The sequence below is a fragment of the Streptomyces sp. NPDC048277 genome (genome assembly GCF_040652235.1).
Classification (GTDB): Bacteria; Actinomycetota; Actinomycetes; order Streptomycetales; family Streptomycetaceae; genus Streptomyces.
Genome location: NZ_JBEZLQ010000002.1, coordinates 282,842 through 396,654 on the forward strand (window position 1 = coordinate 282,842; position 113,813 = coordinate 396,654).

101 protein-coding genes and 1 tRNA gene (2 of these 102 running past the window's edge) are annotated in these 113,813 nt (G+C 71.1%); 62 read left to right on the forward strand and 40 right to left on the reverse strand.

The features are described from left to right. From murD to AB0D85_RS06000, 10 genes are all read left to right on the forward strand, one after another. On the forward strand, nucleotides 1-1,006 hold the 3' portion of the coding sequence (murD, locus tag AB0D85_RS05955; protein ID WP_362314220.1) for a UDP-N-acetylmuramoyl-L-alanine--D-glutamate ligase. 413 nt of this gene lie to the left of the window's left edge; only the last 1,006 of its 1,419 coding nucleotides appear in the window; the start codon falls outside the window, past its left edge; it ends in the stop codon at nucleotides 1,004-1,006. Between the two features lie 66 nt (nucleotides 1,007-1,072). Further along, nucleotides 1,073-2,428 (forward strand): putative lipid II flippase FtsW, encoded by a 1,356-nt coding sequence (ftsW, locus tag AB0D85_RS05960; protein WP_362314222.1) that lies wholly within the window; start codon nucleotides 1,073-1,075, stop codon nucleotides 2,426-2,428. A 6-nt stretch (nucleotides 2,429-2,434) separates the two neighbouring features. Further along, nucleotides 2,435-3,523: an undecaprenyldiphospho-muramoylpentapeptide beta-N-acetylglucosaminyltransferase gene (gene murG, locus AB0D85_RS05965; RefSeq protein ID WP_362314225.1), complete on the forward strand. Its 1,089-nt coding sequence runs from the start codon at nucleotides 2,435-2,437 to the stop codon at nucleotides 3,521-3,523. A gap of 29 nt (nucleotides 3,524-3,552) precedes the next feature. Then, nucleotides 3,553-4,347, forward strand: coding sequence for an FtsQ-type POTRA domain-containing protein (locus AB0D85_RS05970; RefSeq protein WP_362315185.1), 795 nt, complete (start codon nucleotides 3,553-3,555; stop codon nucleotides 4,345-4,347). A gap of 279 nt (nucleotides 4,348-4,626) precedes the next feature. Then, a complete protein-coding gene (gene ftsZ / locus AB0D85_RS05975; RefSeq protein ID WP_362314228.1) occupies nucleotides 4,627-5,823 on the forward strand; it encodes a cell division protein FtsZ in 1,197 nt (398 codons plus the stop codon). Between the two features lie 10 nt (nucleotides 5,824-5,833). Further along, complete coding sequence (gene pgeF / locus AB0D85_RS05980; protein ID WP_362314231.1) at nucleotides 5,834-6,562, forward strand: peptidoglycan editing factor PgeF; 729 nt, start codon at nucleotides 5,834-5,836, stop codon at nucleotides 6,560-6,562. A gap of 6 nt (nucleotides 6,563-6,568) precedes the next feature. Continuing rightward, nucleotides 6,569-7,288, forward strand: a complete 720-nt coding sequence (locus AB0D85_RS05985) for a YggS family pyridoxal phosphate-dependent enzyme (RefSeq protein ID WP_362314234.1) — start codon at nucleotides 6,569-6,571, stop codon at nucleotides 7,286-7,288. A gap of 126 nt (nucleotides 7,289-7,414) precedes the next feature. Then, complete coding sequence (gene sepF, locus AB0D85_RS05990; protein ID WP_362314237.1) at nucleotides 7,415-8,056, forward strand: cell division protein SepF; 642 nt, start codon at nucleotides 7,415-7,417, stop codon at nucleotides 8,054-8,056. A 50-nt stretch (nucleotides 8,057-8,106) separates the two neighbouring features. After that, the gene (locus AB0D85_RS05995; RefSeq protein ID WP_046729537.1) at nucleotides 8,107-8,391 is read left to right on the forward strand and encodes a YggT family protein; all 285 of its coding nucleotides are present in this window, start codon (nucleotides 8,107-8,109) and stop codon (nucleotides 8,389-8,391) included. A gap of 56 nt (nucleotides 8,392-8,447) precedes the next feature. After that, on the forward strand, nucleotides 8,448-9,803 hold the full coding sequence (locus AB0D85_RS06000; RefSeq protein ID WP_362314241.1) for a DivIVA domain-containing protein: 1,356 nt from the start codon (nucleotides 8,448-8,450) through the stop codon (nucleotides 9,801-9,803). A gap of 198 nt (nucleotides 9,804-10,001) precedes the next feature. Here the strand turns inward: AB0D85_RS06000 and ileS are convergent, their stop codons facing one another. Continuing rightward, nucleotides 10,002-13,139 (reverse strand): isoleucine--tRNA ligase, encoded by a 3,138-nt coding sequence (gene ileS, locus AB0D85_RS06005; RefSeq protein ID WP_362314244.1) that lies wholly within the window; start codon nucleotides 13,137-13,139, stop codon nucleotides 10,002-10,004. A 593-nt stretch (nucleotides 13,140-13,732) separates the two neighbouring features. On the opposite strand from ileS, the gene AB0D85_RS06010 reads away from it, so the two are divergent. The 6 genes from AB0D85_RS06010 (at nucleotide 13,733) to AB0D85_RS06035 (ending at nucleotide 19,218) form a co-directional block, all read left to right on the forward strand. Continuing rightward, nucleotides 13,733-14,563 carry a TraR/DksA family transcriptional regulator gene (locus AB0D85_RS06010; RefSeq protein WP_362314247.1) on the forward strand — a complete coding sequence of 277 codons (831 nt, stop codon included), beginning with the start codon at nucleotides 13,733-13,735 and terminating at the stop codon, nucleotides 14,561-14,563. Between the two features lie 68 nt (nucleotides 14,564-14,631). Beyond that, entirely contained in the window at nucleotides 14,632-15,240 is a 609-nt protein-coding gene (gene lspA / locus AB0D85_RS06015; protein ID WP_362314250.1) for a signal peptidase II, read from the forward strand. 67 nt (nucleotides 15,241-15,307) lie between these two features. Continuing rightward, nucleotides 15,308-16,252, forward strand: a complete 945-nt coding sequence (locus AB0D85_RS06020; RefSeq protein ID WP_362314253.1) for an RluA family pseudouridine synthase — start codon at nucleotides 15,308-15,310, stop codon at nucleotides 16,250-16,252. Beyond that, nucleotides 16,249-16,719: a GNAT family N-acetyltransferase gene (locus tag AB0D85_RS06025; RefSeq protein ID WP_362314256.1), complete on the forward strand. Its 471-nt coding sequence runs from the start codon at nucleotides 16,249-16,251 to the stop codon at nucleotides 16,717-16,719. Before AB0D85_RS06020 ends, AB0D85_RS06025 begins: the two co-directional genes overlap by 4 nt. A 61-nt stretch (nucleotides 16,720-16,780) precedes the next feature. Then, nucleotides 16,781-18,367, forward strand: a complete 1,587-nt coding sequence (locus AB0D85_RS06030) for a Na+/H+ antiporter (RefSeq protein ID WP_362314259.1) — start codon at nucleotides 16,781-16,783, stop codon at nucleotides 18,365-18,367. 110 nt (nucleotides 18,368-18,477) lie between these two features. Then, nucleotides 18,478-19,218: an SDR family oxidoreductase gene (locus AB0D85_RS06035; RefSeq protein ID WP_362314262.1), complete on the forward strand. Its 741-nt coding sequence runs from the start codon at nucleotides 18,478-18,480 to the stop codon at nucleotides 19,216-19,218. Nucleotides 19,219-19,232: 14 nt separating this feature from the next. Here the strand turns inward: AB0D85_RS06035 and AB0D85_RS06040 are convergent, their stop codons facing one another. Further along, the gene (locus tag AB0D85_RS06040; protein WP_362315189.1) at nucleotides 19,233-20,345 is read right to left on the reverse strand and encodes a mechanosensitive ion channel domain-containing protein; all 1,113 of its coding nucleotides are present in this window, start codon (nucleotides 20,343-20,345) and stop codon (nucleotides 19,233-19,235) included. A gap of 102 nt (nucleotides 20,346-20,447) precedes the next feature. Here AB0D85_RS06040 and AB0D85_RS06045 point away from each other — a divergent pair, with 102 nt between their 5' ends. After that, the gene (locus AB0D85_RS06045; RefSeq protein ID WP_362314265.1) at nucleotides 20,448-21,017 is read left to right on the forward strand and encodes a dienelactone hydrolase family protein; all 570 of its coding nucleotides are present in this window, start codon (nucleotides 20,448-20,450) and stop codon (nucleotides 21,015-21,017) included. 30 nt (nucleotides 21,018-21,047) lie between these two features. Here the strand turns inward: AB0D85_RS06045 and AB0D85_RS06050 are convergent, their stop codons facing one another. From AB0D85_RS06050 to AB0D85_RS06065, 4 genes are all read right to left on the reverse strand, one after another. Then, nucleotides 21,048-22,718, reverse strand: coding sequence for an alkaline phosphatase D family protein (locus AB0D85_RS06050; protein ID WP_362314268.1), 1,671 nt, complete (start codon nucleotides 22,716-22,718; stop codon nucleotides 21,048-21,050). 105 nt (nucleotides 22,719-22,823) lie between these two features. Further along, complete coding sequence (locus tag AB0D85_RS06055; protein WP_362314271.1) at nucleotides 22,824-23,666, reverse strand: thioredoxin domain-containing protein; 843 nt, start codon at nucleotides 23,664-23,666, stop codon at nucleotides 22,824-22,826. 101 nt (nucleotides 23,667-23,767) lie between these two features. Beyond that, complete coding sequence (locus AB0D85_RS06060; protein WP_362314274.1) at nucleotides 23,768-24,466, reverse strand: hypothetical protein; 699 nt, start codon at nucleotides 24,464-24,466, stop codon at nucleotides 23,768-23,770. 67 nt (nucleotides 24,467-24,533) lie between these two features. After that, nucleotides 24,534-25,859: a DUF2252 domain-containing protein gene (locus tag AB0D85_RS06065; RefSeq protein ID WP_362314277.1), complete on the reverse strand. Its 1,326-nt coding sequence runs from the start codon at nucleotides 25,857-25,859 to the stop codon at nucleotides 24,534-24,536. Nucleotides 25,860-26,139: 280 nt separating this feature from the next. On the opposite strand from AB0D85_RS06065, the gene dnaE reads away from it, so the two are divergent. Continuing rightward, complete coding sequence (gene dnaE, locus AB0D85_RS06070; protein ID WP_362314280.1) at nucleotides 26,140-29,679, forward strand: DNA polymerase III subunit alpha; 3,540 nt, start codon at nucleotides 26,140-26,142, stop codon at nucleotides 29,677-29,679. A 101-nt stretch (nucleotides 29,680-29,780) separates the two neighbouring features. On the opposite strand, the gene AB0D85_RS06075 is transcribed toward dnaE, so the two are convergent. Continuing rightward, nucleotides 29,781-29,960 (reverse strand): hypothetical protein, encoded by a 180-nt coding sequence (locus AB0D85_RS06075; RefSeq protein WP_362314283.1) that lies wholly within the window; start codon nucleotides 29,958-29,960, stop codon nucleotides 29,781-29,783. Between the two features lie 220 nt (nucleotides 29,961-30,180). Here AB0D85_RS06075 and AB0D85_RS06080 point away from each other — a divergent pair, with 220 nt between their 5' ends. The 4 genes from AB0D85_RS06080 to AB0D85_RS06095 all read left to right on the forward strand — a co-directional run bounded on the left by AB0D85_RS06080 (nucleotide 30,181) and on the right by AB0D85_RS06095 (nucleotide 34,184). Beyond that, entirely contained in the window at nucleotides 30,181-31,404 is a 1,224-nt protein-coding gene (locus AB0D85_RS06080; protein ID WP_362314286.1) for an NYN domain-containing protein, read from the forward strand. A gap of 198 nt (nucleotides 31,405-31,602) precedes the next feature. Beyond that, entirely contained in the window at nucleotides 31,603-32,577 is a 975-nt protein-coding gene (locus AB0D85_RS06085; protein ID WP_362314289.1) for an ABC transporter ATP-binding protein, read from the forward strand. A gap of 88 nt (nucleotides 32,578-32,665) precedes the next feature. Beyond that, entirely contained in the window at nucleotides 32,666-33,493 is an 828-nt protein-coding gene (locus tag AB0D85_RS06090; RefSeq protein ID WP_362314292.1) for an ABC transporter permease, read from the forward strand. A 34-nt stretch (nucleotides 33,494-33,527) separates the two neighbouring features. Further along, nucleotides 33,528-34,184 carry an AAA family ATPase gene (locus tag AB0D85_RS06095; RefSeq protein ID WP_362314296.1) on the forward strand — a complete coding sequence of 219 codons (657 nt, stop codon included), beginning with the start codon at nucleotides 33,528-33,530 and terminating at the stop codon, nucleotides 34,182-34,184. Between the two features lie 205 nt (nucleotides 34,185-34,389). Here the strand turns inward: AB0D85_RS06095 and ybaK are convergent, their stop codons facing one another. The 4 genes from ybaK to AB0D85_RS06115 all read right to left on the reverse strand — a co-directional run bounded on the left by ybaK (nucleotide 34,390) and on the right by AB0D85_RS06115 (nucleotide 38,451). Beyond that, the gene (gene ybaK, locus AB0D85_RS06100; protein ID WP_362314299.1) at nucleotides 34,390-34,899 is read right to left on the reverse strand and encodes a Cys-tRNA(Pro) deacylase; all 510 of its coding nucleotides are present in this window, start codon (nucleotides 34,897-34,899) and stop codon (nucleotides 34,390-34,392) included. Between the two features lie 16 nt (nucleotides 34,900-34,915). Further along, nucleotides 34,916-35,656 carry an LON peptidase substrate-binding domain-containing protein gene (locus AB0D85_RS06105; protein ID WP_362314302.1) on the reverse strand — a complete coding sequence of 247 codons (741 nt, stop codon included), beginning with the start codon at nucleotides 35,654-35,656 and terminating at the stop codon, nucleotides 34,916-34,918. Between the two features lie 11 nt (nucleotides 35,657-35,667). After that, a complete protein-coding gene (locus AB0D85_RS06110; RefSeq protein ID WP_362314305.1) occupies nucleotides 35,668-36,732 on the reverse strand; it encodes a hypothetical protein in 1,065 nt (354 codons plus the stop codon). Nucleotides 36,733-36,939: 207 nt separating this feature from the next. Next, complete coding sequence (locus tag AB0D85_RS06115; RefSeq protein ID WP_362315191.1) at nucleotides 36,940-38,451, reverse strand: oxidoreductase; 1,512 nt, start codon at nucleotides 38,449-38,451, stop codon at nucleotides 36,940-36,942. 261 nt (nucleotides 38,452-38,712) lie between these two features. Here AB0D85_RS06115 and hisD point away from each other — a divergent pair, with 261 nt between their 5' ends. The 10 genes from hisD (at nucleotide 38,713) to AB0D85_RS06165 (ending at nucleotide 46,572) form a co-directional block, all read left to right on the forward strand. Next, nucleotides 38,713-40,038 carry a histidinol dehydrogenase gene (gene hisD, locus AB0D85_RS06120; protein WP_362314308.1) on the forward strand — a complete coding sequence of 442 codons (1,326 nt, stop codon included), beginning with the start codon at nucleotides 38,713-38,715 and terminating at the stop codon, nucleotides 40,036-40,038. Further along, nucleotides 40,035-41,141 carry a histidinol-phosphate transaminase gene (locus AB0D85_RS06125; RefSeq protein ID WP_362314311.1) on the forward strand — a complete coding sequence of 369 codons (1,107 nt, stop codon included), beginning with the start codon at nucleotides 40,035-40,037 and terminating at the stop codon, nucleotides 41,139-41,141. The genes hisD and AB0D85_RS06125 overlap by 4 nt, the downstream gene beginning before the upstream one ends. Continuing rightward, a complete protein-coding gene (gene hisB, locus AB0D85_RS06130) occupies nucleotides 41,138-41,731 on the forward strand; it encodes an imidazoleglycerol-phosphate dehydratase HisB (RefSeq protein ID WP_123977923.1) in 594 nt (197 codons plus the stop codon). The genes AB0D85_RS06125 and hisB overlap by 4 nt, the downstream gene beginning before the upstream one ends. Nucleotides 41,732-41,735: 4 nt before the next feature. Continuing rightward, the gene (locus AB0D85_RS06135; RefSeq protein WP_043500011.1) at nucleotides 41,736-41,900 is read left to right on the forward strand and encodes a hypothetical protein; all 165 of its coding nucleotides are present in this window, start codon (nucleotides 41,736-41,738) and stop codon (nucleotides 41,898-41,900) included. Beyond that, nucleotides 41,891-42,541, forward strand: coding sequence for an imidazole glycerol phosphate synthase subunit HisH (gene hisH / locus AB0D85_RS06140; protein ID WP_362314315.1), 651 nt, complete (start codon nucleotides 41,891-41,893; stop codon nucleotides 42,539-42,541). The genes AB0D85_RS06135 and hisH overlap by 10 nt, the downstream gene beginning before the upstream one ends. Then, entirely contained in the window at nucleotides 42,538-43,263 is a 726-nt protein-coding gene (gene priA, locus AB0D85_RS06145) for a bifunctional 1-(5-phosphoribosyl)-5-((5-phosphoribosylamino)methylideneamino)imidazole-4-carboxamide isomerase/phosphoribosylanthranilate isomerase PriA (RefSeq protein WP_362314318.1), read from the forward strand. Before hisH ends, priA begins: the two co-directional genes overlap by 4 nt. Beyond that, entirely contained in the window at nucleotides 43,260-43,664 is a 405-nt protein-coding gene (locus AB0D85_RS06150) for a RidA family protein (RefSeq protein WP_362314320.1), read from the forward strand. Before priA ends, AB0D85_RS06150 begins: the two co-directional genes overlap by 4 nt. Continuing rightward, a complete protein-coding gene (hisF, locus tag AB0D85_RS06155; protein WP_362314323.1) occupies nucleotides 43,661-44,416 on the forward strand; it encodes an imidazole glycerol phosphate synthase subunit HisF in 756 nt (251 codons plus the stop codon). Before AB0D85_RS06150 ends, hisF begins: the two co-directional genes overlap by 4 nt. A gap of 74 nt (nucleotides 44,417-44,490) precedes the next feature. Further along, nucleotides 44,491-45,078: a helix-turn-helix domain-containing protein gene (locus AB0D85_RS06160; RefSeq protein WP_362314326.1), complete on the forward strand. Its 588-nt coding sequence runs from the start codon at nucleotides 44,491-44,493 to the stop codon at nucleotides 45,076-45,078. A gap of 15 nt (nucleotides 45,079-45,093) precedes the next feature. Further along, a complete protein-coding gene (locus tag AB0D85_RS06165; protein WP_362314329.1) occupies nucleotides 45,094-46,572 on the forward strand; it encodes an MFS transporter in 1,479 nt (492 codons plus the stop codon). Between the two features lie 25 nt (nucleotides 46,573-46,597). Here AB0D85_RS06165 and AB0D85_RS06170 read toward each other — a convergent pair whose 3' ends face one another. Then, nucleotides 46,598-46,996 (reverse strand): VOC family protein, encoded by a 399-nt coding sequence (locus AB0D85_RS06170; RefSeq protein WP_362314331.1) that lies wholly within the window; start codon nucleotides 46,994-46,996, stop codon nucleotides 46,598-46,600. 10 nt (nucleotides 46,997-47,006) lie between these two features. After that, nucleotides 47,007-47,642, reverse strand: coding sequence for a TIGR03085 family metal-binding protein (locus AB0D85_RS06175; protein ID WP_362314333.1), 636 nt, complete (start codon nucleotides 47,640-47,642; stop codon nucleotides 47,007-47,009). An 82-nt stretch (nucleotides 47,643-47,724) separates the two neighbouring features. On the opposite strand from AB0D85_RS06175, the gene hisI reads away from it, so the two are divergent. The 10 genes from hisI (at nucleotide 47,725) to lgt (ending at nucleotide 56,727) form a co-directional block, all read left to right on the forward strand. Further along, nucleotides 47,725-48,147, forward strand: a complete 423-nt coding sequence (gene hisI, locus AB0D85_RS06180; RefSeq protein ID WP_362314336.1) for a phosphoribosyl-AMP cyclohydrolase — start codon at nucleotides 47,725-47,727, stop codon at nucleotides 48,145-48,147. A gap of 11 nt (nucleotides 48,148-48,158) precedes the next feature. Continuing rightward, on the forward strand, nucleotides 48,159-49,637 hold the full coding sequence (locus AB0D85_RS06185; protein ID WP_362314339.1) for an anthranilate synthase component I: 1,479 nt from the start codon (nucleotides 48,159-48,161) through the stop codon (nucleotides 49,635-49,637). A 73-nt stretch (nucleotides 49,638-49,710) separates the two neighbouring features. After that, entirely contained in the window at nucleotides 49,711-50,355 is a 645-nt protein-coding gene (locus AB0D85_RS06190; protein WP_362314341.1) for a TIGR02234 family membrane protein, read from the forward strand. Between the two features lie 221 nt (nucleotides 50,356-50,576). Further along, nucleotides 50,577-50,846 (forward strand): HGxxPAAW family protein, encoded by a 270-nt coding sequence (locus AB0D85_RS06195; protein WP_362314344.1) that lies wholly within the window; start codon nucleotides 50,577-50,579, stop codon nucleotides 50,844-50,846. A gap of 78 nt (nucleotides 50,847-50,924) precedes the next feature. Further along, entirely contained in the window at nucleotides 50,925-51,386 is a 462-nt protein-coding gene (locus AB0D85_RS06200; protein ID WP_362314346.1) for a DUF2752 domain-containing protein, read from the forward strand. A 147-nt stretch (nucleotides 51,387-51,533) separates the two neighbouring features. Continuing rightward, nucleotides 51,534-52,343, forward strand: a complete 810-nt coding sequence (trpC, locus tag AB0D85_RS06205) for an indole-3-glycerol phosphate synthase TrpC (protein ID WP_362314349.1) — start codon at nucleotides 51,534-51,536, stop codon at nucleotides 52,341-52,343. Nucleotides 52,344-52,643: 300 nt separating this feature from the next. Next, nucleotides 52,644-53,927, forward strand: a complete 1,284-nt coding sequence (trpB, locus tag AB0D85_RS06210) for a tryptophan synthase subunit beta (protein WP_362314352.1) — start codon at nucleotides 52,644-52,646, stop codon at nucleotides 53,925-53,927. Then, nucleotides 53,924-54,742, forward strand: coding sequence for a tryptophan synthase subunit alpha (trpA, locus tag AB0D85_RS06215; protein WP_362314355.1), 819 nt, complete (start codon nucleotides 53,924-53,926; stop codon nucleotides 54,740-54,742). The genes trpB and trpA overlap by 4 nt, the downstream gene beginning before the upstream one ends. 111 nt (nucleotides 54,743-54,853) lie before the next feature. Next, nucleotides 54,854-55,630: a thioredoxin domain-containing protein gene (locus AB0D85_RS06220; RefSeq protein WP_362314357.1), complete on the forward strand. Its 777-nt coding sequence runs from the start codon at nucleotides 54,854-54,856 to the stop codon at nucleotides 55,628-55,630. 92 nt (nucleotides 55,631-55,722) lie between these two features. Continuing rightward, nucleotides 55,723-56,727: a prolipoprotein diacylglyceryl transferase gene (lgt, locus tag AB0D85_RS06225; RefSeq protein ID WP_362314360.1), complete on the forward strand. Its 1,005-nt coding sequence runs from the start codon at nucleotides 55,723-55,725 to the stop codon at nucleotides 56,725-56,727. Nucleotides 56,728-56,822: 95 nt separating this feature from the next. On the opposite strand, the gene AB0D85_RS06230 is transcribed toward lgt, so the two are convergent. From AB0D85_RS06230 to AB0D85_RS06260, 7 genes are read right to left on the reverse strand one after another with little or no spacing between them, the layout of a single operon-like run. After that, nucleotides 56,823-57,644, reverse strand: coding sequence for a CoA ester lyase (locus AB0D85_RS06230; RefSeq protein ID WP_362314363.1), 822 nt, complete (start codon nucleotides 57,642-57,644; stop codon nucleotides 56,823-56,825). Next, nucleotides 57,641-58,843, reverse strand: a complete 1,203-nt coding sequence (locus AB0D85_RS06235) for a CoA transferase (RefSeq protein ID WP_362314365.1) — start codon at nucleotides 58,841-58,843, stop codon at nucleotides 57,641-57,643. The genes AB0D85_RS06230 and AB0D85_RS06235 overlap by 4 nt, the downstream gene beginning before the upstream one ends. Before the next feature lie 11 nt (nucleotides 58,844-58,854). Continuing rightward, on the reverse strand, nucleotides 58,855-59,748 hold the full coding sequence (gene rbsK / locus AB0D85_RS06240; RefSeq protein WP_362314367.1) for a ribokinase: 894 nt from the start codon (nucleotides 59,746-59,748) through the stop codon (nucleotides 58,855-58,857). Further along, a complete protein-coding gene (locus tag AB0D85_RS06245) occupies nucleotides 59,745-61,193 on the reverse strand; it encodes an ADP-ribosylglycohydrolase family protein (protein WP_362314370.1) in 1,449 nt (482 codons plus the stop codon). Before AB0D85_RS06245 ends, rbsK begins: the two co-directional genes overlap by 4 nt. Next, nucleotides 61,181-62,356 carry an ADP-ribosylglycohydrolase family protein gene (locus AB0D85_RS06250; protein WP_362314373.1) on the reverse strand — a complete coding sequence of 392 codons (1,176 nt, stop codon included), beginning with the start codon at nucleotides 62,354-62,356 and terminating at the stop codon, nucleotides 61,181-61,183. The genes AB0D85_RS06245 and AB0D85_RS06250 overlap by 13 nt, the downstream gene beginning before the upstream one ends. An 8-nt stretch (nucleotides 62,357-62,364) precedes the next feature. Beyond that, the gene (locus AB0D85_RS06255) at nucleotides 62,365-63,501 is read right to left on the reverse strand and encodes an ADP-ribosylglycohydrolase family protein (protein ID WP_362315194.1); all 1,137 of its coding nucleotides are present in this window, start codon (nucleotides 63,499-63,501) and stop codon (nucleotides 62,365-62,367) included. After that, nucleotides 63,480-65,006 carry an ADP-ribosylglycohydrolase family protein gene (locus AB0D85_RS06260; protein ID WP_362314375.1) on the reverse strand — a complete coding sequence of 509 codons (1,527 nt, stop codon included), beginning with the start codon at nucleotides 65,004-65,006 and terminating at the stop codon, nucleotides 63,480-63,482. The genes AB0D85_RS06255 and AB0D85_RS06260 overlap by 22 nt, the downstream gene beginning before the upstream one ends. 308 nt (nucleotides 65,007-65,314) lie before the next feature. Between AB0D85_RS06260 and AB0D85_RS06265 the strand changes: the two genes are divergently transcribed. From AB0D85_RS06265 to AB0D85_RS06285, 5 genes are all read left to right on the forward strand, one after another. After that, nucleotides 65,315-66,046 (forward strand): VIT1/CCC1 transporter family protein, encoded by a 732-nt coding sequence (locus AB0D85_RS06265; protein WP_362314378.1) that lies wholly within the window; start codon nucleotides 65,315-65,317, stop codon nucleotides 66,044-66,046. Nucleotides 66,047-66,420: 374 nt separating this feature from the next. Further along, nucleotides 66,421-71,016 carry a glutamate synthase large subunit gene (gene gltB / locus AB0D85_RS06270; RefSeq protein WP_362314380.1) on the forward strand — a complete coding sequence of 1,532 codons (4,596 nt, stop codon included), beginning with the start codon at nucleotides 66,421-66,423 and terminating at the stop codon, nucleotides 71,014-71,016. After that, on the forward strand, nucleotides 71,009-72,469 hold the full coding sequence (locus AB0D85_RS06275) for a glutamate synthase subunit beta (RefSeq protein ID WP_362314383.1): 1,461 nt from the start codon (nucleotides 71,009-71,011) through the stop codon (nucleotides 72,467-72,469). Before gltB ends, AB0D85_RS06275 begins: the two co-directional genes overlap by 8 nt. 148 nt (nucleotides 72,470-72,617) lie before the next feature. Further along, on the forward strand, nucleotides 72,618-73,343 hold the full coding sequence (locus AB0D85_RS06280; RefSeq protein WP_362314386.1) for a VWA domain-containing protein: 726 nt from the start codon (nucleotides 72,618-72,620) through the stop codon (nucleotides 73,341-73,343). A gap of 137 nt (nucleotides 73,344-73,480) precedes the next feature. Further along, nucleotides 73,481-75,112 (forward strand): cytochrome bc complex cytochrome b subunit, encoded by a 1,632-nt coding sequence (locus AB0D85_RS06285; protein WP_362315197.1) that lies wholly within the window; start codon nucleotides 73,481-73,483, stop codon nucleotides 75,110-75,112. Between the two features lie 59 nt (nucleotides 75,113-75,171). Here the strand turns inward: AB0D85_RS06285 and AB0D85_RS06290 are convergent, their stop codons facing one another. Together AB0D85_RS06290 and AB0D85_RS06295 are read right to left on the reverse strand one after the other, a co-directional pair. Further along, nucleotides 75,172-76,119: an acyl-CoA dehydrogenase family protein gene (locus AB0D85_RS06290; RefSeq protein ID WP_362314389.1), complete on the reverse strand. Its 948-nt coding sequence runs from the start codon at nucleotides 76,117-76,119 to the stop codon at nucleotides 75,172-75,174. Nucleotide 76,120: 1 nt separating this feature from the next. Continuing rightward, nucleotides 76,121-77,260, reverse strand: coding sequence for an acyl-CoA dehydrogenase family protein (locus tag AB0D85_RS06295; protein ID WP_362315199.1), 1,140 nt, complete (start codon nucleotides 77,258-77,260; stop codon nucleotides 76,121-76,123). Between the two features lie 53 nt (nucleotides 77,261-77,313). On the opposite strand from AB0D85_RS06295, the gene AB0D85_RS06300 reads away from it, so the two are divergent. Genes AB0D85_RS06300 through AB0D85_RS06310 form a run of 3 tightly spaced genes read left to right on the forward strand, consistent with a single transcriptional unit; the run spans nucleotide 77,314 to nucleotide 79,933 of the window. After that, nucleotides 77,314-78,102 carry an SDR family oxidoreductase gene (locus AB0D85_RS06300; RefSeq protein WP_362314392.1) on the forward strand — a complete coding sequence of 263 codons (789 nt, stop codon included), beginning with the start codon at nucleotides 77,314-77,316 and terminating at the stop codon, nucleotides 78,100-78,102. 15 nt (nucleotides 78,103-78,117) lie between these two features. Next, nucleotides 78,118-78,729, forward strand: coding sequence for a TetR/AcrR family transcriptional regulator (locus AB0D85_RS06305; RefSeq protein ID WP_362314394.1), 612 nt, complete (start codon nucleotides 78,118-78,120; stop codon nucleotides 78,727-78,729). 46 nt (nucleotides 78,730-78,775) lie between these two features. Beyond that, nucleotides 78,776-79,933: an acetyl-CoA C-acetyltransferase gene (locus AB0D85_RS06310; RefSeq protein ID WP_362314397.1), complete on the forward strand. Its 1,158-nt coding sequence runs from the start codon at nucleotides 78,776-78,778 to the stop codon at nucleotides 79,931-79,933. 24 nt (nucleotides 79,934-79,957) lie between these two features. Here AB0D85_RS06310 and AB0D85_RS06315 read toward each other — a convergent pair whose 3' ends face one another. Genes AB0D85_RS06315 through AB0D85_RS06330 form a run of 4 tightly spaced genes read right to left on the reverse strand, consistent with a single transcriptional unit; the run spans nucleotide 79,958 to nucleotide 83,337 of the window. After that, on the reverse strand, nucleotides 79,958-81,007 hold the full coding sequence (locus tag AB0D85_RS06315) for a nitronate monooxygenase (RefSeq protein ID WP_362314399.1): 1,050 nt from the start codon (nucleotides 81,005-81,007) through the stop codon (nucleotides 79,958-79,960). After that, nucleotides 81,007-81,735: a CoA-transferase gene (locus tag AB0D85_RS06320; protein WP_362314402.1), complete on the reverse strand. Its 729-nt coding sequence runs from the start codon at nucleotides 81,733-81,735 to the stop codon at nucleotides 81,007-81,009. Before AB0D85_RS06320 ends, AB0D85_RS06315 begins: the two co-directional genes overlap by 1 nt. Further along, entirely contained in the window at nucleotides 81,732-82,568 is an 837-nt protein-coding gene (locus tag AB0D85_RS06325) for a CoA-transferase (protein ID WP_362315202.1), read from the reverse strand. Before AB0D85_RS06325 ends, AB0D85_RS06320 begins: the two co-directional genes overlap by 4 nt. A 7-nt stretch (nucleotides 82,569-82,575) precedes the next feature. Next, nucleotides 82,576-83,337: an enoyl-CoA hydratase family protein gene (locus AB0D85_RS06330; RefSeq protein ID WP_362314405.1), complete on the reverse strand. Its 762-nt coding sequence runs from the start codon at nucleotides 83,335-83,337 to the stop codon at nucleotides 82,576-82,578. A 101-nt stretch (nucleotides 83,338-83,438) separates the two neighbouring features. On the opposite strand from AB0D85_RS06330, the gene AB0D85_RS06335 reads away from it, so the two are divergent. Together AB0D85_RS06335 and AB0D85_RS06340 are read left to right on the forward strand one after the other, a co-directional pair. Then, entirely contained in the window at nucleotides 83,439-84,197 is a 759-nt protein-coding gene (locus tag AB0D85_RS06335) for an SDR family oxidoreductase (protein WP_362314408.1), read from the forward strand. A gap of 1 nt (nucleotide 84,198) precedes the next feature. Continuing rightward, nucleotides 84,199-85,104 (forward strand): SDR family oxidoreductase, encoded by a 906-nt coding sequence (locus tag AB0D85_RS06340; RefSeq protein WP_362314411.1) that lies wholly within the window; start codon nucleotides 84,199-84,201, stop codon nucleotides 85,102-85,104. 63 nt (nucleotides 85,105-85,167) lie between these two features. Here the strand turns inward: AB0D85_RS06340 and AB0D85_RS06345 are convergent, their stop codons facing one another. Together AB0D85_RS06345 and AB0D85_RS06350 are read right to left on the reverse strand one after the other, a co-directional pair. Beyond that, entirely contained in the window at nucleotides 85,168-86,058 is an 891-nt protein-coding gene (locus AB0D85_RS06345) for a hypothetical protein (RefSeq protein WP_362314414.1), read from the reverse strand. A gap of 154 nt (nucleotides 86,059-86,212) precedes the next feature. After that, nucleotides 86,213-87,964, reverse strand: coding sequence for a beta-galactosidase family protein (locus AB0D85_RS06350; protein WP_362314417.1), 1,752 nt, complete (start codon nucleotides 87,962-87,964; stop codon nucleotides 86,213-86,215). 107 nt (nucleotides 87,965-88,071) lie between these two features. Between AB0D85_RS06350 and AB0D85_RS06355 the strand changes: the two genes are divergently transcribed. The 4 genes from AB0D85_RS06355 to AB0D85_RS06370 all read left to right on the forward strand — a co-directional run bounded on the left by AB0D85_RS06355 (nucleotide 88,072) and on the right by AB0D85_RS06370 (nucleotide 92,906). Further along, nucleotides 88,072-88,968, forward strand: coding sequence for an AraC family transcriptional regulator (locus AB0D85_RS06355; protein ID WP_362315205.1), 897 nt, complete (start codon nucleotides 88,072-88,074; stop codon nucleotides 88,966-88,968). A 34-nt stretch (nucleotides 88,969-89,002) separates the two neighbouring features. After that, nucleotides 89,003-89,353, forward strand: a complete 351-nt coding sequence (locus tag AB0D85_RS06360; protein ID WP_362314420.1) for a chorismate mutase — start codon at nucleotides 89,003-89,005, stop codon at nucleotides 89,351-89,353. 129 nt (nucleotides 89,354-89,482) lie between these two features. After that, nucleotides 89,483-91,966 (forward strand): aminopeptidase N, encoded by a 2,484-nt coding sequence (gene pepN, locus AB0D85_RS06365; RefSeq protein WP_362314423.1) that lies wholly within the window; start codon nucleotides 89,483-89,485, stop codon nucleotides 91,964-91,966. Between the two features lie 109 nt (nucleotides 91,967-92,075). After that, on the forward strand, nucleotides 92,076-92,906 hold the full coding sequence (locus AB0D85_RS06370) for an NAD(P)H-binding protein (RefSeq protein WP_362315208.1): 831 nt from the start codon (nucleotides 92,076-92,078) through the stop codon (nucleotides 92,904-92,906). A 12-nt stretch (nucleotides 92,907-92,918) separates the two neighbouring features. On the opposite strand, the gene AB0D85_RS06375 is transcribed toward AB0D85_RS06370, so the two are convergent. Next, nucleotides 92,919-93,464, reverse strand: a complete 546-nt coding sequence (locus AB0D85_RS06375) for a GNAT family N-acetyltransferase (RefSeq protein WP_362314425.1) — start codon at nucleotides 93,462-93,464, stop codon at nucleotides 92,919-92,921. Between the two features lie 230 nt (nucleotides 93,465-93,694). Between AB0D85_RS06375 and AB0D85_RS06380 the strand changes: the two genes are divergently transcribed. Beyond that, entirely contained in the window at nucleotides 93,695-95,053 is a 1,359-nt protein-coding gene (locus tag AB0D85_RS06380; RefSeq protein WP_362314427.1) for an aminotransferase class V-fold PLP-dependent enzyme, read from the forward strand. Next, complete coding sequence (locus AB0D85_RS06385; RefSeq protein ID WP_362314429.1) at nucleotides 95,050-96,462, forward strand: SidA/IucD/PvdA family monooxygenase; 1,413 nt, start codon at nucleotides 95,050-95,052, stop codon at nucleotides 96,460-96,462. The genes AB0D85_RS06380 and AB0D85_RS06385 overlap by 4 nt, the downstream gene beginning before the upstream one ends. 42 nt (nucleotides 96,463-96,504) lie before the next feature. Here the strand turns inward: AB0D85_RS06385 and AB0D85_RS06390 are convergent, their stop codons facing one another. Continuing rightward, on the reverse strand, nucleotides 96,505-98,301 hold the full coding sequence (locus AB0D85_RS06390) for a 5'-nucleotidase C-terminal domain-containing protein (protein WP_362314432.1): 1,797 nt from the start codon (nucleotides 98,299-98,301) through the stop codon (nucleotides 96,505-96,507). Between the two features lie 149 nt (nucleotides 98,302-98,450). Between AB0D85_RS06390 and AB0D85_RS06395 the strand changes: the two genes are divergently transcribed. Continuing rightward, nucleotides 98,451-99,152: an SIMPL domain-containing protein gene (locus AB0D85_RS06395; RefSeq protein WP_362314434.1), complete on the forward strand. Its 702-nt coding sequence runs from the start codon at nucleotides 98,451-98,453 to the stop codon at nucleotides 99,150-99,152. A gap of 187 nt (nucleotides 99,153-99,339) precedes the next feature. Then, a complete protein-coding gene (gene pyk, locus AB0D85_RS06400) occupies nucleotides 99,340-100,776 on the forward strand; it encodes a pyruvate kinase (protein WP_362314437.1) in 1,437 nt (478 codons plus the stop codon). 157 nt (nucleotides 100,777-100,933) lie between these two features. Here pyk and AB0D85_RS06405 read toward each other — a convergent pair. Beyond that, nucleotides 100,934-101,016: transfer RNA gene (locus tag AB0D85_RS06405), tRNA-Leu, on the reverse strand. Between the two features lie 101 nt (nucleotides 101,017-101,117). On the opposite strand from AB0D85_RS06405, the gene AB0D85_RS06410 reads away from it, so the two are divergent. Beyond that, nucleotides 101,118-101,774, forward strand: coding sequence for a response regulator (locus AB0D85_RS06410; RefSeq protein WP_362314440.1), 657 nt, complete (start codon nucleotides 101,118-101,120; stop codon nucleotides 101,772-101,774). 140 nt (nucleotides 101,775-101,914) lie between these two features. Here AB0D85_RS06410 and AB0D85_RS06415 read toward each other — a convergent pair whose 3' ends face one another. The 9 genes from AB0D85_RS06415 to AB0D85_RS06455 all read right to left on the reverse strand — a co-directional run bounded on the left by AB0D85_RS06415 (nucleotide 101,915) and on the right by AB0D85_RS06455 (nucleotide 111,999). Beyond that, complete coding sequence (locus AB0D85_RS06415; protein WP_360232372.1) at nucleotides 101,915-102,631, reverse strand: ABC transporter ATP-binding protein; 717 nt, start codon at nucleotides 102,629-102,631, stop codon at nucleotides 101,915-101,917. Then, nucleotides 102,628-103,530, reverse strand: a complete 903-nt coding sequence (locus AB0D85_RS06420) for an ABC transporter ATP-binding protein (RefSeq protein WP_362314443.1) — start codon at nucleotides 103,528-103,530, stop codon at nucleotides 102,628-102,630. Before AB0D85_RS06420 ends, AB0D85_RS06415 begins: the two co-directional genes overlap by 4 nt. A 5-nt stretch (nucleotides 103,531-103,535) precedes the next feature. After that, nucleotides 103,536-105,377 (reverse strand): branched-chain amino acid ABC transporter permease, encoded by a 1,842-nt coding sequence (locus tag AB0D85_RS06425; RefSeq protein ID WP_362314446.1) that lies wholly within the window; start codon nucleotides 105,375-105,377, stop codon nucleotides 103,536-103,538. Nucleotides 105,378-105,382: 5 nt separating this feature from the next. Then, nucleotides 105,383-106,315 carry a branched-chain amino acid ABC transporter permease gene (locus AB0D85_RS06430; protein WP_358975536.1) on the reverse strand — a complete coding sequence of 311 codons (933 nt, stop codon included), beginning with the start codon at nucleotides 106,313-106,315 and terminating at the stop codon, nucleotides 105,383-105,385. A 113-nt stretch (nucleotides 106,316-106,428) separates the two neighbouring features. Further along, complete coding sequence (locus AB0D85_RS06435) at nucleotides 106,429-107,667, reverse strand: branched-chain amino acid ABC transporter substrate-binding protein (RefSeq protein WP_362314450.1); 1,239 nt, start codon at nucleotides 107,665-107,667, stop codon at nucleotides 106,429-106,431. A gap of 306 nt (nucleotides 107,668-107,973) precedes the next feature. Next, nucleotides 107,974-108,630: a Tat pathway signal sequence domain protein gene (locus tag AB0D85_RS06440; RefSeq protein WP_362314452.1), complete on the reverse strand. Its 657-nt coding sequence runs from the start codon at nucleotides 108,628-108,630 to the stop codon at nucleotides 107,974-107,976. Continuing rightward, the gene (locus AB0D85_RS06445) at nucleotides 108,627-109,034 is read right to left on the reverse strand and encodes a hypothetical protein (RefSeq protein WP_362314454.1); all 408 of its coding nucleotides are present in this window, start codon (nucleotides 109,032-109,034) and stop codon (nucleotides 108,627-108,629) included. The genes AB0D85_RS06440 and AB0D85_RS06445 overlap by 4 nt, the downstream gene beginning before the upstream one ends. Before the next feature lie 86 nt (nucleotides 109,035-109,120). Beyond that, nucleotides 109,121-109,606: a hotdog fold thioesterase gene (locus AB0D85_RS06450; protein WP_362314457.1), complete on the reverse strand. Its 486-nt coding sequence runs from the start codon at nucleotides 109,604-109,606 to the stop codon at nucleotides 109,121-109,123. A gap of 86 nt (nucleotides 109,607-109,692) precedes the next feature. After that, nucleotides 109,693-111,999 carry an FdhF/YdeP family oxidoreductase gene (locus tag AB0D85_RS06455; RefSeq protein WP_362314459.1) on the reverse strand — a complete coding sequence of 769 codons (2,307 nt, stop codon included), beginning with the start codon at nucleotides 111,997-111,999 and terminating at the stop codon, nucleotides 109,693-109,695. Nucleotides 112,000-112,294: 295 nt separating this feature from the next. Here AB0D85_RS06455 and polA point away from each other — a divergent pair, with 295 nt between their 5' ends. Next, nucleotides 112,295-113,813, forward strand: the 5' portion of a protein-coding gene (gene polA / locus AB0D85_RS06460) for a DNA polymerase I (protein ID WP_362314462.1). Its footprint extends 1,202 nt past the window's final position; only the first 1,519 of its 2,721 coding nucleotides appear in the window; the start codon lies at nucleotides 112,295-112,297; its stop codon lies beyond the right edge, outside the window.

Sequence of the window (113,813 nt, forward strand, 5' to 3'; positions counted from 1 at the left end):
GAAGGCCGCGGGCCTGCGCACGGCCGCCGTTGGCAACATCGGCGTCTCGCTGCTGGACGCGGTCCTCGGGGACGAGGAGTACGACGTCCTGGCCGTGGAGCTGTCGAGCTATCAGCTGCACTGGGCGCCCTCGCTGCGCGCCCACTCGGCGGCCGTGCTGAACCTCGCCCCGGACCACCTGGACTGGCACGGCTCCATGGAGGCGTACGCCAAGGACAAGGGCCGTATCTACGAGGGCAACCGGGTCGCCTGCGTCTACAACGTCGCCGACAAGCTCACCGAGGGACTGGTCCGGGAAGCCGACGTCGAGGAGGGCTGCCGGGCCATCGGCTTCACCCTCGGCGCCCCGGGCCCCTCCCAACTCGGCGTCGTGGACGGCATCCTGGTCGACCGGGCCTTCGTCGAGAACCGGCACAAGAACGCCCAGGAGCTGGCCGAGGTCTCCGACGTCAACCCGCCGGCCCCGCACAACATCGCCAACGCCCTCGCGGCGGCGGCCCTCGCGCGCGCCTTCGGGGTGCCGCCCGCGGCCGTACGCGACGGGCTGCGGAACTTCACCCCGGACGCCCACCGCATCGCGCACGTCGCCGACGTGGACGGTGTCGCCTACGTCGACGACTCCAAGGCCACCAATACCCACGCGGCGGAAGCCTCGTTGGCGTCGTACGAGTCGATCGTATGGATCGCGGGCGGTCTGGCGAAGGGCGCGACCTTCGACGAGCTGGTCGCCAAGTCGGCAAAACGACTTCGCGGGGTGGTGCTGATCGGTGCCGATCGCGCGCTCATCCGGGACGCCCTCGCGCGACACGCGCCGGAAGTACCCGTCGTCGACCTCGACCGGACCGACACTGGGGCGATGCTCGCGGCGGTCCAGGAGGCACGGCGACTCGCCGTCGCCGGAGACACGGTGCTGTTGGCACCGGCCTGTGCCTCCATGGACATGTTCGCCAACTACAACAAGCGCGGTGACGCGTTCGCTCAGGCTGTTCGCGAACTCGGCGCCTGACCCGGCCGCCTGCCGGGCGACCTTGGGAGGGACGCGTGGGACCGTCGACGTTCGGTGGAGGCGTTGATGCCCAGTAGCCGTACCGGCAGGCCGCCCGTACAGCGGGCGGTCCGCAGGCCCGCCGCTCCCCGCTCGCCCCGCGAGAATCCGCTGCGGCGGCTGTACACCCGCGCCCACCGGGCCTGGGACCGGCCGCTGACCGCGTACTACCTGATCCTCGGCGGCAGCCTGCTGATCATCGTGCTGGGTCTGGTGATGGTCTACTCGGCCTCCCAGATCACCGCGCTGCAGATGTCGCTGCCCGGCTCGTTCTTCTTCCGCAAACAGTTCCTCGCCGCCTCCATCGGCGGCGTACTGCTGCTCGTCGCGTCCCGCATGCCGGTGAAACTGCACCGGGCGCTCGCCTACCCGATCCTGGCCGGAGCCGTCTTCATGATGGCGCTCGTGCAGGTACCGGGGATAGGGATGACGGTCAACGGCAACCAGAACTGGATCTCCCTCGGCGGCTCCTTCCAGATCCAGCCCAGCGAGTTCGGCAAGCTCGCCCTGGTGCTCTGGGGCGCCGACCTGATGGCACGCAAACAGGAGAAGCGGCTGCTGTCCCAGTGGAAGCACATGCTGGTGCCGCTGGTCCCGGTCAGCTTCCTGCTGCTCGGGCTGATCATGCTCGGCGGCGACATGGGGACCGCGATCATCCTGACGGCGATCCTGTTCGGCCTGCTGTGGCTGGCCGGGGCGCCGACCCGGCTGTTCGCCGCCGTGCTGTCGATCGCCGGCGTGCTCGGTGTGATCCTCATCAAGACCAGCCCCAACCGCATGGCCCGGCTCGCCTGCATCGGCGCCACCGAACCGAAGACCGGGGTCGCCGACTGCTGGCAGGCGGTGCACGGCATCTACGCCCTGGCCAGCGGCGGACTCTTCGGGTCCGGACTCGGTGCGAGTGTGGAAAAATGGGGCCAACTGCCCGAAGCCCACACCGACTTCATCTTCGCCGTCACCGGTGAGGAACTGGGCCTGGCCGGGACACTGTCGGTACTGGCCCTCTTCGCGGCTCTAGGCTATGCGGGTATCCGCGTGGCCGGACGCACGGAGGACCCCTTCGTGAGGTACGCCGCGGGAGGCGTGACCACCTGGATCATCGCTCAGGCGGTGATCAACATCGGTGCGGTGCTCGGTCTGCTGCCGATCGCCGGTGTCCCCCTCCCGCTGTTCTCCTACGGGGGCTCCGCCCTGCTGCCGACCATGACCGCGATCGGGCTGCTGATCGCCTTCGCACGCGACGACCCCGCTGCACGGGCGGCGCTTGCGATGCGGCAACCCCGCTTTGGTAGAAAGCGGGGAGCCGGGGGTCCTCGCGGACCTCGGAGATGGAACACGATGCGACGGCGCGCCCCGGCGGCGCGCCCGTCCGGAGAGCGGTGAATTTCGGTGCATGTCGTACTCGCTGGTGGGGGGACCGCCGGCCACATCGAGCCCGCGCTCGCCCTCGCGGACGCCCTGCGCAGGCAGGACCCCACCGTGGGGATCACGGCCCTGGGCACGGAACGCGGCCTGGAGACCACGCTCGTCCCGCAGCGGGGCTATGAGCTGGCACTGATCCCGGCGGTGCCGCTGCCCCGCAGGCCCACCCCCGAGCTGATCACCGTCCCCGGTCGGCTGCGCGGCACCATCAAGGCCGCCGAGCAGATCCTGGAGCGCACCAAGGCGGACTGCGTCGTCGGCTTCGGCGGCTACGTCGCCCTGCCCGGCTACCTCGCGGCCAAGCGCCTCGGCGTGCCGATCGTGATCCACGAGGCCAACGCCCGCCCCGGCCTCGCCAACAAGATCGGCTCCCGGTACGCGGCCCGGGTCGCCGTCTCCACCCCGGACAGCAAGCTGCGGGACGCCCGCTACATCGGCATCCCGCTGCGCCGCTCCATCGCCACCCTGGACCGCGCCGCGGCCCGCCCCGAGGCCCGCCACCGCTTCGGCCTCGACCCCAACCTGCCCACCCTGCTCGTCTCCGGCGGCTCCCAGGGCGCCCGCCGCCTCAACGAGGTCGTCCAGCAGGTCGCTCCGTGGCTCCAGCAGGCCGGCATCCAGATCCTGCACGCGGTCGGCCCGAAGAACGAACTGCCGCAGGTGCACCAGATGCCGGGAATGCCCCCGTACATCCCGGTAAGTTACCTGGACCGGATGGACCTCGCGTACGCCGCGGCCGACATGATGCTCTGCCGCGCGGGCGCGATGACCGTCGCCGAACTCTCCGCCGTCGGACTCCCGGCCGCCTATGTCCCGCTGCCCATCGGCAACGGGGAGCAGCGGCTGAACGCCCAGCCGGTGGTCAAGGCCGGCGGCGGCCTCCTGGTCGACGACGCGGAACTCACCCCTGAGTGGGTGCAGCAGACCGTCCTGCCCGTGCTCGCCGACCCGCACCGGCTGTACGAGATGTCCCGCGCGGCAAGCGAGTTCGGCCGCCGCGACGCGGACGAACTGCTCGTCGGCATGGTGTACGAGGCGATCGCCTCGAGTCGTTAGGACCGTATGACGAAAGGCAAGTGAGCAGCGTGGCCGGATCGACCACCGCCGAGCGCGGTGAACGCCAGCGGGAGTCGTCCGGCCCGCCGCTCGTCCGGCGGTGGAGGAACCGCCGCTTTCGCAGGGTCGTCATTCTGGCCCTGGCCGTTCTGCTCCTGGGGTCCGGTTCCGTATGGCTGTTGTACGGCTCCGCATGGCTGCGCGTACGGCACGTCTCCGTGTCCGGTACGGCCGTTCTGACGCCCGAGCAGGTCCTCCGGGCCGCCGGTGTCCCGGTCGGGGCGCCGATGGTCTCCGTGGACACGGACGCCATCGAGGCCCGGCTGCGCCGGGCGTTGCCCCGTATCGACACGATTGACGTCGTCCGTTCCTGGCCTCACGGAATCGGGCTGAAAGTCGTCGAGCGCACCCCGGTGCTGCTCATCGCAAAGGGCGGAAACTTCACCGAAGTGGACAGGGAAGGCGTCCGATTCGCCACGGTTGCCCAGGCGCCGAAAGGCGTTCCGGCACTGGAATTGAGTCTGTCCCGGTCGGGTTCGGCCACCGCGAGCCTGCGCCGTTTCGGCACCGACCGGCTGGTGCGGGAAGCGGTCCGGATCGCCGGTGCGGTCCCGGCCGCCGTGCGCCGGGACACCCAGACCCTCAAGGTCCGTTCCTACGACGACATCACGCTGGAGTTGAGCGGCGGCCGCACGGTCGAGTGGGGCAGTGCCGAGAACGGCGCCGCCAAGGCGCGTACGCTCAGCGCACTCATGAAAGCCGCTTCCGGTGCCCGGCACTTCGACGTGAGCGTTCCCACCGCCCCTGCGTCATCGGCGAGTTGACGCACATCAGCGCAGGCCAGCACCCTGGTTGGGCACTGCTATGGCTGATCACATAGGGTGAAAAGAAAAACGGGAGGTTCGGCGTGTTCGTTGAACGGGCGCCACTTGTCGACTTAGTGTCCTGTTCAGAAGACTCCAGGGAACAGACACACTGGTAACCCTAAACTTCAGGGTTAGGGTTCGGGTCGGCGCTACGGACCGTCCCATTCGGCATCTGCCGTTCCCGCGCGGGGCACCGCACGTGGACGGCAAGGTAATTCGAGGCGAGAGGCCTTCGACGTGGCAGCACCGCAGAACTACCTCGCAGTCATCAAGGTCATCGGTGTCGGCGGCGGTGGTGTCAATGCCATCAACCGGATGATCGAGGTCGGCCTCAAGGGCGTCGAGTTCATCGCCATCAACACCGACGCGCAGGCGCTGTTGATGAGCGACGCCGACGTCAAGCTCGACGTCGGCCGGGAACTCACCCGCGGGCTCGGCGCCGGCGCCAACCCGGCCGTCGGCCGCAAGGCCGCCGAGGACCACCGCGAGGAGATCGAGGAGGTCCTCAAGGGGGCCGACATGGTCTTCGTGACGGCCGGCGAAGGCGGCGGCACCGGCACCGGCGGCGCGCCCGTCGTGGCCAACATCGCGCGCAATCTCGGCGCCCTCACCATCGGCGTGGTCACCCGCCCGTTCACCTTCGAGGGACGGCGCCGCGCCAACCAGGCCGAGGACGGCATCGCCGAACTCCGCGAAGAGGTCGACACCCTCATCGTCATCCCGAACGACCGGCTGCTGTCCATCTCGGACCGCCAGGTCTCGGTGCTCGACGCCTTCAAGTCGGCCGACCAGGTCCTGCTCTCCGGCGTCCAGGGCATCACCGACCTCATCACCACGCCCGGCCTGATCAACCTCGACTTCGCCGACGTGAAGTCGGTCATGTCCGAGGCCGGTTCGGCCCTCATGGGCATCGGCTCGGCCCGCGGCGACGACCGCGCGGTGGCCGCCGCCGAGATGGCGATCTCCTCGCCGCTCCTGGAGGCCTCCATCGACGGCGCCCGGGGCGTGCTGCTCTCCATCTCCGGCGGCTCCGACCTCGGCCTGTTCGAGATCAACGAGGCCGCCCAGCTGGTCAGCGAGGCCGCCCACCCCGAGGCCAACATCATCTTCGGCGCGGTCATCGACGACGCCCTCGGCGACGAGGTCCGCGTCACCGTCATCGCGGCCGGCTTCGACGGGGGCCAGCCCCCGGCCCGCCGGGACAACGTCCTCGGCTCGTCCTCGGCCCCCGCCCGCCGCGAGGAGCCCGCTCCGGTACGGCGGGAGCCCGAGCGCCCCTCCTTCGGCTCGCTCGGCAGCGTGACCCCCAAGGAGGACCCGCAGCCGGCGCCCGAGCCGGTCGCCGACATCCCGGTCGCCCCGCCGGTCCCGCCGTCGCGTTCCTACGCGGACAGCGCGGCCGAGGAACTGGACGTACCGGACTTCCTCAAGTGATCCTTCAGACGTGATAGGACAGCGCGAAACCGTGAGCGGCGCGCACTTCGCTTTCACCGACAGGTGGGGCGGGGTGAGCGCCGCTCCGTACGAGGAGCTCAACCTGGGCGGGGCGGTCGGCGACGACCCCGACGTGGTACGGACCAACCGGGAGATCGCCGCCAAGTCGCTCGGCCTGGACCCGGCGGACGTGGTCTGGATGAACCAGGTGCACTCCGCCGACGTGGCCGTCGTGGACGGACCCTGGGGAGACCGGTCGGTACCGGAGGTCGACGCGGTCGTCACCGCGCGCCGGGGGCTCGCCCTCGCCGTGCTCACCGCCGACTGCACGCCCGTTCTGCTCGCCGACCCGGTCGCGGGGGTCGTGGCCGCCGCCCACGCGGGCCGGCCCGGCATGGTCGCCGGAGTCGTCCCCGCCGCCGTACGCGCCATGACGGAACTCGGCGCCGACCCGGCCCGGATCGTCGCCCGCACCGGACCGGCCGTCTGCGGACGGTGTTACGAGGTACCGGAGGCGATGCGCGCCGAGGTGGCCGCCGTCGAGCCGGCGGCGCACGCCGAGACCGGCTGGGGCACCCCGGCGGTCGACGTGGGCGCCGGCGTACACGCACAACTGGCGCGCGCCGGGGTGCGCGACCGGGCGCAGTCGCCGGTGTGCACGCTGGAGTCGGGTGATCATTTCTCGTACCGTCGCGACCGCACCACCGGGCGGCTCGCGGGCTATGTGTGGCTGGACTGATGGGGCATGACGGACCGTAGGACCGAACTCGCTGGAAACCTGGCGAAAGTGGAAGAGCGCATCGCCGCCGCGTGTGCGGCGGCCGGGCGCAAGCGGGAGGAGGTGACCCTGATCGTGGTCACCAAGACCTACCCGGCGGACGATGTGCGGATCCTGTCCGGACTCGGTGTGCGCCATGTCGCCGAGAACCGGGACCAGGACGCGGCCCCCAAGGCCGCCGAATGCAAAGATCTGCCCCTGATGTGGCACTTTGTCGGCCAATTGCAGACCAACAAGGTGCGATCCGTCGTGGGTTATGCGGATCTCGTGCAGTCCGTCGACCGTTCCAGGCTTGTCGAGGCACTGTCCAGGGAGGCGGTGCGGGCCGGGCGCGAGGTGGGCTGCCTCCTCCAGGTCGCGCTCGACGCGGGTGCGGGCGGAAGGGGCGAGCGCGGTGGCGTGGCGCCGGGCGGAATCGAAGAGTTGGCCGACCTCGTCGCCGGCTCGCCGGGGCTGCGGCTCGACGGGCTGATGACCGTCGCTCCGCTCACCGGGGAGTACGCGGGGCGCCAACGTGCGGCGTTCGAGCGGTTGATGGATTTGTCGACTGACCTGCGCCGAGCCCATCCGGCTGCGAACATGGTCTCCGCAGGGATGAGTGCGGACCTTGAGGAGGCAGTGGCGGCCGGGGCGACACATGTGCGCGTCGGCACTGCGGTACTCGGAGTCCGCCCCAGGCTCGGGTAACGTCGCCAGGAAGTCGGACCACAGCAGAAAATATGGTCAATGCGGCCCAGGGTGGGCACAACGACCACGTGGATCGCGGGACTTGGCAGTCGTCACGGATCCACCACAGAGCGGAGGACTCAGAGCATGGCCGGCGCGATGCGCAAGATGGCGGTCTACCTCGGCCTCGTGGAGGACGATGGGTACGACGGCCGCGGATTCGACCCCGACGACGACTTCGAGCCCGAACTGGACCCGGAGCCCGAGCGCGACCATCGACGGCACGAGCCGTCGCACCAGTCCCACAGCGCACACCAGCCCCAAAGGGACGATTCGGTACGAGTGGTGCAGCCGTCACCACCTCGCGAACCGGTGTCGCATTCCGCTGCGCTACCGGCGGAATCGGGGCGCCCGGCGCGCATCGCTCCCGTGGCGTCCATCACACAAGAACGCGCAAGCCTGGAGAAGAACGCACCGGTGATCATGCCCAAGGTCGTGTCGGAACGAGAGCCTTACCGGATCACCACGCTCCACCCGCGGACCTACAACGAGGCCCGTACCATCGGGGAACACTTCCGCGAGGGCACTCCGGTGATCATGAATCTGACTGAGATGGATGACACAGACGCGAAGCGACTTGTCGACTTTGCAGCCGGTTTGGTGTTTGGTCTTCATGGCAGCATCGAGCGGGTGACGCAGAAGGTGTTCCTGTTGTCGCCTGCTAACGTCGATGTCACGGCGGAGGACAAGGCCCGCATCGCAGAGGGCGGGTTCTTCAACCAGAGCTGAGACGCAACACCGGTACGAAGCACGTAACAGGGGAGAGGGAAGCACGGATCATGAGCGTGTTCCTGGATGTGATCTACATCGCGCTGATGTGCTTCCTCATCGTGCTCATCTTCCGGTTGGTCATGGACTACGTGTTCCAGTTCGCCCGCTCATGGCAACCCGGCAAGGCGATGGTGGTCGTACTTGAGGCCACCTACACTGTCACCGATCCACCGCTCAAGCTTCTGCGGCGGTTCATCCCGCCGCTGCGTCTCGGGGGCGTGGCGCTCGACCTGTCCTTCTTCGTACTGATGATCATCGTCTACATCCTGATCGCGATCGTTGGTCGGCTGTGATGAGCGATGTGACCTACCGTCTTGCCGAACGCCGACGACTACGTTGAGGTGAAGAGATGCCGTTGACCCCCGAGGACGTGCGGAACAAGCAGTTCACGACCGTCCGCCTCCGAGAAGGCTATGACGAGGACGAGGTCGATGCCTTCCTCGACGAGGTCGAAGCCGAGCTGACGCGGCTGCTCCGTGAGAACGAGGACCTGCGCGCCAAACTGGCCGCGGCCACGCGCGCCGCTGCCCAGAACCAGCAGAACATGCGCAAGCCTCCGGAGCCGCAGGACCAGCAGGGCGGCATGCCTCAGCAGGGTGGTATGCCCCAGCAGGGCGGTATGCCTCAGGGCATGCCCCAGCAGGGCGGCATGCCGCAGCAGGGAATGCGAGGCCCCGGCGCTCCGGTGCCCGCCGGCATATCGGGCCCGCCGCAGCAGCAGATGGGTGGCCCCATGGGTGGCCCCCCGCAGCTGCCGAGCGGCGCCCCGCAGCTGCCGGCCGGTCCCAGTGGCCAGGGCGGTCCGCAGGGTCCCGGTCCGATGGGACAGGGCCCGATGGGTCCCGGTCCGATGGGCCAAGGCGGTCCTATGGGCCAGGGCGGTCCTATGGGCCAGGGTGGTCCTATGGGCCAGGGTGGTCCTATGGGCCAGGGTGGTCCTATGGGCCAGGGCGGTCCCGGCATGGGTCAGGGTCCCGGCCCGATGGGCCAGGGCATGGGCCCGATGGGCGGCCAGCCCCCCATGCAGCAGCAGATGGGTGGCCCGATGGGCGGCCCCATGGGCGGTCCGATGGGCGGCCCCGGTCAGGGCCCCGGTGGCGACAGCGCCGCCCGTGTCCTCTCGCTGGCCCAGCAGACCGCCGACCAGGCGATCGCCGAGGCCCGCTCCGAGGCCAACAAGATCGTCGGCGAGGCCCGCAGCCGCGCCGAGGGTCTGGAGCGTGACGCCCGTGCCAAGGCCGACGCGCTGGAGCGGGACGCGCAGGAGAAGCACCGCGTCGCCATGGGCTCCCTGGAGTCCGCGCGCGCCACGCTGGAGCGCAAGGTCGAGGACCTGCGCGGCTTCGAGCGCGAGTACCGCACGCGTCTGAAGTCGTACCTCGAGTCCCAGCTGCGTCAGCTGGAGACCCAGGCCGACGACTCCCTGGCGCCGCCGCGCACCCCGGCCACGGCTTCCCTCCCGCCGTCCCCGGCGCCCTCCATGGCACCGGCCGGCGCGAGCGCCCCGTCCTACGGCGGCAACCCCTCCATGGGTGGTCCGTCGATGGGCGGCCCGTCCCCCGCTGCCCCGTCCTACGGCGGCCAGCAGCAGATGACGCCGGCGATGACCCAGCCGATGGCACCGGTACGCCCGCAGGGCCCGTCCCCGATGGGCCAGGCACCGTCCCCGATGCGCGGCTTCCTCATCGACGAGGACGACAACTGACGGCCGCGTAGGGTAGTACGCCTCAGGCGTCGGCAACGTTCAAACAGGGCGGGCCCCGGATCCACTTCCGGGGCCCGCCCTGTTGGTCTCTCCCGAAGGGCGCGGGGAACCGCGCACCTCGACGCTTCCGGCCCGCACATACGAAAAGGGGCCCGACCTCCTCCGCGGAGACCGGGCCCCTTCTCAAACCGTCGGCGCCTACGCCTTCCGCAGCCGGAACGTCAGGGACAGCCCCTCATCCACGAACGGCTCCCCGTACGTGCCGTCGGCCTCGCCCTGCGCGAAGTCCGTCGCCAGGACCTCGTCGGCGATCAGCTCCGTGTGCTCCGCGAGCGCGGCGATCACCGCCGGGTCCGTCGACACCCACCGCAGCGCGATCCGGTCGGCCACGTCCAGCCCGCTGTTCTTGCGCGCCTCCTGGATCAGCCGGATCGCGTCCCGGGCCAGGCCCGCCTGCCGCAGCTCCTCGGTGATCTCCAGGTCGAGGGCGACCGTGGCACCCGAGTCGGAGGCGACCGACCAGCCCTCCCGCGGCGTCTCGGTGATGATGACCTCGTCCGGCGCGAGCGTCACCGTCTCGCCGTCGACCTCCACCGCCGCCGTGCCCTCGCGCAGCGCCAGCGACAGCGCGGCCGCGTCCGCCGCCGCGATCGCCTTGGCCACGTCCTGCACCCGCTTGCCGAACCGCTTGCCCAGCGCCCGGAAGTTGGCCTTGGCCGTGGTGTCCACCAGCGACCCGCCCACCTCGGACAGCGACGCCAGCGATGTGACGTTCAGCTCGTCGGTGATCTGTGCGTGCAGCTCGGTGTCGAGCGCGTCGAAGCCGACCGCCGCGACCAGCGCCCGGGACAGCGGCTGCCGCGTCTTGACACCCGACTCCGCGCGCGTGGCGCGACCGAGCTCCACGAGCCGTCGTACCAGGACCATCTGCTTGGACAGCTCCGGGTCGATCGCGGACAGGTCCGCCTGGGGCCAGGACGACAGGTGCACCGACTCCGGGGCGCCCGGGGTCACCGGCACGACCAGGTCCTGCCAGACCCGCTCGGTGATGAACGGGGTCAGCGGTGCCATCAGCTTGGTGACGGTCTCCACGACCTCGTGCAGCGTGCGCAGCGCGGCCTTGTCGCCCTGCCAGAAGCGGCGGCGCGAGCGGCGGACGTACCAGTTGGACAGGTCGTCCACGAACGCGGACAGCAGCTTGCCGGCGCGCTGGGTGTCGTACGCCTCCAGCGACTGCGTCACCTGGTCGGTGAGCGCGTGCAGTTCGGACAGCAGCCAGCGGTCCAGGACCGGCCGGTCGGCCGGGGCCGGGTCCGCCTCGCTGGGCGCCCAGTTCGACGTACGGGCGTACAGCGCCTGGAAGGCGACCGTGTTCCAGTACGTCAGCAGCGTCTTGCGGACGACCTCCTGGATCGTCCCGTGACCCACGCGACGCGCCGCCCACGGGGAACCGCCGGCCGCCATGAACCAGCGCACCGCGTCCGCGCCGTGCTGGTCCATGAGCGGGATCGGCTGCAGGATGTTGCCCAGGTGCTTGGACATCTTGCGGCCGTCCTCGGCGAGGATGTGGCCGAGGCAGACCACGTTCTCGTACGACGACTTGTCGAAGACCAGCGTGCCGACGGCCATCAGCGTGTAGAACCAGCCGCGGGTCTGGTCGATCGCCTCGGAGATGAACTGCGCCGGGTAACGGCTCTCGAACAGCTCCTTGTTCTTGTACGGGTAGCCCCACTGCGCGAACGGCATCGAACCCGAGTCGTACCAGGCGTCGATGACCTCCGGCACGCGCGTGGCCGTCTTCTGGCACTGGGGGCAGGCGAAGGTGACGTCGTCGATGAACGGGCGGTGCGGGTCCAGGCCCGACTGGTCGGTGCCGGTCAGCTCGGTGAGCTCCGTGCGGGAGCCGACGCAGGTGAGGTGGTCGTCCTCGCAGCGCCAGATCGGCAGCGGGGTGCCCCAGTAGCGGTTGCGGGACAGCGCCCAGTCGATGTTGTTGTTCAGCCAGTCGCCGTACCGGCCGTGCTTGACCGTCTCCGGGAACCAGTTCGTCTTCTCGTTCTCCGCGAGGAGACGGTCCTTGATCGCCGTCGTGCGGATGTACCAGGACGGCTGCGCGTAGTAGAGCAGCGCGGTGTGGCAGCGCCAGCAGTGCGGGTAACTGTGCTCGTACGGCAGGTGCTTGAAGAGCCGCCCGCGCTGCAGCAGGTCCTCGGTGAGCTTTTCGTCGGCCTTCTTGAAGAAGACGCCGCCGACCAGCGGGACGTCCTCCTCGAAGGTGCCGTCCGGGCGGACCGGGTTCACCACCGGCAGGCCGTAGGCGCGGCAGACCTTGAGGTCGTCCTCACCGAAGGCGGGGGACTGGTGGACCAGACCCGTACCGTCCTCGGTCGTGACGTACTCGGCGTTGACGACGAAATGCGCCGGTTCCGGGAACTCCACGAGCTCGAACGGACGTTGATACGTCCAGCGCTCCATATCGGCGCCGGTGAAGGTCTGGCCCGTGCTCTCCCAGCCCTCGCCGAGCGCCTTGGCGAGAAGCGGCTCGGCGACGACGAGCTTCTCCTCGCCGTTGGTGGCGACGACGTAGGTGACCTCCGGGTGCGCGGCGACCGCCGTGTTGGACACCAGGGTCCAGGGGGTCGTCGTCCACACCAGGAGCGCGGCCTGGCCGGCGAGCGGACCGGAGGTGAGCGGGAAACGGACGTACACGGAGGGGTCGACGACCGTCTCGTAGCCCTGCGCCAGCTCGTGGTCCGAGAGGCCGGTGCCGCAGCGCGGGCACCAGGGGGCGACGCGGTGGTCCTGGACCAGCAGCCCCTTGTCGAAGATCGTCTTGAGCGACCACCAGACCGACTCGATGTATTCGGGGTCCATGGTGCGGTAGGCGTCGTCGAGGTCGACCCAGTAGCCCATGCGGGTCGTCAGCTCGCTGAAGGCGTCGGTGTGGCGGGTCACCGACGCGCGGCACTTGGCGTTGAACTCGGCGATGCCGAACGCCTCGATGTCCGGCTTGCCGCTGAAGCCCAGCTCCTTCTCGACCGCGAGCTCCACGGGCAGGCCGTGGCAGTCCCAGCCGGCCTTGCGGCCCACGTGGTAGCCGCGCATGGTGCGGAAGCGGGGGAAGACGTCCTTGAAGACGCGCGCCTCGATGTGGTGGGCGCCGGGCATGCCGTTGGCGGTGGGCGGGCCCTCGTAGAACACCCACTCGGGGCGGCCCTCGGACTGCTCCAGGGTCTTGGCGAAGATCTTCTGCTCGCGCCAGAAGTCGAGCACGGCGTGCTCGAGGGCGGGCAGGTCGACCTGTGCGGGCACCTGGCGGTACGTCGGCGCTGTCATCTGCGAGCTTCCTCCAACGGACTTGCTGCCTTCCGTCGGAGGGACGAGAGCCTTGCCTTCCGTACGCCGTGTGCGGCGCGCTCCCGCGGTACCACCCTCCTTGGCCCCCTGCGCGCCGTACGCGCCGGTGAGCCCCCTCATTGGGGTCGCGAAGCCGGCTCTACTGACCCTTGCGGGGCGTTCTTCCGGCGGCTCCGGGGTGATCTTCACGTCGCGCTCGCCCCCGGGCTCCCACCGTCCCCGGGTCGCTCTGGGCTGCGTACGCCGCTACTCGTCCCCATCCACGCTTCTCGCTCCGCCCAGTGTACGGCTCCGCACGGACAGCGGCCGACCCGTTTTCCGGGCTCCTGCCGTGCCGGGCCGTCCACCTGCCGAGATGACCCGAATGGCGCGGTACGCGTGTTCGCATCCTGGGATGTCCGGCTCGGCGGATTACCGCGCGGGGAGCTGGGCACAACGCATGCATACCTGCTGCGTGGGGGGTGTGGGGCAGGCGGATCGGGCGGCGTGCCCCGTTGCCGCGGGACTCGAGTCGATTTATCGTCCCAGCACGATTCGCGTGCAAGATCACAATATGTGAAGGGGCCGCGGCCATGGTGGTGAAGAAGACCGCCGTACAGCAGTCGGCGTCCGGCCGTTCCCGGGGCTTGGTGGCCTCCGGCGGTGACACCGAAGGGGGCGGCGGAAAACGGGGCACGCACGCGAGAGCGGCGGCTACTGCCGAGAAAACGCCAGGTGAGAAGGGTGCCGCCAAGAAAGCGGCCGCAAAGAAGACGCCGGTGAAGAAGACGGCCGCCGCGGCGAAGGACGCCGTGGAGAAGTCGGGGAAGAGCGCGTCCAGGACCGCGGCGACGAAGACCGCGGCGGCGAAGAGCACGGCCAAGAAGAGCACGGCCAAGAAAGCGGGCGCGGCGCGGGCCGCGAAGCAGACGGGAGCCACGACGGTGGTTGCGAAGAAGACTCCTGGCACGGCCACGGCGGCGGCGGAGAGCGCCGTCCCCAAGGCGCGGGTGGCCACGGCGGCTCCGGGCGAGCTCGCGGTGCGTCCGGGCGAGGACCCGTGGACGCCCCAGGAGGTCGTGGAGGCGCGCACCGAGCTGACGACCGAGGCGATGCGGCTGCGCGCCGAGATCGAGGCCTCCGAAAGCGCCCTGGCGGGCCTGATGCGGGACTCCGGGGACGGCGCCGGTGACGACCAGGCCGACACCGGAACCAAGAACATCACGCGCGAGCACGAACTGGCGCTGGCCGCCAACGCGCGCGAGATGCTCGAACAGACCGAGCGCGCCCTGCAGAAGCTCGACGCGGGCACCTACGGCCTCTGCGAGAACTGCGGGAACCCCATCGGCAAGGCCCGGATGCAGGCCTTCCCCAGGGCGACCCTGTGCGTCGAGTGCAAGCAGAAGCAGGAACGCCGCTACTGAGCACCGGGGTCGCACGAGGCGTGCCGTAGTCTCGTCCTCAGTCAGGCACCTAAGGTTGAGGGACTCACGTGGCAGAGGCGGAGCGCATCATCGGTATGCCGGGCACCCCGGACGACGGCGGCGAGCGGACGGCGACGCCCGGCGCGTCCGGTGCGGATCAGCAGCCGGCCCCGGACCAGCGGCGGCCCGGGCGCGGGCGCCGGATCGCCGTGCTGTTCGCGGTGGCCGCCTTCGCCTACGCCCTCGACCTGGTCAGCAAGATGATCGTGGTCGCGAAGCTGGAGCACCACGCGCCGATCCAGGTCGTCGGCGACTGGCTGGAGTTCCACGCGATCCGCAACCCGGGCGCGGCCTTCGGCTTCGGCGGCGCCTTCACGATCATCTTCACCGTGATCGCGGCGGCCGTCATCGTCGTGATCTTCCGCCTCGCCCGCAAGCTCTACAGCTTCCCCTGGGCGGTCGCCCTCGGCCTGCTGCTCGGCGGCGCCCTCGGCAACCTCACCGACCGGATCTTCCGCTCGCCGGGGATCTTCGAGGGCCAGGTCGTCGACTTCATCGCGCCCAAGGGATTCGCGGTGTTCAACCTGGCCGACTCGGCGATCGTCTGCGGCGGCATCCTGATCGTGCTGCTCTCCTTCCGCGGCCTGGACCCGGACGGGACCGTCCACAAGGACTGACGGTCCGCTACCGAGGCCCCAGGGGCTTGCGTACGGGGCTGTCGGTGGTGTCCGGCATACTCGACGGGTGAGCACGATTCCCGAGATCCGTACCCTGCCCGTGCCCGACGGCCTGGAGGGCGAGCGCGTCGACGCCGCCATCTCCCGCATGTTCGGCTTCTCCCGCACCAAGGCGGCCGAGCTGGCCGCGGCGGGCAAGGTCCAGGTGGACGGCTCGGTGGTCGGCAAGTCCGAGCGGGTGCACGGCGGGGCCTGGCTGGAGGTCGAGATGCCGGGGGCGCCCGCGCCCGTGCAGATCGTCGCGGAGCCCGTCGAGGGCATGGAGATCGTGCACGACGACGATGACGTGGTCGTGATCGTCAAGCCGGTCGGCGTGGCCGCACACCCCTCCCCGGGCTGGACCGGCCCGACCGTCATCGGCGGCCTCGCCGCCGCCGGCTACCGGATCTCCACCTCCGGCGCCGCCGAGCGCCAGGGCATCGTGCACCGCCTCGACGTGGGCACCTCCGGCCTGATGGCGGTCGCCAAGTCGGAGCGGGCGTACACGTCGCTGAAGCGCCAGTTCAAGGAGCGCACGGTCGACAAGCGCTACCACACGCTCGTGCAGGGCCACCCCGACCCGACCAGCGGCACCATCGACGCCCCCATCGGCCGCCACCCCCAGCACGACTACAAGTGGGCGGTCACGGCCGACGGCAAGCCCTCCGTGACCCACTACGACCTCATCGAGGCGTTCCGCGCGGCCTCCCTGCTGGACGTGAAGCTGGAGACCGGGCGCACCCACCAGATCCGCGTCCACATGGCCGCCCACCGTCACCCCTGCGTCGGCGACCTGACCTACGGCGCCGACCCGACGCTCGCCAAGCGGCTGCACCTGACCCGCCAGTGGCTGCACGCGGTCCGCCTCGGCTTCGAGCACCCCGGGGACGGCGAGTGGGTCGAGTTCGCCAGCGACTACCCGGCCGACCTGCAGAAGGCACTGGAACAGGTCCGCGAGGAGACCTACGGATGAGCACGCGCGCGTACGAGGTGCGGGTCGCCGGGGACCCGGCCGACCTGGAGGCGTGCTTCGCCGTGCGCAAGCAGGTCTTCGTCGTCGAACAGGGCGTTCCCGAGGACCTGGAGTACGACGAGTACGACGCCGTGGCCGTGCACGTCCTGGCCGTCCGTGAGGACGGCGTACCGCTCGGCACCGGCCGGCTGCTGTACGGCGAGACGGCCGCGGAGAAGACCGACGGAGACCTCTCCCTCGGCTCCCTGGGCCGGCTCGCGGTCTCCCAGGAGGCCCGTGGGCTGGGCGTCGGCGTCGCCCTGGTCCGGGCGATCGAGGACGCCGCACGCGCGCGTGGCCTGACCGCCGTGGACCTGCACGCGCAGACCCAGGCCCTGGGCTTCTACGAGCGGCTGGGCTACCAGCCGTACGGCCCGGAGTACGAGGAGGCGGGCATCCCGCACCGGGGGATGCGACGCGCGCTCTGACCGGGGTCGCATGGCACGCTTGAGGCCTGCTGTGTGATCGTCGACTCCCGGAGCGCTGGCCGTGGATCAGTTGGCCCTGTTGTTCGTGCTGCTGCTCGGGGCCCTGGTCAGCGTCCCGGTGGGGGACCGGTTCGGACTGCCCGCGCCCGTGCTGATGACGTTGTTCGGGATCGCCCTGGCGCTGGCCGACTTCGTCCCGAACGTGAACATCCCGCCCGAGCTGATCCTGCCGGGCCTGCTGCCGCCGCTGCTCTACGCCGCCGTACGGCGGACCTCCTGGCGGCAGTTCGCCGCCAACAAACGGCCGATCTTCCTGCTCGCCGTGGCCCTGGTGTTCGTCACCACGGTGTGCGTGGCCGCCGTCGCCAACGCGATCGTGCCCGGGCTGTCGATCGCGGCGGCCGTGGCGCTGGGCGCGCTGGTCGCCCCGCCCGACCCGGTCGCCGCGACCGCCGTCGCCGGGCAGCTCGGGCTGCCGCGCCGCCTGGTGTCGATCCTGGAGGGCGAGGGCCTCTTCAACGACGTCACGGCCATCGTCCTGTACCACGTGGCGATCGCCGCCGTGGTCAGCGGGACGTTCTCGCCCTGGCGGGCCGGGCTGGACTTCCTGCTGTCCGCCGTGGTCGCGATCATCGTGGGGCTGGTGCTCGGCTGGGGCGCGAACAAGCTGATGGACGTGCTCGGCGACGCGACCCTCCAGATCGGGCTGACCCTGCTCGTCCCGTACGTCTCCTACGTCGTCGCGGAGGAACTGCACGGCTCCGGGGTGCTCGCCGTGCTCACCACCGCGCTGTTCATCGCCGAGTACGCGACCGACGCCGACGACGTGATGACCCGGTTGGCCGGATACACCTTCTGGGACATCGTCGACACACTGGTCACCGGCGTGGCGTTCGGGCTGATCGGCCTGGAGCTGCACAACGCGATCCGTACGGCGGCCGGCCGCTGGGGCGAGATGCTCGGCTGGGCGGCCGCGGTCGTCGGGGTGGTCGTCCTGGTACGGCTGCTCTGGCTGCTGCCGGCGACCTGGCTGACCAAACGGCTGCACGCGATGCGGGACTACGACGAGGAGATCCCGACCAGCTGGCGGGAGACCGTGGTGATGTGGTGGTCGGGGATGCGCGGGGTGGCCTCGGTGGCGCTCGCCCTCGCGATTCCCCTCAAGACCGACGCCGGAGCGGCCTTCCCGGACCGCGACGAGATCGTCTTCATCGCCTTCGGCGTGATCATGGTGACGCTGGTGCTCCAGGGGCTGACCCTGCCGTGGCTGGTGAAACGCCTGGGGGTGCGGGCCGACACGGAACGGGAGAAGGAGTTCGAGAAGGAGCTGGCGGTACGGGCGGCGAAGGCGGCGCGGCGGCGGCTGAAGGAGATCGAGCAGGTCGAGGAGTTGCCGGAGGACCTGACGGAGCAGATGCTGCGGCGGGCCTTCGAGATCGGGTTCCGGATCAGTCCCGATGTGGCCGAGGACGAGCGGCGGGAGGGACACGAGAAGCGGATGCGGCGGCTGAGGAGGGTGCGGCGGATCCAGTCGGAGATGCTGAGCGCGGCGCGCCACGAGGTGCTGGCGGCGCGGAGCGAGCCGGGGGCGGACCCGGAGATCGTGGACCGGGTGCTACGGCACCTGGACGTCCGCAGCCTGCGCTGATTCCCCACGCTCCGTTCCATCGTGTCGTGCGTGCAGCGGTGGTCATACAAACGTATGGCGGCTGTGGACAGTCGGAGGCGGGGGCGGCGGGTCGCTCGTAGTCTCGGATCATGGCTCGGAACATTGTGATCAGTGGTGGAGGAACGGGGATCGGGCTCGCCGCGGCGCGGGTGTTCGCCTCCGACGGGGATCAGGTGCTGCTGCTCGGGCGGCGGAGAGTGGTGCTGGAGAAGGCCGGGGTGCCGGGGGCGGTCGTGTATGCCGCCGATCTGACCGAGCCGGCCGGCGTGCGGGGCGTCGCGCGGTTCGTCGCCGACGAGTTCGGGACCGTGGACGTGCTCATCCACAGCGCCGGTGGCAACGCGGCGTTCGCACCCGACGCGGAGGCCGGCGATCCGCTCGACGCCGTCGCCCGCACCTGGAGCGGTAACTTCCGGCAGAACACGCTGACCGCCGTGCTGCTCACGGAGGCGCTGAAGGACCGGCTCGCCGACCCGGGCGGGCGGGTGCTGTTCCTCAGTTCCATCGCGGCGTTCAGAGGGTCGGGGACCGGTTCCTACGCCGCTTCCAAGGCCGCCCTGCATCCGTACGCCCACGACCTGGCCCGGCAGTTGGGGCCGCGCGGCGTCACCGTGAACGTGGTCGCGCCGGGGTATGTCGAGGACACCGAGTTCTTCGGCGGCCCGGTCGAGGAGGCCCGGCGGGAGCGGCTGGTCGCCGAGACGTCGACCGGGCGGGCCGGGACACCCGGTGACGTCGCCGCCACCCTGCACTGGCTGGCCTCCCCGGCCGCCGGACACCTCACCTCGCAGATCGTCCAGGTCAACGGCGGCGCCGAACGCGGCCGCTGAGGTGAGGGCAGGCGTCAGACGCGGCCGGTGCGGGGCGGTTCGTGCAGCCGGCGGGCGGCCGTTCCGTCGGCGGGGGAGGGCACTGTGCCTCCTGGCGGGAGCACCGCGTCGGCCGTGTTGACCCGGGGCAGGGCGTACGGGTGCTCGGTGGTCAGCCAGGTGATCATCTGTTCGCGGACGGCCACCCGGACCTTCCAGACGTCGTCCGCGTCCTTGGCGGTCACCAGCGCCCGCACCTGGATGGTGTTCGGCGTGGCGTCGGTGACCACCAGGCTGTGGTCCCGCCCGTCCCAGGCGGCGCACTCCCGCAGGATGTCCCGGAGCTTCTCGCGCATCAGCTCGATCGGCGCCGAGTGGTCGACGTGCCAGAGGACGACCCCGGTCATCTGCGGGGTGCCCCGCGACCAGTTCTCGAAGGGTTTGGAGGTGAAGTACGACACCGGCATGGTGATCCGGCGCTCGTCCCAGGTCCGTACCGTCAGAAAGGTCAGGGTGATCTCCTCGACCGTGCCCCACTCGCCGTCGACCACGACCGTGTCACCGAGGCGCACCATGTCGCCGAAGGCGATCTGCAGACCCGCGAACATGTTCGCCAGCGTGGACTGGGCGGCCACACCGGCGACGATGCCGAGGACTCCGGCGGAGGCCAGCAGCGAGGCGCCGGCCGCCCGCATCGCCGGGAAGGTCAGCAGCATCGCCGCCACGGCCATCACGCCGACGATCGCCGCCACCACGCGCATGATCAGCGACACCTGGGTGCGCACCCGGCGGACCCGGGCCGCGTCGGTGTGGGCGCGGGCGTAGCGGCTGAACGAGGACTCGACGATCGCCGCCGCGATCCGCACCACCAGCCAGGCGGCCGACCCGATCAGCACCAGGGTCAGGATCTGGCCCACGGCGACCCGATGCTCCAGGAGCAGTGCGGCCTGGGCGTAGGAGCCTCTGAGCAGGGCCGCGCACAGCACCAGCTGGTAGGGGACGCGGGCGCGGCGCAGCAGGCCCCACAGGGGCGTCTCGGTGTGCCGCGCGTCCGCCTTGCGCAGCAGCAGGTCGGTCGCCCAGCCGATCAGCAGGGTGAGGACGACGGCGCCGCCGACCACGATCAGCGGGCGGAGCAGGTTCTCCATCTCCATGGCTCCGAACGTAACCGGACCAGCGGGGTCCTGAACATGGGGCCCGGTCACGAGGGCGTGACGGTCGCCGTCGGAGCCGACTGGCACCATGGGCGCATGAACATCATGCTCTTTCATTCGACCTATGGCCTCAGGCCCGCGGTGCGCGAGGCCGCGGACCGGCTGCGTGCTGCGGGGCACGGGGTGTGGACGCCGGACCTCTTCGAGGGGCGCACGTTCGACACGGTGGAGGAGGGCATGGAGTTCAACGAGTCGATCGGCAAGGACGAACTGCTGAAGCGGGCCGTGCTGGCGGCGGCGCCGTACTCGGAGCGCGGGCTGGTGTACGCGGGGTTCTCGCTGGGCGCGTCCATCGTGCAGACGCTGGCGCTGGGCGACGAGCGGGCGCGTGGGCTGCTGCTTCTGCACGGCACGTCGGACATCGCGCCGAATGCCGCGGTGGACGACCTTCCGGTGCAGCTGCACGTGGCCGAGCCGGACGCCTTCGAGACGGACGACTGGCTGAGCGCCTGGTATCTGCAGATGGGCCGGGCCGGGGCCGATGTGGAGATCTACCGGTACGCGGGCGCCGGTCACCTCTACACCGACCCGGGGCTGCCGGACTACGACGAGGAGGCCGCCGAGGCCACCTGGCGGGTGGCGCTCGGCTTCCTCGACTCGCTGTAGGCGACGGCTACGGCACGGTGCGGGTGAGGGTCACACCGGGTCGTAGGTGCGCTCGACCTTCTGCGTGCCGCTGCGGGTGCGGTACGAGCGCTCCCAGGACGAGGTCGCGTCGGCCTTCGTCTTGTCGGAGAGGACGTAGTAGTCCATCTGCGCGCGGTCGGCGGTGATGTCCAGGACGCCGTAGCCGTGCCGGTCGGTGTCGACCCAGTGCACGTGCCGGTTGGCCAGCTGGATGATCGGCGCGGCGACGGTGGAGACGACGCCCGGGGAGACCTTGAGGATGTCGTCCAGGTTGTCGGAGGTCACCGAGGTGATCACGAACTCGGTGGCGGCCGAGGCGGACAGCGGGTAGGTCCCGGCGTCCACCGGCACGTCGTTGGCCCAGGACATGTGGATGTCGCCGGTCAGGAACACCGTGTTGGTGATCGCGTTCGAGCGCAGGTGGGCCAGCAGCTCGCGGCGGTCGTCGGTGTAGCCGTCCCACTGGTCGGTGTTGAGGGCGAGGCCGTCCTGGGGCAGGCCGAGCAGCTTGGCGAGCGGCTTGAGCAGGTCGGCGCCGAGGGAGCCGATGGCGAACGGGGAGATCATCACCGAGTTGCCGACCAGCCGCCAGGTGGTGTCGGAGGCCTTCAGCCCGGCCTTCAGCCAGTCGAGCTGGGCGCGGCCGGTGATGGTGCGGTCCGGGTCGTCGACCGAGCCGCTGCCCGCGGAGACCTGCTGCGAGCGGAAGGAGCGCAGGTCGAGCAGGGAGAGGTCGGCGAGCTTGCCGAAGCGCAGCCGGCGGTAGGTGGTGCCGGCGATGGCGGGGCGGACCGGCATCCACTCGAAGTAGGCCTGCTTGGCGGCCGCCTGACGGGCCGTCCAGGTGCCCTCGGCGCCCTCGGTGTGGTTCTCGGCGCCGCCGGACCAGGAGTCGTTGGCGAACTCGTGGTCGTCCCAGATCGCGATGACCGGCGCCTTGGCGTGCAGGGCCTGCAGGTCGGTGTCGGTCTTGTACTTGCCGTGCCGTATGCGGTAGTCGGCGAGCGTGATGATCTCGTGGGTGGGCGCGTGCTCCCGTACGACGGTGTCACGGGTGCCGTACTCGCCGGTGCCGTACTCGTAGATGTAGTCGCCCAGGTGCAGCCACGCGTCCAGGTCGTTCCGGGCGGCCAGATGGCGGTACGAGGCGAAGTAGCCGGCCTCCCAGTTGGCGCAGGTGACGACGCCGAAGCGCAGGCCGGAGACGGTGGCGTCGGCCGCCGGGGCGGTGCGGGTGCGCGCCACCGGGGAGTCCGTGCCGCCGGCCGAGAAGCGGAACCAGTAGTCGGTGGCCGGGGACAGACCGCGGATGTCCGCCTTGACGGTGTGGTCGGAGGCGGCGGTCGCGGTGATCGAGCCGCGCGAGACGACGTTCGTCAGCGCCTTGTCGGTGGCGACGGTCCAGCTGACCTCGGTGTCCGGGCCGAGACCGGAGCCGGGTACGGCGTCGGCGGTCGGCGTCACACGGGTCCAGAGCAGGACGCCGTCGGGCAGCGGGTCGCCGGAGGCGATGCCGTGCAGGAAGGCGGGGGCGTCCGAGGCGGCCCGGGCCGGCAGGGCGGCGGCGAGCGGAGCGGCCAGGACAGCGGTCGCCGCCGCGGCCTTGACGACCGTACGGCGGCGGGGGGAGAGGGAGTTGGCACCCTCGGAGGCCTGAGTTGATCGGTATCGACTGGTCACGACCGCTCAGGTTACTGACCAGTATGAACAAGAGCAGGCGAACCAGGGAAAGTTCGCCTGCTCTTCACGTGGAGGTGGTCCGGTCCCTGTGCACAGGGACGCGGGTCACGCCTTCAGCGCCGCGTCCACCAGGGAGGTGAAGTCCGCGACCGTCATCGGCGGGTTGCCGTTGGAGTCGGTCGTCAGCATCTTGCCGTTCATGACGAAGCTCGGGGTGCCCGTCACGCCGTCCTTGTTGGTGTCGAAGGTCTTCGACATGGCCAGCGCCCAGGCGTCGTACTTGCCGGACTTCACATCGGCCTGGAAGGACTTGTTGTTCTTCAGGGCCGGGACGGTGTCGGCGACCTCGATGAGGTAGCTGTCGTTCTTGAACTTGTCGGTGGTCTCGTCCGGGTGCCACTTCTTCGAGTACAGCGCGGTCTTGTACTCGAGGAACGCCTCGTCGCTGACGTTCAGCGCGGCGCCCATGGCGCTCATCGCGTTCTTGGAGCCCTCGCCGCGGGAGCCGATCGTGCCCTTGCCGAGCGCGTCGCCGTCGAGGAAGGTGCCGCCGATGTACTGGATCTTGAACTTGCCGTCGTCGATGTCCTTCTTCACCGTCGAACCGACGGTTTGCTCGAACTGGGCGCAGATCGGGCAGCGCGGGTCCTCGTAGACCTTCAGGGTCTTCGGGGCGGTGGACTTGCCGATGACGACCGTGGTGCCGTTCGTGCCCGTCGTGTTGGCCGGGGCGACGACCTTGGCGTCCTTCTCGGCCTCCCAGTAGCCCGGCTTGTTGGCCTGGACGACGGCGTAGCCTATGCCGCCCGCCGCGGCCAGCACGGCCACGACCGAGCAGGCCACGATGACCTGCCGCTTGACCTTGGCGCGCTTGGCCTGCTTCTCGCGCTCGGCGCGCAGCCGTTCCCGGGCCGCGTTCTTGGCAGCCGCGCTGTTCCGCTTGCTCATGGTGGTGATCTCCATAGGGGACGCGCACATGTCGTACGCGGGATACGTGTGGGGGACTCGTCGTGCTCGGACGAGGGTGTGCTCGGCGGGGAGGGGGGCGCTCAGGCGACGGCGAAGGGCAGGGCGAGCGCCCGGGAGCACGGCGGTCCACGCCGTCCCAGGGAGTGCACGAGGACCAGGTCGCGGGCGGCGGCCGTACGCGGCGCCGGGCGGGGCAGCCGTCGTACCGGAGCCAGCCGGACCGCGCCCGCGGCGACCGCGAGGAGCAGCGGGCGGAAGGTGGTGGCGGCGACCGCGCGCAGCAACTGGGTCAGGGCGCGCTCGCCGCGGCGCAGCCAGGCGGCGGCGAGCAGGCCGACGCCGACGTGCGCGGCGAGCAGCAGCCAGGCGGCGGCCGGGTCGGCGTGCGCGAGGACCGCGGAGGCGCGGGAGCCGCCCGCCATCTGGGCCAGCGGGCTGCCGACGGCGCCGCCGTGGCAGAGGACGTCGAAGCCGACCGCGCGCAGCGGGCCGGCGATGGGACCGCCCGCCCGGCCGTAGCAGGCGTGCTGGCCGGTGGTGAAGACCGTGTCGGCGGCCAGTTCCAGCGGGACCAGCAGGGCCGCGATCCGGCCGAAGCCGCGCTCGCGGCCCGCCAGCGCGTATGCCGTGACGAACACGCCGGCGGCGACCGCGGCCACCGTCGTGAACGGCAGCGGGGCCCGGGACAGCAGTATGTGCGACGCGGTGCTGAGCGTCACGACGAAGGCCGTGAACAGCGCCGCGCGCACGGCTCTGAGCTGGGTCCCGGATATGTCCATGGTGGTGGAGAGTCTGTCACGTACTTATGTAGGGGACCCCTAAAAGGGCCCTGTGAATCCGCGAAGGTTACAGCCCTGGAATGCGGCCGTTGCGGAACAGGTCGACGAAGATCTGGTGGTCGGCACGCGCGCGTGCGCCGTAGCTGTGCGCGAAGTCGGTGAGCAGGGGCGCGAAGCCGTCCTCGTCGGCCGCGATCGCCGCGTCGATGGCCCGCTCGGTGGAGAACGGCACCAGGGACTCGCCGGACTGGTCGTCGGCCGCCGAGTGCATCGACGCCGTGGCCCGGCCCAGGTCCGCGACGACCGCCGCGATCTCCTCGGGGTCGTCGAGGTCGCTCCAGTCCAGGTCCACCGCGTACGGCGACACCTCGGCGACCAGCTGCCCCGCGCCGCCCAGCTCGGTCCAGCCCAGCCACGGGTCCGCATGGGCCTGCAGCGCGCGCTGGGAGATCACCGTGCGGTGGCCCTCGTGCTGGAAGTAGTCCCGGATCGCCGGGTCCGTGATGTGCCGGGAGACGGCCGGGGTCTGGGCCTGCTTGATGTAGATCACCACGTCGTTCTCCAGGGCGTCCGTGGAGCCCTCCAGGAGGATGTTGTACGACGGCAGGCCGGCCGAGCCGATGCCGATGCCACGGCGGCCGACCACGTCCTTCACCCGGTAGGAGTCCGGCCGGGACAGCGACGACTCCGGAAGGGTCTCCAGGTAGCCGTCGAAGGCCGCCAGCACCTTGTAGCGGGTCGCCGCGTCCAGCTCGATCGAACCGCCGCCGGAGGCGAAGCGGCGCTCGTAGTCGCGGATCTCCGTCATCGAGTCCAGCAGCTCGAAACGGGTCAGCGAGCGGGCCGCGCGCAGCGCGCCGAGCAGCGGGCCCTCGGCGGTGTCCAGGGTGAACGGCGGCACCTCGTCGCTCTTGGCGCCCGTCGCCAGCGCGTGGATGCGCTCGCGGTACGCGCCCGCGTACACCTCCACCAGCTCGGTGATCTGCTCGTCGCTGAGCGCCTTCGCGTACCCGACCAGGGCGATGGAGGCGGAGAAGCGCTTCAGGTCCCAGGTGAAGGGGCCGACGTAGGCCTCGTCGAAGTCGTTGACGTTGAAGACCAGGCGGCCGTTGGAGTCCATGTACGTGCCGAAGTTCTCCGCGTGGAGGTCGCCGTGGATCCACACGCGCGAGGTGCGCTCGTCCAGGTACGGGCCGCCCCGCTTCTCTGCGTCGAGGTCGTGGTAGAAGAGCCCCGCCGTGCCCCGGTAGAAGGCGAACGCGGAGGCCGCCATCTTCCGGAACTTCACGCGGAACGCGGCCGGGTCGGCGGCCAGGAGCTCGCCGAAGGCGGTGTCGAAGACGGCGAGGATCTCCTCGCCGCGCTGCTCGTCGTTGAGCTGGGGGACCGACATCGCTGGGTGCCTCCTGGTACGGGTGGTGCCTGACATGTGGGGCGGATCTCTTACCGGCCCTTTACTGGATCTTGCCGGTTCTCTCACCGCGATCTCTCGCCCGGACCAACGTGCGAAGGTCCGCGGGAGTGCCCGGGGAGTGCCCGATTTCCTCGCACGAAGGTACGCGGGGCGGCCCGCGGGGTGTCAGTGCCAGGGCATAGGATTCGAGGCTGTCCCCCAGACTGTCCGCAGCCGGTCGGAAGATCGTCGACGCCTGTTTCCTTTGGAGGCCGAAACCGTGTCAAAGCCGCCCTTCACGCACCTGCACGTCCACACCCAGTACTCGCTGCTGGACGGTGCCGCGCGGCTCAAGGACATGTTCAACGCCTGCAACGAGATGGGCATGACGCACATCGCCATGTCCGACCACGGCAACCTGCACGGGGCGTACGACTTCTTCCACACCGCGAAGAAGGCCGGGGTCACCCCGATCATCGGGATCGAGGCGTATGTCGCCCCCGAGTCCCGGCGCAACAAGCGCAAGGTCCAGTGGGGCCAGCCGCACCAGAAGCGGGACGACGTCTCCGGTTCCGGCGGTTACACCCACAAGACGATGTGGGCCGTGAACAGCACGGGCCTGCACAACCTCTTCCGGCTCTCCTCGGACGCGTACGCCGAGGGCTGGCTGCAGAAGTGGCCCCGGATGGACAAGGAGACGATCTCCCAGTGGTCCGAGGGGATCGTGGCCTCCACCGGCTGCCCCTCCGGCGAGCTCCAGACCCGGCTGCGTCTCGGCCAGTACGACGAGGCCCTGAAGGCGGCCGCCGACTACCAGGACATCTTCGGCAAGGACCGCTACTTCCTGGAGCTGATGGACCACGGCATCGAGATCGAGCACCGGGTCCGCGACGGCCTCCTGGAGATCGGCAAGAAGCTCGGCATCCCGCCGCTGGTGACGAACGACTCGCACTACACCTACGCGCACGAGGCGACCGCCCACGACGCCCTGCTGTGCATCCAGACCGGCAAGAACCTCTCCGACCCGGACCGCTTCAAGTTCGACGGCACCGGCTACTACCTGAAGTCCACGGACGAGATGTACGCCGTCGACTCCTCGGACGCCTGGCAGGAGGGCTGCGCCAACACCCTCCTGGTCGCCGAGATGGTCGACACCACCGGCATGTTCGAGGCCAAGAACCTCATGCCGAAGTTCGACATCCCCGACGGCTTCACCGAGATCACCTGGTTCAAGGAGGAGGTCCGCCGGGGCATGGACCGCCGCTTCCCCGGCGGTGTCCCGGACGACCGGCAGAAGCAGGTCGAGTACGAGATGGACGTCATCATCCAGATGGGGTTCCCGGGCTACTTCCTCGTGGTCGCCGACTTCATCATGTGGGCCAAGAAGAACGGCATCGCGGTCGGCCCCGGCCGAGGCTCCGCGGCCGGCTCGATCGTCGCCTACGCCATGGGCATCACCGACCTCGACCCGATCCCGCACGGCCTGATCTTCGAGCGGTTCCTCAACCCCGAGCGCGTCTCCATGCCCGACGTCGACATCGACTTCGACGAGCGTCGGCGCGTCGAGGTGATCAGGTACGTGACCGAGAAGTACGGCGCCGACAAGGTCGCCATGATCGGCACCTACGGCAAGATCAAGGCCAAGAACGCCATCAAGGACTCCGCGCGCGTGCTGGGCTACCCGTACGCGATGGGCGACCGCCTCACCAAGGCGATGCCCGCCGACGTCCTCGGCAAGGGCATCGACCTCGACGGCATCACCAACCCCTCGCACCCCCGGTACAACGAGGCCGGCGAGATCCGCGGGATGTACGAGAACGAGCCGGACGTCAAGAAGGTCATCGACACCGCGAAGGGCGTCGAGGGCCTGGTCCGGCAGATGGGCGTGCACGCGGCCGGCGTGATCATGTCCAGCGAGCCCATCGTCGACCACGCCCCGATCTGGGTGCGGCACACCGACGGCGTGACCATCACGCAGTGGGACTACCCGCAGTGCGAGTCGCTCGGCCTGCTGAAGATGGACTTCCTGGGCCTGCGCAACCTGACGATCATGGACGACGCCGTCAAGATGGTGAAGTCCAACAAGGGCATCGACCTCGACCTGCTGGCCCTGCCGCTCGACGACCCGAAGACCTTCGAACTCCTCCAGCGCGGCGACACCCTGGGTGTCTTCCAGTTCGACGGCGGCCCCATGCGCTCCCTGCTGCGCCTGATGAAGCCCGACAACTTCGAAGACATCTCCGCCGTGTCGGCGCTGTACCGCCCCGGCCCGATGGGCATGGACTCGCACACCAACTACGCGCTGCGCAAGAACAAGCTCCAGGAGATCACCCCGATCCACAAGGAGCTGGAGGAGCCCCTGGAAGAGGTCCTGGCCGTCACCTACGGCCTGATCGTCTACCAGGAGCAGGTGCAGAAGGCCGCCCAGATCATCGCCGGGTACTCGCTCGGCGAGGCCGACATCCTGCGCCGCGTGATGGGCAAGAAGAAGCCCGACGAACTGGCCAAGAACTTCACCATCTTCCAGGCCGGCGCCCAGAAGAACGGCTACAGCGACGAGGCGATCCAGGCCCTGTGGGACGTGCTGGTCCCCTTCGCCGGCTACGCCTTCAACAAGGCGCACTCCGCCGCGTACGGCCTGGTCTCGTACTGGACCGCCTACCTGAAGGCGAACCACCCCGCCGAGTACATGGCCGGACTGCTCACCTCGGTCAAGGACGACAAGGACAAGTCGGCCGTCTACCTCAACGAGTGCCGCCGCATGCGCATCAAGGTGCTCCCGCCGAACGTCAACGAGTCGGTGCACAACTTCGCGGCCCAGGGTGACGACGTGATCCTGTTCGGCCTCGAAGCCGTGCGCAACGTCGGTACCAACGTGGTCGAGTCGATCATCAAGAGCCGCAAGGCCAAGGGCAAGTACGCCTCCTTCCCCGACTACCTCGACAAGGTCGAGGCGGTCGCCTGCAACAAGCGCACCACGGAATCGCTGATCAAGGCCGGCGCCTTCGACACCATGGGGCACACCCGCAAGGGCCTCACCGCGCAGTACGAGCCGATGATCGACAACGTGGTCGCGGTCAAGCGCAAGGAGGCCGAGGGCCAGTTCGACCTCTTCGGCGGGATGGGCGAGGAGGAGAGCAGCGAGCCCGGCTTCGGACTCGACGTGCAGTTCACCGACGAGGAGTGGGACAAGACCTATCTGCTCGCCCAGGAGCGGGAGATGCTCGGTCTGTACGTCTCCGACCACCCGCTCTTCGGCCTGGAGCACGTGCTCTCCGACAAGGCCGACGCGGGCATCGCCCAGCTCACCGGCGGCGAGCACGCCGACGGCGCGGTGGTCACCATCGGCGGCATCATCTCCGGTCTCCAGCGCAAGATGACCAAGCAGGGCAACGCCTGGGCGATCGCCACCGTGGAGGACCTCGCGGGCTCCATCGAGTGCATGTTCTTCCCGGCGACTTACCAGCTCATCTCGACCCAACTCGTCGAGGACGCGGTGGTGTTCGTCAAGGGCCGCCTCGACAAGCGCGAGGACGTGCCCCGGCTCGTCGCCATGGAACTGGCCGTCCCGGACCTCTCCAACGCCGGCACCAACGCGCCCGTGATCCTCACCATCCCGGCCACCCGGGTCACCCCGCCGATGGTCAGCCGCCTCGGCGAGATCCTCAGCCACCACAAGGGCGACAGCGAGGTCCGGATCAAGCTCCAGGGCCCGACCAAGACCACCGTGCTGCGCCTCGACCGGCACCGGGTCAAGCCGGACCCGGCCCTGTTCGGCGATCTGAAGGTGCTGCTCGGCCCGTCCTGCCTGGCCGGCTGAGCGGACCCGGCCGCACGCGCGCGGAAGGGGCGCACCCGCATCGGGTGCGCCCCTTCTGTGTGCCCGGGCTTCAACAGCCCTGTCGGACCTGCCGAGTCCGATCAGTTGTGGCCGAAGCGCTTCTGCTGCTTACGAGCAACGTCCGCCGGGCTGCCCTGGATGTGCGACACCGGCGAGTCGTGGGACTCCGTCGACGAACGCTGCGCGTGCTCCTGGGCCTGCTCGGCCTGCGAAGCGCGTTTGTCGGAGCCACCCTGCTTGCGGTTCTTGTTCTTGGCCATGGTGATCTGCCTCCTGTGGGGGATCTAGGGGCCGAATTCAGATTCACATAGGCTGACAACAGACGCATTTCGGATAATTACCGTCTGTGACAGGGATTGTCGGAGAGCGAGGCCCCGAAACGCCACGCCGAAGATCGAGTTCGGGCCGTTAACCCCCGCGCCGTCGGGCAGACTCGAAGGAAGCCCCGAAAGCAAACCTCCCGGAAAGAGGGTGAGTCGCGTGGACCGCTGCATCGTCCTGGTGGACGCCGGGTATCTGCTGGGTGCCGCCGCCAGTCTCCTCGCCGGTGAGCCCTCCCGATCCCGGATCACCGTCGATCACGCCGCGCTGATCCAGGCGTTGCGCGACCGTGCGGAATCGGACACCGAGCGCCCGCTGCTGCGCATCTACTGGTTCGACGGCGCCCCTGACCGCGTTCCCCAGCCGGAACACCGCCGCCTGCGTGTGATGCCCCGGGTGACCGTCCGGCTCGGCGCCCTGACCCGCAGCGACGGACGCTGGGCGCAGAAGGGCGTGGACGCGGCCATGCACGCCGAACTGACCGAACTGGCCCGCAACCGCGCCTGCTCCGACGTGGTGCTGGTAACCGGCGACGGGGATCTGCTGCCGGGCATGATGGCCGCGAAGGAGCACGGGGTCGCCGTACACCTGTGGGCCGTGCAGGCGGCCGACGGGGACTACAACCAGTCCGAGGATTTGGTCGCGGAGGCCGACGAGCGGCGGGTCCTGGACCGGGCGTGGATCACCCAGGCGGTACGGGCGAAGGAGCTGACGGCCGTCTGCGCGCCGTCGCCGGTGCCGCGGCCGGAGATCGCCGCGATCCTGTCGGCGCCGCTGCCGGACACCGGGCTGACGGCCGCCGCGGAGCCGGGGGTCGAGGAGGCCGAGCGGGCGCCGGTGGTCGGCGTGGCCGAGAACGGGGCGCAGGAGCGGGTGCCGGCGCCGAAGGGGGTGCCCACGCCGAAGGATCTCGCCGCGCTGCGGGCGCCGGGGGCGCAGCCGGTGCAGGCCGCTGCCACCACGGCGACGCTGCGGTGGTCCTCCGACAAGGGGTGGGTGGACCGGCCCGGAGCCGCCGCGGAACCGGCGGAGGCCGCCGCCATGCCGACGCTGGCGCAGCTCACGACCGCGGAGCAGCGGTGGGCCGACCGTGAGGAGGACATCACGACGGTCGGCGGGGATCCCTACGAGGTCGGGCAGGTGTTCGCACGGCGGTGGATCTCGCGGCTCGGGGACCAGGGGCATCTGCAGCGGCTGTCCGGGATGTATCCGCGGATTCCGCATCGGATCGACGGGGAGTTGCTGCGGTACGCGGCCCGGTTCGGGTTGCTGGCGCACAAGGACGACCAGATCGACGAGCACGACCGGTACGCCATTCGGGCGGGGTTCTGGAGGGAGTTCGATGTGCCGGCGGGGGCCGGGGAGCATGCGTCGGCTGAGTGATCGAGGGGGCTCCAGGGAGACTTCGGCTGCGGGCCGGTGGGGGTCGTTCGCGCAGTTCCCCGCGCCCCTGGCGGGGCGCTGAACCCTACGGAGTCGGGAAGCGGGGCGCCCCAAAGGCGAGTAAACGGGGTCGACCCCGTACCCTCATTCCTTGTGAGTACGGGCGTGGGCCGGGCGCTTCGGCAGCAGAGTGACGTCGTGTGTGCCGTGCGTGGGCTGACCAAGACCTATGCCGCGGTCAAAGGGCGGCGTGGGGCTCCCGGGGTGCCCGAGGTGCGGGCCACCGACGGGGTCGAGCTCGATGTCCGGCGTGGCGAGATCTTCGGGCTGCTCGGGCCGAACGGGGCCGGCAAGTCCACGCTGGTACGGCAGCTCACCGGGCTGCTGCGGCCCGACGCGGGCAGTGTCGAGATCCTCGGGCACGACATCGTCCGGCATCCGGAGCGGGCCGCGCGCATCCTCGCCTATCTCGGGCAGGAGTCCAGCGCCCTCGACGAGCTGACCGTGTCCCTCGCGGCCGAGACCACCGGACGGCTGCGCGGGCTGGACGTACGGCAGGCGCGCGGCGAGCGCGATGCCGTGCTGGAGGAGCTCGGGCTCGGGCCCATCGCCGGGCGGGCGCTCAGGAAACTCTCCGGGGGACAGCGGCGGCTGGCCTGCTTCGCCGCCGCCCTGGTCGGGGAGCGGCCGCTTCTCGTGCTCGACGAACCGACGACCGGGATGGACCCCGTGGCCCGGCGGGCCGTGTGGGCGGCCGTGGACCGGCGGCGCGCCGAACGGGGCGCGACTGTCGTCCTGGTCACCCACAACGTGATCGAGGCCGAGACCGTGCTCGACCGGGTCGCCGTGCTCGACCAGGGACGGGTCATCGCCTGTGACACCCCCGCCGGGCTCAAGGAACGGGTCGCCGGCGAGGTGCGGGTCGAGCTGGTGTGGCGGGAGCGGGCGCCGCTGGACGTGCCCGAGGTGGCCGTCCTGCGGGAGCGGGCCGTCGAGGCCGGCCGGCGCTGGACGCTGCGGCTCGCGCCCGAGGAGGCACGTGCCGTCGTCGCCACGGTGACCGGCGGCGCCGCCTTCGCCGCCCTCGACGACTTCACCCTCGCCACGCCCAGCCTGGAGGACGTCTATCTGGCGCTGGGCGGCGACGCACGGCAGGGGCTGGTGAAGGCGTGAACGTGAACGCCGGGGCGACCGGGCCCGTACGGGAAGGCGCGGCGGCCGTACGTGCCGTGGATGCCGTTGGGAAGAGGAGCAGCGCGACGTGAGTGTCGTACCCGCGGAAGTTCTGCCGGGCGGCGGTGCCCTGGACGTGGAGGAGACGGTGCCGCGAGCGGCGGCCGAGCTGGGCCCGCGTGCGCGTCTGTGGCCGTCGCTGGTGGCGGTCTACCGGGCGCAGCTGTCCCGCGCCCGGGTGGCGCGGATCCCGCTGCTGTTCGTCGCGACCTTCCAGTCCGTCGGCATCATGATCATGATGCGGGGGGTCGTGGACAGCCGGGGCGAGGCGCAGTCCGTGGTGGCCGGGTCGTCGGTGGTCGTCGTCGCGTACGTGGCCCTGAACCTCCTGGCGCAGTACTTCGGCCAGCTGCGGGCGAGCGGCGGGCTCGACCACTACGCCACGCTGCCCGTGCCGCCGGCCTCGGTGGTGCTCGGGGCGGCCGCGGCGTACGCCTCCTTCACGGTGCCGGGGACGCTGGTGACGGCCGTGTTCGGATGTGTGCTGTTCGGGCTGCCGCTGGGGAACCTGTGGATCCTGGTCGCCGTGATCCCGCTCGCCGGGGCCGCGCTGGCGGGGCTGGGCGCGGCGTGCGGGCTTCTCGCACCCCGTCCCGAACTCGCCACGCTGCTCGGGCAGGTGGGCATGTCGGCGGCGCTGCTGCTCGGGGTGCTGCCGCCGGACCGGATGCCGGGGATCATCCAGTTCGCCCGCGATCTGCTGCCCTCGACGTACGGTGTGGAGGCATACGCCCGGACCTTCGGGGCGCATCCCGACTGGGCCGCCGTCCTCGTTGACCTGGGGGTGTGCGCCGGGGTGGGGGTCGTGTCGCTGGCCGTCGCCACATGGGCGTACCGCCGGGCCGCCGTCCGGTGACGCGCCGCACAGGCCGACCTGGCACGATGTCAGGGTGACCGCACCGTTGACGCCGCCTCCGCCGCCGCACGACCAGTCCTCGCACCAGGCCTGGCAGGCGCCGCCGCCTGCCGCGGAGGCCGGAGGCGAGTACGGACAGGACGGTCCCGGTATGAAGACCGAACTGCGGGAAGGCGCGGTGATCGCCGTCGCGGTCGCCGTGAGCGGGGTGCTGCTCGGGCTGCTGTGGCTGTGGCTGGCGCCGCATGTGCCGCTGGTGGGGGACCAGTCCGGCAAGAGCTGGGTGGTCTACCTCAAGGACACCGAGGGGGAGCAGGCGGCGGGGGTGGACAGTACGTTCACGCTGCTGGCGCTGGCGTTCGGGGCCGTGAGCGCGGTCGCGGTGTTCCTGTGGCGGCGGCGTGGGGGTGTGCCGCTGGTGGTGGCGCTGGGGGTCGGAGGGCTTCTGGGGTCGCTGCTCGCGTGGCGGGTGGGGGTGTGGCTGGGCCCGCAGCAGGATGTGATCGCCCATGCCAAGGCCGTGGGGAAGGGGGTGACGTTCTCGGCGCCGCTGAAGCTCGGGGCGAAGGGGGCGTTGCTGGCGTGGTCGTTGGCGGGGTTGCTGGTGCACCTGGGACTGACGGCGCTGTTCGGTCCCCGTGACCCCGAGCCCCCGTACGAGGACGGCCCGTACGCGGCTCCGCAGGCGTAGCTTTCGCGTGGAGAAACTCAGGGGCGCGGGGAACTGCGCGACCAGCCACTCACGCCCCGCAGTCGGCAGACTGCCCGCGCCCCCGCCCCCTACGCCGGCCGGCGTCCATGGTTCGAGCGGCCCTTCTTCACGCGCCACTTTCGTTTCCGCGTTTTCTTCGACATGTCTCCCGTACTTAACCCAGAACGGGACCCGCGTCGAGAGGTCACGCACGCCCGATGGGCGCCACGGTCGCGTTCGTGAGGTCGGCCAGGGCCGACGGGGCCAGTTCGACCTCCAGGCCCCGGCGGCCCGCCGAGACGCAGATCGTGGGGTGGCCGGAGGCCGACGCGTCCAGGACCGTCGGGAGCTTCTTGCGCTGGCCCAGGGGGGAGATACCGCCCCGGACGTAGCCCGTCGTGCGTTCCGCCAGGGTCGGGTCCGCCATCGCCGCGCGTTTGCCGCCCACCGCCGTCGCCAGGGCCTTGAGGTCCAGGCTGCCCGCCACCGGGACGACGGCGACCGTGAGCGTGCCGTCGACGTCCGCCACCAGGGTCTTGAAGACACGGTCGGGAGACACGCCCATCGCCTCCGCCGCCTCCTCGCCGTAGGACGGGTGGGAGGGGTCGTGGTCGTAGGAGTGGACGGTGAAGTCCACGCCCGCCGAGGTCAGGGCCACCGTCGCCGGGGTGCCGCCCGCGGACTGCTGCTGCTTCTTGTTCGGCTTCTTCGGCATGACAGGAAACTCCGGCTCAGTTCAGACTCGTCGGCGACCGCGTCAGCTCCGCCGCGGGCAACGACGGCAGGTTACGGATGATCGCCGTCTCGGAGCGAAGGAGTTTCAGCTCGTCGCGGAGGCGGGAGGCCGTGTCGGGGGCCTGGAGCAGACGCTGCTTGGTGGGGACGTCGTGCATCACCGCCGCCGCGACCAGGTAGGAGACGACCGCCGGTTCGTCGGGGAGGTCCGCCCCGGTGGACAGCGACCGCTCCCGCGCGCCCGCCAGGCGCTTCTGGTACTGGCGGAAGGCCCGCAGCACCCCCTCGGCCAGCGCGCCGGCCTCGTCGCCCGGTTCCTCCGGCAGTTCCTCCAGCTCCGCCGTCAGGAACGGGCCCGACGTGTCGACGGACAGCAGCCGCACCCGGGTCGTCCCGGTCGCCAGCACCTCGAACGTGCCGTTGGCCCGCTCCCGGATCGTCGCCGCGTCCGCCACACAGCCCACCCGGTGGAAGGACTTGAGGGGGTCGGGGCCGAAGCCGGCCGCCGGGCCCTTCTCCGGCTGGGCCGTGGAGTCCGGCATGCCCGGCGCGCTCGGTGCCACCTCGTGGCCGTCGCGGATCGCCACGACGGCGAACCGGCGTGGTTCTTCCTCGGGCGTCTTCAGCAGATCGCGCATCATGGCGCGATACCGCTCCTCGAAGACGTTCAGCGGCAGCACCAGCCCCGGGAACAACACCGAGTTCAGGGGGAAGAGGGGGAGACGGACGGTGGTCACGGCGCCACAGCCTAGTGGTCATCGGCGGGGACATGCCCGCCGTGCTCGGCCCGTGGGCGTACCGCGACCCTCGGTGAGGGGATCAGTACGGCATCGGGGAGCGGTTCGGTACCGGCCAGCAGGTGGGCGCGCAGCCGTACGAAATGGCCCAGCGGGTCGTCGGACAGGCGGTCCCACGGGAACGACGTGGCGTACGGGCCGATGAGGTGCAGCTGGGCGCGCGCGTCCTCCCAGCGTTCCAGGCGGACCAGGAGGTACATCAGCTTGTTGCGGGTCTCGGCCGGCCAGGGGTCGGCCGCCGGGAACCGGGCGGAGAGGCCGATCGCCCGGTCGGCCGCCGCGTCCAGGCGGGCGCGCGGCACCTCGGGTCCGCAGCCGTCGGTGAGATAGGCGAAGGCCGCGCGGGCCGGCAGGGCCTGGACGAGCGAGTCCGGCGGGGCGTCCTGCGCGGCCAGGTCGGCGAAGTCGAAGCACTCGCGGTGCGAGCCGTGCCAGTGCGTGGCCAGATAGCGCAGGGCCGCCACATGGCAGCCGTAGTGGTGCGGGGCGCGGCGGATCGCCGCCTCCCACAACTCCTCGAAGTACTTGTGGCCGGCGTTCGAGCCGCGGGCGTGGTCCAGGGCGAGCCGCCACGGCACCGGGTCCCGGTCGTCACCGCGGGCGGCGGCCGTGATCCGCGCGCTCACCGGGCGCAGCAGTTCGGCACGGGCCGGGGAGTCCCAGGCCCGGTCCACCGCGAGCTGGGCCTCGACCAGCAGGAGGTCCGGGTCGCTCGGGGCGGCGTCGGACCACCCGTCGAGCCATTCCGTGCGGGAGCGGGCGAAGAGGGCGAGCCGGTGGACGTACCGGTCGCGTTCCTCCCACGCGGCCGCCCCGCGGGTGCCGGCCAGCAGCTTCGCGGCGGGCTCGTACTCGCCCCGGCCGGCCGCGACCAGCACGGGGGCGAGCCGTTCGTCGGGCGCGTCGAGGAGGACCTCGTCGTCGGCCGGGAGTGCTCCGGGGGCGAGGCGTGGACCGGTCGTTGCCCTCCGTGCGGAACGGAAGAGCGCGCGCAGCGAAGCCATGGTGTCGACCATTGAAAGTCCGCAGGTCGGGGCAGCGCCAGACGCAAAGGCCAACTCCATGAAAGTTGTACGTGCGCGGGTCAAGGCCGGGTAAAAGGTGACTGTTGCTCATCTGTTCGATACCTGTCAGGAGGTCCCTGTCGGGAGGCGCCTGTCAGGGCCCGGGAGAACGCCGGAGGCGCCCCGCGGCAACAGACGGCAACAGACCGCAACAGACGGCTACCCCCGCCTCAGCAGCCTCGTCGCCCCCGCCGCCACCGTCGTCGCCAGGATCCAGCCCAGCAGGATCATCACGGCCGCCGCCCACTGCCAGCCGCCGCTGAACCGCCACTGGCCGACCTGGCCCAGGTCGATCACCGGCAGCAGCAGGTCGAGGACGAAGAGGGCCGGGTCCCAGACCGGATGGCCGCCGGAGTTCATCGGCGGGTGCGGGGCGTGCGCGAAGGCGAGCGTGCCCGCCGCCCACAGCACCGCCATCCACACCGCGGCCCGGCCCGGCCGGTAGCCGTAGGCCACCGTCAGGTCCTGCGCGTACCCCCAGAGCTTGGCGGCCAGCGGCAGCGTCTCGCGGCGCCGGCGCTGCTTGGCGAGCAGCACCTCGCGCGCGTCCTCGTCCTCCCCGGCGGCCCGCAGCACGCTCGCCAGCCGCTCGTACGGCTCCGGGTTGTACTCGGCGGTCGCCGCCGCCACCCAGTCCAGGCGCCGGGTCAGCGGGAACGGGCCCTGCGGGACCAGGTTCTCGTAGGCGAAGCCGCCCATGTGCAGCCGTCCGGGGCCCGGCCAGCTGGTCGCGTGGTCCACCAGGTTGACGACCCGGGCGCCGGACAGCCACACCCGGCCGCGCTGCGGCTCCTCCCCGAGGAACCGCAGCTCCGGCGCCTGCACCCGGCGCAGCGACAGCTCGTGGTCATCCGTGAAGGTGAACCGGGCCCGCTCCAGGTCGACCGCGTCCCCGAACCGCCCGTCGTCCAGCCGGATCCCGCCCCGGCACTCGAACCGCTGGATCCGCGTCCCGCGCGGCGGGGTCGTCCCGCTCTGCCAGGGGCCGCCCACCCCGGCCGGGGTGAGGTAGAGGGTGCGGCCGACGGTCAGCTGGGGCGCGTTCAGCGCGTACCGCCCGTCGGGATTGCGCAGCTGCGCGCCGCGCAGGCTCAGCGAGACGCCCACCTTGGCGCTGCGCAGGCTCAGCTCCCCGTGCGACTCCAGGAGCTCCGCCTGGAGGTCCTGGCCGACGGTCATGCCGTCCGCCGCGATCGACCGGCCGCTGCGGTCCCGGTACACCACCGCCTGGTTCAGCAGCAGATCGGTCCCGATGTGCGCGTCGGTCAGCCGGACCCCGCCCAGGAACCGGCAGCGCGGCAGATGCAGGTCGCCCTCGGTGCGCACCCGGGCCGCCTCCAGGCGCGGCGCCGCGCAGTCCACGAACCGCGCGGTGGTGAAGTGCGCCTCCGGCAGCAGGATCTCGTCGTCGAACCGGCAGCCCCGCAGCTCCACGTACGGCGTGACCGTGCCGCCCGCCAGGTCCAGCGGGCCGGTGATCCGCACGCCGACCAGCTTCAGCGAGGGCACCCGGCCCGCGAGCGCCGGCGGCCCGTCGAGCAGCAGCCAGCAGACGATCCGCGCCCGCACGGTCCGCTCCGGCCCCCATGGATGGCCGCCGTGCGGATCGTCGACGCGCGCGTCCCCGCTGCTCAGGTCGTACACACTGCCATTGCGGAAGGCCTGCCACATCCCGGCCTCGGCCGCGGTCAGATCGTCCGGCAGTTCCCCGTCCCGGACCCCCTCGGTCACGGTGCTTCCTTCTTCCCCGGCTACTCGCGAGTCGTGTTTCGGTACCACCGGTGATGCCCGGTGCGTGAGATCCCGAACACAAGACGTGAACGCGATCTTCCGGGTTCCGGCCAGGCTGTGCACCGGCCCTCGGCTCACGGTCTGTATCAGCCATTGATACGCGCGGACGGGCCCCGAGTGCCGTCTGAGAGAATTGATTCCGTGATCTCCCGAATCGATCTGCGCGGCGACGCCCTTCCCGAGGGACCCGCCCTGCGCGACCTGCTGCCCCGAGCCGACTTCGACGTCTCGGCCGCCCTGGAGAAGGTGCGTCCGATCTGCGAGGCCGTGCATCATCGGGGTGACGCGGCGCTGATCGACTTCGCCGAGAAGTTCGACGGAGTCACGCTGGAGAGGGTGCGGGTGCCCGCCGAGGCGCTCGAAAAGGCCCTGGCCGAACTCGACCCGGCCGTGCGCGCGGCCCTGGAGGAGTCCATCCGGCGTACCCGTCTCGTCCACCGCGAGCAGCGCCGTACGACCCACACGACCCAGGTGGTGCCCGGCGGCTCGGTGACCGAGAAGTGGGTGCCCGTGGAGCGCGTCGGGCTGTACGCGCCCGGCGGCCGCTCGGTCTACCCGTCCTCCGTGATCATGAACGCGGTGCCCGCGCAGGAGGCCGGCGTCGGGTCCATCGCTCTCGCCTCGCCGCCGCAGGCCGAGTTCGGGGGGCTGCCGCACCCGACGATCCTCGCCGCCTGCGCCCTGCTCGGCGTCGACGAGGTGTACGCGGCGGGCGGCGCCACCGCCGTCGCGATGTTCGCGCACGGCACCGAGTCCTGCCCGGCCGCCACCATGGTCACCGGCCCCGGCAACATCTGGGTGGCCGCCGCCAAGCGCTACTTCACCGGCAGGATCGGCATCGACGCCGAGGCGGGACCGACCGAGATCGCCGTCCTGGCGGACTCCACCGCGGACCCGGTGCACGTCGCCGCCGACCTGATCAGCCAGGCCGAGCACGACCCGCTGGCCGCCGCCGTCCTGGTCACCGACTCCGTCGAGCTGGCGGACGCGGTGCAGAAGGAGCTGGAGCCGCAGGTCGCGGCCACCAAGCACATCGCCGACCGGATCGTCCCCGCCCTCAAGGGCAGGCAGTCCGCGATCGTCCTGGTCGACGGCGTCGAGGAGGGCCTGCGGGTCGTCGACGCGTACGGCGCCGAGCACCTGGAGATCCAGACGGCCGACGCCGCCGCGGTGGCCGACCGGGTGAAGAACGCGGGCGCGATCTTCATCGGGCCCTGGGCGCCGGTCTCGCTCGGCGACTACGCCGCCGGGTCCAACCACGTGCTGCCCACCGGCGGCTGCGCGTGCCACTCCTCCGGCCTGTCCGTGCAGTCGTTCCTGCGCGGCATCCACATCGTCGACTACACCAAGGACGCGCTGGCCGAGGTCGCGCATCACGTGGTCACGCTGGCGGAGGCGGAGGACCTGCCCGCGCACGGCGCGGCGATCAAGGCAAGGTTCGGTTGGAAGGTACCCGAGGGCAAGTGACAGGCATCGACGATCTCCCCGTCCGGGACGAGCTGCGCGGCAAGTCCCCTTACGGCGCGCCCCAGTTGGACGTCCCCGTACGGCTGAACACCAACGAGAACCCGTACCCGCTGCCCGAGCCGCTGGTCGAGCGGATCGTGGAGCGGGTGCGCGAGGCGGCTCGCGACCTGAACCGCTACCCCGACCGGGACGCGGTCCAGCTCCGCACCGAGCTGGCCAAGTACCTGACGAAGACCGGAAACCACCCGCTCGCCGTCGAGAACGTCTGGGCGGCCAACGGCTCCAACGAGGTCATCCAGCAGCTGCTGCAGACCTTCGGCGGCCCCGGCCGCAGCGCGATCGGCTTCGAGCCGTCGTACTCGATGCACGCGCTGATCGCGCGGGGCACCGGCACGGCCTGGGTCTCCGGTCCGCGCAACGACGACTTCACGATCGACGTCGAATCCGCCACCCGGGCCATCGCCGAGCTCCGGCCGAACGTCGTCTTCATCACCACCCCCAACAACCCCACGGGCAACGCGGTGCCGCCCGAGACGGTCCTCGCGCTCTACGAGGCCGCCCAGGCCGCCAGGCCCTCGATGGTCGTGGTGGACGAGGCCTACATCGAGTTCAGCCACGGCGACTCGCTGCTGCCGCTGCTCGAAGGCCGGCCGAATCTCGTCGTCTCCCGGACCATGTCGAAGGCCTTCGGTGCGGCCGGCCTGCGCCTTGGCTACCTCGCCGCGCACCCGGCCGTGGTGGACGCCGTACAGCTCGTACGGCTGCCGTACCACCTGTCGGCGATCACCCAGGCGACCGCGCTGGCCGCCCTGGAGCACACCGACACGCTGCTGAAGTACGTCGAGCAGCTGAAGGCCGAGCGGGACCGGCTGGTCGCCGAGCTGCGGGCGGTGGGCCTGGAGGTCACCGAGTCCGACGCCAACTTCGTGCAGTTCGGGCGGTTCGAGGAGCCGCACGCCGTCTGGCAGAAGATCCTCGACCGGGGGGTCCTCGTCCGGGACAACGGAGTGCCCGGCTTCCTGCGGGTGTCCGCCGGAACCCCCGAGGAGAACGACGCGTTCCTCGACGCGGTACGTGAAGTCAAGAAGGAGCTGGACGCATGACCCGCGTAGGGCGCGTGGAGCGCACCACCAAGGAGACCTCGGTCCTCGTCGAGATCGACCTCGACGGCACCGGCAAGACCGACATCGCCACCGGCGTCGGCTTCTACGACCACATGCTCGACCAGCTCGGCCGGCACGGTCTGTTCGACCTCACCGTGAAGACCGACGGCGATCTGCACATCGACTCGCACCACACCATCGAGGACACCGCCCTCGCCCTCGGCGCCGCCTTCAAGCAGGCCCTCGGCGACAAGGTGGGCATCTACCGGTTCGGCAACTGCACGGTCCCGCTGGACGAGTCCCTCGCCCAGGTCACCGTCGACCTCTCCGGCCGCCCATACCTCGTGCACACCGAGCCCGAGAAGATGGCGCCGATGATCGGCGAGTACGACACCACGATGACCCGGCACATCCTGGAGTCCTTCGTCGCCCAGGCGCAGATCGCCCTGCACGTGCACGTGCCGTACGGGCGCAACGCGCACCACATCGTGGAGTGCCAGTTCAAGGCGCTCGCCAGGGCGCTGCGCTACGCCTCCGAGCGCGACCCGCGCGCGGCCGGCATCCTCCCCTCCACGAAGGGTGCGCTGTAAAGCCATGAACGGGCTGTCCACCGTCCTGATCGTCGTCGGCCTCTTCCTGGTCGGCGGAATCATCTCCTTCGCCAAGCAGAAGATGCCCACCAGCCTGATCGTGCTGCTCTCGATAGGAGCCGCGATGTGCCTGGTGGCGGGCGTCATGAGGCTGGAGGTGTGGAATTGACCGCTCCGTCGAAAAAGGTCGTCGTCTTCGACTACGGCTTCGGGAACGTCCGGTCCGCCGAGCGGGCCCTCGCCCGCACCGGGGCCGACGTCGAGATCACCCGTGACTTCGACAGGGCCATGAACGCGGACGGGCTGCTGGTGCCGGGCGTCGGCGCCTTCGCCGCCTGTATGCAGGGCCTGAAGGAGGCCCGCGGGGACTGGATCATCGACCGCCGGCTGTCCGGCGGACGGCCGGTGCTGGGCATCTGCGTCGGCATGCAGATCCTGTTCGCGCGCGGTATCGAGCACGGCGTGGAGACCGAGGGCCTCGACGAGTGGCCCGGCTCGGTCGAGCCGCTCCAGGCCGAGATCGTGCCCCACATGGGCTGGAACACGGTCGAATCCCCGGCCGGCTCCGAGCTGTTCGCCGGCCTGGACGACGACGCGCGCTTCTACTTCGTGCACTCCTACGCGGTCCACGACTGGACCCTGGAGACGGCGAACCCGGCGCTGCGGGCCCCGCTGGTGACCTGGTCGACGCACGGCAAGCCGTTCGTGGCCGCCGTGGAGAACGGCGCCCTGTGGGCCACCCAGTTCCACCCCGAGAAGTCCGGCGACGCCGGCGCCCAGCTCCTCACCAACTGGATCGGAACACTGTGAGCAAGCTCGAACTCCTCCCCGCCGTCGACGTCCGCGACGGCCAGGCCGTCCGCCTCGTGCACGGCGAGTCGGGGACCGAGACCTCCTACGGCTCCCCCCTCGAAGCCGCCCTCTCCTGGCAGGGCGCGGGCGCCGAGTGGCTGCACCTGGTCGACCTGGACGCCGCGTTCGGCACCGGCGACAACAGGGCGCTGGTCGCCCAGGTCACCGAGGCCATGGACATCAAGGTCGAGCTCTCCGGCGGCATCCGCGACGACGCCACCCTGGCCGCCGCCCTCGCCACCGGCTGCACCCGGGTGAACCTCGGCACGGCCGCCCTGGAGACCCCGGAGTGGGTCGCCAAGGTCATCGCCGAGCACGGTGACAAGATCGCGGTGGGGCTGGACGTCAAGGGCACCACCCTGCGCGGCCGCGGCTGGACCCGCGACGGCGGCGACCTCTACGAGACGCTGGCCCGCCTCGACAAGGAGGGCTGCGCGCGGTACGTGGTCACCGACATCGCCAAGGACGGCACTCTGCAGGGCCCGAACCTGGAGCTCCTGAAGAACGTCTGCGCGGCCACGGACCGGCCGGTCGTGGCCTCCGGCGGCGTGTCGTCGCTGGACGACCTCCGCGCGCTCGCCGGCCTGGTACCCCTCGGTGTCGAGGGCGCCATCGTCGGCAAGGCCCTGTACGCCAAGGCGTTCACCTTGGAAGAAGCACTGGAGGCAGTCTCGTCATGACGTCCGATGCCGTTCGACGTGTGCAGAGCGGGAGTCCCTGGGAAGAGTCCTTCGGTTTCGCACGCGCCGTGGCGGCGGGCGACCGTGTGGTGGTGGGCGGGACGACGTCCTTCAAGGGCCCGGTGCTGTACGGGGAGGGCGACCCGTACGAACAGGCCAAGGTGGCGTTCACCAGCGCCGTCGAGGCGATCGGCGAGTTCGGGCTCGACGTCGCGTCCGTGATCCGGACCCGGATGTACCTGACCCACGTACGGGACGTGGACGCGGTGGGCCGGGCCCACAAGGAGTTCTTCGACGGGGTGCGCCCGGTGTCCACCCTGCTGGTGGTGGAGGGCTTCGTCGACCCGCGCATCCTGGTCGAAGTAGAGCTAGAGGCATACAGAGGAGCCGTGGATTCATGACCCTGGCGGTCCGAGTCATCCCCTGCCTGGACGTGGACAACGGCCGGGTCGTCAAGGGCGTCAACTTCCAGAACCTGCGCGACGCGGGCGACCCGGTCGAGATGGCCAAGGTGTACGACGCGGAGGGCGCCGACGAGCTGACCTTCCTGGACATCACCGCGTCCTCCGGCAACCGGGAGACCACGTACGACGTGGTGCGCCGCACCGCCGAGCAGGTGTTCATCCCGCTGACGGTGGGCGGTGGTGTGCGCACCGCCGAGGACGTCGACAAGCTGCTGCGGGCCGGCGCCGACAAGGTGGGCGTCAACACGGCGGCGATCGCCCGCCCCGACCTCATCCGTGAGATCGCGGAACGCTTCGGCCGTCAGGTGCTGGTCCTCTCCGTCGACGCCCGCCGTACCGAGTCGGGCTCCTTCGAGGTCACCACCCACGGCGGCCGCCGCGGCACCGGCATCGACGCGGTCGAGTGGGCGCACCGGGCCGCCGAGCTGGGCGCGGGGGAGATCCTGCTCAACTCGATGGACGCGGACGGCACCAAGGACGGCTACGACCTGGAGATGATCTCCGCCGTCCGCAAGCACGTCACGGTCCCGGTCATCGCCTCCGGCGGCGCCGGCCGGCTGTCCCACTTCCCCCCGGCCATCACGGCGGGCGCGGACGCGGTCCTCGCGGCCTCCGTCTTCCACTTCGGCGACCTGCGGATCGGTGAGGTGAAGCAGACGCTGCGGGAGGCGGGACACCCCGTGCGGTGACCCTGCGCCGATACGAAAGGGAAGTTGCGCAAAATTAATTGCGCAACTTTTCTTTCGTATCTAGGGTCGTGGGCATGGCAAGCAAGGAGAACCGCCGGATCACCGACGTGGGCACGCTGAAGGCCCTCGCGCATCCGCTGCGGGCCGACCTGTACCGGCTGCTGTCCGTCGAGGGGGTCGCGACGGCGTCCCGGCTCGCCGAGCACGTGGACGAGGCCGTGTCCCTGGTCAGCTACCACCTGCGCAAGCTGGCGGAGCACGGGCTGATCGAGGAGGCGGAGCCGCAGTCCGGGGACGGCCGGGAGCGGTGGTGGCAGCGTGCGTCGGACGGGGTGAGCATCCGGGACGCCGACCCCCGCGGCGAACCGGAGAAGGCCGCCGCCCACCTCGCCGCCACCCGGCTCTTCCACGAGCAGCGTGCCGCGCGCTACCGCCGCTACCTGGACGAGCGCCCCACCTGGAGTCCCGACTGGAACACCGCGTCCGTCGACAGCGAGTCCTGGATGCGGCTGACCCCGGCGGAACTCACCGCTCTGCGAGGTGAGTTGGAGGCTCTTCTGCACAGGTACGACGAGAAGGGCCGGGCCGCCGAGGCGAACGGCGACACCGAAGGGCGCGAGCACGTGGCGCTGTACGTGTACGGCTTCCCGTTCCGCGTCTGAGAAGGGCTCACGTCCGTGACCGCGACCCTCGTACCCCCCGCTCCCGCGGTTCACCGCCCCGCCCACCGCGACCCCGACGTCCTGCGCTGGCTGGCCGCCTACACCTCGTCGATGGTCGGCGACAGCGTCTACTACATCGCCCTCTCCTGGGCCGCCGTACAGGCCGGCTCGCCCACCCAGGCCGGGGTCGTGATGTCCGTCAGCGCGCTGCCCAGAGCCCTGCTGATGCTGTTCGGCGGGGTGGTCGCCGACCGGCTCGGGCCGCGCCGGGTGGTCATCGGCAGCGACGCGGTGCGCTGCGCGGCCGTGCTCGCCGTGGCGGCGCTGCTGTTCCTGACCGGCCCGGGCCTGTGGCCGCTGGCCGCGCTCGCCCTGGTCTTCGGCACCGTCGACGCCGTGTTCATGCCCGCTGTCGGTGCCCTCCCCGCGCGCGTGACGACCCGCGATCAGCTCGCGCGCGTCCAGGGCATGCGCGGCCTCGCCACCCGCTTTGCGAGCGTCGCCGGCGCTCCTCTGGGCGGCCTCGGCATCGCCGTCGGCGGCGCGGCAACCGCCTTCGCCCTCGCCGGGCTGCTCATAGCCGTCTCGGTGCCGCTGCTGATGGCGGTACGCATACGGGACCTGCCGACGACGGGCAGCGCCGACACGACCGGACCAGGGCGGGAGGCGACCGGACCCGGGCGAGAGACGCCGGCCGCCCCCGACGAGACCGGCGCGGCGGCGCCGGCCGACACTCGGGGCGCCGAATCCGGCCTGGTGCGGGGAGCGGAGGCTGGTGCTCGGGGCGGCGAGTCCGGCCCGGCGCGGGAAGCGCGGGCGGTTGGTCAAGGCGCCGAGTCCGGTCCGCTGCCGGGGGCGGAGGACAGTGCCGTGGTTGCGGTGACCACCCCGTGGCAGGATCTGCGCGCCGGTCTCGGGTACATCCGCCGTCACCGGGTCCTGGCGCCGCTGATGCTGGCCATCGCACTCGGCGACTTCGGATTCGTCGGCCCCCTCAACGTCGGTCTCACCCTGCTCGCCGACCGGCGCGGCTGGGGCGCCGCCGGGATGGGCTGGGTGCTCGCCGGGTTCGGGGTCGGCGCCGGTGCCGCCTCGCTGCTGCTGACCGTCCGGGGCCGGCTGCCCCGCGCCGGTCTCGTCGCCGGGTGCGCGATCCTCGTCGGCGCCGTCGCCATCGGCGCCCTCGCCTTCGTACCGAGCCTCGTCGGCGCGGTCGGCGTCGCCCTGCTGATCGGGCTGTTCGCCGGACTCAGCGGCGCGATGTGCGCCGCGCTGCTGCAGACCCAGGGCGACCCCGCCTGCCTGGGCCGGGTCACCGCCGTGTCCGGGCTGGTCAGCCTCGGGTTCGCCCCGCTGAGCATGCCCGTCTCGGCCGCCGCCGTCGGCGCCTTCGGGCTCGGCCCGGTGTACGTCGTCAGCGCCGCCGTCTGCGGGCTCGGCGGGGTCGTCGCCCTGGCCGTACCGGCGCTGCGCCGGGCCGAACTGCCCCGCTGAGGCCCCAGCTCCCGGCCCCCGGCCCTCAGCCCTTGCGCTGGGCCAGCTGGATGAGATTGCCGACCGTGTCGTCGAGCACGGCCGCGATCACCGGCCCCTGCTCCTGCGGCTCGTGCGTGAACCGGACACCGAGGGCGCGCAGACGGTCGTACTCCGACTGGATGTCGTCGACCGAGAAGACGATCGCCGGGAGCCCCGCCTCGTACACCGCCTTGCGGTACGGCTCCGCGATGGGGCCCTGGCCGGGCTCCAGGAGCAGCTGGAGGTCCTGCTGGGCCCCGCCGGGCGCGCCGACGGTGATGAACAGGGTGCCCCCGCCCAGGTCGAGGTTGGTGCGGGTCTCGAAGCCGAGGACGTCCGTGTAGAAGGCGTGCGCCTTGGTCACGTCGTCGACGTAGACACTCGTCATCGCGACCTTGATCATCGTGTGCTCCTCAGATGCCCAGCTGCTTGGACTCGTTCAGCTTGGCGACCGCGTTCTCGTCGCCGTCCACCTGGACCTTCGCCGCGTTCAGCCGGCCGAAGGCGAACATCAGCAGCTCGGAGGGCTCGCCCGTCACGGTCACCACCGGCGCGCCGCGGTGCGCGACCGCCGTCTGGCCGTCCGGGCGGCGCAGCACCAGGCCCGTGGGCACCCCGCGCCCCAGCAGCCGGGCGGTGCGCTCCAGGCGGGTCCACAGGGCGTCCTGGAAGACCGGGTCCAGCTCGCGCTGCGACCAGTCCGGCTGGGCGCGGCGGACGTCCTCCGTGTGGACGTAGAACTCCACGGTGTTGGCCGCCTCGTCGACCTGTTTGAGCTGGAACGGCGAGAACCGCGGCGGGCCGGTACGGATCAGCTGGATCAGCTCCTCGTACGGCTTCGCGGCGAACTCCGCCGTCACTTTCTCCAGCCGTGGCGCGAGCTGCTTGAGCACCGTGCCCCCGGCCGCGTCCGGCCGGCGCTCGCGCACCACCACGTGCGCGGCCAGATCACGGGTCACCCAGCCCTCGCAGAGGGTCGGTGCCTCGGGACCGGCGGTCTCCAAGAGGTCGGCGAGCAGAAGCCGTTCACGCTTGGCGAAGGTCGACATGAGATCAGCCTACGACCACACTCACCGTCCGGACAGTGGACACGGACCGTGACTGTCGGTGGCGCGCGGCACAATGGCACCCATGACCAGTACGACCGGCACGCCCCAGCCCAGCGGCCTCGCCCCGGAGATCGCCGCCCGCCTCAAGCGCAGCGCCGACGGCCTCCTCCCCGCCATCGCCCAGCAGTACGACACCGGCGAGGTACTGATGCTCGGCTGGATGGACGACGAGGCGCTGCACCGCACCCTCACCACCGGCCGCTGCACCTACTGGTCGCGCAGCCGCCGGGAGTACTGGGTCAAGGGCGACACCTCCGGCCACTTCCAGTGGGTCAAGTCCGTCGCCCTCGACTGCGACGCCGACACCGTGCTGGTCAAGGTCGACCAGGTGGGCGCCGCCTGCCACACCGGCGACCGCACCTGCTTCGACGCCGACGTGCTCCTCAAGGACGCCGAGCACGCTCACGAAGGCGCCGATTCCGGCGTACCCGCCTCGGATCAGTAAGGTCTGCCGCCATGGACCTCGAGACCTTCCGCAAGCTGGCGACCGACCGGCGCGTCATCCCGGTCACCCGCAAGCTCCTCGCCGACGGCGACACCCCGGTCGCGCTCTACCGCAAGCTCGCCGCCGAGCGCCCCGGCACCTTCCTGCTGGAGTCCGCCGAGAACGGCCGCTCCTGGTCCCGCTACTCGTTCGTGGGCGTCCGCAGCGCGGCGACCCTGACGGCCCGCGACGGCCAGGCCCACTGGCTCGGCGCCCCGCCCGTCGGCGTGCCCGTCGAGGGCGACCCGCTGGCCGCCCTGCGCGCCACCATCGAGGCCCTGCACACCCCCCACCAGGAGGGCCTGCCGCCCTTCACCGGCGGCATGGTCGGCTATCTGGGCTACGACATCGTGCGCCGCCTGGAGAAGATCGGCCCCGGGGAGCGGGACGACCTCCGGCTCCCCGAGCTGACCATGCTCCTCACCAGCGACCTGGCCGTCATGGACCACTGGGAGGGCTCGGTCCTGCTGATCGCCAACGCGATCAACCACAACGACCTGGACACGGGTGTCGACGAGTCGTACGCCGACGCGATCGCCCGTCTCGACGCCATGGAGGCCGACCTCTCCCGCGCGGTCGCCCAGCCCCCTGCCGTCCTGCCGCCCTCCGAACTCCCCGAGTACTCCGCGCTGTGGGGCGGCCCCGACTTCCAGGTCGCGGTCGAGGACATCAAGGAGCGCATCCGCGCGGGCGAGGCCTTCCAGGTCGTCCCCTCGCAGCGCTTCGAGACCCCGTGCACGGCCGCCGCGCTGGACGTCTACCGGGTCCTCAGGGCCACCAACCCGTCGCCGTACATGTACCTGTTCCGCTTCGACGGTTTCGACGTCGTCGGCTCGTCCCCCGAGGCCCTCGTCAAGGTCGAGGACGGCCGGGCCATGGTCCACCCCATCGCCGGCACCCGCCCGCGCGGGGCCACCCCGCAGGAGGACCAGGCGCTCGCCGACGAGCTGATGGCCGACCCCAAGGAGCGCGCCGAGCACCTCATGCTCGTCGACCTCGGGCGCAACGACCTGGGCCGGGTCTGCGAGCCGGGCTCCGTCGAGGTCGTCGACTTCATGTCCGTCGAGCGGTACTCGCACGTCATGCACATCGTCTCGACGGTCACCGGAAAGGTCGCCGAGGGCCGCACCGCCTTCGACGTCCTCACCGCCTGCTTCCCGGCCGGCACCCTCTCCGGCGCCCCCAAGCCCCGGGCGATGCAGATCATCGACGAACTGGAGCCGTCGAGGCGGGGGCTGTACGGCGGCTGCGTCGGCTACCTCGACTTCGCCGGCGACTCCGACACCGCCATCGCCATCCGCACGGCCCTGCTCCGGGACGGCACGGCGTACGTCCAGGCCGGCGCCGGCATCGTCGCCGACTCGGACCCGGTCGCCGAGGACCAGGAGTGCCGCAACAAGGCGGCGGCGGTCCTGCGGGCGGTGCACACGGCCAACAGGCTCGGCAAGTAGGGCGCTCGGACCGGGCAGGTGGGGCGCTTCTCACTCGACCCCGGATGACCGTTCGCCCGGGGTTCAAGCGATAGTGGACTACGTGACTGCTGCTCCTCACCCCACTTCCGAATCCGCCGCGCCCGAGCGGTCCGGCCGCCGCAGCCTCGCCGTCGCGCTGCTGTTCGGTGCGCTCGGCGTGGCCGTGGCCCTGCTGTCCAGCAGGCAGCGCTGGGCGGAGGGCACCACGACGGTGGCCGGTGGCGCCTTCCCGCTGACCGCCAAGGGCAGCGACGTCACGGGCGTCCCCGCGGCCCTCGCCATAGTGGGCCTCGCCGCGCTCGTCGCCGTCTTCGCGGTCCGCAGGGCCGGCCGCTTCCTGGTCTCCGGAGTGCTCGCGCTCTCCGGCGCCGGCATCCTCGCCGCGGCCCTGCTGGGCGCCTCCGACGGCTCCGCGCTCGACGAGCGGGCCGCCGAGGTCAGCGGCGACACATCCGCGACGGTCGCCGCCCTCAGCCACACCGGCTGGCCCTACGTCGCCGCGGCCGGCGGCGCGCTCATCCTGATCGCCGGGCTGCTCGCGCTGCGCTACGGCCGCCACTGGCCCGCCATGTCCGGCCGCTACGAGCGCGGCATGGGCACGCAGCGGCCGCGCCGCGCGCCGAAGCCGGTCGACCCGGACCGGCCCGAGGACATCTGGAAGGCGCTGGACCGGGGCGAGGACCCGACCGGTGCGTGAGCGCTCCGCTTAGGGGGGCCGAGACAGGTTTGTCGGTTGTCCGCGGGTGCGTGGGGGCCGGTCGCGCAGTTCCCCGCGCCCCTGCGGGGCGCCACAGCTGACGGGGCGCTTCGGTCGATGTGGCGAACCAGACGCCACCCCCGCTCACCGCACGCGGGTGAGTACGGGACAATGGAGGACGAGCGTCCGGAAGGACACGTACGAGCAACGAGGAGCAAGTCATGGCGGGCAGCAGCCACGGTCACACCCCGGCCGCCTGGACCGGCGTCACCATCGCCTTCATCGGTTTCTGCGTCGCGGGCGCCTTCATGGTGATGGCCCAGCCGCTCGGCTTCTGGGCCGGCATGGTGATCGTGGTCCTCGGTGGTGTCGTGGGCATGGTCATGCGGTCCATGGGTCTTGGTATGCCGAAGCGGGACAACGGTGGCGCCCTGGTGATGTCGCACTCCGCCCCGGTCGTCACCCGCGAGCCGGTCGCCGCCGAGGGCTGACCGACCAGAGCTTTTCCGAGGAGGGGCGCCCGAATTCGGGCGCCCCTCCTCGCGCGTGTGCCGACCGTACGGGGCACAATGCGAGGCGTGAACGCCGACAGCCACAGCGCAGCCGCGACCGCAGCCGCCCCGCCGGCGCTGCCCTCCCTCCGGGGACGGCTGGCCGTGCCCGCCGGAGTGATGGCCGCCGTCGTCGGGGCCTTCGCCTATGTCGGCACCGTCGACCCCAACCAGCCCGGCCACTACCCGGTCTGCCCCCTCTACCGGCTCACCGGTCTGTACTGCCCCGGCTGCGGCGGCCTGCGCAGCGCGCACGCGTTCGTCCACGGGGACTTCCTGGCCGCGCTGCAGGACAACGCGGCGGGCGTCGTCGCCTATCTGGCCTTCGCCGTGGTGTGGACCGTCTGGGTGGTGCGCGCGGTGCGCGGCCGGCCCGCCCGGATCGAGCTCAGGCCGGTGCAGATGTGGAGCCTGGGCGTGTTGGTGCTGGTCTTCACGGTTGTCCGGAACCTGCCCTTCGGTGGCTGGTTGCATCCTTGATCAACTTGTGAACGTCCAGGTAATGGGACCGCGGTCCATCGGATGTGAGGCCTACGCCGTCCTCCGGATACCATCGCAGTGACCATGAGTTTTTTGGCTCATGGGATTTGACCGCCTGGAAGAACCGTCCGAAAGGGGGCCGCTCGCGTGAGTGTGCTCGACGAGATCATCGACGGAGTCCGTGCCGACCTCGCGGAACGGCAGGCACGCGTCAGCCTCGACGAGCTCAAGGAGCGCGCGGCGAAGGCGCCTGCCGCCAAGGACGGTGTGGCCGCGCTGCGCGGTGAGGGCGTCAAGGTCATCTGTGAGGTCAAGCGCTCCAGCCCGTCCAAGGGCGCGCTGGCCGCGATCGCCGACCCGGCCGGGCTCGCCGCGGACTACGAGGCGGGCGGCGCGGCCGTCATCTCGGTCCTGACCGAGCAGCGCCGCTTCGGCGGCTCGCTGGCCGACCTGGAGGCGGTCCGGGCCCGGGTGGACATCCCGGTGCTGCGCAAGGACTTCATCGTCACGTCGTACCAGCTGTGGGAGGCCCGCGCGTACGGCGCCGACCTCGCGCTGCTGATCGTCGCCGCCCTCGACCAGCCGGCCCTGGAGTCGCTGATCGAGCGCGCGGTCTCCATCGGCCTCACCCCGCTCGTGGAGGTCCACGACGAGGACGAGGTCGAGCGCGCGGTGGACGCGGGCGCCAAGGTGATCGGCGTCAACGCGCGCAACCTGAAGACCCTGGAGGTCGACCGCTCCACCTTCGAGCGGGTGGCCCCCGAGATCCCCGACCACATCGTCAAGGTCGCCGAGTCCGGCGTCCGCGGCCCGCACGACCTGATCGCCTACGCCAACACGGGCGCCGACGCGGTCCTGGTCGGCGAGTCCCTGGTGACGGGCCGCGACCCCAAGTCGGCGGTGGCCGACCTGGTGGCGGCGGGCGAACACCCGGCACTGCGGCACGGCCGGAGCTGATCACCCGGTAGGCTGAACCCGATGACTCTCACGGTGACGACGACAGTGGACCGGTACGCCCGCCTGGCGCGCGGCTGCCGCCCGAGGGGCTGCCGAGCCCCTGCGAGGCGTGTCCACGGCCGTCGCGTGCGGTACGTCATCGGCGACGAACCCGGGCAGGTAAACGGCCGCCGATGGCAGCGCGCCCTTTAGGGGCGCGGGGAACTGCGCGACAAGCCACTGACGGCCCGCAGCCGACAGACAAACCCCTCGCCCCACGGCGAATAGTGTCTTTCCACACACTCACCGTGAGGTTTCCGCATGCCCAGCGACTACTTCTTCCCTGCCCCGGAGGGCCAGGTGCCCAGTGCCGAGGGCTACTTCGGCGCATTCGGCGGCAAGTTCATCCCGGAGGCCCTCGTCGCCGCCGTGGACGAGGTCGCCGTCGAGTACGACAAGGCCAAGCACGACCCCGAGTTCGCGCGCGAGCTCGACGACCTGATGGTCCACTACACCGGCCGCCCCAGCTCCCTCACCGAGGTCCCCCGCTTCGCGGAACACGCGGGCGGCGCCCGGATCTTCCTCAAGCGCGAGGACCTGAACCACACCGGCTCGCACAAGATCAACAACGTGCTCGGCCAGGCCCTGCTCACCAAGCGCATGGGCAAGACCCGGGTGATCGCGGAGACCGGCGCCGGCCAGCACGGCGTCGCGACGGCGACGGCCTGCGCCCTGTTCGGCCTCGACTGCACCATCTACATGGGCGAGATCGACACCCAGCGGCAGGCCCTCAACGTGGCCCGGATGCGCATCCTCGGCGCCGAGGTCATCGCCGTGAAGTCCGGCAGCCGTACGCTCAAGGACGCCATCAACGAGGCGTTCCGCGACTGGGTGGCCAACGTCGACCACACCCACTACCTCTTCGGTACGGTCGCGGGACCGCACCCCTTCCCGGCCATGGTCCGCGACTTCCACCGGGTCATCGGCGTCGAGGCCCGCCGCCAGATCCTGGAGCGCGCCGGCCGTCTCCCCGACGCGGCGATCGCCTGCGTCGGCGGCGGCTCCAACGCCATCGGCCTCTTCCACGCGTTCATCCCCGACGAGGGCGTTCGCCTCATCGGCTGCGAGCCGGCAGGCCACGGCATCGAGACCGGCGAGCACGCGGCCACCCTCACCGCCGGCGAGCCCGGCATCCTGCACGGCTCCCGGTCCTACGTCCTGCAGGACGAGGAGGGCCAGATCACCGAGCCGTACTCGATCTCGGCCGGTCTGGACTACCCGGGCATCGGCCCGGAGCACTCCTACCTCAAGGACTCCGGCCGCGGCGAGTACCGCGCGGTCACCGACGACGCGGCCATGCAGGCCCTGCGCCTGCTGTCCCGCACCGAGGGCATCATCCCGGCCATCGAGAGCGCCCACGCCCTCGCCGGCGCCCTGGAGGTCGGCAGGGAACTCGGCAAGGACGGGCTGATCGTCGTCAACCTGTCCGGCCGCGGCGACAAGGACATGGACACGGCCGCGCGCTACTTCGGCCTGTACGACACCGATGCCGAGGTCGCGGCCGACGCCGCCGGCACCGCCGAGATCGCGGGGGACGCCAAGTGAGCGGGAACATTCAGCTGCTGTCGGACACCCTCGCCGGTGCCCGGACCGAGGGCCGCGCCGCACTCATCGCCTACCTCCCGGCCGGGTTCCCGACCGTGGACGGCGGCATCGAGGCGATCAAGGCCGTCCTGGACGGCGGCGCGGACGTCGTCGAGGTCGGTCTGCCGCACAGCGACCCGGTCCTCGACGGTCCGGTCATCCAGACCGCCGACGACATCGCCCTGCGCGGCGGCGTCAAGATCGCGGACGTCATGCGCACGGTCAAGGAGGCCTACGAGGCCACCGGCAGGCCGATCCTCGTGATGACGTACTGGAACCCCATCGACCGCTACGGCGTCGAGCGCTTCACCGCCGAGCTCGCCGAGGCGGGCGGCGCGGGCTGCATCCTGCCCGACCTGCCGGTCCAGGAGTCGGCGCTGTGGCGGGAGCACGCCGAGAAGCACGGCCTCGCCACGGTCTTCGTGGTGGCGCCGAGCAGCAAGGACGAGCGGCTCGCGCAGATCACGGCGGCGGGCAGCGGCTTCGTCTACGCGGCCTCGCTGATGGGTGTCACCGGTACGCGTGAATCGGTCGGGGCGCAGGCCCAGGACCTGGTGGAACGCACCCGCGCCACCGGTGCCGAGCTGCCCGTCTGCGTCGGCCTCGGCGTCTCCAACGCGGCCCAGGCCGCCGAGGTCGCCGGTTTCGCCGACGGGGTGATCGTCGGCTCGGCCTTCGTGAAGCGGATGCTGGACGCGCCGGACCACGCGGCCGGCCTCGCGGCCGTCCGTGAACTCGCCGGGGACCTGGCGAAGGGCGTGCGCGGCCAGGCGTGACCCTCGGCGTACCTTTCGGGCACGTCAGGCACGACAGAACATTCGGTCACTCGAACGGGTGGACCTGGGACCGGGGAGGCGCGGTGCGCCTCCCCGGTTCGTTCTGGGGGTGTGAGCGAGAAGAATCGTGACGGAAAGCGGATGGCCCGCGAGCGACTGGCGGCCGAGCGCGAGAGGCAGAAGTCCGCGGAGAAGCGACGGCGCGCGCTGATCGTGGGCGCGAGCGTCGTCTGTGTCCTGGGCCTGGCCGCGGTGATCGGCGTGATCGCCGCGCACGCGGGCAAGGACAAGAACAGCGCGAGCTCGGGCCCGGTCGTGGCGCCCTCGGGCGCGCAGGGCAAGGACAGCCTCGCGATCCCGGTCGGCAAGGACGGCGCCAAGGCGACGCTCACCGTCTGGGAGGACTTCCGCTGCCCGGCCTGCCAGGCCTTCGAGACGGCGTACCGGCCGACGCTGCACGAACTGGTCGACTCCGGCAAGCTCAGAATCGAGTACCACCTGGTCACGCTGATCGACGGCAACCTCGGCGGCAGCGGCTCCCGGCACGCGGGCAACGCGGCGGCCTGTGCCCAGGACGCGGGCAGGTTCCGTGACTTCCACGACGTGCTGTACGAGAACCAGCCGAAGGAAACGGACGACGCGTTCTCCAGCGACGACAAGCTGATCGAGCTCGCGGGCAAGGTCGACGGGCTGGTCACGCCGACGTTCGAGAAGTGCGTCAGGAACGGCACGCACAACGCCTGGGTCGTGAAGTCCAACGAGGCCTTCCAGGCGGGCAAGTTCAGCGGCACGCCGACCGTCCTGCTGGACGGCAAGAACATCTACCAGGACCAGACCATGACCCCGGACAAGCTGAAGCAGCTTGTCGAGGACGCGAACAAGCAATAGAGGGGGGTAAGCGATTCTCACGCCCCTGTTATGGAGCCGTAGCCGGGCTGGTTGCCGTCGGCCCGGTCCGGCACGGTAGCGTCGACCCTGCCATGGAATATCTTGCCTACATTCCCAGCCCTTCGCGCGGAGTGATCCACCTCGGTCCCATCCCGCTGCGCGGCTACGCCTTCTGCATCATCATCGGTGTCTTCGTAGCCGTCTGGCTCGGAAACAAGCGCTGGATCGCCCGGGGCGGGCGGACCGGCACCGTGGCCGACATCGCGGTCTGGGCCGTGCCGTTCGGCCTGGTCGGCGGGCGTCTCTACCACGTGATCACGGACTACGAGCTGTACTTCAGCCAGGGCCGTGACTGGGTCGACGCGTTCAAGGTGTGGCAGGGCGGTCTCGGTATCTGGGGCGCGATCGCGCTCGGTGCGGTGGGCGCGTGGATCGGCTGCCGGCGCCGGGGCATCCCGCTTCCGGCCTACGCCGACGCCATCGCCCCCGGTATCGCCCTCGCCCAGGCGATCGGCCGCTGGGGCAACTGGTTCAACCAGGAGCTGTACGGCCGCGAGACGCACCTTCCGTGGGCCCTGCACATCACCTCCTCGGAGGGCGGCCGCGTCCCCGGCTACTACCACCCGACGTTCCTCTACGAGTCGCTGTGGTGCATCGGCGTCGCCTTCCTCGTGATGTGGGCCGACCGCCGGTTCACGCTCGGGCACGGGCGGGCGTTCGCGCTGTACGTCGCCGCGTACTGCGTGGGCCGCGGCTGGATCGAGTACATGCGCGTCGACGACGCCCACCACATCCTCGGTCTGCGGCTCAACGACTGGACCGCGATGATCGTCTTCCTGCTCGCGGTGCTGTACATCGTGCTGTCCACGAAGAAGCGGCCGGGCCGTGAGGCGGTGGTCGAGCCGGGCGTCGCCGAGGGTGACGTCGAGGCCGACGGCGAGACCGAGACGGTCGAGTCCGCTGAGTCTGCTGTGGCCGCCGAGGCGAAGGAGGCTCCCGAGGCGGAGGCTTCCTCCGAGGACGACAAGTCCGAAGCCGAGGACGAGGCCGCCGACGAGGTGAAGGACGAGGCGGGGTCGGGGACGAAGCAGAGCTGACCTGCTCCTGCTCCTGCTCCTTTTCCTGTACGACGAAGAGGGCGCCCGGGATCGAACCGGGCGCCCTCTTCGTGCGCGGAAGGACAACAGGAGGTCTAGCGGCGGTTGATCAGGGAGAGGGTCCTGCGGGCCTGGGCCACGACCGCCGCGTCGATGAAGCTGCCGTCCGGGAGGGCCTGGGCGCCCTGTTCCGTGGTGGCCGCCTTGATGACCGTCTCGGCCTGTTCCAGTTCCGCCTCCGTGGGGAGGTAGGCGCGTTCGATGATCGGGAGCTGGCGCGGGTGGATGGCGGCGCGGCCCAGGAAGCCCAGGGCGCGGCCGTGCGCGCAGGAGGCGGCCAGCCCGTTGAGGTCGCGGGTGTCGGGGTGGACCGACTGGGGCGGTGGCGCGAGGCCCGCCGCCCGCGCGGCGACCACGATCCGGGAGCGGGACCAGTCGAGCCCGATGTCGTCCCGTACGCCCAGGTCGGCCCGTAGATCCGCCTCGCCGAGGGAGATGCCCCGCAGTGCGGGATGGGCGGCGGCGATGGCGTAGGCGTGCTCGATGCCGAGGGCCGATTCGAGGAGGGCGTAGAGGGGGAGGGCGGTGGTCCGTTCGGCGATGTGCCGGATGTCGGCGGGGCCGGACACCTTGGGGAGCCGCAGGCCGTCGAGGCCGGGCAGGCCGAGCAGGGCCCGGAGGTCGTCCTTCGCCCAGGGTGTGTCCAGCGCGTTGATGCGGACGTGGACCGGGACCGCCTGAGGATGGGTGAGGAGGTCGGCGGTGGCGGCGCGGGCGCAGTCCTTGCGGTCGGGGGCGACCGCGTCCTCCAGGTCGATCACCACCACGTCCGCGCCGGAGGCCAGCGCCTTGGAGACGACCTGCGGCCGGTCACCGGGGACGTACAGCCAGGTCAGCGGGAAGTGGGGGGCGGTCATACGGCGCCCTCCTCGCGCAGGGCCCGTTGCTGCGCCCGGGTCAGGCCCAGTTCGGTGAGGACCTCGTCCGTGTCGGCGCCGTGCGGACGGCCGGTCCAGCGGATCGCGCCGGGGGTCGAGGAGAGCCGGAAGAGGACGTTCTGCATACGCAGCGGACCCAGCTCGGGGTCCGGGACGGTGGTGATCGTGTTCAGCGCCTGGTACTGGGGGTCCTCCATGACGTCCCGCACGTCCTGGATCGGCGCCACCGCCGCCTCCGCCTTCTCGAACTCGGCCAGCACCTCGGCGCGGGTGCGGGTGGCGACCCAGTCACCGACGGCCGCGTCGAGGACGTCGGCGTGCGCGGCCCGGTCGGCGCCGGTCGCGAACCACGGCTCGTCGATCAGCTCCGGGCGCCCGACCAGCCGCAGTACGCGTTCCGCGATCGACTGGGCGGAGGTGGAGACGGCGACCCAGCCCCCGTCCGCCGTGCGGTAGGTGTTGCGCGGGGCGTTGTTGGTGGAGCGGTTGCCGGTGCGCTCCTGGACGTAACCGAGCTGGTCGTACCAGGTGGGCTGGGGCCCGAGGACCGTCAGGATCGGCTCGATGATCGCCATGTCCACGACCTGGCCCTCGCCGGTACGGTCCCGGGCGGCGAGCGCGGTCATGACGGCGTACGCGGTCGCCAGGGCGGCGATGGAGTCGGCGAGCCCGAACGGAGGGAGGGTCGGGGGCGCGTCCGGTTCGCCGGTGATCGCCGCGAAACCGCTCATCGCCTCGGCGAGGGTGCCGAAGCCGGGCCGGTGGGCGTAGGGCCCGAACTGGCCGAAGGCGGTGACCCGGGTCAGGATCAGCCGGGGGTTGGCGGCGGACAGCTCCTCCCACCCCAGGTCCCACTTCTCCAGGGTGCCCGGACGGAAGTTCTCGATGATCACGTCGGCGGTCGCGGCGAGCTTCAGCAGCGTCGCGCGGCCACCGGGCTTCGACAGGTTCAGGGTGACGGCCCGCTTGTTGCGGCCGAGGATCTTCCACCACAGTCCGACGCCCTGCTTGGCCGGGCCGTGGCCGCGCGAGGGATCGGGCTTGGCGGGGTGCTCCACCTTGATGACCTCGGCACCGAAGTCACCGAGCAGGGTGGCGGCGAGGGGTCCGGCGAAGAGGGTGGCGAGATCGAGGACGCGCAGGCCGGAGAGGGGCTGGGGGTGTGTCGTCGTACTCATGGGTGTCGTACTCATGCGGTGTACTGGGCCTCGATCTCCGGGCGGTACGGCATCGACGTGGACGCCCCCTCCCGCTGCACGGCGAGCGCGGCCGCGGCGGCCGCCCAGGACAGGGCCTCGCGGACCGGCTTCTCCTCGGCCAGGGCGACCGCGAGGGCGCCGACGAAGGTGTCGCCCGCGCCCGTCGAGTCGACGGCGGTCACCCGGGGCGCGGGGATGACGAGGGGCTGGGCGTCGCGGGTGAGGTAGAGGCTGCCGGCCGCGCCCAGGGTGACGACGACCTGCGGCACCAGGTCGAGCAGGGCGGCGGCCGCGTCGCGTGGGTCGGCGCGGTCGGTGAGGGCCGCGGCCTCGCGCTCGTTGGCCACCAACAGATCAACGTTGTCGAGGAGTTCGGATGGGAGGGGGCGGACCGGGGACGGGGTGAGGATGGTGTGCACGCCGTGGCGGCGGGCGGCCTGCGCACCCGCCACGACCGCCGCCAGGGGAATCTCCAGCTGGAGCAGGAGCCTGTCGGCGGAGGCGATGACGCCCTCGTCGCCGGGGGAGAGATGGTCGACGGTGCCGTTCGCGCCGGGGACCACGACGATCGCGTTGCCGCCCTCGTCGTCCACGACGATGTGCGCGGTGCCGGAGGGGCACTCGATCGTGCGCAGCGAGTCGGTGTCCACGCCGGAGTGTTCGAGGGTCTCGCGCAGCCGGACGCCGTAGGAGTCGTGGCCGACCGCGCCGATCATCGACACGGTGGCGCCGGCGCGGGCCGCGGCGATCGCCTGGTTGGCGCCCTTGCCGCCGGGGATCGTACGGAACTCCCGTCCCGTCACGGTCTCGCCGAGCCGCGGGGCCCTCTCGGCGTACGCGACGAGGTCCATGTTGGTGCTGCCGAGTACGGCGATATGGGTCATGGGCGGGTCGCCTCCAGGTGGGTGAGGTGGGCGAGGGTGTCGAAGCCGGTGCCGTCGAAACCGGCGACGGAGGTGGCGAGTCGGTTCTTGAGGGGGTTCGTCCAGCGTTCGGGGAGGGCATCGGGGTCGCCCGCGAGGAGCCCGGCGACGGAGCCGGCGGTCGCGCCGTTCGAATCGGTGTCCCAACCGCCGCTCACCGCGCGGGAGACGGAACCGGTGAAGTCGCCGTCCGCGTGGGTGAGGGCGGCGGCGATCAGTGCGGTGTTGGGGATGGCGTGTACCCAGTGGTGGGTGGCGGCGTGGGTGGCGTGCAGTTCGTCCACGACGGTGTCGAAGTCGGCCTGCGTGCGCGCCAGTTCGATCGCGTGATCGATGGCTCGGGCGAGCCGTGAGCGGGGCGGGACGACGGCTCGGCCGCTGCGCAGGCAGGCGTGCACGTCATGGGTCCCGGTGGCGGCGGTCGCGACGACGGCCGCCGTGAACATCGCCGCGTAGACGCCGTTGGCCGTGTGGGTGAGGGTGGCGTCGCGGTGTGCCTGTTCGGCCGCGGCGGCCGGATCGCCGGGGTTGGTCCAGCCGTGCACGTCGGCACGGATCAGGGCGCCGATCCATTCGCGGAAGGGGTTGCGGTGGCGGGCGGTGCGCGGGGGTTCGACGCCGGAGAGGAGGTTGCGGTAGGCGATGCGTTCGGCGGTGAAGGTACGGCCGGCGGGGAGTTCGTCGAGCCAGAGCCGTGCCACGTCGCCGGTGGTGAAGTCCCGGCCGTGGCCTTGCAGGAGGAGGACGTTGAGGAGGGGGTAGTTGAGGTCGTCGTCCTCGGGCATGCCGTCGATGTTCTCGACGAGGGAGGTGGGGGCGGAGCGGCGGTTCCAGGGGTGGGCGAGGAGGAGCTCGGCCGGTACGCCGTGGGCGGTGAAGTAGTGGTTCAGGGGCCAGTTGCCGGTGGCCGCGGCGAGTTGGCGGATGGCGTGGAGGGGGAGTTTCTCTACGGGTTTGCCCAGGAGACAGCCGACGGCCCGGCCCAGCCAGGCGGCGTGGTAGGCGCGGGCGGGTGGGGGCTGGGGGCGGGTGGGTTCGCTGACCGGCGCCGGCAGGGTGCCGCTGCGACGTGCCCCGTCAGGGGCGCGGGGAACTGCGCGACCAGCCCCCACCGGCCCGCAGCCGTACGACGGCCACTCCGGACACAGCGCCTTGATCTGTGCCAGATCCGTCGGCTCGTACAACCTGCTCGGCAGATCCGCGAGTTCGTCCAGCAGATCCTCCGCCAGCTGGCGGAGATAGCGTGACGCCCGGTCCACCGACGCACCGGCTCGACTCGGCGCTTCCGCGCCCCCCGCTGCCCGCCACCGCGCCTCGACGGCCGACGGTTCCCGTCCGTCCTGCCGCGCCTGGCGCACCTCGTGGCCCAGCAGATCCTCCGGCTGGACCCAGGTCAGGCGGAGCACCCGGTCCCCCCGAGGCTCGTGAAGGACGCTTCGTGGGCGCGCCGGCGTTCCATGTCACGGGCGAAGACCTCCCGGGCCACGGCGGCCAGGACGCGCGCCGGCTCCCACAGGTCCAGCCGGCTCGCCTCCGCGACCCGCTTCGACCACTCCTCCGGTACGGCGGAGCCCAGCGCACCGGCGATCGCGCCCGCCATCGTCGCGATCGAGTCACAGTCCCGGCCGTAGTTGACGGAACCCAGGACGGCCCGGCGGTAGTCGCCGTCGGCCACCAGCAACATGCCCAGCGCGACCGGGAGTTCCTCGATCGCGTGCAGGCGGGAGGGACGGCGGGCGCCGAGGGAGGGGGCGCGGTAGTCGGGGCCGACCGTGTCGTACGGGGCGACCGCCCCCCGCAGCGGAGTCAGCGCCGACTCGAAGTCGGTGTGGTGCGAGGCCACTTCACAGACCTGTTCGATCGCCGTCCGTGTACCGTCCTTCGCCAGGGACAGACAGGTGGTGACGACGGAGTCCGGCGTCGCGCCGGGGGCGGCGGCCGCCGCCACCGCCGCCGCGAAGACGCCCGCGGCCTCCCTGCCGTACGACGACTGGTGGGCGCCCGCGACGTCCAGCGCCTCGGCGTACGCGGCACGCGGATTCGCCGCGTTGACCAGGCCGACCGGCGCCATGTACATCGCCGCACCGCAGTTGACGATGTTGCCGACGCCGGCCTCCCGGGGGTCGACATGGCCGTAGTGGAGACGGGCCGCCAGCCATTTCTCCGCGAGGAAGATCCGGTGGAGGGGGATGGTCTCCGTCTCCAGTTCCGGGATCCAGCGGGGGTTGGTCATCAGGTCGGGGACCAGGTGGTCGGCGACCGCGTACGCGTCGAGGTGGTCGCGTACGCGGTCGTACACCCGTACCAGCGCATGGGTCATCAACGTGTCGTCGGTGACGTGCCCGTCGCCCTTGTGGTACGGGGCGACGGGGCGGGCGGTGCGCCAGGCGTCGCCGTTCCAGGGGCCGACGATGCCGTGGACGCGGCCGCCGTGGCGTTCGAGGATCTGGTCGGGGGAGTAGCCCTCGACCGGGCCGCCGAGGGCGTCGCCGACGGCGGCCCCGACGAGCGCTCCGGTGATCCGGTCGTCCAGCGAAGCTCCGGCGCTTTCTTCTCCTTTGGGCGTCATGCACCGAATCATCCACCTGGACGGGCCGGTTGTGCTGCTTCCAGGAGTTCGGCGAGTTCCACGAGGTCGGTGCCGGTGAGGCGGGGAAGGGCGCAGCCGGAGAGGGTGCGGCAGGCGTCCCGCCAGGGCGCCGGGATCGAGTCGCCGCCGCCGAGGGCGCCGGTGAGCGCGCCGGCCAGGGCGGGGGCCGAGTCGGCGACCCTGGAGAGGCAGGCGGCGGCGGGCACGGCCTCGGCGATCCGGCCGCGCGCGGCGGTGGCGAGGGCGAGGGCGACCGGGACGGTCTCGGCGGCGGCGATGCCGTAGCTGTAGACGTGGTCGACGATTTGGTGTTCGAGGAGGGGGATCAGGGCGAACGCGGTGTCCGTGGTGCCGGCGAGGGTGAGGGCGTGGCGCGCGTTGCGGCCGATCTCGGTGGACTCGGGGAGTTCAGCGAGGGCCGTGGCCACACAGGTCTCGACCTCGGCGCCGATCAGGGCGAGGGCGACGGCCGCGGCCATCGCGCGGGCGCCGTGCACTCCGTCGCCGTCCTGGGTGTAGCGGGCGTCGAACTCGGCGAGGTCGGCGGCGCGTTGGGGATCGCCGGGGTGGGCGACGGCGAGCGCACAGGCGCGGACGCAGGCGGCGTCGTCGAAGTAGTGCGGGTTGTCGTGGCCGGTGGCGGGCGGGCGCAGGCCGGTGGCGAGGTTGCCGAGGCCGGCGCGGACGGAGATGCGGGCGCGCAGGGGGAGTACGGCCGACTCGATCTCCGGGGCGCGTTCCGCGGCGGCGGCGACCTCGGACGCGACGGCGGTCCAGGTGAGGTCGATGGCGGCGCGGGTACGGAGCTCACGGCTGAGGTCGCCGAGGAGGGTGTCGTCGCCGGCGCGCAGGACGGCTTCGGCGGCGAAGGCGGCCCATTCGGCGTCGTCGGAGGGGCCGAGGCGGAGCGGCTCGGGGGGTTGGTTGAGGGCGATGGGGACGGGGAGGGTGGTGGTCGCGTTCTGCTCCGCGAAGGTGTCGAGCTCGCGGGTGAGACGGCGGGTCCACTCCGGCATGCGGGCGGCGCGGTGCCGGGCGGAGGGCCAGCCGGCGGCGTCGCCCGCGGCGAGCCCGAGGAGGAGCCCCTCGATGTGCCGCCGGTTCACCGGTCCCCCTCGCCGCAGCCGACGCCCAGGGGGCTCCGCCCCCTGGACCCCCGAGACCTCACCCGCCCACCACCCGACTCGGTTGGCAGCAGGGCCGCCGCCGAGAGCCCCGGCTCGGTCGGCAAGGGATCCGCCGTCGGGAGTCCTGGCTCGGTCGGTAGAGAGGCCGCCGTCGAGAGCTCCGGCTCGGTCGGGAAGGAGTCCGCCGTCGGGAGTCCCGGCTCGGTCGGGAAGGAGTCCGCCGTCGGGAGTCCCGGCTCGGTCGGGAAGGAGTCCGCCGTCGGGAGTCCTGGCTCGGTCGGTAGAGAGGCCGCCGTCGAGAGCTCCGGCTCGGTCGGGAAGGAGTCCGCCGTCGGGAGTCCCGGCTCGGTCGGTAGAGAGGCCGCCGTCGAGAGCTCCGGCTCGGTCGGTAGAGAGGCCGCCGTCGAGAGCTCCGGCTCGGTCGGTAGAGAGGCCGCCGTCGAGAGCTCCGGCTCGGTCGGCACAGAAGCCGCCGTCGAGGGTCCGCCCTCGGTCCTCGCTCGCGCCGCCCCGATCACCAGCTCCGCCACCTCCAGCACATGCTGTCCCGCCATCGACGGCAGGCAGCTGCCCCGCGCCGGGCCGATCGCCGCCGCCCACTCCGCCGGGATCGCCCTCTCACCCCGCGTCGCCCCCGCCAGCGCGCCGGCCACCGCGGCCGTCGTATCCGCGTCGCGTCCCATGTTGACGGCCGTCAGCACCGCCTCCCGGAAGTCGCCGTCCGCCGCCGCGTAGGCGCCGAAGGCCAGGGCCACCGCCTCCGGGGCCAGGTCGGTCCACGGGTAGCCGCCGATGACGACCGCGGAGCGGACCGCCCGTTCGCCGCGGTGGGCCACCGAGACGGCCCGGCGCAGCGAGCGGGCCGTCCAGGAGTCGTCCGGCACCACCGCCAGCGCGGCCGCGACCACCGCCGTCGGCGGGGCTCCCGCCATCGCCGCCGCCACGCCCGCGGCCACCGCCTGGCCGCCGTAGATGCCCTCGCCCTCGTGGCTGACGGAGCCGTCGATGGAGACCAGCCGGGCCGCCTCGGCGGGGCGGCCCGCCGCGTAGACGCCGAAGGGGGCCGCCCGCATGGCCAGGCCGTCGCTCCAGGCGTGCCGGTGCTGGGCGGAGATGGGCGCGGCGAGGCCCCGGCGGAGGTTCTCCAGCGTGCCGCGTTCACTGAAGCCCGCGCCCTTGAAGGGGCCCTCGGCGCGGTCGGCGATCCACTCGTGCCAGGCGGCCTCCACATGGGCCGGGGTGAGTGCCGAGCCGTGCCGGGCGAGGAGCAGGCCGGAGAAGATCGCGTACTCCGTGTCGTCCGTACCGGCGGGGCTGTCGGTCACGTATCCGGTGATGCGGCCCCAGCGGGCGCGGATCTCGGAGGGCTTCATGTTCTCCGCCGGCGCCCCGAGCGCGTCGCCCACGGCCAGGCCCAGCAGTGCGCCCCGAGCCCGGTCGTGCAGTTCGGAGGCGGGCCCGTCGGGGGCGGGGACCGGCGGTGAGCAGACGATCGATGACATGGGCGGGCCTCTCCGGGAGGGGTCTCGCGCGGGGCGCGGAACCGTTTGCGGATGTGTCCCACCAACGGCGGTTGACCGCAGCCTCCGAGGCCTCTACATCACCCGGTCGACATTTGTGCAGCCTATCGCACAACTGAGCGGAGAGGGGTAAAGCCGCAGCTTAGCCCAGCCTTTCCTTGCTGGCGGAGGGGAATGGCGCGGCGTACTGTCAGCGTTGTCGAAAGATAGAACTTGTCCAAACTTAGCTTTGCCTCAGCTTATTCGGGGCCTGCTCCGCGCACCACTTCGAGACCTTTTGGGGGACCCTCATGGCCGTCATCGAGACCCAGGCGACACTGCACGAAGCCCACCGTGACAACCACACCCATCGTGATGTCAACGGAGGGTGGCTGCGGCCTGCCGTCTTCGGCGCGATGGACGGACTGGTCTCCAACCTCGCCCTGATGACCGGCGTGGCGGGCGGGGCCGTCGGTCACCAGACCATCGTCATCACCGGGCTCGCGGGTCTCGCGGCCGGCGCCTTCTCCATGGCCGCCGGCGAGTACACCTCCGTCGCCTCGCAGCGCGAGCTCGTCGAGGCCGAGCTGGACGTCGAGCGGCGGGAGCTGCGCAAGCACCCGCAGGACGAGGAGGCCGAGCTGGCCGCGCTGTACGAGGCGAGGGGTGTCGAGCCGGGGCTCGCGCGGGAGGTCGCCCGGCAGCTGTCCGCCGACCCGGAGCAGGCGCTGGAGATACACGCCAGGGAAGAGCTCGGCATCGACCCCGGCGATCTGCCCTCGCCGCTGGTCGCCGCCGTGTCGTCGTTCGGGTCGTTCGCGCTGGGCGCACTGCTGCCCGTGCTGCCGTTCCTGCTCGGCGCGACCGCGCTCTGGCCCGCCCTGCTGCTGGCGCTCGCCGGACTGTTCGGCTGCGGCGCCGTGGTGGCCAGGGTGACCGCGCGGAGCTGGTGGTTCAGCGGTCTGCGACAGCTCGCGCTGGGCGGTGCGGCGGCCGGTGTGACGTACGCCCTGGGCATGTTCTTCGGGACGGCCGTAGGATAGTGCGACTGGTACCTATGCGTTGGGCCGCATAAGTACCCGTTACCCGCTGGTTTCGAATGCTTAACCACTGGGCATGAGCCGTAAGCACCGCGGGCAACGACGCCTGTCGCACATCCGTGGGGTGACGATCGCGTTCACCCCGCCCCCTTGGACCGATGGACATTGATCTGTCCGGATCGGTCCCACACCACCTTCACCGCCTGGAGCGGTCCCTCGCCGTAAACCCCTGCGGCGTCCGCATGTTGAAACGGTGTATCCAGTTCCCGAGAACCGCTTCATCATGTAACCTGCGTGAAATTTCGCAACAAAAACGCAGAGGGCCAGCGTCGTCCCTCGGCACCTGCTATATGCCACTGACGACGACGGGAGAGCCGATGCGTACGCCGCGCCAGCCGTCCCAGCATTCCCCGAATGGCCGGAACTGGTCGTTCATGGATGCTCGCCCTGCTGCGCAGGGTATGTACGACCCCCGCAACGAGCGCGACGCCTGTGGCGTCGGCTTCGTGGCCACCCTCACCGGTGAGGCGAGCCATGCGCTGGTCGAACAGGCGCTCACGGTTCTGCGCAACCTGGAGCACCGCGGCGCCACCGGCTCGGAGCCCGATTCGGGGGACGGCGCCGGCATCCTCTCCCAGGTGCCGGACGCCTTCTTCCGCGAGGTGGCCGGATTCGACCTGCCGACGGCCGGCTCGTACGCCGTCGGTATCGCCTTCCTCCCGGAGGACGGCACCCAGGACGCCGTCTCGAGGATCGAGACGATCGCGGACGAGGAGGGCCTGACGGTCCTCGGCTGGCGCGAGGTTCCGGTCGCCCCGGGGCTGCTTGGCGCCACCGCCCGCTCCACCATGCCGGCCTTCCGGCAGGTCTTCGTCACCGACCACGCCAGCGAGGGCATCGCGCTGGACCGCAAGGCGTTCGTGCTGCGCAAGCGCGCCGAGCGCGAGGTGGGCGTCTACTTCCCGTCGCTGTCCGCGCGGACCATCGTCTACAAGGGCATGCTGACCACCGGCCAGCTGGAGCCCTTCTTCCCGGACCTGTCCGACCGCCGCTTCGCGTCCGCGATCGCGCTCGTGCACTCCCGGTTCTCCACGAACACCTTCCCGTCGTGGCCGCTCGCGCACCCCTACCGCTTCGTCGCCCACAACGGTGAGATCAACACCGTGAAGGGCAACCGCAACTGGATGCGCGCCCGCGAGTCCCAGCTGGTCTCCGACCTGTTCGGCCCGCAGGACAAGCTCGACCGCGTCTTCCCGATCTGTACGCCCGACGCCTCCGACTCGGCGTCCTTCGACGAGGTGCTGGAACTCCTGCACCTGGGCGGGCGTTCGCTGCCGCACTCCGTGCTGATGATGATCCCGGAGGCGTGGGAGAACCACGACTCCATGGACCCGGCCCGCCGCGCCTTCTACGGCTTCCACTCCACGATGATGGAGCCCTGGGACGGCCCCGCCTGCGTCACCTTCACCGACGGCTCCCAGGTCGGCGCCGTTCTCGACCGCAACGGTCTGCGCCCCGGCCGTTACTGGGTCACCGACGAGGGCCTGGTCGTCCTCGGCTCCGAGGTCGGCGTCCTCGACATCGACCCCGCCAGGGTCGTCCGCAAGGGCCGGCTGCAGCCCGGCAGGATGTTCCTCGTCGACACCGTCGAGCACCGCATCATCGAGGACGACGAGATCAAGGCGGGCCTCGCCGCCGCGCAGCCGTACGCGGAGTGGCTGGAGGCCGGCGAGATCGAGCTGGGCGACCTGCCCGAGCGCGAGCACATCGTGCACACCCACGCCTCGGTCACCCGCCGCCAGCAGACCTTCGGCTACACCGAGGAAGAGCTGCGCGTCCTCATCGCGCCGATGGCCAAGGCCGGCGCCGAGCCGATCGGCTCCATGGGCACCGACTCGCCCATCGCGGCGCTGAGCGAGCGCCCGCGGCTGCTCTTCGACTACTTCACCCAGCTGTTCGCGCAGGTCACCAACCCGCCGCTGGACGCCATCCGCGAGGAGCTCGTCACCTCGCTGCGCTCGTCCCTCGGCCCCGCGGGCAACCTGCTCGACCCGACCGCCGCGTCCTGCCGGTCCGTCGTGCTGCCCTTCCCGGTGATCGACAACGACGAGCTGGCCAAGCTCATCCACATCAACGCCGACGGCGACATGCCCGGCTTCAAGGCCGCGACCCTCTCCGGTCTGTTCCGGGTCTCCGGCGGCGGTGACGCCCTCGCCGCGCGCATCGACGAGATCTGCGCCGAGGCCGACGCCGCCATCGAGAACGGCGCCCGTCTCATCGTCCTGTCGGACCGCCACTCGGACGCCGAGCACGCGCCGATCCCCTCGCTGCTGCTCACCGCGGCCGTCCACCACCACCTCATCCGCACCAAGCAGCGCACCCACGTGGGCCTGCTCGTCGAGGCCGGTGACGTCCGCGAGGTCCACCACGTCGCCCTGCTGATCGGCTTCGGCGCCGCCGCGGTCAACCCGTACCTGGCCATGGAGTCCGTCGAGGACCTGGTCCGCGCGGGCACCTTCCTGCCGGGCATGGACGCCGAGAAGGCCATCCGCAACCTGATCTACGCCCTCGGCAAGGGCGTCCTGAAGGTCATGTCCAAGATGGGCATCTCCACGGTCGCCTCCTACCGCGGCGCCCAGGTCTTCGAGGCCGTCGGTCTCGAAGCGGGCTTCGTCGACAAGTACTTCAACGGCACCGCCTCCAAGATCGGCGGCGTCGGCCTCGACGTCGTCGCCAAGGAGGTCGCCGCCCGCCACGCCAAGGCCTACCCGGCCTCCGGCATCGCGCCGGCCCACCGCGCCCTGGAGATAGGGGGCGAGTACCAGTGGCGCCGCGAGGGCGAGCCGCACCTGTTCGACCCGGAGACGGTCTTCCGCCTCCAGCACTCGACGCGTGCCAACCGCTACGACATCTTCAAGAAGTACACGGACCGTGTGAACGAGCAGTCCGAGCGCCTCATGACGCTCCGCGGTCTGTTCGGCTTCAAGAGCGACCGTCCGTCGATCTCCATCGACGAGGTCGAGCCGGTCTCCGAGATCGTCAAGCGCTTCTCCACCGGCGCCATGTCGTACGGCTCCATCTCGCGCGAGGCCCACGAGACCCTCGCCATCGCCATGAACCAGCTGGGCGGCAAGTCCAACACCGGTGAGGGCGGCGAGGACCCGGACCGGCTGTACGACCCCGCGCGCCGCTCGGCGATCAAGCAGGTGGCTTCCGGCCGCTTCGGCGTGACCTCCGAGTACCTGGTCAACGCGGACGACATCCAGATCAAGATGGCCCAGGGCGCCAAGCCCGGCGAGGGCGGCCAGCTGCCCGGCCACAAGGTGTACCCCTGGGTCGCCAAGACCCGGCACAGCACCCCCGGTGTCGGCCTGATCTCCCCGCCGCCGCACCACGACATCTACTCCATCGAGGACCTCGCCCAGCTGATCCACGACCTCAAGAACGCGAACCCGAAGGCCCGGATTCACGTCAAGCTGGTCTCCGAGGTCGGCGTCGGCACGGTCGCGGCCGGTGTGTCCAAGGCCCACGCGGACGTCGTGCTCATCTCCGGCCACGACGGCGGCACGGGTGCCTCCCCGCTGACCTCGCTGAAGCACGCGGGCGGCCCCTGGGAGCTCGGCCTCGCCGAGACCCAGCAGACCCTGCTGCTCAACGGCCTGCGCGACCGCATCGTCGTCCAGACCGACGGCCAGCTGAAGACCGGCCGTGACGTGGTCATCGCCGCGCTGCTCGGCGCCGAGGAGTTCGGTTTCGCGACCGCGCCGCTCGTCGTCTCCGGCTGCATCATGATGCGCGTCTGCCACCTCGACACCTGCCCGGTCGGCGTCGCCACCCAGAACCCGGTGCTGCGCGACCGCTTCTCCGGCAAGGCCGAGTACGTGGTGAACTTCTTCCGGTTCATCGCCGAGGAGGTCCGCGAGATCCTCGCCGAGCTGGGCTTCCGCACCATCGAGGAGGCCGTCGGCCACGCGGAGGCGCTCGACGTCACCCGTGCCGTGAACCACTGGAAGGCGCAGGGCCTCGACCTGGCCCCGCTCTTCTACGTGCCCGAACTCCCCGAGGGCGCCTCGCTGCACCAGACCGTCGCGCAGGACCACGGCCTGGAGAAGGCCCTGGACAACGAGCTGATCAAGCTCGCCTCCGACGCTCTGGCCGCCTCCAGCGCCACCGACGCCCAGCCGGTGCGCGCCCAGATCAAGGTGCGCAACATCAACCGCACGGTCGGCACCATGCTCGGCCACGAGGTGACGAAGAAGTTCGGCGGCGCGGGTCTGCCCGACGACACCATCGACATCACCTTCACCGGCTCGGCCGGCCAGTCCTTCGGCGCCTTCCTGCCGCGCGGTGTCACGCTCCGCCTGGAGGGCGACGCCAACGACTACGTCGGCAAGGGCCTCTCCGGCGGCCGGGTCATCGTCCGTCCGGACCGGGCGGCCGACCACCTCGCCGAGTACTCCACCATCGCGGGCAACACCATCGCGTACGGCGCGACCGGCGGCGAGCTGTTCCTGCGCGGCCGGACCGGCGAGCGGTTCTGCGTCCGCAACTCCGGTGCGCTGGTGGTCTCGGAGGGCGTGGGCGACCACGGCTGCGAGTACATGACCGGCGGCCACGCGGTCGTCCTCGGCGAGACGGGCCGCAACTTCGCGGCCGGCATGTCGGGCGGTGTCGCCTACGTGATCGACCTGGACCGCGACAACGTCAACGTCGCTAGCGTGGACGCGATCGAGGCCTTGGACGACGCGGACAAGCAGTGGCTGCACGACGTCGTGCGCCGGCACGCCGAGGAGACCGGCTCGACGGTCGCCGAGAAGCTGCTCGCCGACTGGGACGCGGCCGTGCAGCGGTTCAGCAAGATCATTCCTGGCACTTACAAGGCAGTGCTCGCCGCCAAGGACGCCGCCGAGCGAGCGGGTCTCTCCGAGACCGAGACCCACGAGAAGATGATGGAGGCGGCGATCAATGGCTGACCCGAAGGGCTTCCTGAACCACGGCCGTGAGGTCGCCAAGACCCGCCCCGTCGCCGACCGTGTCCGGGACTGGAACGAGGTCTACGTCCCCGGCTCGCTGCTGCCGATCATCAGCAAGCAGGCCAGCCGGTGCATGGACTGCGGCATCCCGTTCTGCCACAACGGCTGTCCGCTGGGGAACCTGATCCCCGAGTGGAACGACTTCGCCTACCGCGAGGACTGGACGGCGGCCTCCGAGCGCCTGCACGCGACCAACAACTTCCCGGAGTTCACCGGTCGCCTCTGCCCGGCCCCGTGCGAGTCGGCCTGCGTGCTCGGCATCAACCAGCCGGCCGTGACCATCAAGAACGTCGAGGTCTCGATCATCGACAAGGCGTGGGACGCGGGCACCGTCGCCCCGCAGGCCCCCGAGCGCCTGTCCGGCAAGACCGTCGCCGTCATCGGCTCGGGCCCGGCGGGCCTCGCCGCCGCCCAGCAGCTGACCCGGGCCGGCCACACGGTCGCCGTCTACGAGCGCGCCGACCGCATCGGCGGCCTGCTCCGCTACGGCATCCCCGAGTTCAAGATGGAGAAGCGGCACATCAACCGCCGCATCGAGCAGATGCGCGCGGAGGGCACCCGCTTCCGTACCGGTATCGAGATCGGCGTCGACCTCAAGGCGACCGACCTGAAGAAGCGGTACGACGCGGTCGTCATCGCCGCCGGCGCCACCACCGCCCGTGATCTCCCCGTCCCCGGGCGGGAGTTGAAGGGCGTGTACCAGGCGATGGAGTACCTCCCCCTGGCCAACAAGGTCCAGGAGGGCGACTACGTGGTGTCGCCCATCTCGGCCGAGGGCAAGCACGTGGTCGTCATCGGCGGCGGCGACACAGGCGCGGACTGCGTGGGCACCGCCCACCGCCAGGGCGCGGCCTCGGTCACCCAGCTGGAGATCATGCCCCGCCCGGGCGAGGACCGCGCGCCGAACCAGCCGTGGCCGACCTTCCCGATGCTCTACAAGGTCACCAGCGCGCACGAGGAGGGCGGCGAGCGGGTCTACTCCGTCTCCACCACCCACTTCGAGGGCGACGAGGACGGCAACGTCCAGTGGCTGCACCTCGCCGAGGTGGAGTTCATCGAGGGCAAGCTGACCTCGAAGCCGGGCACCGAGCGCAAGATCCCGGCCCAGCTGGTCACCCTGGCCATGGGCTTCACCGGCACCGACCGGGTCAACGGTGTCGTGGACCAGTTCGGTCTCGACCTCGACGAGCGCGGCAACGTCGCCCGCGACGCCGACTTCCAGACCAACATCCCCGGTGTCTTCGTCGCGGGTGACGCGGGCCGCGGCCAGTCCCTGATCGTCTGGGCGATCGCCGAGGGCCGCTCGGCCGCCAAGGGTGTCGACCGCTTCCTCACGGGCGCGAGCGACCTCCCGGCCCCGATCCGCCCGACGGACCGCTCCCTGATGGTCTGACCCTCCAAGAGACGTCCCGTACAACGGCGTACGGAACACTGACGGCGCCTGCCCGCGAGTCCCCGACCGGACGATGGGCAGGCGCCGCCGCATGTCCGCTGATCAAGTAACCTCGGCCTCCCGACCGTGAAATGAGGGAGAGCAGGGCATGTCCGCGATCAGTCTCAGCAAGGTGGAGCAGACCGCGCCCGCCCTTGTCGGCGCCTATCGCTCCGCCGGAATCTCCCTCACCAAGCACGGACTCGGCGGCCTGCGTGCCGCCGTCTACCTGGTCGTCGACTACTCCGGCTCGATGAAGCCGTACTACGCGGACGGCAGCGTCCAGGCCCTGGCCGACCGGGTGCTCGGGCTCTCCGCGCACCTGGACGACGACGGCCAGGTCCCCGTCGTCTTCTTCTCCACCGACATCGACGCGGTCACCGAGATCAGGCTCGCCGAGCACCAGGGCCGTATCGAGAAGATCGCGGCCGGGCTCGGCCACATGGGCAAGACCAGCTACCACCTGGCGATGGACGCGGTCATCGACCACTACCTCGACAGCGGCGCCACCGATCCCGCCCTGGTCGTCTTCCAGACCGACGGCGGCCCCATCAACAAGCTCGCCGCGGAACGCTATCTGTGCAAGGCGGCCAAGCTGCCGCTGTTCTGGCAGTTCGTCGGCTTCGGCGACCCGGGCAGCAAACAGTTCGACTTCCTGCGCAAGCTCGACGAACTGGCGGTGCCGGGCAAGCGGGCCGTGGACAACGCGGGCTTCTTCCACGCCGGTTCGGACCCGAGGAAGGTGCCGGACGGCGAGCTGTACGACCGCCTCGTCGGCGAGTTCCCGCAGTGGCTGGCGGCGGCGCGGGCGGCGGGCATCGTACGGGCCGGCTGAGCCGGGGCCGACTCGGCCGACTTTACGCGGGACCGTTGGCTGTCGGGGTCCTGTCATGCCACCCTGAGGAGTGATCCGGCGGGGAGGCGACGCGACGTATGGACGACGCGGCACGAACGGTGAACGGCCAGGCACGGATGGGGAGTTTCACTGATTCCGCGCGCAGGGCGGATCCCCCGGCCAAGGGCGAGAAGCTCGCGGACTGGGCCGACAGCCGGCTGGGGCTGTATTCCCTGGCCAAGGCCAACATGCGCAAGGTGTTCCCGGACCACTGGTCCTTCATGCTGGGCGAGGTCTGCCTCTACAGCTTCCTCATCCTGATCCTCACGGGCATCTACCTCACCCTGTTCTTCGAGCCCAGCGGCGCCGAGGTCGTCTACCACGGCACCTACGGCCCGATGAACGGCATCATCATGACCAAGGCGTACGAGTCGACGCTGCACATCAGCTTCGACATACGCGGCGGGCTGCTGATCCGGCAGATCCACCACTGGGCGGCGCTGGTCTTCGTGGCCGGGATGTTCGTCCACATGATGCGGGTGTTCTTCACGGGCGCCTTCCGCAAGCCGCGCGAGGTCAACTGGCTGTTCGGCTGGACCCTGCTGTTCCTCGCCATCCTCACCGGTCTGACCGGCTACTCGCTCCCCGACGACCTGCTCTCCGGCACCGGCGTCCGGTTCGCCGACGGCGCGATCCTGTCGATGCCGATCGTCGGGTCGTACATCTCGATGTTCCTGTTCGGCGGGGAGTTCCCGGGCCACGACATCATCTCCCGGTTCTTCCCGATCCATGTCCTCCTGCTGCCGGGGATCATGCTCGGCCTGGTCGTCGCCCATCTGATCCTGGTCTTCTACCACAAGCACACCCAGTACCCGGGGCCCGGACACGACCAGAAGAGCGTGGTCGGCATGCCCTTCCTGCCGGTCTACATGGCCAAGGCCGGCGGGTTCTTCTTCCTGGTCTTCGGCGTCCTCGCGCTCATGGGCGGCATCGCCACCATCAACCCCGTGTGGGCGTTCGGCCCCTACCGCCCCGACCTGGTCACCACCGGCGCCCAGCCCGACTGGTACCTGGGCTTCTCCGAGGGCCTGATCCGGGTGATGCCCGGCTGGGAGATCAACGCCTGGGGCCACACCCTGGAGCTGGGCGTCTTCATCCCCTTCTCGATCTTCCCGCTGTTCCTGCTGGCCATCGGTGTCTATCCGTTCATCGAGGCGTGGATCACCGGCGACAAACGCGAGCACCACATCCTCGACCGGCCGCGCAACACCCCCGTGCGCACCGCCCTCGGCGTGGCCTGGCTGAGCGTCTACGTCGTCCTGCTGATCGGCGGCGGCAACGACGTCGTCGCCACCCATCTCCATCTCTCCATCAACTCGATCACCTGGTTCGTCCGGGTCTCCGTCTTCCTTGTCCCCGTCCTGGCCTTCGTCCTCACCAAACGGATCTGCCTCGGCCTGCAGCGCCGGGACCGCGACAAGGTCCTGCACGGCAGGGAGACCGGCCTGATCAAGATGCTCCCGCACGGCGAGTACATCGAGGTCCACGAGCCCCTCACCCAGGACCACCTGTTCACCCTCACCCAGCACGAACAGAACCCGCCGTACGAGATCGGCCCGCGCGAGGACGCGAACGGGGTACGGCGCAAGGTCACCGTCTCCCAGCGGCTACGGGCGAGCCTGGCCAAGGGAATGTTCGGCCCGGACACCCACATCCCGAAGCCGACGGAGCAGGAGTACCGGGAGATCACGAGCGGGGATCACCACTGAATCGCCCCTGTCTTTGAGGGGCGCGGGGAACTGCGCGACCAGCCCCCACCGGCCCGCAGTCAGCGACGATCGAGAACCACCCCTCTGCACTCTTCCGGCGTCCCCCAAGCAGCCCGCAGGGCCCGCGCCTTGGTCAGCCACAGCGACAGGTCGTACTCGGCGGTATAGCCGATCGCGCCGTGCAGTTGCAGAGCGGCCCCCGCACTCACACACGCCGCCTCGCACGCGCGCAGCTTCGCCGCGGCCGCATCCGACGGAGTCATCGTCACGGCCGCCCCGAAGACCAGCGGCCGGGCGAACTCAAGGGCGATCTTCGCGTCGGCCAGCCGGTGCTTGACCGCCTGGAACGACCCGATGGGCACCCCGAACTGGGTCCGCTGCCTGACATACGCCACCGTTCTGTCGAGCAGCGCGAGCCCCACTCCCAGCGCCTGCGCGGCCACGGCCAGCCGGGCCCAGGCGATCGCCCGCTCCAACGGCGGCCCGGCGTCGAGGAGTTCACCCCCCGCCAGGAGAGGCGTCAGCCGGCGCGCGGGGTCCAGGGAGCGACGCACCGGACCGGCGCCGGGGGAGAGCCGTAGGCCGTCCGGCGTGATCGCGAGCCGCGCGTCCGCCGCGTCCCCGTCCAGCGCGACCCCGCCGGACTCCACGGTCACCATCGTCCCGCCCGACGCGATCCCCGGCAGAAACCGCTTGGCGAGGTCCGCCCCCGCACCGAGCAGCACCGCCGCCGCCACCGTCTCCACCAACGGCCCCGGCACGGCGAACCGGCCCAACTCCACAAAAGCGAGGGCGAGTTCCACCGGCCGTCGGCCCGCTCCCTCGTACTCCTCCGGCACCGCCAGCCCGAACACCCCCGCCTCGGCGATACGGCCCCACAACGCCCGCCCGCTCGTCTGCTCCCCGCGGCTCCAGTCCCGTATCACCGTCGGTGTGTCCGCTGCTGTCAGCAGCGCCCGCAGGGAGCCGGCGAAGTCGCGCTGCTCGGTGTCGAGGAGGAAACGCATGTCAACGGCGTCCCTTCGGCAGGCCGAGCAGCCGCTCGGCGATGATGTCGCGCTGGATCTCGTTGGTGCCCGCGTAGATGGGACCGGCGAGCGAGAAGACGTACCCCTCGGACCACGGCGAGTCGGTCAACTCGCCGTCCGGGCCCAGCAGATCGAGCGCCGTCTCGTGCAGCGCGAGGTCCAGCTCGGACCAGAACACCTTGTTGAGGCTGGACTCCGGGCCCAGCGACTCGCCGTCCAGGAAACGGGAGGCGGCCGCGTAGGTGAAGAGCTGATACGCGCGGGCGCCGACGACGGCGTCGGCCACCCGGGCCGCGGCGGACTCCGGGGCGCCCCGCGCCCGCCAGAGGTGCAGCAGCCGGTCGGCGGCGGCCAGGAACCGGCCCGGCGACCGCAGCGTCAGGCCCCGCTCGTTGCCCGCCGTCGACATCGCGATCCGCCAGCCCTGGCCCGGTTCGCCGATCACGTCCTCGTCGGGCACGAACACCTCGTCCAGGAACAGCTCCGCGAACGCCGGTTTCCCGTCGAGCCGGCCGATCGGGCGGACGGTCACGCCCGGTGCGCGCAGGTCGAACATCAGGTAGGTGAGCCCCTGGTGCGGCTTCGCCGGCTGCGGCTCGCTGCGGAACAGGCCGAACGCGCGGTCGGCGAAGGCCGCCCGTGACGACCAGGTCTTCTGGCCGCCGATCAGCCAGCCGCCGTCCGTCCGCACGGCCCTGGAGGTCAGGGAGGCCAGGTCCGAGCCGGCCTCCGGCTCGGACCACGCCTGTGCCCAGACCACCTCACCCCTGGCCATCGGCGGCAGCACCCGCGCGCGCTGCTCCTCCGTGCCGTGGTCGAAGAGCGTCGGCGCGAGCAGGCTGACGCCGTTCTGGCCGACCCGGCCCGGCGCGCCCGCCGCGTAGTACTCCTCCTCGAAGACCAGCCAGCGGATCAGCCCCGCGTCCCGGCCGCCGTACCGCTCCGGCCAGGACACCACCGACCAGCGGTCCGCGGCCAGTTCGGCCTCCCAGCCGCGGTGCGCCGCGAAGCCCTCCGCGGTCTCCAGGGAGGGAAGCGGAGGATCGGGTACGTGCTCCGCCAGCCAGGCGCGGGCCTCGGCGCGGAACTCCTCGTCGGCCGGGGTGTGGGTCAGGTCCACGGTCGCCGTCACCATCCTTCCCTAACAAGTGTTTGGTAGGTTAGCGTGAGTCCATGACAGGCGTCGAGAGTCCGGAGTACGTGCCCGGGCACGGGCTGCTTGAGGGGCGCACCGCCGTCATCACGGCCGCGGCCGGGGCGGGCATCGGCGGTGCGACCGCGCGCCGCTTCCTGGAGGAGGGCGCACGCGTCCTGATCAGCGACGCGCATGCGCGGCGGCTGAAGGAGTACGAGGCCGAGCTGGCCGGCCTCCATCCGGGGGCCGTGACCGCCCTTCCCTGCGACGTGACCGACGAGGCCCAGGTGCAGGCCCTGTTCCTCGCCGCCGCGCGGGAGCACGGACGGCTGGACATCGTCGTCAACAACGCGGGACTCGGCGGGACTTCGGCTCTTGCCGACATGAGCGACGAGCAGTGGTCGCGGGTCCTCGACGTCACCCTGGGCGGCACCTTCCGGTGCGTGCGCGCCGCCCTGCGGCTCTTTCGCGAGAGTGGGCACGGCGGGGTCATCGTCAACAACTCCTCCGTCGTCGGCTGGCGGGCCCAGGCCGGACAGGCGCACTACGCCGCCGCCAAGGCCGGGGTGATGGCGCTGACCCGGTGCGCGGCGATCGAGGCCGCCGAGTACGGGGTGCGGGTCAACGCCGTGGCGCCCAGTCTCGCCATGCACCCGCACCTGGTGAAGGTGACCTCCGCCGAACTGCTGGAGGAGCTCACCGCCCGCGAGGCCTTCGGGCGGTACGCCGAGCCCTGGGAGGTCGCCAACGCGATCGTCTTCCTGGCGTCCGGCTACTCCTCGTACCTCACCGGAGAGGTCCTCTCCGTCAGCAGCCAGCACGCATAGGAACACAATGGACCCGTGCCGACCAAGAAGAAGCCCCAGGTGACCGCGGCCCCCGCCCGGCGCCGCGAACTCCTCGAGACCGCCGCCGAGGTCTTCGCCGAGCAGGGCTACAACGCCACCACCGTACGCAAGATCGCGGACCACGCGGGCATGCTCGCGGGCAGCCTCTACTACCACTTCGACTCCAAGGAATCGATGCTGGAGGAGATCCTGCGGACCTTCCTCGACGAGCTCTGGGACGGCTACGACACCGTCCTGGCCGCCGGACTCGGTCCCCGCGAGACCCTCGAAGCCCTGGTCACCGAGTCCTTCCGGGAGATCGACCGGCACCGCGCCGCCGTCGCGATCTACCAGAAGGAGAGCAGGCAACTGGTCGCGCAGGAGAGGTTCGGCTTCCTCGCCGAGTCGCAACGCAGGTTCGAGAAGGCGTGGTTGACCACGCTGGAGCGCGGGGTCGCCGCGCGCGTCTTCCGCGCCGACCTCGACGTCCGCCTCACCTACCGGTTCGTGCGCGACACCGTGTGGGTCGCCGCCTCCTGGTACCGGCCCGGCGGACAGCACAGCCCGGAGGAGATCGCCCGGCAGTACCTGTCGATGGTGCTGGACGGGATCGCCGTCCGCGAATAGCTCACCCATTCGTTGAAAACCCCTTTCTTGCGAGGGAGTTGCTGACATGGCCGAGGCCTACATCGTCGAAGCGGTACGCACGCCCGTCGGGCGGCGCGGGGGCGGACTGAGCGGGGTCCACCCGGCCGACCTGGGCGCCCATGTGCTGAGGGCCCTGGTCGAGCGGTCGGGTGTGGACCCGGCCGCCGTCGAGGACGTCGTCTTCGGCTGCCTCGACGCGGTGGGACCGCAGGCCGGTGACATCGCCCGGACCTGCTGGCTGGCGGCCGGGCTGCCCGAGGAGGTGCCGGGCGTGACCGTCGACCGGCAGTGCGGCTCCTCGCAGCAGGCCGTGCACTTCGCCGCGCAGGCCGTCCTCTCCGGCACCCAGGACCTGGTGGTCGCCGGCGGCGTCCAGAACATGTCCCAGATCCCCATCGCCTTCGCCTCCCGCCAGGCCGCCGAGCCCCTGGGACTGACCGAGGGCCCCTTCCTCGGCAGCGAGGGCTGGCGGGCCAGGTACGGCCGGCAGCCCGTCAACCAGTTCGGCGGCGCCGAGATGATCGCCGCCAAGTGGGGCATCAGCCGCCAGGACCAGGAGGAGTTCGCCCTGCGCTCCCACCGGCGGGCGCTGCGCGCCATCGACGAGGGCCGCTTCGAGCGCGAGACGGTCCCCTACGGGCCGGTCTCGGTGGACGAGGGGCCGCGCCGGGACACCTCCCTGGAGAAGATGGCCGCCCTCAAGCCGGTCGTCGACGGCGGCACCATCACCGCCGCCTGCTCCTCCCAGGTCTCCGACGGCGCCGCCGCGATGCTCCTCGCCTCCGAACGGGCCGTCCGCGAACACGGACTGCGCCCCCGCGCCCGCGTCCACCACCTCTCCGTCCGCGGCGAGGACCCCATCCGGATGCTCTCCGCGCCGATCCCGGCCACCGCACACGCCCTGAAGAAGACCGGCCTGACCATCGACGCCATCGACCTCGTCGAGATCAACGAGGCCTTCGCCCCGGTCGTCCTCGCCTGGCTCAAGGAGACCGGCGCCGACCCCGCCAAGGTCAACGTCAACGGCGGCGCGATCGCCCTGGGCCACCCCCTGGGCGCGACCGGCGTCAAACTGATGACGACCCTCCTGCACGAACTGGAGCGCACCGGCGGCCGGTTCGGCCTCCAGACAATGTGCGAGGGCGGCGGACAGGCGAACGTGACGATCGTCGAGCGGCTCTGAAACCGGTCGCCGGCGTGCCCTCGGTCAGCTTCGGCGCGAGAACCCCGCCAGTACCTCCTCCGCCTCCTTCATGATCCGTTCCACCAGCTCCGTGCACGTCGGCAGGTCGTCTATCACCCCGGCGACCTGCCCGGACGCCATCACCCCCAGATCCGTACGCCCGTCCACCATCGCCGACTTGAGCAGCATCGGCGTGTTCGCGGCCAGCAGGACCTGGCTCCAGGACAACTCCTTGCCGTGCCGCAGGGCCAGGCCGTCCTGGACCATCTGCCACCAGGTGAGCCCGGAGAGTCTTCGGAAGGCTGCCGCGTGACGCACGGCCCGCAGCAGCCGGCGTGTCCGGCCGGCGCTCTCCAGCGAGTCGACGAGCGGGGTCCGCAGCATCCGGTGCGGCAGCCCGTCGACCGCCCTGGTCACGGTGACGTCCTTGACCGCCGCCGCCAGGTACCTGGCCTTGACCGCGTCCGGCACCGTCGAGTCCGAGGTGAGCAGGAACCGCGTCCCCATCGCGACCCCCGCCGCACCGTAGGCCAGCGCCGCCACCAGCCCCCGCCCGTCGAAGAACCCCCCTGCCGCCACCACCGGTATCCGCACCGCGTCCACCACCTGCGGCAGCAGCACGCTCGTCGCCACCTCGCCGGTGTGCCCGCCGCCCTCACCGCCCTGCACGATCACGGCGTCCGCACCCCATGCCGCCACCTTCTCGGCATGCCGCCGCGCCCCGACGGACGGGATCACCACCACGCCCGCCGCCTTCAGCTCGGCGATCAGCTCGGGGGAGGGGGCGAGCGCGAAGGACGCCACCCGCACACCCCCGTCGATGATCAACCGGACCCGGTCACCGGCGTCGGCCGCGTCCGCCCGCAGGTTCACCCCGAACGGGGCGTCCGTACGGCACCGCACCTCCGCTATCGCGGAACGCAACTGGTCGAGGGTCATCGTCGCGGAGGCCAGGATGCCGAGGGCTCCGGCGTTGGCCGTCGCGGAGACCAGGCGGGGGCCCGCCACCCAGCCCATCCCCGTCTGCACGATCGGATGCCGGATCCCGGCCAGCCGGGTGAGCGCGGTCTCCATCACCCGGCGACCTCCTTCACCCGCGCGCCACCCGGATCGAGCACCTCACGGATCAGGCGCAGCTCCTCCTCGCCCGGTTCGCGGGTGTACGGCACCTCGTCCGGGACGGCGAGCTCGAAGTCCGTCGCCTCCCGCACCTGCTCCACACTCACCCCCGGATGCAGCGCGGCCAGCCGCATCGACCGGTCCGGGGTCTCGAAGTCGAGGACGCCCAGGTCGGTCACGACTCTCGGGATGCGGTGGAAGCGTTCCGTCCCCGGGTTCTCGGCCACCCGGTCGTACCCCACCCCGCACACCATGTCGACCTTCGCCACGAACACCCGCCGGGAGTGCTTCGGGACCCAGTAACTCGTCGGGTTGTTGAGCGTGTTGAGAGACGCCCCGCGCACCCCGAGCAACTGCCGGCGGGGGTGCGCCCAGTCGCCGACGCAGGAGATGTTCTGGTTGCCGTACCGGTCGATCTGGCTCGCGCCCATCATCACGTGCCGCCGCCCGCCGGCCACCAGGGCGAGGTGCTGCCGGTAGGGCAGCCAGCCCTCCGGTGTCCCGTCCGCACGGACCAGCATCGCCTCGCCGTCGGTCAGCAGCAGATCCGGCGCGAAGGTGAGCCGGGCCAGCCGGGCGCCGAGGGAAGGGATCAGGCCCATCGGGCTCGCCAGGATCTCACCGGATCCGCGCCAGGCCTCGGCACAGGCGATGACGCAGTATTCGGAGCGGAGAACATTCATCGGTCCTGTTCCTCCTGCCAGTTCCGCACCGCCGACCGGTAGGCCTGCTCGTCCCCGGCCAGGAAGCGTGTCGCGAAGTCCTCCCAGGGCGTGGTCGCGTACAGCCGCTGGAAGGCCTCGTCCCGGCCGTAGTCGGGGGCGCAGGAGGTGAAGTGCGCGCCGCCCGGAGCCTCCACGACCCCGGTCACGTTCAGCCGCTTGACCAGCAGTGACTGCGGAGCCGCCTCCTTCGTCAACTCGGCCGTGTCCACGATCCGTTCGCAGGAGACATAGGCCGCGTCCGCCGCCTCGCAGAACAGGTCGTCGAAGTACGGGTCCGGGCCCAGATACTGCCCGTTGCCCAGCCGGTCGGCGCGGTTCACGTGCACCAGGGCCGCGTCCAGCCGCAGCGCGGGCATCGCCACGAACGTCTCCCCGTCGTCGTACGGCGACGTCACCGTGCGCAGGCCGGGGTTGACCCGCATGACGTCCGAGCCGATCCCGGCCCGCACCGGCAGGAACGGCAGCCGGTTGGCGGCCGCGTGCAGGCCCCACATGAACATGCCCTCGTCGACCTCCATCAGCTCGAACGCCCCGCGCTCGCGCGCCGCCCGGTAGTGCGGTTCGAGCGGGACGGAGTCGAGGGTGACGAAGGCCGTCACCAGCTTGCGCACCCGGCCGGCCGCGACCAGCATCCCGACGTCCGGCCCGCCGTACGAGACCAGGGTCAGATCGTCGATCCCGGTCCGGAGCAGGGCCCTGACCAGGGACATCGGCTTGCGGCGGGAGCCCCAGCCGCCGATGCCGAGGGTCATGCCGCTCGTCAGCCGCGCGACGACGTCGTCGGCGGTCATCGTCTTGTCAGTTGTCTTCGGCACTCCCAGTCCCCTCCTTCCCGAAGGTGTCGCGGACCCGGTCGGCCACCCCGCTGAGGGCGGCCTCGAAGGTGAAGCCCTGTTCGAAGCGGTAGCTCCGTCGTAGGTCGACGGGGTCGATGCCGTTGATGGCGGCCTTGGCCAGACGCAGCAGCCGGCCGTCCTTGGCGGCGATCTCCCGCGCCAGCTCCAGCGCGGCCGACAGCAGCTCCTCGCCCGGCACGACCCGCCACACCGAGCCGTGCGCGTGCAACTCGGCCGCGGTCGCCGTGCGCGAGGTGTAGTACAGCGTCCGCATCAGATGCGGCGGGACCAGGCGGGCCAGATGCGTGGCCGCGCCCAGGGCGCCCCGGTCCAGCTCGGGCAGTCCGAAGACGGCGTCCTCGCTCGCCACGATCGCGTCCGCGCTGCCCACCAGGCCTATCCCGCCGCCCAGGCAGAAGCCCTGCACCGCGGCCACCACCGGGGTCTCGCACTCGTACACCGCGGCGAAGGCCTCCGCACAGCCGCGGTTGACGCCGAGCAGCGCCTCGTTCCCCTCCGCCTGTATCTCCTTGATGTCCACGCCCGCGTTGAAGCCACGGCCCCGCGCGGTCAGCACGACACACCGGGTCCCGGGGTCGCGGCCCGCCGCGCCGACGGCTTCCGCCAGCGCGAACCAGCCGCGCACCGGCAGTGCGTTCACCGGCGGGAAGTCGACCGTGACAAGCGCGATTCCCTTTTCCGGACACGAGGTGGAGACACCCATGGACGCATCAGCTACCTTCGCACTCAGCTGCCTTTCCACCAAACATTTGTTAGGTGTGAGGCTTCGAAGCTAGCAGTCGGCGCTGACAAGCGGGAGGCCCTGTGGATAACTCGCTGAGCGGCAGGACCGTCGTCGTCACCGGCGGCACCAGGGGCGTGGGCGCCGGGATCGCGCAGGCCTTCGCCGGGGCCGGTGCCCATGTCGTGGCCTGTGCCCGCCGGCCCCCCGAACAACACCTCGACGGCGTCGAATTCACCCCCCTCGACCTGCGCGACCCGTCCGCCGTACGCGCCTTCTTCGACGCCCTGCCCCGGGTCGACGTGCTCGTCAACAACGCGGGCGGCGCCCCCTACCGGCGGCTCACCGACGCGGACGCCGAACGGCACGCCCGGGTGATCGAGCTGAACCTCATCACCCCACTGACCGCCTCCCTCGCCGCGTACGAGCAGCTCAGGCGGGCCAGGGGCGCGGTGGTGATGATCGGCAGCGTCAGCGGCGGCCGCCCCTCGCCGGGCTCCGCGGCCTACGGCGCGGCCAAGGCCGGACTGGAGAACCTCGCCCGGTCCATGGCGGTGGAGTGGGCGCCGGAGGTCCGGGTCAACACACTGGTCGTGGGCATGGTCCGCACCGAACTGGCCCATCTCCACTACGGCGGCCAGGACGGCATCGACGCCGTCTCCCGCACCGTCCCGCTCGGCCGCCTCGCCGCCCCGTCCGACGTCGGCGCCGCCGCCGTCTTCCTCGCCTCCGACGCGGCGGCCTACATCAGCGGGGCGAGCCTGCTCGTGCACGGGGGCGGGGAGCGGCCGGCGTTCCTGGACGTGGCAACCGCCAACAAGCCATCCGACACGAAGGACTGACATGAACGGAATCTGCGCGGGCCGGGTCGTGATCGTCACCGGCGCCGGGCGCGGCCTCGGCCGGGCCCATGCGCTCGCCTTCGCCGCCGAGGGCGCCCGGGTCGTCGTCAACGACCTCGGTGTCGGCCTCGACGGTGTGCCGGGACCGGACAGTCCCGCCGGGGCCGTCGCGGACGAGATCCGGGCGGCCGGCGGCGAGGCGGTGGCGCACGGCGGTGACATCGCGACGGCCGACGGCGCCGCGTCCCTGGTGGCGGCGGCCCTGGACACGTACGGCCGGCTCGACACCCTCGTCAACAACGCCGGGTTCCTGCGCGACCGCATGCTCGTCAACCTCGGCGAGGACGACTGGGACGCGGTGATGCGGGTGCATCTCAAGGGCCACTTCCTGCCGCTGCGGCACGCGGCCGCGCACTGGCGGGCCGAGGCCAAGGCGGGCCGGACCCCGGTGGCCCGGATCGTCAACACCAGTAGCGGAGCGGGCCTGTTGGGTTCGGTCGGGCAGGGCAACTACAGCGCCGCCAAGGCCGGGATCGTGGGCCTCACGCTGGTCGCCGCGGCCGAATTCGCCCGCTACGGCGTCCAGGTCAACGCCATCGCCCCGGCCGCCCGCACCCGGATGACCGAGCGCGCGTTCGCCGAGACCATGGCCGCCCCCGGCTCCGGTTTCGACGCCATGGCCCCCGAGAACGTCTCCCCGCTCGTCGTCTGGCTGGGCTCTGCCGCCAGCGCCGGGGTGACCGGGCGGGTGTTCGAGACGGAGGGCGGGCGGATCACCGTCATGGAGGGCTGGCGACCGGGCCCGACCGCCGACAAGGGCGCCCGCCGGACCCCGGCCGAGGCAGGGGAGACAGCACTGAAACTGCTGGCCGAGGCGGCGGCGCCGGGGGCGGTGTACGGGGCGTGAGACCGGTGGGGGTGGGGCCCGGGTACCGCACTCCACGGACCGGGTGCCGCGCTCCGGCACGGGTCACGTGTCGCACTCCAGCACCGTCCGGCACAGCGAGCACCGCGCTCGTACCCGGCCCCGCACCGGCACCCTGATCCGCTGGTGGCAGGTCGGGCACGGGAACGAGACGCGCAGCCGGCCGCCGCTGTCGGGGGTGAAGGCGTAGGGGGCGCCGGGCTGCGGGGACGGCGAGGCGGGGGCGTGGCGGCGGTCGCGGGCGTAGCGGCGGCGGCCCGCCCACCCGGCCGCGCTCAGCGGCGGCTGCTCCTCGTCCTGGCGGGCCCTGGCCATGCCCTTCTCGTACGCCGTGTAGGCCTGCGGGCTCGTGAACCACACGGACGGATCCTCGTGGAAGAAGAGGGAGCGCTTGGCCAGGACGTAGCCGAACTCCTCCGGGGTGAGATAGCCGAGCTTCTGCGAGGCCTCCCCGTGCTCCCGGTAGGCGTCGAGGAGCAGCCAGCCCGCGCCCAGGTAGGTGGTCGCCGTGTCCGTGAGGATCTCGTTCTCCCGGGTGCTCGGGAAGGACAGGTCCAGGCGGTGCAGATAGACGTGCATCACCTCGTGGGCGAGCGCCGCGCCGATGTCCCTGCGGTGGGTGCGGAAACGGTCGTTCAGCTCGACGAAGTACTCGGGGCCCGCGGTGAGTTCGACGTTCGCCGCGTGGGTCATGTCCTTGAAGCCGACGATCATGCGGGCGTCGGGCAGGCGGAAGTGCCGCACGATCTCGCGGGCGACGCGCTGCGAGCCGAGGTGGAGGTCGTCGGTGTCGCAGAACGCGACGTCGGCGGGGAGGACGCTGGTGGCGAAGGTCTGGACGGTGTCGTACGACAGGCGCCGGTACAACGCCGTGATGGCGGCCCGCACGGTGTCCAGGTGCGGGTAGCCGTGTTCCACCGGGCCGCCGTTTGCCACGTCCCTTACCCCCACAGACGCCGCCGGAGTTTCTTTCCAGAGTAGGCGGGGTGGGCGGAGATCGGGGGTCGGAAGGCTGTTCGGACACCGCGGGCGAGTGGGGGCTGAGCGCGCCCACGCGGCGGAGCCGCATGTCGACCACAGCCCCGCGCCCCTAGAGGGGCGCCAGCCGTACCGTTCGCTGCACAGTCTCCTGGAGCTCCAGGATCCACACCTCGTTCTCGCCCTCCTTCAGGACCGGGCCGGGCACGTACAGCGAGTCCTGCGGGCCCGTCGACCAGTAGCGGCCCAGATTGAAGCCGTTGATCCAGACGAAGCCGCGGGTCCAGCCGGGGAGTTCCACGCGGGCGTCACCGGCTCCGCGGACCGTCACCGTGCCCCGGTACAGACCCGGCGCGCCCTCCTCCGGAAGCGGGCCGAAGGACACCTCGTCCACACCCCGCTCGAACGCGTCCAGATCGAGGCCACGCGCGCGTACCCCGTGCAGGAACTGGCGTTCGTGGAGGAGACCTCCCGTGATGCCCTTCGTCTCACCCGAGCGGGGGCCGTAGTTGACGCGGCCCAGGGACTCCACCCAGAGCTCCACGCGCGCGGGGCCGGCGATCGGCTTCTTGAGCTGGGGTTCCTCCTCGGTGAGGATCCCGGCCCGCTCTCCGTCGACGTACACGACGGCGAGGTCGCGCAGGCCCCGCGCGGTGAGCGGGTACGGCTGGCGCGGGCCCGGGACGGTCACGTCGTAGTGGACCAGGCCCCGGGCGATGTCCAGTTCCTCGAAGGTGGGCGGGACGGGGTGGACGCGTTCCGGGGTGCCGAGGGCGTCCAGGACGGCCGGCAGGGGTGCCCAGCCGGCCGGTTCCACGTCCGTGACCGAGTCCAACCGGGCGGGGGCGGGCGGTGGTTCGGGCAGCGGCTCGTCGTGGTACTCGGCGAGGATCTCGCGGAAGCGCCAGAACTTCTCCGTGGGGCGGCCGTACTCGTCGATCGGGGCGTCGTAGTCGTACGACGTCACGTCCGCCTCCAGCGGTCCCGTGTGGAGTTCGCCGCCGGGGCGGTTGGCGCCCGCCCAGCCGGCGAAGTTGGTGCCGCCGTGCGCCATGTAGACGTTGACCGACGCGCCGCACCCCAGGATCTCCCGCAGGGCCGCCGCCGCGTCCTCGGCGTCCCGTACGACGTGCTCACCGCCCCAGTGGTCGAACCAGCCGCACCAGAACTCCATGCACATCAACGGGCCGACGGGCTGGTGCCGGCGGAGCGTCTCGAAGGCCACGCGCGCGTTGGAGCCGAAGTTCACCGTCGCGAGCAGCCCGGGGACCGAGCCGCCGGTGAGCATGTGGTCCTCGGGGCCGTCCGAGGTGACCAGCGGCACCGTGATGCCCTCGGCGCGCAGCAGGTCGGTGAGGTGGGCCAGGTAGTCGGCGTCGGAGCCGTAGCTGCCGTACTCGTTCTCGACCTGCACCATGATCACCGGGCCGCCCCGGTCCAGCTGCCGGGGTACGACCTCGTGCAGCAGCAGGCGGAACCAGCGGTCCACGTACTGGAGGAATCGCTCGTCACGCGTGCGCGCGCGTGCGCCCAGCTCGCCCGTCACCCAGTGCGGCAGACCGCCGTTCTCCCACTCCGCGCAGATGTACGGTCCCGGCCGCACGATCGCCCACAGGCCCGCCTCCCGCGCCGCGTCCAGGAAGCGGCCGAGCGCCCGGACGTCCCGGAAGGCGCCCGGGTGCGGCTCGTGCAGGTTCCACGGGACGTACGTCTCCACACAGTTCAGGCCCATGGCGCGCAGCATCGTGAGCCTGTGGCCCCACTGCTCCTCGTGCACCCGGAAGTAGTGCAGCGCACCGGACAGCAGCCGCACCGGCCGGCCGTCCAGCAGGAAATCCGTTTCGCCCACCGTGAAGTCGCTCATAGGCTCACCTTGGCCTGCTGGCGGGCGCCGGGACCATGGACAAAGATCGGCAGCACTTGGACGAAAGAGCCGACAGCAAGGAGCGCGCAGTGCCGGGCGGACCGCCGATCTTCCACACCTGGATGCGGTTCTTCACACCCGGCGCCGTCCACCGCCGGCTCGGTCTGGTCTGCTGGGGCGTCGGCCTCCAGTACGGCGCGGTGCCCGCCGTCGGCCCGCGTCTGCTCGAGCACCACGTCGCCGTGGTGATCAGCTCGGGCCGGGGCTGGTACCGCACGCCCGACGGGCGCAGCACCGCGGTCACCGCGCCCGCGCTGGTGTGGCTCACGCCCGGCGTCCCGCACCACTACGGGCCCGACCCGGACAGCGGCTGGGACGAGGCCTTCGTGACCTTCACCGGGCCCGACACCGCGACCTACACGGAACTCGGCTACATCGAGCCCGACCGGCCCGTGGTGCCCCTCGCGGACGCCACCGGACCCCGGGACGTCATCGCCCGGATCGCCCGGGCCGCCCGCCGCGGCAACCCTCTCCTGGAGATCGAGACCGGCGCCGCCGTGCACGAGCTCCTGGTCGCCCTGCGTCGCGCGCGTGCCGACCTCGCCCCGGACGGCGACCCGGTGCTGCACGCGCTCGCGCGCGACGCCTGCACCGGGATGACCGTCGCCGACCACGCGGCCCGGCACGGCATGACCCCCGCCGAGCTGCGCACCGCCGTCCGCCGGGTCGCCGGCTGCAGCCCCAAGGACTACCTGATCGGCATCCGGCTCGGCCGCGCCCAGGAACTCCTCGCCACCACGGAACTGTCCGTCGCCGCCGTCGCCCGTCGCGTCGGATACGACGATCCGGCCTATTTCTCCCGCCTTTTCACCCGCCGTGTGGGCACGGCCCCCGTGCGCTTCCGCGCCCAGCAGAGCCGGGCCGTCCCCGAGGACTGGAACGACGGCCTCCAGGAATCGGGCGAACCGGGTCCGCCGGTGGCCGAACCCGACGACGGCCCTTAGGGATCACACGGCCGCCCCCTTAGGGTTGACGCCCATGACCACCAGCAACACCGGTACCGGTGACGTCGACCCCGCCGTCCGTGAAGAACTCGGCCGGCTGCGCGACAGCATCGACAACATCGACGCGGCCGTCGTCCACATGCTCGCCGAACGCTTCAAGGCCACCCAGCAGGTCGGCCACCTCAAAGCGGTCCACCGGCTGCCCCCGGCCGACCCGGCCCGCGAGGCCCGGCAGATCGCCCGGCTGCGCGCCCTCGCCGAGAACGCCAAGCTCGACCCCGCCTTCGCCGAGAAATTCCTCAACTTCATCATCGCCGAGGTGATCAGACACCACGAGTCCATCGCCGAGGACACCGTCAACAGCCGGGAGTCCGACGCGCACTGACCGTCGACGACGGCACGGACCCGCCGTACCGCCCGGAGAGAGCTCCGGCCCGCGACCGCGGGCCGGACATAAGCCGCGTACCCCTCGTGCCCCTGTGCGTTGTCAGTGCCATCAGGCAGCATGGCCTGCATGTCCGTTCTGACTCGCGACGAAGCGCAGAGCCGCGCCGAGCTCCTCGACGTCCACCGCTACTCGATCGACCTCGACCTGACCAGCGGGGACGAGACCTTCGACTCCCGCACCGTGATCAGGTTCACGGCCCGATCCGACGGCGACACCTTCGTCGAGCTGAAGCCCGCCGAGCTGCGCGCCGTCACCCTCGACGGACAGCCCCTCGACCCCGAGACGCTCGACCAGGACCGGCTGCCCCTGAAGAACCTCACCGCGGGGGAGCACGAGCTGCGCGTCGACGCCACGATGCGCTACTCCCGCACCGGCGAGGGCATGCACCGCTTCACCGACCCCACGGACGACGCGACCTACGTCTACACGCAGCTGTTCATGGACGACGTGCAGCGCGTCTTCCCCGCCTTCGACCAGCCCGACCTGAAGGCCGTCTTCGAGCTGTCCGTCAAGGCCCCCGAGGGCTGGACCGTCCTGGCCAACGGCGTCACCGAGCACCTCGGCGAGGGCCGCTGGCGGGCCGCCGCCACCCCGCTGATCTCCACCTACCTGGTCGCCGTCGCCGCCGGCCCCTGGCACTCCGTGCGCACCGAGCACCGCGGACTGCCCTTCGGCATCCACTGCCGTCGCTCCCTCGCACCCCACCTGGACGCAGACGCCGAGGAAATCCTCGACATCACGCGCGCGTGCTACGACCGGTACCACGAGAAGTTCGAGGAGCCCTACCCCTTCGACTCCTACGACCAGGCGTTCGTCCCCGAGTTCAACGCCGGCGCCATGGAGAACCCCGGCCTGGTCACCTTCCGCGACGAGTTCGTCTACCGCTCCGCCGTCACCGACACCGAGCGGCAGACCCGCGCGATGGTCATCGCCCACGAGATGGCCCACATGTGGTTCGGCGACCTCGTCACCCTCCGCTGGTGGGACGACATCTGGCTGAACGAGTCGTTCGCCGAGTACATGGGCTACCAGACCCTCACCGAGGCCACCCGCTTCACCGACACCTGGGTCGACTTCGGCGTGGCCCGCAAGGCCTGGGGCTACGACGCCGACCAGCGCCCCTCCACCCACCCGGTCGCCCCCGAGGCCGTCGACGACACCGCCGCCGCCCTGCTCAACTTCGACGGCATCTCCTACGCCAAGGGCGCCTCCGCGCTGCGCCAGCTGGTCGCCTGGATGGGCGAGAAGGACTTCCTCGCCGGCATCAACATCCACTTCGCCCGCCACAGGTTCGGCAACGCCGCGCTCGCCGACTTCATCGACTCCCTCGCCGCCGCCACCGAACGCGACGTCCACGCCTGGGCCGACACCTGGCTGCGCACCACCGGCGTCGACACCCTCACCCCGGTCCTCGCCACCGGCCCCGACGGCACCCGCACCCTCGCCGTCGAGCGCACCGGCAGCCGCCCGCACCACATCCGCGTCGGCGTCTACGACCAGGACCTCGCCGACGAGGGCCGGCTCACCCTGCGCGAGCGCATCGACCTCGACATCCCGCAGCCCGCCCCGCAACCCCTCGGCAAGCGCCCCGCCCTGCTGCTGCTCAACGACGGCGACCTGACCTACGCCAAGGTCCGCTTCGACGCCGAGTCCGCCGACACCATCCGCGCCCACCTCTCCGGCCTGCCCGACCCGCTCACTCGCGCGGTGGTGTGGAACGCGCTGCGGGACGCGGTCCGCGACGGCGAACTGCCGGCCGCCGCCTATCTGGAGGCCGCCCGCGCCCATCTGCCGCACGAGACCGACCTCGCCCTCGTCCAGGGCGTGCTGGCCTTCACCGCGGTCCACGTCGTCGACCGGTACCTCACGCCGGAGGAGCGCCCGGCCGCCCTCGCCACCGTCTCCGCCCTGTGCCGGGACTTCATCCGGCGCACCGAGGACGGCGACAATCCCGGCCTGCGCCTGATCGCCGTACGGCACTTCATCCGCGCCGCCGCCCACCCCGACACCATCGCGGCCTGGCTCGCCGAGGGCACCGTGCCCGGCGGCCCCGAGCTCGACCCCGAGCTGCGCTGGCGCATCATGAGCCGGCTCGCCGTCCTCGGTGCCACCGACGAGGACCGGATCGCCGCCGAGCTGGCGCGCGACCCCAGCGCCAGCGGCCAGGAGGGCGCCGCCCGCTGCCGGGCCGCGCTGCCCGACCCCGAGGCCAAGCGCAGGGCCTGGGAGGCGATGTTCACCGGCGACGAGCTGTCCAACTACCTGTTCTCGGCCACCGCCCAGGGCTTCTGGCACCCCGAACAGGCCGACCTGGTCCGGGAGTACGTGCCGCGCTACTACCAGGACGCGGTCGCCGTCGCCGCCCGGCGCGGCCCCGCCATCGCCACGGTCGTCGGCCGCGAGGCCTTCCCCGTCCACGCCGTCGACGCCGAGAACCTCGCCCTGGGGCGGGCCTGCCTGCGCGACGCCGAGCCGGTCGCCGCCCTGCGCCGCCGCCTGATCGACGAACTCGACGACCTGGAAAGGGCGTTGCGAGTCCGCGAGGCGTAGACGCGGACCGCGGGACGACACGCGTGCGGCCGGCCCTTAATGAGGATGCGGGGGCCGACCGCCCCTCCTAGGCTCGGTGACCAAGAGCACCGAGCCGAGGGAGAAGACCGTGATCGCAGTGACCGGTGCCACCGGCAACGTCGGCCGTGCCCTCGTCGAGCGGCTCGTCGCCGGCGGGCACGCCGTGCGGGCCCTCACCCGCGACCCGGAGCAGGCCGGACTGCCCGACAAGGCAGAGGTGGTGAAGTTCCGGCCGGACGACCAGGCCGCCCTGTTCGAGGGGGCGGCCAAGCTCTTCCTGTACGTCCAGGGCGCCGGCGGCCGCATGCCCGAGCTCCTGGACGCGGCCCGCACGGCCGGGGTGCGGCACGTCGTCCTGCTCTCCTCCGGGATCATCAAGGAGGGCGCCGACGAGACCCACCCGATCCACGTCATGCATGCCACCGCCGAGCGGCAGATCCGCGACAGCGGTCTCGCCTGGACGTTTCTCCGCCCCAACGCGTTCGCCACCAACGCCCTCCAGTGGGCGCCCCAGATCCGCGCCGGGAACACCGTCCGCGGTGTCTTCCCCGGCATGCTCACGGCGCCCATCCACGAGGACGACATCGCCGCCGTGGCGGAACGCGCCCTCCTCGACGACGGCCACGAGGGCGCCGCGCACCGCCTCACCGGCCCCGCCGCCACCACCAACACCGACCAGATCGCGGCGATCGGGCGGGCCGTCGGCCAGGACCTGACCTTCGTCGAGGTGGAGCCGGAGGAGGCGGCCCCGCTGTTCCCGGGGACCCCGCCGGAGTTCCTCCAGGGCCTCCTGAGGACCTTCGCGGCCACGGTCGGCGTGCCTCCGGAGATCACCACCACCGTCGAGGACCTCACCGGCAGCCCGGCCCGCACCTTCGAGCAGTGGGCCGCGGACCACGCGGCCGACTTCCGCCCCTGACCTCCAGCACCCTCAGCGTGCGAGCCGCAACTCCGCCCGGCGCACCCCGCCCTCCCACGGCCCCGCACGCCGGTTGCCCACCTCGGCCGTCCGGGCCGCCTCCGCCCCCAGCGTGAAGCCCAGGCGCTGCAGGAAGCACTCCCCGGAGCGCCAGCCCGGCGGCACGGTCGCCGTCACCAGCGACACCCCCTCGGCGTGCGCGAGCAGCGACTCGGCCAGCGCCCGCCCCAGGCCCCGCCCCCGCGCCCAGGGCGCCAGCAGGAACAGCCCCACCGCGACCGCGCCGGGCGCCGGATGGTTCCGTACGGCGTCCACCAGGCCCGAGACGACCCCGTCCCGCTCCAGCACGAGCAGCACCTTGTCGTCCGGGTCGGCGCCCTCGGGCAGCCCGTAGAACAGGCTCTGCACATCACCCGGGCCCGACGGCAGCCCCGTCGCCGCGACGAACCAGTCCTCGCACGCCTCGAACAGGTCCAGCAACGGCACCTCGTCCGAGGGCAGCGGCTCCCGCACCACCACCCGCTCACCGGGCACGTCGATCATCCAAGCGTCAACCACGCGACCGACGTTAGCCCCGGTCAGCCCCGGTCTCAACGCCCTTTCACCGCTTGGCCCGACCAACGGGAGCAGACAGCCCGGACACACCGCCCCAACACGTTTTTCCCGCACGGCAGTACCCACTTTCGGGTTCCGATCGTTGGGCTTTATGGGCGCGCAGACCCAATCCCGTACAAGCTGGAACCTCCCCTGCGGACAACCCCTTTCGGCCAGCGCCCCGAGGAGAGCCCATGAGCTTGCCGCCCCTCGCATCCGGACCCCAGGGCCCCGACGCCCTGCGGCCCCTGCTCGACACCGTGCTCGACGCGCTGCGCGACGGTGGCCGGGCGCGGGGCGGACCGCTGCCCGCGGGCGGACCTGAAGCGGTGGTCGAGCGGATCGCGGACGCCGTGGGGGACGTACTCCCGGACGACGGCGATCCGGACGCCCTGCGCACCTTGGTGACCGCGCTCGCCGAGGGCGCCGCCGACCCGGCCGACCCGCTGTGCGCGGCGCATCTGCACTGCCCGCCGCTCGCCGTCGCCACCGCCGCCGACCTCGCCGCGAGCGCCCTCAACCCGTCCCTGGACTCCTGGGACCAGGCCCCGGCCGCCTCCGCCCTGGAGGCCCTGGTCACCCGCACCCTCGCCCACACCATCGGCCTCTCCGACGCCGTGGTCACCACCGGCGGCACCGAGTCCAACCAACTCGCCCTCCTCCTCGCCCGCGAGGCCTCCGGCGGCGGCGTCCAACTGGTCTGCGGGGCCAACGCCCACCACTCGCTGCCCCGCGCCGCCTGGCTGCTCGGCCTCCCCGACCCCGTGGTGGTCCCCGCCCCGAACGGCACCCTCGACCCGGCCGCCCTGCACGACGCCCTCTCCCGGCTGCCCCGGCCCCTGCTGGTCGCCGCCACCGCCGGCACCACCGACGCCGGGCTCATCGACCCGCTCCCCGAGATCGCCGGCCTGTGCGCGGCCCACGGCGCCCGGCTGCACATCGACGCCGCCTACGGGGGCGGCCTCGCCTTCAGCGACCGGCACCGGGACAAACTCGCCGGCCTGGAGCGCGCCCACACCGTCACCCTCGACCTGCACAAACTCGGCTGGCAGCCGGTCGCCGCCGGCCTCCTCGCCGTCGCCCGCCCGACCGAGCTCGCCGTACTCCACCATCACGCGGACTACCTCAACGCCGACGACGACACCGAGGCCGGCTACCCCGACCTGCTCGGCCGCTCCCTGCGCACCACCCGGCGCCCCGACGTCCTCAAGATCGCGGTCACCCTCAAGACGCTGGGCCGCAGCGGACTCGGCGCGCTGGTCGACCAGGTGTGCGCACGGGCACGGGAGTTCGCGGCGCTGGTTCGCGAGCATCCCGGCTTCGAGCTCTACGACCGGCCGAACATGAGCACGGTCCTGTTCCGCCCCACCGGAGCCACCGACGACGAGGTCGCCGACGTACGGCGCAGGCTGCTGCACGACGGCCGGGCCGTCCTCGGCCGGGCCCGGCTGGACAGCCGGCTCTGGCTCAAGGCCACCCTCCTCAACCCCCACACCCGGCCGGACGAACTGGCCCTCCTCCTCAAACTCGTGGAAGGAACCACCCCCAGATGACCAGCCCCCCACGCCACGAGCCCGAAGCACCCCGCGACCTGGTCGGCGTCGGCGTCGGACCGTTCAACCTCTCCCTCGCCGCCCTCGCCCAGCCGCTGGCCGAACTCGACGCCGTCTTCTACGAGCAGCGCCCCGGCTTCGGCTGGCACCCCGGGCTGCTCATCGACGGCGCCACCATCCAAGTGCCCTTCCTCGCCGACCTGGTGACGCTCGCCGACCCCGCCAGCCCCTGGTCGTTCCTCAACTACCTCAAGGCCCGCGACCGGCTCTACCCGTTCTACTTCGCCGAGCGCTTCCACATCCGGCGCGCCGAGTACGACGCCTACTGCCGCTGGGTCGCCGAGAACCTGCCCGGACTGCGTTTCTCCCACCAGGTCGACGCCGTCCGCTGGAACTCCGAACGGGACCTGTTCGAGGTCGACTTCACCCAGCTCGACGCCGGGGGAGAGGCCGAGGCCCTCGGCCGTACGTACACGAGGAACGTCGTGCTCGGCGTCGGGACCGTGCCCCATGTGCCCGATCCGCTCAAGCCCCTGGTGGAGCAGCAGGGCGTGCCCGTCGTGCACGCCGCCGACTACCTCGACCACCGCGAGGCCTTCCTCGCCGCCGAGCACGTCACCGTCGTCGGGTCCGGGCAGTCCGGCGCCGAGGTCTTCCTCGACCTGCTGCGCCACCGCCCCGCGGGCCGCGAGAAGCTGCACTGGATCGGCCGCGGCGAGGCGTTCGCGCCCATGGAGTACTCCAAGCTCGGCCTGGAGCACTTCACCCCCGACTACACGCGCTACTTCCACGCCCTCGACGAGCCCGTCCGGGATCGGCTCGTCGCCGCGCAGTGGCAGCTGCACAAGGGCATCGACGCCGACACCATCGCCGCCATCCACGACGAGCTGTACCGCCGTACCCTGCACGGGGGCTGGCCCGACGCCGTCCTCACCCCCGGCGTCCAGGTCCGTACGGCCGGACGGATCGCCACCACCAAGGTCGAACTCCACATCGAACACATCCAGCAGGGCAGCCGCTCCCGGCTCACCACCGACGCCGTGGTCCTGGCCACCGGCTACCGGCAGCGCCCGCTCGGCCGGCTGCTCGCCGGACTCGACCCCTATCTGCGCCGCGACAGCAGCGAACGCCCGCGCGTGGACGAGCAGTTCCGGCTCGTCCTCGACCCGTCGGTGACCGGATCGGCGTACGTCCAGAACGCCGAACTCCACACCCACGGCGTCGGCGCCCCCGACCTGGGCCTGGCCGCCTGGCGCAGCGCCACCATCCTCAACTCCGTGACCGGCAAGGACCCCTACCCGCTGCCCGCCCGCACGGCCTTCACCAGCTTCGGGCTGGAACAGCCGGGGGAGAGGGTCCCGACGCAGCACGGGCAGCGGCCGAGGCAGCTCACGCCGCTCGTCGACTGAGCGAAGGGTGCCGGCCCCGGGGCCGGCACCCTTCGGACCGGCTCAGAACACGGGCGTACCGTTCCGCGTCAGCTTCCAGTCCACCGACGCGAAGTCCTTCGGGTCGAGCACGCCCTTGGCGGTCGCCCACTCCGCGATCCGGGTGCGGATCTCCGTCGACTCCGACCACAGCTCCTTGGCCGAGGCGACATACGGGAACGCGCCGCCGCCGTTGGCGCGGTAGTTGTTCACCGCGAGCACGAACTGCCGGGCGTCGTCCAGAGCCGCGCCGTTGTAGGTGAGGTTCTTGATCCGCGAACCGGCCGCCTGCGCGATGTCGATGTCGTACGACAGGCCGGAGACGTAGTCGTAGTTGTAGTCCGGACGGCTGTTGGCGTTCGTCAGCTTCTCCACGTCGACGGCCGCGTCCGCCGCCGTCTGGACGTAGTACTCCGCCGAGTACTCCAGGTACGCGCGGAGCTGCGCGCCCGTCATCAGCTTCGCGACCAGCGTGTTGTCGTACACGTACAGGCTCGACAGGTCCCGGATGGTCACCTTGCCGGCCGGGATCTCGGACGTCCGCGAGAACGGCGAGGCCTGCGCGATCACCGGCAGCGCGGCGTACTCGGTACCCGCGAGGGCCGCCTTGACCACGTCCTCCTGGACCTTGGTGATCAGGTCGATGATCGGGGCGTCCTTGTAGCGGGCCTCGACGGTGGTGAGGGTCTCGGTCGCGGTGCCGACGACCTGGTTGACGTACGCGACCACCTTCGCGTGCTCGTCCTCCAGGAGACGGGTGATCTTCGGGTCGTCGGCCACGGTGTTGGAGTTGAGCAGCGAGGCCGCGACCGACTCCACCTCCCACCGGCCCTTGCCGAAGACCAGCTCGATGTCGAAGAGGGTGAGGCGCTCGGCGTAGCACAGCGGCTCGGAGAGGACGACGGCCTTGCCGGTCGCCTCGTTGGTGACCTTCAGTTCCGGGATCTCCACGTGCGCGTGGCCGACCAGGATCGCGTCGATGCCCGGCACCTGCCTGGCGACGTTCGCGGCCGCGTTCTCGACGTACGGCACCTGGTCGCCGTAGGAGGAGGTGCCGGAGGAGCCGGAGTGGGCCGAGACCACGACCACGTCCGCACCCAGCGCCTTCAGCCTGGGCACCCACTTCGCGGCCTGCTCCTCGAGGCCCGGGAAGGCGAGCTTGCCCTGGACGTAGGCCTTGTCCCAGATCGCGATGCCCGGGTTGGTGAGGCCGAGAACGGCGACCTTGACCGGCGGGGCGCCCGGGACGTGGAACTTCTTGATGAAGTAGGGCGGGAAGGCGGGCTTCAGGGTCTTGGCGTCGACCGCGTTGGCGCCGAGCAGCGGGAACCGCAGCTGGTCCTCGAACTTGCGCAGGGTCTCGATGCCGTAGTTGAACTCGTGGTTGCCGAGCGCCGCCGCGTCGTACCCGATCGCGTTCATGGCCTGCGCCATCGGGTGCACCGGGCCGCCCTTGGCGGTGATCGGGTCGACCTTGGCGTAGTAGTACGTCAGCGGGGTGCCCTGGATGGTGTCACCGGCGTCCAGCAGCAGCGTGTTGCAGCGGCCCTTCTCCTTGCGCACCTGCTCGACCAGGGTGGAGATACGCGCCAGGCCCATCGCGTTGCCGGCCTTGTCGGAGTACTCCGCGTCCTTGAAGTAGTCCCAGTTGAAGACGTGCCCGTGCAGGTCGGTGGTGCCCATGACGGTGAGCGAGTACCGCTTGGCCGGCTTCGCCGAGGGCTGCGCGGCCTGTGCCGGAGCCGCCGCCGCACCGGCGATCGCCACTCCCGCTCCGGTCGCGGCGGACTTCTTCAGGAACTTCCGGCGGTTCAAGGGCATGTCTCGATCTCCTCGGGAAACGGTCAACGACGCGCGTAGATTCTGTCCTGGCATGGCTGACGGCAACAGGTCCGGGAGGTTTCGATCTGATGACCTGCGGGGTGAACTCGCGGGCCCACAAGGCGGGAAGGCATGACAGAGTGGGACGTATGTCCTCACCCGTGGAACACCGGCCGGCCGGCACCCCGGCCGCCCCGCTCCTCGTCGTGCGCGGCGAGTCCGAGCTGGAGGTCGAGCCCGAGCTGGCCCGGATCAGCGTCACGGTCAGCGCCCGGGGCCGCGACCGCCGCTCGGCCCTGGACGACCTCACCCGCCGCAACACCGCCGCCCTCGACCTGGTCAAGTCCTACGGCGACGCGGTGGCGCAGTTGTCCACCGGTACCGTCTCCATCGCCCCCGAACTCACCGAGCGCGGCCGGGGCGAGCGCGTCCGCAGCTATCACGGCCGGGTCCATCTCACCGCCGAGTTCACCGACTTCACCGTCCTCGGTGAACTCACTACCAGGCTCGCCGACTTGGAGCTGACGCGGGTCGACGGCCCCTGGTGGTCGCTGCGGCCCGACTCGCCCGTGTACGGCGAGGCGCGGCGGCGGGCGGTCACCGGGGCGGTGCAGCGCGCCCGGGAGTACGCGAGCGCCCTCGGCACCTCCCTCGCGGCCCTGGTCGAGCTCGCCGACACCGGCACCGAGAGCCCGCGGCCGTCCCGGGCCACCTTCGACCGCGGGGTTCGCCGGATGTCGGCCGCCGCCGAAGTCGCGGAGCCCGCCGAGCCTCTCGATCTCGAACCCCCGCAACTGCGTGTAGTCGCCCAGGTGAGCGCCCAGTTCACGATGGAGCCGCCGAGGCTGTGACGCCCGAAGGGCGTGTTCGGCATTTCGAAAAATCGGCCGTGATCATGCTGCATTCAACAAGTGCGAGATGCTCATAGGAGCGGGGTGCCGCACAATTCAACACTTGTCAATAGGCCTTCACGCAAAGGTTGTTGGGTCGTCATGTGCGACCAATTCTCTACCCGCCGGTAAGGCCTAGGCTCGAACCATGCGCCGAGCAAAGATCGTTTGTACTCTGGGGCCCGCCACCGACTCGTACGGCCAGATCAAGGCACTGGTCGAGGCCGGAATGGACGTCGCCCGATTCAACCTCAGCCACGGCTCCTACGCCGAGCACGAGGAGCGCTACCGGCGGGTGCGCAAGGCTTCCGACGAGTCCGGTCGCAGCGTCGGGATGCTCGCCGACCTTCAAGGCCCGAAGATCCGGCTCGGCCGCTTCACCGAAGGCCCCGTACTCCTCGAACGCGGTGACACCTTCGTCATCACGGTGGAGGAGGGTGCCGAGGGTGACCGCGGCCAGTGCGGGACGACGTACGCGGGCCTGGCCGGCGATGTCACCCCCGGTGAGCGCGTCCTCGTCGACGACGGCAAGGTCTGCCTGGAGGTCACCCACGTGGACGGCCCCCGGGTGCACACCAGGGTCGTCGAGGGCGGCATGGTCTCCGACCACAAGGGCCTCAACCTCCCCGGTGTCGCCGTCTCCGTGCCCGCCCTCTCCGAGAAGGACGAGGCCGACCTGCGCTGGGCACTGCGCACGGGCTTCGACGTCATCGCCCTCTCCTTCGTGCGCAGCGGCAGGGACATCGAGGACGTCCACCGCATCATGGACGAGGAGGGCCGCCGCCTCCCGGTGATCGCCAAGGTCGAGAAGCCGCAGGCCGTCGAGAACATCGACGACATCGTGGCCGCCTTCGACGGCATCATGGTCGCGCGCGGCGACCTGGGCGTGGAGATGCCGCTGGAGCAGGTGCCGATCGTCCAGAAGCGCGCCGTCAAGCTCGCCAAGCGCAACGCCAAGCCGGTCATCGTCGCCACCCAGATGCTCGACTCGATGATCGACAACTCCCGCCCCACCCGCGCCGAGGCCTCCGACGTCGCCAACGCGGTCATCGACGGCACCGACGCGGTGATGCTCTCCGGCGAGACCAGCGTCGGCAAGTACCCGATCGAGACCGTGCGCACCATGGCGAAGATCGTCGAGGCGGCCGAGGAGGACATCCTCGCCAAGGGCCTGCCGCCGCTGACCGAGAGCAACAAGCCCCGCACCCAGGGCGGCGCGGTCGCCCGGGCCGCCGCCGAGATGGGCGACTTCCTGGGCGCGAAGTTCCTGGTCGCGTTCACCCAGTCGGGAGACACGGTCCGCCGGCTCTCCCGCTACCGCTCGCCGATCCCGCTGCTCGCCTTCACCCCGGAGCCGGCCACCCGCTCCCAGCTCAACCTCACCTGGGGCGTCGAGACCTTCCTCGGCCCGCACGTCGACTCGACGGACAAGATGGTCGACCAGGTCGACGAGCTGCTGCTCAAGTACGGCCGCTGTCAGAAGGGCGACGTGGTGGTCATCACGGCGGGCTCCCCGCCCGGTGTCTCCGGCTCGACGAACATGGTGCGCGTCCACCACATCGGTGAGGACGACAGCCCCAAGTGACGGGCGGGGCCCCTCTTGAAAGGGGGGCCCTTTTCAGTGCTTGGGACGCTCACCGGCGACCATGCGGGTCGCGCCTGCGGCAACCCTGAGTCACCGGTCGTGACCGTATGCAGCAAAAAGCGGAAGATCACGCGAACGTGATCCTCCGCTTCGAGGGTGCCGGGTGCGGGACTCGAACCCGCAAGCCCTCTCAGGCAGATGTGTTTGAGACATCCGTGTATGCCATTCCACCAACCCGGCAGGACTGGCTGGTCGGAAGCATACCGGGTCACCATGGCTCCCCGCCTCTAGGTAGGCTTCATTAGCAGCAGTACCTGCCCGGCCCGCAACAAGGAGCCCCCGTGACCGCCGCCGAGTCGCCCCAGCCAGTCGACGCACCCGACGACGACAAGTCGCATGTGCCTCCGCTGACGACCCGAGTCGTCATCGCCGAGGACGAGGCCCTGATCCGGCTCGACCTCAAAGAGATGCTGGAGGAAGAGGGGTACACCGTCGTCGGCGAGGCCGGCGACGGCGAACAGGCCGTGGAACTCGCCCGCGAGCACCGCCCCGACCTGGTCATCCTCGACGTCAAGATGCCCAAGCTGGACGGCATCTCGGCGGCCGAGAAGATCGCCGAGGAGTCCATCGCCCCGGTCCTGATGCTCACCGCGTTCTCGCAGCGCGACCTGGTCGAGCGGGCGCGCGACGCCGGTGCGATGGCGTACCTCGTCAAGCCGTTCAGCAAGAGCGACGTGGTCCCGGCGATCGAGATGGCCGTCTCCCGCTTCACCGAACTGAAGCAGCTGGAGAAGGAGGTCGCCGACCTCACCCAGCGCCTGGAGACCCGCAAGCTGGTGGACCGCGCGAAGTCCATTCTCCAGACCGAGTACGGCCTGACCGAGCCGGCCGCGTTCCGCTGGATCCAGAAGACGTCGATGGACCGCCGCATGTCGATGCAGCAGGTCGCGGAGGCGGTCATCGCGGACAGCGAGGAGAAGAAGTCCGGCAAGGGCTGACCGCCCGCCGCACGAACACCAAGGCCCGCGCCCCGGAGAAGGGAACGCGGGCCTTGGTGATGCCGCCGAGGGGCAGCGCCCCGTCAGGGGCGCGGGGAACTGCGCGACCAGCCCCCACGCACCCGCAGCCGAGCGACAACCTAGTCCTCGCCCAGATACGCCTTCCGCACCGACTCGTCGTGCAGGAGATCCTGTCCGGTCCCCGACAGCACGATGTTGCCGACCTCCATGACATGCCCCTGGTCGGCCAGTGACAGCGCCGCCTGCGCGTTCTGCTCCACGAGCAGGATCGTCGTGCCCTGGGACTTGAGCTCCGCGATCGTCGCCATGATCTTCTGCATCATGATCGGCGACAGCCCCATCGACGGCTCGTCCAGCATCAGCAGCTTCGGCTGGGACATCAGCGCCCGCCCCATCGCCAGCATCTGCTGCTCACCGCCCGAGAGGGTGCCCGCGGCCTGCTTGCGCCGCTCACCGAGGATCGGGAAGAGGTCGTAGGCCCGCTGGATGTCCTTCTCGATGCCCGGCTTGTCGCTCCGCAGGAACGCTCCGAGGCGCAGGTTGTCCTCGATGGTCATGCGCGGGAAGATGTGCCGCCCCTCGGGGGAGTGGGCGAGGCCCAGCGACACCACCTGGTGGGCCGGGACCTTCTTCAGCGACCTGCCGTTGAACCGGATCTGCCCGCCCACCGGCTTGAGCAGCCCGGACAGCGTGCGCAGGGTCGTCGTCTTGCCGGCCCCGTTCGTGCCGATCAGGGTGACCACCTGGCCGGCCTCGACCTTGAAGGAGATGCCCTTGACGGCCTCGATCTTGCCGTAGGCGACCCGCAGGTCCTCTACTTCGAGCAGTGCGGTCATCGGTCGTTCTCCTTGCCGGGCACGGCGTCGGTCGTGTGGTCGGCGTCGGCTGCCGCTTCCGCCGCCTCGACCTCGGCGATCTCCTCGTCGCCGGGCGCGTTCTCGAACGGCTCGCCCAGGTACGCGGCGATGACCCGCTCGTCGCCCTGCACGGTCGCGCTGTCGCCCTCGACGAGTTTCTCGCCCTGTACCAGGACGGCGACGCGGTCGCAGAGGTTGAAGATGAAGCGCATGTCGTGCTCGATGACGAGCACGGCGATGCCCTTGTCGCGGATCGCGAAGACCAGTTCCTCGGTGGTGCGGGTCTCCTGCGGGTTCATGCCGGCCGTCGGCTCGTCGAGCAGCAGCAGGCCCGGCTCGCTGGCCAGCGCCCGCGCGATCTCCAGCTTGCGCTGCTCGCCGTAGGGGAGGTTGCGGGCCAGGTGCTCGGCCTTCTTCTCCAGGCCGACGAACTCCAGGAGCTCCATGGCGCGTTCCCGGGAGGCCTTCTCCGCGCGGTGGAATCCGGGGCCGCGCAGCAGGGCGGACCAGAGGCCCTCCTTGGTGCGGGTGTGGCGGCCGACCAGCACGTTCTCCAGGACCGTCATGTTGGCGAACAGCCGGATGTTCTGGAAGGTACGGGCGATACCGGCCGCCGTCACCTTGAAGGACTTCGGCGGCAGCACCTCGCCCTTGTAGCGGACCTCGCCCTCGGTGGGGATGTAGAGGCCGGTGAGGCAGTTGAAGAAGGTGGTCTTGCCGGCGCCGTTGGGGCCGATCAGACCGACGATCTCACCGCTCCTGACGGTGAAGTCGACATTGCGTACGGCGGTGAGGCCACCGAAGCGCATGGTCACGCCGCGCGCGTCGAGCACGACCTCGCCGGGAGCGGTGTCCTTGACGGTTGTTTCCGTGGTCATCGTGGTCAGGCCCCTGCCTTGGTGAGAACGGCGGGCGCTTCGGCTTCCTCGTGGAACTCGAGCTGGCGGCGCCGGTTGGGGATGAGGCCCTCCGGACGGAAGCGCATCAGCAGGATGAGCGTGACGCCGAAGGCGAAGAGCTGGTAGTCGCCGAGGAACTGGAGCTTGGCCGGGATCAGGTACAGCAGGGACGCGCCGACCAGCGGGCCGGAGATGGTGCCCATGCCGCCGAGGACCACCGCGGCCAGCAGGAACGCCGAGTTGGGCGGCACCACGTAGGCGAACTGGTACTGCTCCGGGGTCACCGTGTAGGTGACATGGGCCTGGACCGAGCCGGAGAGACCGGCCAGGCAGGCGCCCAGGGCGAAGGCGATGAGCTTGACCCGGAAGCCGTTGATCCCCATGGCGAGCGCGGCGGTCTCGTCTTCACGGATGGCGACCCACGCGCGGCCGATGCGGGAGTCGCTGCTGCGCCGGAAGACGATGACCACGATGAACGTGATGATCAGCATCAACAGCAGGTAGTTGGCGAACCGCCCGATGGTGGCGCCGAGGATCTGGTGCTCGGCACCGAAGTCGAAACCGAGGATGTTCAGGTTCGGGATCGAGGAGATGCCGTTGGAACCGTTGGTGACGTCCGGGCCCGAGGTGCCGTCCAGGTTGAGGACGGTGATCCGGAAGATCTCTCCGAAGCCGAGGGTGACGATGGCCAGGTAGTCGCCGCGCAGTCGCAGGGTCGGGGCGCCGATGACGACACCGAAGATCATGGCGACGAACGCGCCGAGCAGCGCCGAGGCCCAGAACGGCCACTGCACGTGCAGCGGTGAGGACGGTGAGCCGGAGACCAGGGCCGCGGTGTAGGCGCCGACGCCGAGGAAGGCGACGTAACCGAGGTCGAGGAGGCCGGCGAGGCCGACGACGATGTTCAGACCGAGCGCGACGGTCGCGAAGATCAGGATGTAGACGCCGATCGTCGCGTACTGGTCGTTGGACTGGGTGAACGGGAAGGCCGCGGCGGCGAGGAAGGCGCCGGTCATGGTGATGTTCCGGTGCTTCCCGGTGATCGCCGAGACCCGGGCCACGATCCCGGCCTTGGAGAGGGAGGCGAAACCGAAGCCGGCGGTGATCAGGAAGCCGATGAACAGCTGGTCGTACGACGTGCCGATGCCGTAGCTGAAGACGATCAGGCCCACGGCCATGGCCGCGACGATGACCAGGATCTCGGCCCAGGACGGCAGCGGGGCCGCGGGAGCCGGTGTCCTGGCGGCGAAGGCCGTGCGGAAGGTGCTCCACTTCTCCCGGGAGTTGTGCTTGAACAGCTCCCAGCCGGTGTCGTCCGGGTCGACCGGGTCGGGCTCCGGCCGCTCGAACGGCAGGGCCAGTGCGCCGATCACGGAGGCCAGGGTGGCGATCGCGACGACGAAGCCGCCCGGGTCCAGGTTCACCAGGCCGCCGAGTTTCACGCTGATGGCGACGACGGTGTACCAGGCGGTGCCGAAGGTGCCGAGCGAGGCCATCTTCAGGGCGCTGTCGGCGCTGCCCGGGGTCAGCCAGGACAGCCACTTGACGCCGTAGGAGGCCAGACCGAACAGGGTGGTGAAGATGCCGCCGATCAGCACCAGGACCTGCAGGCCGCCCGGGTAGCCGTAGACGGTGAGGTCACCGGGGAAGTCGGAGGTCCAGGTCCACGACATGAACGTGGAGACGATGGCGAGGACGCCGCCGCCGGTGGCGAGGGCGCGGCCGAGCGGGGCCGGCAGACCGATCAGACCGGACGCGGCGGGTGCCGGGGCGCTCGTCGTCTCCGGCGTCTCGGGGGTCTCGGATGCGGTGGTCTCTGTGGTCATCGGTGTCACGCCCTGTCCGCGACGCGTTCGCCGAGCAGACCCTGTGGTCTGAACAGCAGTACGAGGATGAGGAGTACGAACGCCCAGACGTCGGCCCAGGACTGGCTGCCGAACTGGCCCATGCCGGGGATGTCCGAGATGTAGGCGGTCGACAGGGCCTCGGCGACGCCGAGGACGAGGCCGCCGAGCATGGCGCCGTAGATGTTGCCGATACCGCCGAGGACGGCCGCGGTGAAGGCTTTCAGACCGAGCAGGAAGCCCATCTTGAAGTCGATCTGGCCGTACTTGAGGCCGTAGGCGACACCGCCGACGGCGGCGAAGGCGGCACCGAGGGCGAACGCGATCACGATGATGCGGTCGGTGTTGACGCCCATCAGCTTCGCGGTGTCCGGATCCTGGGCGGTCGCCTGCATACCGCGGCCGGTGCGGGTGCGCATCACGAAGTAGGCGAGGAAGGCCATGCTGAGCGGGGCCACGATCACCAGGAAGATGTCACCGGTCTGGATGGTGACGTTGCCGATGTTGAAGGGGCCGCCCGGGATGGTGGGGAAGGTGCGGGCGGACTTGGCCTCGGGGTACCAGGCCCACACCGCCTGCTGCAGGGCCAGGGAGAGGCCGATGGCGGTGATGAGGGGGGCGAGACGCGGGGCGGTGCGCAGTGGACGGTAGGCGAACCGTTCCGCTCCGACGGCGACCAGGACGGCGACGATGATGGCGCCCACCAGCATCAGCGGGAGAGCTATCCACATCGAGGTGCCGTCGGGCAGTACGTACGCGTAGACCGTGAGCGCGCCGAAGGCGCCGGTCATGAAGATCTCGCCGTGGGCGAAGTTGATGAGCTGGACGATGCCATAGACCATCGTGTAGCCGATGGCGACCAGCCCGTACATGGATCCCAGTAGCAGGCCGTTGACCAGCTGCTGCGGCAGTTCGTTCACCGCATGTCCTCCGAGACGTTCGGAATGTTCGACGAATGAGGTCGGATGCGAGTCCGCGCGGGGCGCCAGTGGAACAGCGCCCCGCGCGGCTCGGTGCTGCGTACGGGTGTGGGTCAGCTGCTGGGCGTGAACGTGCCCGAGGTGGCAGCCTTCCAGGCCCCGCCGTCGACCTTGTAGACGGTGAGCTGCTTGTTGGTCGCGTCACCGTACTCGTCGAAGGAGACCTTGCCGGTCACACCGTCGAAGGAGACGTTCTGCACCGCGGCGGTGATCTTCGCGCGGGCGTCGGACGGCAGCTTGCCGCCGTTGTCGTCGACGACCTTCTTCACGGCCTCGATGATCGCCCAGGCCGAGTCGTAGGAGTAGCCGCCGTAGGCGCCGTACGCCTCCGTGTAGCCGCCGGCCTTGTAGTTGTTGACGAACTCCTTGGCGGAGTCGAGGGTCTCGACCGGGGCGCCGACCGAGGTGGCCATGTCGCCGGTGGCGGCGGAGCCCGCCAGCTTGATGTAGTCGTCGGCGTAGATGCCGTCACCGCCGACCAGCGGAACCTTGGCGCCGGCGGCCTTGAGCTGCTTGCTCAGCGGACCGGCCTGCGGGTACTCGCCGCCGTAGTAGACCACGGTGGCGCCCGAGTTCTTCACCTTGGTGACGACCGCGGAGTAGTCCTTGGAGTCGGGGTTGATGTGCTCGGTGCCGACCACCTTGCCGCCGAGCTTCTTGAACTCCCCGGTGAAGGTGGCGGCGAGGCCCGCGCCGTAGGTCTTCTTGTCGTCGATGATGAAGGCCTTGGTCAGCTTCGCCGTGTTGTACACGTACTGCGCGGCGAACGGGCCCTGGATGGCGTCCGTGGTCGCGGTACGGAAGTACGACTTGAACGGACGCGACTTCGACGTCTGCCAGTTGTCGCCCTGGGTCAGCGCCGGGTTGGTGTTGGCCGGGGAGACCTCGACCAGCTTCGCGTCGTCGAAGACCTTCTGCATCGACTGGGCGACGGAGGAGTTCAGCGGGCCGACCACGCCGTAGACGCTGCTGTCACCGACGAACGCGGAGGCGTTCGCCTGGCCGGAGGACGGCTGCGCCTGGTCGTCCTTGGCCTCGATCTTGAACGTGACGCCCTTGACGTAGTTCTTCTTGTTGGCCTGCTTGACCGCCAGGTCGACCGAGTTCTTGATGCCCAGGCCGAGCGCGGACAGGTCGCCGGTCAGCGGAGCGTCGACGCCGATGGTGACCGTGGTGCCACCGCTGCCGGAGCCCGAGCCCTTGTCGCCGCTGTCTCGCGAACCGCAGGCGGTGAGGGTGAGTGTTCCCGCTGCCAGCGCGGCGGTGATGGCGATGAGCGAACGTTGACGCACGATCAGTCCTTTCCCCTGAACAACCGCATCCCCGTGGAAACGGTCGAGCCCCGCGCGTCTGGTCGAAGTAAGAATCCGGTGACGCCGTGACTGGCCGTGACTCTAGGCGGGTGCGGGGAATGTGGAGGAGGGTCTGGCCGATGCTGTGACGCTCTTGTTATGACACGAGGTAATGCAGAGCGGTACATGGTGCGGAGAAGAGCGGAATTCCGGCCGATTCGCCCCGTCCGCATGCTGAGACCCCGCAGGACCTGCCGTCGCCGGATCAGGTGTCTCGATGGTTTTGGTGATTACGGAAAGCGGTTGCTATATGTTGCTACAGGCGACTTTCAGGGCGCGTGAGAGGTGCTGTGCGTAGCGGGACCCCAGGATGAAACTCTGTACTTGTATTGCGCGGGTATTACGTAGAGTTACGTCCAGGAAAGGAAGTCCGGCATCCTTCGGAACTTTTCCGCAATCGGTCACATGCATCGTGATCGTGATCTCGCGGGGCGAGCCCGCTTTTGTCCGAAAAGGTGCCTGCGGCGACTCGGTGAGGGTGAGGCCGGCGTAGGGCTGGGCCACCTTGGGCACGGTGACCGGCGGCCCTTCCAGTACGGTCATGCGCACCGCGAAGCTGAAGCTGCGGGGCGGGGCGCCCGGGGGAGTGGCCCGGCCGTCCAGGAAGGCGAACGCCACCGTCTGCGCGGGGTACGGGACTTCGGGCGGCGTCGGGGCCGGTGGGTGCGGGCGGGTGGCGATCAGGTAGCCGCCGCCGGCGAGGAGGGCGGCCGCCGTGGCGAGGGCGAGGGCGGTGCGACGGCGGGCGGGGTGCCGGGGAGCGGGGATGGCCGCCTCGGGGACGTCCGGTGCGTCCCATGCGTGGGTGCCCTCACCCGGTTCGACGGGGCCGATGCCGCTCGGTCCGCTTGTTCCGCTCGGTCCGCTTGTTCCGCCCGTTCCGGTTGTTCCACCCGTGCTCATTGCCAGGGGCCTCCCGTCGGTGTGCCGTTGCGGTACCGCGCCGTGCAGGCGGCTTGCGACCGGCGGTCGATCAACCGGTCGGCGGCAGCGGCCCCTTGGCTGCGTTCGACGGCCCGCGCGGCGTCCACGACGTCCCTGAGGATCTCGTACTGCCCGTTGGACAGCCCCATCGACTGGTAGTCGCCGTAGGTGCCGCTGTCGAGCACCTCGCGCGACCAGTGCGCGACGATCGAGGCGCACAGTCCGGCGGCGGAGGCCGCCGACGGGGACGCGGAGGAGGGGGACGCGGTGGGGGACGCCGAGTTCTCCGGGGTGGGCGCGGGGGCGCCGCAGCCGGTCAGCAGAGCGAGCCCGAGCACCACCGGTGCGCTCAGTCCCGGCAGGCCGCCTCCTCGCCGTCCCATGCCCCGAAATTACGGGCGTGGACGGCCGGGAGCAATGGGCCCGGCGGGCGGGCGGCGGCCCCGGACCACCTCGGCTCCGGACCGCGTCAGCGCTGAACGGCCGAGGGGAGCGTCGTGCCGTCGAGGTCCCGCAGCAGACAGGTCAGGCGGGCCGTGCACACCCGGCGGCCCTCCTCGTCACTGATCACGATCTCGTACGTCGCCGTGGAGCGCCCCCGGTGGACCGGCGTGGCCACACCGGTGACCAGGCCGGAACGGGCCCCGCGGTGGTGCGTGCAGTTCAGGTCGACGCCGACCGCGATCTTGGAGCTGCCGCCGTGCAGCATCGAGCCGACCGACCCCAGGGTCTCCGCCAGCACCGCGCTGGCACCGCCGTGCAGCAGCCCGTACGGCTGGGTGTTGCCCTCCACCGGCATGGTGCCGACGACCCGGTCCGCGGAGGCCTCGACGATCTCGACGCCCATGCGTGTGCCGAGGTGGCCCGCCGAGAACAGGGCCGGCAGGTCGACCCCGAGCGCGGCGTACTCGTCGATGACCTCCTGCGGGAACTGCACACGCTGCTGCTCGCCCATGGACCGGCTCCGTTCGTCGTACGGCTTTCTCGACTGAGCAAACGCTCAGTCGGCCGCCGATTCTTCCAGACGGGCTGAGCGGATGCTCAGACGGCGCCGGTCGGCTGCTGCGTGCCGCTCTCCAGGCGGATGACGACGGACTTGCTGGCCGGGGTGTTGCTGGTGTCCGCGGTGGCGTCGAGCGGCACCAGCACATTGGTCTCGGGGTAGTACGCGGCCGCACAGCCGGGGGCCGTCGGGTAGTGCACCACCCGGAAGCCCGGCGCGCGGCGCTCCACGCCGTCCTTCCACTCGCTCACCAGGTCCACGTACGACCCGTCGGCCACGCCCAGCGCCCGCGCGTCCTCCGGGTGCACCAGGACCACCCGGCGGCCGTTCTTTATGCCGCGGTAGCGGTCGTCCAGGCCGTAGATCGTGGTGTTGTACTGGTCGTGCGAGCGCAGCGTCTGCAACAGCAGCCGGCCCTCGGGTAGTTCGGGGTACTCGACCGGCGCCGCCGTGAAGTTCGCCTTGCCGGTGGCCGTCGGGAAACGGCGCTCGTCGCGCGGGGCGTGCGGGAGCGCGAAGCCGCCGGGTCGGCCGGCCGTCCCGTTCACGCGCGCGTTGAAGTCCTCGAAACCGGGGATCACGCGCGCGATGCGGTCGCGGATCGTCGCGTAGTCCTTCTCGAACTCCTCCCACGGCGTACGGCTGTTGTCACCGAGGACCCGGCGTGCCAGCCGGCACACGATCGCCGGCTCCGACAGCAGCTGCGGGCTCGCGGGCTCCAGCCGGCCGCGCGAGGCGTGCACCATGCCCATGGAGTCCTCGACGGTGACGAACTGCTCGCCGCTGCCCTGCAGATCGCGCTCGGTCCGGCCGAGCGTCGGCAGGATCAGCGCCCGCGCGCCCGTGACCACGTGCGAGCGGTTGAGCTTCGTCGACACGTGCACGGTCAGCCGCGCGCGCCGCATCGCCGCCTCGGTGACCTCCGTGTCGGGGCTGGCGGAGACGAAGTTGCCGCCCATCGCGAAGAAGACCTTCGCCTCGCCGTCGCGCAGCGCGCGGATCGCCCGGACGACGTCGAAGCCGTGCTCGCGCGGGGGCGCGAAGCCGAACTCCTTCTCCAGGGCGTCCAGGAAGGCCGGGGCCGGGCGTTCGAAGATGCCCATCGTGCGGTCGCCCTGCACGTTCGAGTGGCCGCGGACCGGGCAGACGCCGGCGCCGGTGCGGCCGATGTTGCCGCGCAGCAGAAGGAAGTTGACGACTTCCCGGATCGTCGGGACCGAGTGCTTGTGCTGGGTGAGGCCCATGGCCCAGCAGACGATCGTCCGCTTCGAGGCGAGCACCATGCCCAGGGCTTCCTCGATCCGGGCGCGGCTGAGGCCGGTCGCGGCCAGCGTCTCGTCCCAGTCGGCGGCGCGGGCGGCCGTCGCGAACTCCTCGTATCCGTGGGTGTGTTCGCGCACGAACTCCTCGTCGACCGCGCCGTCCGTCTCCAGAATGAGCTTGTTGAGGAGCCGGAACAGGGCCTGGTCGCCTCCGATGCGGATCTGCAGGAACAGGTCCGTGAGCGCGGCGCCCTTGAGCATGCCCTGGGGGGTCTGCGGGTTCTTGAACCGCTCCAGCCCTGCCTCGGGGAGCGGGTTGACGCTGATGATCTTCGCGCCGTTGGCCTTGGCCTTCTCCAGCGCCGAGAGCATCCGGGGGTGGTTGGTCCCCGGGTTCTGTCCGGCGACGATGATCAGGTCGGCCTTGTAGAGGTCCTCGAGGAGGACGCTGCCCTTGCCGATGCCGATCGTCTCGGTCAGTGCCGAGCCCGACGACTCGTGGCACATGTTGGAGCAGTCCGGCAGGTTGTTGGTGCCGAGCTCGCGCGCGAACAGCTGGTACAGGAACGCGGCCTCGTTGCTGGTCCGCCCCGAGGTGTAGAAGACGGCCTCGTCGGGGGAGCCGAGGGCGGCGAACTCCTCGCCGATGATGTCGAAGGCGCGCTCCCAGCTGACCGGCTCGTAGTGCTCGGCGCCCTCGGGCAGGTACATGGGGTGGGTGAGTCGCCCCTGCTGGCCGAGCCAGTAGCCGCTGCGGTGGTGCAGATCGGCGACGGAGTGCGCGGCGAAGAACTCGGGCGTGACCCGGCGCAGGGTGGCCTCCTCGGCCACGGCCTTGGCGCCGTTCTCGCAGAATTCGGCGGCATGGCGGTGCTCGGGCTCGGGCCAGGCGCAGCCGGGGCAGTCGAAGCCGTTCTTCTGGTTGACCCGCAGCAGCGTCAGCGCGGTGCGCTTCACACCCATCTGCTGCTGGGCGATGCGCAGGGTGTGCCCGATGGCCGGCAGCCCGGCGGCCGCGTGCTTCGGCTCCTCGACCCGCGGTGCGTCCTGAACCGGATCCCCGTTGGGCGGCTTTGTCGCCATCGCACGCTCTCTTTCTACGCCTGCACCACTGCCATGTGCACCCGATCCTCGCACGCGCCACCGACAACGATCGAGGGAGACCGAGCCTCAGCTGCCTTGCCGGCCCAGGTACTTGTGTGTGATATCAGTCACTCGGTATGTTTCGTCGACTTATGCGAGGTTTGTCTGAAATGGCGGCAGAATTCCCGCGAGCGGTTGCGACAGTGCGGTCCGTGCGGTGCCCGGCTCGGTGTAACCCGATCCGTCGGCCCTCGTGGAGCGCGGTGTGTCAGTGGGGCGTGGCAGGATCGGGGGCGTGGCAGAGACAGCATCGACTAAGACCGACAAGACCCCCGGCGGGACCCGTCCCCGGCTGATGCTCATGGACGGGCACTCGCTGGCCTACCGCGCGTTCTTCGCGCTGCCCGCGGAGAACTTCACGACCGCGACGGGCCAGCCGACGAACGCGATCTACGGCTTCGCGTCGATGCTGGCCAACACCCTGCGCGACGAGGTGCCCACGCACTTCGCCGTGGCGTTCGACGTCTCCCGCAAGACCTGGCGCTCCGAGGAGTTCGCCGAGTACAAGGCGAACCGCTCCAAGACGCCGGACGAGTTCAAGGGCCAGGTCGAGCTGATCGGCGAGCTGCTCGACGCGATGCACGCGCAGCGCTTCGCCGTCGAGGGCTTCGAGGCCGACGACATCATCGCCACCCTCGCCACCCAGGCAGAGGCGGAGGGCTTCGACGTCCTGATCGTCACCGGCGACCGGGACTCCTTCCAGCTGGTCACCGAGCACACCACGGTCCTCTACCCGACCAAGGGTGTCTCCGAGCTGACCCGGTTCACCCCGGAGAAGGTTTTCGAGAAGTACGGCTTGACGCCCGCCCAGTACCCCGACTTCGCGGCCCTGCGCGGCGACCCGTCCGACAACCTTCCCGGCATCCCGGGAGTCGGCGAGAAGACCGCCGCGAAGTGGATCAACCAGTTCGGTTCCTTCACCGAGCTGGTGGAGCGCGTCGACGAGGTGAAGGGCAAGGCGGGCCAGAACCTCCGCGACCACCTGGAGTCCGTCAAGCTCAACCGCCGGCTCACCGAGCTGGAGCGCGGCGTGCAGCTGCCGAAGACGGTCACCGACCTGGAGCGCGCGCCGTACGACCGCAAGAACGTCGCGATGATCCTGGACACCCTGGAGATCCGCAACCCGTCCCTGCGCGAGCGGCTCTACGCCGTCGACCCCGGGGGCGAGGAGGCCGAGTCCACGCCGGTCGCCGACGCGGGCGTGGAAGTCGACGCCACCGTCCTCGGCACCGGCGAGCTGGCCGGCTGGCTCGCCGAGCACGGCACGGCGCCGCTGGGCATCGCCACCGTCGACACCTGGGCGCTCGGCACCGGCTCGGTGGCCGAGGTCGCCCTCGCCACGGCCGAGGGCCCGGCCGCCTGGTTCGACCCGGCCGAGCTCGACGAGGCCGACGTGAACGCGTGGGCGGCCTGGCTCGCCGACGCCGCCAGGCCGAAGGTCTTCCACAACGCCAAGGGCGCGATGCGGGTCTTCGCCGAGCACGGCTGGAGCATCGAGGGCGTCACCATGGACACGGCCCTCGCCGCGTACCTGGTCAAGCCCGGCCGCCGCTCCTTCGACCTGGACGCGCTGTCCCTGGAGTACCTGCACCGCGAGCTGGCCCCGGCCGCCGCGGCCGACGGCCAGCTGGCCTTCGGCGCGGACGACGGCGCCGAGGCCCTGATGATCCAGGCCCGCGCGATCCTCGACCTCGGCGATGCCTTCGGGGACCGGCTCCAGGAGGTCGGCGCGGCGGACCTCCTGCGCGACATGG

What these genes read in the sequence shown, in the direction of transcription:
- AB0D85_RS06275 (WP_362314383.1), top strand. Translation starts at nt 71,009, where the DNA reads ATGGCTGACCCGAAGGGCTTCCTGAACCACGGCCGTGAGGTCGCCAAG.
- AB0D85_RS06350 (WP_362314417.1), bottom strand. Translation starts at nt 87,964, where the DNA reads ATGAGCGACTTCACGGTGGGCGAAACGGATTTCCTGCTGGACGGCCGG.
- AB0D85_RS06325 (WP_362315202.1), bottom strand. Translation starts at nt 82,568, where the DNA reads ATGACCGCCGACGACGTCGTCGCGCGGCTGACGAGCGGCATGACCCTC.
- AB0D85_RS06040 (WP_362315189.1), bottom strand. Translation starts at nt 20,345, where the DNA reads ATGGAGAACCTGCTCCGCCCGCTGATCGTGGTCGGCGGCGCCGTCGTC.
- AB0D85_RS06450 (WP_362314457.1), bottom strand. Translation starts at nt 109,606, where the DNA reads ATGGGCGAGCAGCAGCGTGTGCAGTTCCCGCAGGAGGTCATCGACGAG.
- AB0D85_RS06360 (WP_362314420.1), top strand. Translation starts at nt 89,003, where the DNA reads ATGACCACCAGCAACACCGGTACCGGTGACGTCGACCCCGCCGTCCGT.
- AB0D85_RS06440 (WP_362314452.1), bottom strand. Translation starts at nt 108,630, where the DNA reads ATGAGCACGGGTGGAACAACCGGAACGGGCGGAACAAGCGGACCGAGC.
- AB0D85_RS06000 (WP_362314241.1), top strand. Translation starts at nt 8,448, where the DNA reads ATGCCGTTGACCCCCGAGGACGTGCGGAACAAGCAGTTCACGACCGTC.
- hisI (WP_362314336.1), top strand. Translation starts at nt 47,725, where the DNA reads ATGACCAGTACGACCGGCACGCCCCAGCCCAGCGGCCTCGCCCCGGAG.
- AB0D85_RS06200 (WP_362314346.1), top strand. Translation starts at nt 50,925, where the DNA reads ATGCGAGGCGTGAACGCCGACAGCCACAGCGCAGCCGCGACCGCAGCC.
- AB0D85_RS06285 (WP_362315197.1), top strand. Translation starts at nt 73,481, where the DNA reads ATGGGGAGTTTCACTGATTCCGCGCGCAGGGCGGATCCCCCGGCCAAG.
- AB0D85_RS06280 (WP_362314386.1), top strand. Translation starts at nt 72,618, where the DNA reads ATGTCCGCGATCAGTCTCAGCAAGGTGGAGCAGACCGCGCCCGCCCTT.
- ybaK (WP_362314299.1), bottom strand. Translation starts at nt 34,899, where the DNA reads ATGCCGAAGAAGCCGAACAAGAAGCAGCAGCAGTCCGCGGGCGGCACC.
- AB0D85_RS06045 (WP_362314265.1), top strand. Translation starts at nt 20,448, where the DNA reads ATGAACATCATGCTCTTTCATTCGACCTATGGCCTCAGGCCCGCGGTG.
- AB0D85_RS06380 (WP_362314427.1), top strand. Translation starts at nt 93,695, where the DNA reads ATGAGCTTGCCGCCCCTCGCATCCGGACCCCAGGGCCCCGACGCCCTG.
- AB0D85_RS06415 (WP_360232372.1), bottom strand. Translation starts at nt 102,631, where the DNA reads ATGACCGCACTGCTCGAAGTAGAGGACCTGCGGGTCGCCTACGGCAAG.
- AB0D85_RS06300 (WP_362314392.1), top strand. Translation starts at nt 77,314, where the DNA reads ATGACAGGCGTCGAGAGTCCGGAGTACGTGCCCGGGCACGGGCTGCTT.
- sepF (WP_362314237.1), top strand. Translation starts at nt 7,415, where the DNA reads ATGGCCGGCGCGATGCGCAAGATGGCGGTCTACCTCGGCCTCGTGGAG.
- AB0D85_RS06265 (WP_362314378.1), top strand. Translation starts at nt 65,315, where the DNA reads ATGGCCGTCATCGAGACCCAGGCGACACTGCACGAAGCCCACCGTGAC.
- AB0D85_RS06395 (WP_362314434.1), top strand. Translation starts at nt 98,451, where the DNA reads ATGTCCTCACCCGTGGAACACCGGCCGGCCGGCACCCCGGCCGCCCCG.
- AB0D85_RS06115 (WP_362315191.1), bottom strand. Translation starts at nt 38,451, where the DNA reads ATGTGGCAGGCCTTCCGCAATGGCAGTGTGTACGACCTGAGCAGCGGG.
- AB0D85_RS06340 (WP_362314411.1), top strand. Translation starts at nt 84,199, where the DNA reads ATGAACGGAATCTGCGCGGGCCGGGTCGTGATCGTCACCGGCGCCGGG.
- AB0D85_RS06315 (WP_362314399.1), bottom strand. Translation starts at nt 81,007, where the DNA reads ATGGAGACCGCGCTCACCCGGCTGGCCGGGATCCGGCATCCGATCGTG.
- AB0D85_RS06420 (WP_362314443.1), bottom strand. Translation starts at nt 103,530, where the DNA reads ATGACCACGGAAACAACCGTCAAGGACACCGCTCCCGGCGAGGTCGTG.
- AB0D85_RS06150 (WP_362314320.1), top strand. Translation starts at nt 43,260, where the DNA reads ATGACGTCCGATGCCGTTCGACGTGTGCAGAGCGGGAGTCCCTGGGAA.
- AB0D85_RS06330 (WP_362314405.1), bottom strand. Translation starts at nt 83,337, where the DNA reads ATGGGTGTCTCCACCTCGTGTCCGGAAAAGGGAATCGCGCTTGTCACG.
- AB0D85_RS06075 (WP_362314283.1), bottom strand. Translation starts at nt 29,960, where the DNA reads ATGGCCAAGAACAAGAACCGCAAGCAGGGTGGCTCCGACAAACGCGCT.
- gltB (WP_362314380.1), top strand. Translation starts at nt 66,421, where the DNA reads ATGCGTACGCCGCGCCAGCCGTCCCAGCATTCCCCGAATGGCCGGAAC.
- AB0D85_RS06425 (WP_362314446.1), bottom strand. Translation starts at nt 105,377, where the DNA reads ATGACCACAGAGACCACCGCATCCGAGACCCCCGAGACGCCGGAGACG.
- ileS (WP_362314244.1), bottom strand. Translation starts at nt 13,139, where the DNA reads ATGACAGCGCCGACGTACCGCCAGGTGCCCGCACAGGTCGACCTGCCC.
- AB0D85_RS06455 (WP_362314459.1), bottom strand. Translation starts at nt 111,999, where the DNA reads ATGGCGACAAAGCCGCCCAACGGGGATCCGGTTCAGGACGCACCGCGG.
- AB0D85_RS06060 (WP_362314274.1), bottom strand. Translation starts at nt 24,466, where the DNA reads ATGGACATATCCGGGACCCAGCTCAGAGCCGTGCGCGCGGCGCTGTTC.
- AB0D85_RS06320 (WP_362314402.1), bottom strand. Translation starts at nt 81,735, where the DNA reads ATGAATGTTCTCCGCTCCGAATACTGCGTCATCGCCTGTGCCGAGGCC.
- AB0D85_RS06260 (WP_362314375.1), bottom strand. Translation starts at nt 65,006, where the DNA reads ATGTCATCGATCGTCTGCTCACCGCCGGTCCCCGCCCCCGACGGGCCC.
- AB0D85_RS06445 (WP_362314454.1), bottom strand. Translation starts at nt 109,034, where the DNA reads ATGGGACGGCGAGGAGGCGGCCTGCCGGGACTGAGCGCACCGGTGGTG.
- AB0D85_RS06010 (WP_362314247.1), top strand. Translation starts at nt 13,733, where the DNA reads ATGGTGGTGAAGAAGACCGCCGTACAGCAGTCGGCGTCCGGCCGTTCC.
- AB0D85_RS06230 (WP_362314363.1), bottom strand. Translation starts at nt 57,644, where the DNA reads ATGACCGCCCCCCACTTCCCGCTGACCTGGCTGTACGTCCCCGGTGAC.
- lgt (WP_362314360.1), top strand. Translation starts at nt 55,723, where the DNA reads ATGGAATATCTTGCCTACATTCCCAGCCCTTCGCGCGGAGTGATCCAC.
- AB0D85_RS06175 (WP_362314333.1), bottom strand. Translation starts at nt 47,642, where the DNA reads ATGTCGACCTTCGCCAAGCGTGAACGGCTTCTGCTCGCCGACCTCTTG.
- AB0D85_RS06110 (WP_362314305.1), bottom strand. Translation starts at nt 36,732, where the DNA reads ATGGTCGACACCATGGCTTCGCTGCGCGCGCTCTTCCGTTCCGCACGG.
- AB0D85_RS06160 (WP_362314326.1), top strand. Translation starts at nt 44,491, where the DNA reads ATGGCAAGCAAGGAGAACCGCCGGATCACCGACGTGGGCACGCTGAAG.
- AB0D85_RS06385 (WP_362314429.1), top strand. Translation starts at nt 95,050, where the DNA reads ATGACCAGCCCCCCACGCCACGAGCCCGAAGCACCCCGCGACCTGGTC.
- AB0D85_RS05985 (WP_362314234.1), top strand. Translation starts at nt 6,569, where the DNA reads ATGACGGACCGTAGGACCGAACTCGCTGGAAACCTGGCGAAAGTGGAA.
- hisB (WP_123977923.1), top strand. Translation starts at nt 41,138, where the DNA reads ATGACCCGCGTAGGGCGCGTGGAGCGCACCACCAAGGAGACCTCGGTC.
- AB0D85_RS06025 (WP_362314256.1), top strand. Translation starts at nt 16,249, where the DNA reads ATGAGCACGCGCGCGTACGAGGTGCGGGTCGCCGGGGACCCGGCCGAC.
- AB0D85_RS06135 (WP_043500011.1), top strand. Translation starts at nt 41,736, where the DNA reads ATGAACGGGCTGTCCACCGTCCTGATCGTCGTCGGCCTCTTCCTGGTC.
- AB0D85_RS06195 (WP_362314344.1), top strand. Translation starts at nt 50,577, where the DNA reads ATGGCGGGCAGCAGCCACGGTCACACCCCGGCCGCCTGGACCGGCGTC.
- AB0D85_RS06065 (WP_362314277.1), bottom strand. Translation starts at nt 25,859, where the DNA reads ATGTCGGTCCCCCAGCTCAACGACGAGCAGCGCGGCGAGGAGATCCTC.
- AB0D85_RS06185 (WP_362314339.1), top strand. Translation starts at nt 48,159, where the DNA reads ATGGACCTCGAGACCTTCCGCAAGCTGGCGACCGACCGGCGCGTCATC.
- AB0D85_RS06035 (WP_362314262.1), top strand. Translation starts at nt 18,478, where the DNA reads ATGGCTCGGAACATTGTGATCAGTGGTGGAGGAACGGGGATCGGGCTC.
- ftsW (WP_362314222.1), top strand. Translation starts at nt 1,073, where the DNA reads ATGCCCAGTAGCCGTACCGGCAGGCCGCCCGTACAGCGGGCGGTCCGC.
- pepN (WP_362314423.1), top strand. Translation starts at nt 89,483, where the DNA reads ATGTCCGTTCTGACTCGCGACGAAGCGCAGAGCCGCGCCGAGCTCCTC.
- AB0D85_RS06310 (WP_362314397.1), top strand. Translation starts at nt 78,776, where the DNA reads ATGGCCGAGGCCTACATCGTCGAAGCGGTACGCACGCCCGTCGGGCGG.
- AB0D85_RS06170 (WP_362314331.1), bottom strand. Translation starts at nt 46,996, where the DNA reads ATGATCAAGGTCGCGATGACGAGTGTCTACGTCGACGACGTGACCAAG.
- AB0D85_RS06250 (WP_362314373.1), bottom strand. Translation starts at nt 62,356, where the DNA reads ATGACGCCCAAAGGAGAAGAAAGCGCCGGAGCTTCGCTGGACGACCGG.
- rbsK (WP_362314367.1), bottom strand. Translation starts at nt 59,748, where the DNA reads ATGACCCATATCGCCGTACTCGGCAGCACCAACATGGACCTCGTCGCG.
- AB0D85_RS06390 (WP_362314432.1), bottom strand. Translation starts at nt 98,301, where the DNA reads ATGCCCTTGAACCGCCGGAAGTTCCTGAAGAAGTCCGCCGCGACCGGA.
- trpB (WP_362314352.1), top strand. Translation starts at nt 52,644, where the DNA reads ATGCCCAGCGACTACTTCTTCCCTGCCCCGGAGGGCCAGGTGCCCAGT.
- AB0D85_RS06290 (WP_362314389.1), bottom strand. Translation starts at nt 76,119, where the DNA reads ATGCGTTTCCTCCTCGACACCGAGCAGCGCGACTTCGCCGGCTCCCTG.
- hisF (WP_362314323.1), top strand. Translation starts at nt 43,661, where the DNA reads ATGACCCTGGCGGTCCGAGTCATCCCCTGCCTGGACGTGGACAACGGC.
- AB0D85_RS05995 (WP_046729537.1), top strand. Translation starts at nt 8,107, where the DNA reads ATGAGCGTGTTCCTGGATGTGATCTACATCGCGCTGATGTGCTTCCTC.
- AB0D85_RS06055 (WP_362314271.1), bottom strand. Translation starts at nt 23,666, where the DNA reads ATGAGCAAGCGGAACAGCGCGGCTGCCAAGAACGCGGCCCGGGAACGG.
- AB0D85_RS06235 (WP_362314365.1), bottom strand. Translation starts at nt 58,843, where the DNA reads ATGAGTACGACGACACACCCCCAGCCCCTCTCCGGCCTGCGCGTCCTC.
- pyk (WP_362314437.1), top strand. Translation starts at nt 99,340, where the DNA reads ATGCGCCGAGCAAAGATCGTTTGTACTCTGGGGCCCGCCACCGACTCG.